The sequence below is a fragment of the Nocardiopsis sp. KDC1DS13DA1 genome (genome assembly GCF_055632325.1).
In genome coordinates, this window is sequence record NZ_JBVMUY010000010.1 from 1 (window position 1) to 113,910 (window position 113,910).

Here is a 113,910-nt window from a genome sequence, read left to right on the forward strand (position 1 = left end):
CGAGGCGGACGCCTCAGCGACGGAGTGAGCCCCCGCAGACGCGGGGATGGACCGGGCGAACGGGACGCGCCCCCCTCCCCGGAGGTGTGAGCCCCGCAGACGCGGGGATGGGCCGGGGGGCGGGGCCACGAGGCGAACGAGGCGAGGGTGAGCCCCGCAGACGCGGGGATGGACCGTCGCCGAGGTCGGTGACCTGCGGGGTTTCGTAGTGAGCCCCGCAGACGCGGGGATGGACCAGCATGGTGCCACGGGGTAATCAGGCCGGGGATGTGAGCCCCGCAGACGCGGGGATGTGCCTCGGTAGGGGTATTTGTCTTCCCTGGCCTGGGCGTGACTCCTGCGCAGACGCGGGGGCGGACCGGTGTACATGCCTGTTCCGCGCGTGGGGGAGAAGGTGTTCGGGCGCGACGACTCAGCGCCTCCGGAGTGGTTGGCCTACTTCGACGGTGCGTACCTCACGGCGAAGGTCGCGTACTGCTTCCTCGCCGACGGATGTGCGGACGGCCCGGTACGCGGAGCGATCGTTGGAGATGAACGAGGGGTATGTGTGCGGGCGGGTGTTCAACCTGCTCATGCTGGCGACGGCGCACGCTCCTTCGGAACCCGAAGAAGCGGTGCGCGTCGGCGATGTCGCTGTGGAGCTCGTGGAGGGGCTTCAGTCGCGGCAGGCGCTGTCCTACCTGCGTCGCCTCCAGTGTCGGCTCCGGCCCCACGATGAGTGTCCCGAGGTGGCCGAGTTCAACGCTCGGGCGCACGCGATCACAGCAGGCTGAGGGTCCTGTACACGGCGACGACGGTGGAGGCGCCGACGATCTGGCTGCGGTTGATCATGGCGACGGCTTCGTCGATGGGCCACCAGGCGATTTCCTGGGCTTCGTTGATGTCGGGGGCCGTGTCGGTCAGGTCTGCACCCCGAGTGGGGTCGCATCAATCGGAAGCCCTTGCTCCTATACCAAGCCGGTGCCCTGAGCGCTACCTTCCTGCCGCATGTGGCCACGGAAAGCCGTTCTTTCGGCGTGTCATCGTCAGAGCTTGCTAACGTCGCCTCAAACATCCTCAGACGTACCCCTTCTGCCCGTATGACTCGCCGGTGGCCCGGATCAGTGAGGAGAATGCGTGCCCACCAGGTGGTTTCTCTCGCTGGAGCCGTCACCCGGCACAGTCGACGCCGCGCATCTGCACGGGCTGGCTTGCGCGTTGCTGGAGGAGCCCGGAGACGACCACACCGCCCGGTACAAGCCCTTCGCCGCGGCGCTCCCTCCGAGCGGCCTCCTCAGCCTGACCTGGCTGGACGAGCCCACCGAACCGGACATCCGGGACCTCACCAGTGAGCCGCTGCGCCTGGGTGGACGCCTCCACCGCGTGGCCGGGGTGGAAAGGCACAACGTCTCCTACACCCGGTTGGCGTCTGCGCCACCGGCCAACAGAGTGCGGGTCGAGTTCGCCACCCCCACCTACGTCAACCGTGCGGACCGCCAGATTCCCCTGCCCGAACCGGAACTCCTCCTGGCCGGTCTGGCCCGCCGCTGGGACGCCTTCAGCCCATGCCCCCTGCGTTCCGCCGCAGTCACGGAGGCGGTCGGACGTGTCCACCTGTCCCGCCACCGTGTCCGCAGCCTTCCCATCCGAGCCGGACGGGGACAGCGCGTGGGGTTCGTCGGCGACGCCGTCTTCGGGATGCCCGCCGACGCGGACCACGAGGCCGTCCGCGCCTTCACCACCCTGTGGCTGTTCGCCGAGTTCTCCGGGGCCGGCGCGCAGACCACCCACGGGCTGGGCCATGTCCGGGTCCATCGAGCGGAGCGGACCCGTGGGCCGTCCGAGAAAAGACCGGGACGGCCCACAGACGCCCTCCCAGCCACAGCACTCACCCCCTGACACCGATAGCGAGGACCGATGGCCGAACCGGACCTGGTCATCATCACCCTGGCGGGTGTGCAGCGCTTCATCAACGAGTCGCGCACGACCGCCGACCTGCGTGCTGCCAGCCAGATCATCGCTCATCTGGCAGCCGAGGCCGTCGAACACCTCATCCGGACTCCCGGTACCGAGATCGTCTTCCCCGCCCCCGGGGACGACCGGTCCTCCGCAGTCCAGCCCTCTGACGGAGCCCCCAACCGGGTCGTCGTCCTCGTGCCTGCGGGTACCGGCCCCCAAGTGGCCAGGAAGGTGAGGGGCGAACTGGTTCAGGTGTGGGAAGGGTGGGTCAAGGAGGTCTTCGGCCGCGACGAAACCCCCTCACCCGGTTGGCCGGTCGTGCAGTGGGTCAGCGTTCCCGCGAGTGAAGGCGGTTACGCCACCCAGTGGGAACAGGCGGTGCGCCTGTTGGCCGAACGCAAGAACACTCGGAACTTCGAACAACCCGGCGACGCCCCCGGCGAGTTGTGCATGCTCTCTCCGCGCTGGAGGGCGGTGGAGCGAGACGACCTGCCGCCCAAGACGCCGGGGCACCTCAGGCGCGAACGCCTGGCCGTCACCAACTGGGTCAAACGCCTATGGCACCACACCCGCGTCGGCAACCGTGAGAGCTTTCCCTCCACGAACGCCATCGCCTCCATCCCCTACCGGCGCGCCGTCTTGGAACTCTGGCGGGAAGTATCCGACATCAGCGCCCTGGTCGGTGATCTCCGAAGGGCAGCCGAGACGCTGGGCATCGACCCGATTACCGAAACCCCCACACCCGGCCTGCCCCAAGAACCGAAGGTGGCCGATGCCGATTGGCTGCGTGGACGCGGCAGCCGCTGGGTGTTCACGGAGTCCTGGCACGTCGACGCCTTGGCCCGCGAGTTCACCGACACCCCCGCGCAGGCCGAGGAGAAACGGCTCGACCCAGGCTTTGTCTCCGCCGTCCGAGCCGGTTGGAAGGCTGCCGACGCACTGGAGCGGGCCATGGACGATCACGGTGTGCCCGCTCCCTCACCTCACCTGGCCGTGCTGGTCCAGGACCTGGACTTCATGGGTCGTTACCTGTCCGGGAAGACTTCTGGATGGGACAGTCCCCGCCTGGACCTGTCCCAGGGCCATACCGTCCACACCGACGTCTCGGCCAGACTCGTCGGCACCGCAGGCGACCAGCGCGCAGCAGTGGGACGGGCGGGTGGGGTCGTGGTCTACGCGGGCGGTGATGACCTGCTCGCCCTCGTTCCGGCCGTTTCCGCGCTGGAGACTGCCCGTGCCTGTCGGGCGGCCATCGCCCCGGGCCTGCCGCACGCCAGCAGTGGTGTGCTGTTCTTCCACCATGGCTCCTCGCTCCGCCAGGCCCTGGTGCGTGCCCAGGAACTGCTGGAGGAGGCCAAAGCCCTCAAAGGCAAGAACGGCCTGGGCATCGGGTTCATCCGCGGCAGTGGATCCCACGCGGAGTGCGTCCTTCCCTGGCGCGGAGAGCATGAGGACGGTCGGCTCGGAGGCTCACCGGTCGACGCCCTGGACCTGTTCCTCTCCCGCGACAGCCACCCTCGGGCCCGGCTGTCACCGCGCCTTCTGCCCGACTTGCTCGCGGAAGTGGTGTACCTCGACGGCGGGGGTGAGCGGGCCCCGGGCGGCTACGAACCACTGCCCTACCAGGTCGCCCGGGCCGAGATGCGCCGTCTGGTGCACCGCCACACGTCCCTGGTACCTGCGTCCCTCGGGGGAAGAAGGGGAGACGACACCACACCGGAGAAGAGGGACAGAGACGAACGCACGTCCTTCGCCGCCGAGGCGACACGGGCCCTGGAACTCATGGCCCCCAGACGGCGTCTGGTGGACGAAGGAGCCGTGCGCGTCGCTCTCTTCCTGCGTCAGGAGGCCCAGTGAGCACCTCACACGTACCCGAACCCATCACCCAGGACGCCTCCGCCACCGGAGTCGAGGACCGAGGAGAGCAGTGGGTCCTACTGCGCCCGCACGACACGGTACAGGTCCGCGACGGGCGTGCCTTTGACGCCGGAACCGGTGGCAGCGCCCAGACCGTACGTCCCTGGCCCTCCACCGTCGCCGGGGCCCTGGCAGCCAAAGATGGCGGTCTGGGGGGTGAGCCCGAGAGCGTACGCGGTCCCGTCCTCGCCCGCCGGAGAGGGATGTCAGGCCAGACCTGGGAACCCTACTTCCCCATCCCCGCCGACCTGGTCGAACCCCGCGGCCATGGTGACGTGTGGCGTATGTTCGTCCCCGAGCGGCCCGGTGCCGGAGCCACGAGTGACCTGGACGAGGAAGCCGCCTGCTTCGGCGCCACGCGCCTGCGCACCTTCACCGTTCCCGATGGCGTCGACGACCCCGAGACCCTGACCGGCTGGATGTCGGGCCGGGCCCTCCAGGACTACCTGCACGGTGGACTGGTCTCCCCCGGATCCAGGGTGCCCGCCGACCGGCTCAGGCTCGCCCCCGAAGAGCCCTTCGAACCTGAGACACGGGTCGGGCTGGCCGTGGACCACACCACCCGCACCGCCCGCCACGGACTGCTCTACCGGGCCACCCACCTGCGTCTGAGGGAGAGATGGGCCTTTGCCGCCCACGTCACCCCCCACCCCGCACCGGGCAGGCACCGCCCTCTGGACGAGGTCAGGGGACCGGTCCGCTTCGGCGGGATGGCCCGCTTGGCCGATATCGAACCCGCTCCCGGCATGGACTGGCCCGATCGGCCGCCCGCCTTCCCCGACGGCAGACTCCTGGTCTACGTGGCCACCCCCGCCGTCTGGCCCGGCGGATGGTTTCCCCCGATCCGTGACTCGGGTGCTGACCTGGTCGCCGCCCGTGTCGAGGACCCGATGGCCGTGGCCACCGCTTCACCGGCGCGGGACTGGGCCGCCTTCAAGAATTCCCGCTCCCTCTACTACGCCGTCCCGCCCGGGGCGGTCTACCTCCTGAAGTTCCCCAACGACGATGACGCCTACCGCTGGGCCCTCCGGTACCACGCGCGGGCCCTGCCCCTTCAGGAACGGGTCCGCCGCACCCGGGAGATCAGCCTGGCCACTGCCGGGTTCGGCGTCATCCTGACCGGAGTGTGGTCGTGACCAGCTATCTGCTTTACCTGTACACCGAGTCACCCTTGCACGCCGGGGGCGCCGACGCTGAGGGCTCCCTCAACCTGCCCATCCAAAGGGAGGCGACCACCGGCTACCCGGTCGTGTGGGGCCAGAGCCTCAAGGGCGCCCTGCGTGCGGCGGGGCACGACGCCGGATGGGGTGAGGACGACCTGGACCGTGTGTTCGGCAAGGCGGTCCAGCGCGACGGTGAACCGGGTGTCAACCCCACGGCGGGGCTGCTCGCTGTCGGGGATGCTCAACTCGTCGCCCTTCCCGTGCCCACCCTGCGCCGCACCTTCGCCTGGGCCACCTCGCCGCTGGCGCTGTCGAGGCTGGCGCGCAAGTACACCCACGCCCGCTTGACCAGGGAACTGCCAGCCGTCCCCGACGTCGCCCACGACCGAGGAGTGGCCACCGACACGGAGTGGACGGTGGCGGACCAAGTTGTGGGTCCGTGCCTGGTGTCGGTGTCCCAGCCCAACACCGCCGGGTCGCTGACCGGCTGGGCCGACCGCATCGCCACCGACGGCATCGGGGAGGGCTCACACCTGTCGTACTTCGCGAACAAGTTCCGCTCCGACCTGCTCCTGGTCGGCACCTCGGTCATGGACCAACTGCTGCGTGAATGCACCGAACACTCGGTGCGCGTCCAGCTCAACCCCAAGACCAAGACCGTCGAGCACGGCCCGTTCACCAGTGAGTACCTACCGACCGAGACCCTGCTGGCCGCTGTACTCACCCTGCGCACGCCGCAGGGTGGGGAGGCCAAGCGGAACACCGAACACCATGCCGACCACCGGCAGCTGCTCGGCAGGCTTCTCGACGGGACCGTACTCCAGCTCGGCGGGGACGAGACCCTCGGTAAGGGACTGGTGTGGCCAAGGCTGATCACGGAGGCCGCCGGTGAGTGAGACCACCAGGAGCGCCAGGCGGGTCGACCAAGCGGCGGCTGGCATCGCCTACCGGGTCCTCGGCGACGAGGTCTCACCCGAACTGCGCACCCGCATGCGGCAGTTGCCCATGCAACTGCGCGGCAGCGGGTTGGCCGCCACCTACGCCTTCGTGCTCTCCAAAGCTGACGCGCACGGTGGAAGGTTGGAGAAGGCCTACCACCGCTTGGCCGAACGCATCGCCGCACATATCGCCGAGAGGGCACTCATCACCGGGACCGGACGGCGGATGGACCCCCACCAGTTCCTCAAGGCGCTGTCCGAAGCTGACGTCCACGACTATGCGCGGGTCTCCGCCGAGGTGGAGACCCTGTCGGTCTGGCTCAGCAGACTCGCCGAAGCCCTGTGCGCCGAATCCGAGGACGGCGGTTCTGCGGAAAAGGGTGATGGCGATGGACAGGCCTAACCCCATGACCGCCTTCGGAAGCAAGGGCCCCCGCGGTCCGCGGCCCGCCTTTCCCCCGGGGCGGGGAGCCGGTGGCGCCGGTCGGGGCGGAGCTCGTGGCGGCGGGGGTGGACCCCACGGTGCAGACACCTCCGGAGGCGGTGCCCGAGGCACCCTGTACCCGGCCAACGGCCCCCTCGGGGCATTGCTCAAGGTAGAGCACCGCGTCCCCAGGAACGGCGACCCCACCACCGTGCTCAGGGAGATGGGAGGCCACGGTGGGAACCCGGTCGGCGCGCAGGCCAATGCGCTCGTCATTTTGCGCCGCCTGTCCTTCGAACCCGTCGACGGCGGCACCAACCCCTGGAAGAACCACGTCCCCCTGTACGGCTGGGCCGCCGAGCACCGACTCGGTCAGGGCGGCTCCGATCTCCAGGAGGCGGTCCTCCAACGTCGGCGCCACTTCCTGCGGCAGTGGGTCGCCTTCGACCCCGACCACCGCCACGTGCGCAGGTTGCGCCTGACCATCGAGTGGCGAATGGCCTCCGGACTCGGCCTCCAGTTCGGGGTGCTCGACAACGGTCTGGCCCTGCACGGCACCTACGGCTGGCCCGGTCTGCCGGCCTCCACCCTCAAGGGCTTGGCCGCGGCCGGGGCACGCAGCGCCGGGGCTGACACGCAGAGGGTGGTCCAGGCACTGGGAGGGCCCAGACCGCGTGGCAAGGAGGACCCGCGGCCGACACGTGAGGAGCACACTCAGGGCACGGTCCGTTTCCTCGACGCCCTGCCCGGAGCCGACACCGTCGAGGTCCACAGCGACGTCATCACCCCGCACCAGCAGCCCTACTACACCGGCACCGACCCGAAAGCCCACAAGGACTCGCAGGCCACGCAGAACCCCCGTCCCCCGGCCGAGCACCACAACCCGGTCCCGGTGCCGTTCCTGGCCATCAGCGGTGAGATGCACGTAGACCTGATCGGCGGCGACAGCGGTGATCTGGACGCGGTGTCCGACTGGCTGGCCGAAGCCGGTGAGGAGCTGGGTGGCGGCGGCCGTACCACCGCCGGATACGGCTATTTCGACTGCGTCCCCGTAGACGAGGAGGAGACGTGACCGACCGTCCCATCACCGTGCATGTGGCCACCGTGGGACTGAGCCTGTTCGACCGGATCCTCGCGAAGAGCCAGACCCTGGTCGAGGAGGCTGTCGGCAACCGCGAGCTGGCGGAGTCGATCTTCGATGTTCGCGATCGGATCCACGACTACGAGAGTGAGCTGTCCGACCCCCGGGACGAGGCCGAACGGGTCTCCGAGCGCTTGGTCAAGGAGACCTCCTCCGACTCGGGAGAGGCACGTGAGGAACTGGATCTCCTGCTCCGGTCCATATGCCCCGAACAGTGGCCCCGGACCATCAGCGCCGAACTCACCTCCCTGGCCGCCGACTCCGCCAGAGCGGGAGACCATCAGGCCCACGAGGATGAGATCGTCTTTCTCATCGCCAGCGACACCGGGCGGGGCCTGCGTGCCGCCCTGTTCAACGCGCTGGCGATGACGGAAGGGGACGTGGACCGGGTGGACTACCTCCCCGACCCCGACAGCCGAGTCCAGACCGGCCCCGGCCGGGTCGCCGTCATCCGCCTGCCCGGTCTCGATGCCCAGAACGACGAGGAGTTCCTGAGCGCGATGCGCCGACTCGGCGCGTTCGGGAACCGGATCAAGGACCTGATGAGGAACCCGGAGTCCACCTGTCGTTTCCACCTCACCGGCGGCTTTCGCGTCGCCATGCCCTTCCTCATGGGCTTCGCCCAGGCACTTCGGAGCCTGTACATCGACCGGGTCAGTGCCCACGGCCAGTACGAGTTCTCCGAGAGTCTCCGGTCGATCGAACTCCCCTTGAGCTCACCACCCCCCGACGACCTGGAAGGCAAACTCGTCGGGGCCGACGAGGAGGGGTTCTTTCAGGGCAGGCCACCCCAGGACGCGGTCTGGGCAGGCTTCGCCTACGAGTGGCTCAAGGAGCAGCGGCGGTGGCGACTCACCCCCTTCGGGATGGCCCTGCGTGAACTCGTCCCCGCGACCAGGCAGGAACCGTGAGCCGGAGTCCTGCCCAAACCGGGGACACGGGCCTTCGCCCCGTCGACCTGGGTTTTCCGCACGGGGCCCTTGCTGTACGGCTGGGTTCGGGGATCGGCTCCGTTGCGGACGCGGACCGTGACGCCTATGCGGCTGACAACGATGCTCATGCCTGGAAGAAGAACACGGGGCTGCGTCAGGTGCTGCGGGACTTGGCCGAGGCTCAGGAGGTTCACGCGGTTGGGATTCTCGCCGCTCGGCGGGCCCTGTCCGGGCTGCTCGCCGATCCGGAGTCCGAGTACCTCGTGCGTGCCATACTCCACCGCCCCGACCACCTGCTCGACCGGGTGCTGCCTGACGTGCTTGCCCCGGAGGGCACCGGACCGGAGGCCGTGGATCCGTTCACGGCATGGTCGGTGTTCACGGTGTGTGTCGAGGCCTTGTGGGACCACATGACGGGTACGGGTGCCCCCGCCCACCGGCACCTGGAGCCCCTGGCCGCCCGTACCCGCTTCCTCGCCCTGTCCGAACCCTTCCGCCACCGTGACAGCGAGGACTGGTCATCGTGGTGGGCAGGGAAGAGGATACGGAGCTTCTTCGGTGAGGGCGACGGCCGGGTGCACCTGGTCCGGAAGGCACGAGAGGCACGGGACCTGTGGCGTGCCCACCTGGATCGGCACCAGTCCCTGCCGCTGTTCGACCACGCTTCACCTTCCGCGGTGGAGTGGGAGGTGCGGACACTCGCCTTCCAGGAGCCTGTGTCCAAGCGCCGTCACTTCTCCGGTGGGCCGCTCACCCTGTCCGCGCCGGCGGAACAGAAGGGGGACGGGAAAACCTCCAAGCTGAGCCGTCCTGAGCCCACCGCCGCCGACCGAGCCGTCCTTGGCGAGGCAGTGGAACAGCACCTCCTGCCACGCTTCGCCGTGATGGCGTCCTGGTCGGCTGTGTGGGGCCTGTACCGGCACACCCGGAACCGGTGGGCGCTGCTCATGTACGGCCTGCTCGGGGTGATGGTGGTGATCGCGATGGCGGCCGTGGTCCTAGCCCTGTCCACGGAATGGGTGACGTTCACCCACACTCTGTACGCCATCAGCTTCGTCTACGCACTCATCGGCGTGAGCACACTCATCATGGGCCGAGTGTGGGCGCTGCCGTTGATGCTGCGCCTGCCCGCCGCCGGGGCGGTCGGACTCATCGTTCTGGTGGCGTTCCACCCCACCTGGTGGGAGAAGGTCGCCCTGGGGTGGTGGCTGCCGATCGTGCTGGGGGGAGGCTCCTTCGGTTACCTCCTGTTGGAGGTCCGTAACCACAACACCGGGATCGTCAACGGGGATGAGGGTGTGCTCACCTCCCTGTCCTTGGCCCTGCGGGCTCTGGCCGTGACCGCGACCGGGCTGGTGCACGCCCTGTTCGCGGCGGTGGTCGGCATGGTTGTGGTCACCACCGTCTTCGGAGAGAACGGAGACGGGCTCCGCCAGGTGTGGGAGGGGACCTCCAACGAGGGGAACCCGGTGGCGATCCTGGTCGCCGCCACCTTCTGGTGCCTGGCCGCGGGCGTCTTCTCTCAGATCCTGTGGGACGACCAGCCCATCACCGCCCCTCTGTCCCATCGACGTTGGCGTGACGAAAGGTAGAAACCGATGCCCTGGACCACACTGCGCCTGCGGGTGGAGACCCCCCTCTTCTGCGGGGACGGGGATGTGACGTCGGCACAGGTGCGTGTGTCCTCGATCCGCGGCGGGATGCACTTCTGGCTGCGTGCCATGGCCGGTGTCCTTGCGGGGAAGGACCTGAACGCGTTGCGGCGCATGGAGAACCGCGTTCTTGGCTCCACTGAGGCAGCATCGCCGATCAGACTGCGTATCCCCGGCCAGCCCGCCTGCTCCGCTGATCCGCTTCCCTCCTTCATGGGTCCGGGCACTCCGAGTAACAAGTGGATCGGCTACCTCCTCGGACTCGGTCTGACGGCTTTGGAATCCAAGGACGAGGTCAGGGGGCGGAAAAGGGCGTCCAAACTCACCCGCGCGTTCATTCCGCCCGGCGAGGAGTTCGATCTACGGATCAAACTCGTCGGTGAGGACCGCGACGCCCACGCGGTCGCTCTGGGAGCCCTGTGGATGAGCCTGGTCTTCGGCGGTGTCGGCGCGCGGACCCGGCGCGGGTTCGGCGGGGTGCGGATCACCAGGGTGGAGGGTGAGTCCCTGCTCGACTGGCCCGAGGACACCCTTCTCTCACCTGGTCTGGGCTTTTACGAGAACACGAGGTCGTTGTGGCCGTCGGGCGCGGCGGCCAAGGCGATGCCCGCGCTCATGGCCATCGCGGAACAGGAGCGCTGTTCGAGGCAGGCATACCAGTGGTCGGAGCCGCCCACCTATCCCGTGCTGTCCAAGATCCACACCATCGCAGGGGTCAGTGGCGGCGTGGCCTTCTCCGACTGGGAGAACGTACTGATCCATGCGGGAGAGGAGCTGCGCCACTTCCGGGCTCCCGAGCCCACCCCTGGAGTGCGGTACGAACCCCAGATCAAAACCCGCGAGTGGCTGAAGGTCGTCCACGACAAGAAGCGGGACGACTTCGCGCTCGGCGGTCTGGGGCTGCCCATCATCTTCAAGCAGGAGACCGAAGTGCACGCCGATAGCGGAGAGGGCAAGGACGCCGAGAAGCTGCGTAGGGCCTCGCCGCTGTGGCTCCGTGCGGTGGGAGAGGGCGACCGGTGGCGGTTGTTCTCCTTCGCCTTCCTCACCGAGTTTCTCCCCGAAAAGGACGTGGGTGTCCACCTGTGGAGCGGGAAGGGTGGTGCGAAGCAGCAGGACCGTGAGCTCACGGTCACCATGGAAGACAGCCACAGGCTGGTGCGCCGATGGATCGAGGGCGTGGCTGATGCGGAGGACACTGCGTTCGCTCCCCGAAACGGATGAAGCCGTGTCTTGGCGCGGGGGAGGCGGATGCGTATCCGGTGCGGTAAGAGTGAGGAACCCGTCGCCGGCCGGCAGGTCGGTGGGGCGTGTACGACGAATCCGGTTCTGGTGCGAGAACCCTGGTTTGCGTGCAGGGAGTTTTCCCAGGTAGTGGGCTTGAAATCGTGATTTGTTGCCTGAGTCACATGGGTTGTGATGTGCTGGAGGGCGATTGTGTGCGAAGTGGGTGCATCGTCGCAGGTGGGATCCCGTGGAAATGGGGAAGAGTTCCGCAGGATGTCTAAGCCCGAAGGGCATAAAATGGGATCCTTTCGTGTGGCATCGCCCAGTCGCCTTGGCCCTCACCCCCGTTTGGGCGGAACTCGCTGAGAGAAGCTCATCGAGTGGTTACGCTTGACCGGTCCTCATCACGCCCCCAGGTGACGACGGGAGAGTTCGATGCTGTGAAGGAACTGCGGCCGTCCTCGCGGCGATCGTCTCCCTGGACGACCAGGTGGGAGGCGGAGACCTGTACCCACCCCTCGACCGGTACCTCTCGCAGTTGTCCGCTGCGGTGGATCACGACGGCAGCGGCATGGACACGCTCGGCCCGCTCAGCCAGATGGTCGGGTGGATCGCGATGGACGCCGGAAACCACGGAGCCGCCCGTAGGCACCTGACCACGGCGATCCACGCCGGACACGAAACCGGCGACACCGATCTCGCGCGGCCAGCGCACTGTCCTGCCGGAGCTTGCAGGACACTTACCTGAACCGCCCCCCGGCAGGCTCTGGCTCTGGCGCGAACCGCCGTGGAGATCGGCGCGGCGGCCTCCCCGCTGGTCACCTCGACGCTGCACGCGCGACTGGCACGCGCTCACGCCAAGCTGGGCAACCTCAGCGACGCCCGATCCAGCATCGAACGGATGCACACCGCCTTTGACCAGGCCCGTCGTGCCGGGGAGTTCCCCGTGTGGGTGTCTGATGCGGACGAGGTGGAGGTGGCCGCCCAGGCCGGAGCCACCTACCTCGAGCTGGGTCTCTTCGATGAAGCCATCACCGAACTCAACTCCGCTCTCACCTTGCTCAAGGAGAGAGCTCCACACCGGTTCCGGGATCAGTCCCACTATCTGGTCCGTGTGGCGCGAGCACATCTGGCCTTGGGCGACGTCGAGACCGCGTGTGCCGTCGCGACGAAGGCTGTGGAGTTGGCGGAGACGATCCGTTCCCCGCGCGTCAACGATCGCATCGGCGAGTCCCGATCCGAAGTCCTCGCGTGGAAGGTGGCCGAGCCCGCACAGCGGTTCCTGTTCCGCTCCCGAGGCCTGACCACACCTCAGTCTTCAGCGGGGGAACCGGTGAGCTGAGCGATCACCTGGAGCAGGTGCCTGGTGTCGCGCAGGTCCTCGAAGGCGGCGTCCGCCCCGGCGTCGAGTAGTTCCGCGCGGCTGCTGTGTCCCGTCGCGACCGCGACCACATGCGCCCCGGCTGTGTGGGCTCCGTGCACGTCGTTGGGGGTGTCGCCGATGACGACGGTGGCGGAGGGGGTGAAGGTCGTGCCGATGGCGGCGCTGGTCTGGGCGATCGCGCACTCGACCAGCCGCGCCCGGTCGCTGCTGTGGTCGCCGTAGCCGCCGGTGTCGAGTTCCAGCCCTTCCTCCAGCCCGAACGCCTGGAGCTTGGCCAGAGCGATCGAGCGGATATTGCCGGTGACCATGCTCTGCGTGCCTTCGGCTTCCCCGATCGCCTTGATCGCCTCCCGTCCTCCGGGCAGGGCATGGCCCTGGGAGAGCATGCGGTCCGTCAACCTCAGGGTGGCTTGGCCCAGGGCGTCATAGAAGGAGTCCACGAGGTCGTCGTTGGGCTCGTGGCCGTTCAGCGTCAGGGTGTCGCGGATGATGGCGTGCTCGGTGCGTCCGGCCATGTCGGCCATGGCGGTCTGGCGTGAGCCGGTGACAGTTTCGAAGGCCACGGCGTAGATCTCTCGGCTGACCGGACCGATGGAGAGGAGGGTGTGGTCGATATCCCACAGGATGAGGCGGTTCGTCAGAGAAGGCGTCACGATCGCATCGTCGCACACCTCGATTCGAACTCAACACTCTCGAGCGAAGAAGACAGGTTCCCGAACTGGATCCCCAGGCTCGTTCATTTCAGTTCTCTCAGTTCAAGATATAAGAATCGAACGCCGCGCATAATTCGAAGGTGGAGATTATGCGTGCGCGCATAGGTCCTTGCCCCCTCAGGTGGAAGACTGCTGTCGCCGAGGAACCGACGAGGGAGGATCCGGGTGACGACAGGCGCGGTGGACGGAACCACCAGGTCAGCGGAGGACTTGCGCAACGCGATGGTGGAGAGCCTCAAGGAGCCCGATGCTTTGGGAGGACTCCTGCTCTCCCCACGCATCGAATAGGCGTTGCGCACGGTTCCCCGACACCGGTTCGTACCTGAGGCGACACTGGAGGAGGCCTACGAACCCTTCACCGCCGTGGTCACCAGACGGGACGAACACGGAATCTCCCTGAGCTTGGTGCCCGCGCCACAGGTCCAGGCGATGATGCTGGAACAGGCCCGGATCGAGCCCGGCATGAAGGTGCTCGAAGTAGGCTCCGGCGGCTACAACGCCGTCGTCATCGCCGAGATGGTGGGCGATTCCGGCGACGTCGTCACGATCGGCATCGACCCGGACGTGACGTCCCGAGCACAGTGACTGCTGGCGGAGACCGGCTACGAACGGGTCCACGTCCTGCACACCGAAGCCGAGGAGGGTGTCCCCGAGAACGCGCCCTGGGACAGGATCCTCGTCACCGCCGGCGCTTGGGACATTCCCTCGGTGTGGGGATCTCCCAGCTCGCGGAGTACGGGCGGCTCGTGGCGTTCCTGCGGACACGCAGCCTGACCCGCTCGATCGGGTTCGCTCGCCACGATGACCACCTGGTGAGCGATTCGGCCCTGGTCTGCGGCTTCGTTCCCATGCAGGGCAGGGGCCCACGACGAGCAGTTGCTCCTGGCGCGGGGCAGCGGGGAGAGCGGGCTGCGGTTCGACGACGGACTTCCCGCCAACCCGCACCTGTTGGACAACGCGGTCCGCACACCCCGAGTGGAGACCTGGACGAGGGTGAAGGCCGAGCCTCGGGAGCCGATCGGGACGTTGCAGCTCTACCTGGAGACGATGCTGCCGGGCTTCTGCGTCACGGCCGTCGACACGGACCTGGACACCGGACTGGTGGAGCCGAACCACCCTACCGACCCCTTGGCGCTACACCCTGTCGCGCCCGCCCTTCCAGCATTGGGAGCAGGAGAAGGGGGCGCCAGTCGAGGACCACGTCCCCGGACACAACGAGAACGGGCTCCCGAAGGAGCCCGTTTCGAGGGTGATGCTGGTGGGCGATACAGGATTCGAACCTGTGACCTCTACCGTGTCAAGGTAGCGCTCTAACCAACTGAGCTAACCGCCCGTGTGAAGCATGGGAGGTGGAGACGGGATTTGAACCCGTGTAGACGGCTTTGCAGGCCGCTGCCTCGCCTCTCGGCCACTCCACCGAGACACGCGGAGCCGTGGCCCCGCGTCTCCTCCGAGCGGACGACGGGATTCGAACCCGCGACCCTCACCTTGGCAAGGTGATGCTCTACCAGCTGAGCCACGTCCGCTTGCCGCTCGGCCCGGGCCCCGTTTCCGCGATCCCCGCCGTGCTGCTGGTAAGAACTCTAGCGGAAAGTCGGCAGACGGCAAATCGGCCCAGCGCGTGGCCGGTACGCGCCCTCCGCGTCCGGGCCCGCGCCGCGGCGTGAGCGGCGGTTAACGTCCGCGTCATACCGAGGGGTGAACAATGGGGAGCACCTGCGCGAACGACGGGGGAGGCGGCATGGACGGGACCGGGGGCGTTCCCACGGGCGCGGATCCGGGACACGGCGCACAGCGGTCGTGGCGGGAGGCGCGGGACGCGGCGCGCCGCATGGGCCTCGACCTCGCCCTTCCCCCGCGCGAGGTCCCACTGGAGGAGGCCCTGGGCGCCGTCCTCGGCGACGACGTGCGCGCCCTGGTCGGACTGCCCGCCTACGACGCCTCGGCGATGGACGGCTACGCGGTGGCGGGGGAGGGGCCGTGGCGGCTGGTCGGCACCCGTCTGGCCGGAGCGCCCGCGCCGCGCGACGGGCTGCGCCCCGGTGAGGCCGTCGAGATCGCCACCGGCGCCCACGTGCCCAAGGGCACCGAGGCGGTCCTGCCCTACGAGCGGGCGACGGTCGCGCAGGGTCGGGTCGGGGGCGACGCCGTGCCGGGGCGGCACGTGCGCTGGTCGGGTGAGGAGACCGCGCCGGGCGAGACCGTTCTCACACGGGGGAGCGTGGTCGGCCCGGCCGCGCTCGGCCTGGCCGCCAGCCTGGGCCACGAGACCCTGCCCGTGCGCCGGCCCCGGGTGGGAGTGATCGTCACCGGCGACGAGGTCGCCGACTCCGGGCTGCCGGGTGAGGGCACCGTCCGCGACGCCATCGGGCCGGTCCTTCCGGGAATCGCGCGGTGGTCGGGGGCGCGGGTCACGCGGGTGCTCCGCCTGGGGGACGACCGGCGGGCCCTGCGGGAGGCCGTCACGGGGGAGGACGCCGACGTGGTCGCCGTGTGCGGTTCGTCGTCCAGGGGGCCCGCGGACCACGTCCGCGCGGTCCTGGCCGACCTCGGCGCCGCGGTCGCGGTGGACGGCGTCTCCTGCCGGCCGGGCCACCCCCAGACGCTCGCGCGCGTCGGCGACACCGCCTTCGTGGGCCTGCCGGGCAACCCCGGCGCCGCCCTCGTCGCGGCGCTCACCCTCCTGGTGCCCCTGGTCAGTGCCATGGCCGGTCGTCCCGATCCGAGTCGGGACACCGCCCGGGTGCCTCTGGGCGGCGGAGTGCGCCCGCACCCCCACGACACCCGTCTCGTCCCCGTGCGGGTGTCCGGCGGGTGCGCCCGCCCGGTGGGCCACGACCGCCCGGGCAGCCTGCGCGGAGCCGCGATCGCCGACGCCTACGCCGTGGTGCCGCCCGGCTGGGACGGCTCCGACGTGGAACTCGTCCGCCTGCCCTGACCGCTCACGGGGCGCCGCCGGCCCCGGACGCGCGTCGGCCCCGGGGAGGGCTCCCCGGGGCCGACGGTCCTTTCCGGCTATCCGCGTGACCGCTCCCGCTCGCCCGGTTCGGCGGCCGGGGTGTCGGTCAGGTCCCGCTGGCTCTCCGCGGCCGGGGCGGTCTCCCCGCGCAGGAGCACCCACGCCTGGACGGCGGCGGCCAGCACGATCAGCGCGGCGATGACGCTCGTCACGTGCATCCCGCCGGTGAACGCGGTCCGCGCCGCGTCCATGAGGTCGGCACCGGCCGTTCCGCCCAGGTCGGCCGCGGCGTTGGCCGCCCCGCCCAGGGTCTCCCGAGCCCGCTCCATGGCGGGCGCGGGAACGCCCTCGACCCCGGCCAGCCCGGACTGGTAGAACCCGGTCAGTACGCTGCCCAGCACGGCGACGCCCAGCGCGCCGCCCAGCTCGTAGGCGGTCTCGGAGATCGCCGAGGCCGCACCGGCGCGCCGCGGCGGGGCGGCCGACATGATCGCCCCGTTGGTCAGGGTCTCGGCGAAACCGGCGCCGGTGGCGATCAGTCCGAAGCCCACGGCCACGACCGCCACACCGGTGGCGGTGTCGTCCGCGGAGGCGAGCACGAGCACCGCGAACCCGGCCGCGGTGACCACGAGGGCCGAACCGATCACCGTCGCCAGGCTGAGCCGGCGGGCGGCCCGGACGGCGACGAAGCTCGCCAGCACGGACAGCACCAGACCGGGCAGCAGTACGTACCCCGCGCGCATCGGTGAGACCCCCAGCACCAACTGGAGGTACTGCGTGAGGAAGAACAACGACGCGACCAGCGAGAACACGATCATCAGGTTCGTGACGACCGCCACGCCGAACACCCGCGACCGGAACAGGTCCACGTCGATGAGCGGGTCCTTCAGGACCAGCTGCCGTCGGACGAACACGGCGCCGAGGGCCAGGCCGGCCACCAGGGACACGGCGGGGACCACCGCGAGCCCCTCGGTGGCGAGCTTCTTGATCCCGTACACGGCGGGCAGCATCGTCGCCATCGACAGCACCACGCTGGGCAGGTCCATCCGACCCGGCCTCGGGTCGCGCGACTCGCGGACCAGGAGCGGGACGAGCACCAGGATCAGCGCCATCACCGGCAGGTTGATCAGGAAGACCGAGCCCCAGGAGAAGTGCTCCAGCAGCCATCCGCCCAGGATCGGGCCGAGTGCCGCCCCGGCGGAGAACCCCGACGCCCAGATGGCGATGGCCAGCAGCCTCTGGCGGGCGTCGAGGAAGGTGTTGCGCAGCAGGGACAGGGTTGAGGGCATCAGCGACGCGCCGGCCACGCCCAGCAGGGCGCGGGCCGCGACGAGCACCTCGGGGGTGGGCGCGAACGCGGCCAGCAGGGACGCGCCGCCGAAGGCCGCGGAGCCGACCAGCAGGAGCCGGCGGCGGCCGACGCGGTCGCCCAGGGACCCCATGGTGATCAGCAGCCCGGCCAGGATGAAGCCGTAGATGTCGATGATCCACAGCAGTTGGCCCGCGCTGGGTCGCAGCTCCTCGCTCAGCTGGGGAACCGCGAAGCCGAGCACGGTCATGTCGACGGAGATCAGGACGACGGGCAGGACCAGAACAGCGAGCGCGGCCCACTCACGCGGACCCGCCGTCGCGGGTGCGGCCCCCCGGGGGCCGAGCGCGGGGATCAGGCCGCGGCGGGCCTTGCCGAAACTCATCTTTCCTCGTTACGTCTCGATGGTGGCGCGCCGCACGGATCGGGGGCGCGGTGCCGCCTGGCGGGAACGGGGGTTCCGGGCAGGCGGGGGAGGGTGATCGACCGGAGGCACACTCCGGGATTTTTGAACCGTCCAGACGGTACAGTACCGTCCGGCCGGTACAGTGTCAATCGTGAACGCATCGAACACCCGTGACCGCATCCTCGACGCCCTCCAGGACATCCTCATCAACGAGGGCTACACCGCCGTGACCCTGGAAGCGGTCGCGCGTGCGGCCTCCGTTTCCAAGGGTGGCCTGCTGTACCACTTCCCCTCCAAGTCCGCCCTGCTCACGGGGTTGATCGACCGCCTGAGCGCGCTCGCCGAGGAGGAGTTCCGCGAGGCCCGGGAGGGCGGGGAGGGCGTAGTCCGCGTGTTCCTGCGCACCTCGCTCCCGCAGAGTCCCGAGGAGCGCGAGCTCTACTGGGCCGTCATCGCCGCGCTGCGCGGCCAGGAGGACCTGTCCGAGGACGCCGTCCGCCTGGTCCAGAACCTCTTCACGCGGTGGGGCGAACTCCTGCACGAGGAACTCACCGACCCGGTGCTGGCCGAGATCATCCTGCGTGCGGGCGACGGCCTGTACATGGCCGCGATCGCCGGACTGCCCCAGCCCGACCCGGAGCTGCGCCAGCAGATGTTCGACCGCCTGGTCGAGGCCTCCGACAGGGTGCGCCGTCCCCGCTGAGCCGGTGCGCGGCGGCGTGTCCGGGGCCTCGGGCCGGGAAGGAACACCGACACGGATCCGTGTCTTCGGACCGCGTCGGGCGGGTGGCGCGGGCGTGCCGGGAGTGTGTGGGGCAGATGACCGTGTGGTGCTGTTCACACGACCCCGATCGTGGTTTACTTGCCAGTAACTTCGTAGCCGCAACCGGGCCCCGCGGTCGTCGGGTGCCCGCCCACCTGGCGAGGTGAAGTGTGCACTACCTCAGTGAGTGGGGTGCGCCAGGTCGACCCGGGCGCCGTGCTTCGCGAGACTGGTCCCACCTCGCCGGAGCGTCCACGGGGTGAGAACACGCAGACGGGAAGGCGGGGAGCCGATGCACAGGCTCACCAACCAGGTACGGCCGTACGCCTGGGGTGCGCGAACCGCGATTCCGCGGCTCCTGGGCACCCAGCCCGACGGCACGCCCCAGGCCGAGCTGTGGTTGGGCGCCCACCACGGCGCACCCAGTACCGCGCACTGTGACGAAGGCCCCAGACCCCTTCCCCGCCTCATCGCCGACGACCCCCACCGTGTGCTCGGACACCGCACCACCGAACGCTTCGGCGCCCGCCTGCCCTTCCTCCTGAAGTTCCTGGCCGCCGAGGCGCCCCTGTCCCTCCAGGTGCACCCGGACGCCGAGCGCGCGCGGTCCGGCTTCGACGCCGAGGAGCGCGCGGGCATCCCCGTCGACGCGCCGCACCGCAACTACCGCGACCCCCACCACAAACCCGAGCTCCTCCTGGCCCTGGAGCCCTTCGAGGCACTGTGCGGCTTCCGCGAACCCGCCGCCGCCCGTGCCGACCTGGAGGGGATGGGCTGCGCCCTGGCCCGTCTCCTGCGCGACGACCTCGCCGCACCCGACACCCACGACGCCCTGCGCTCCGCCCTCACCCGCCTGCTCACCCTGCCCGCCGCGGACCGGGAGCGGCTGATCGGCGAGTTCGTCGCCGAGTGGTCGGGCTCCGGGGGGAGCGGCGCGCACGCGGGGATCCTCACCGACCTGGCGGACCGCTACCCGGGCGACCCCGGGGCGGTGGCCGCCCTGTTGCTCAACCACGTCACCCTCTGGCCCGGACAGGCGCTCTTCCTGCCCGCCGGGAACATGCACGCCTACCTGCGGGGCACGGCCGTCGAGGTGATGGCCAGCTCCGACAACGTGCTGCGGGCCGGGCTGACGTGCAAGCACGTCGACGCCCCCGAACTCCTGGACGTGGTGGACTTCTCGGTCCTCCCGATCCCCTACGCCAGCCCTGGCCTCACGGACGGCCGCCGCGAGTTCCGCCCCGCCGCACCCGAGTTCGCCCTCCACGAGATCGGCCCCGGGCGGGTGGCCGCCCATCTGCCCGGCGAGGGGCCGACCGTGGTCCTGGCGCTCCGGGGCGAGGTGGAACTGGTCGCCGAGGTCGGTCGCGGGATCACCCTGCAGCGCGGCGAGTCGGTGTTCGTGCGGGCCGACAACGGGCCGATCAAGGTGGAGGGGCACGGCCACGTCGTCGCGGCCACCGTGGGTGACCAGGGGCGCTGACGCCCCCACCGGGCCGACCGCCGCGGAAGCACCCGCGCGCGCCGATACCCTGGGCCCCTACGTTCACTCTGACTATCGCGAGGGGTACCACCATGGCGCTTGAGCGTCCGGAGATCGACATGCCCGACGGCCCGCCGCCCGCGGACCTGGAGATCACCGACATCACGGTCGGTGAGGGAGAGCAGGCCGGCCACGGCAGCAACGTCGACGTCCACTACGTCGGTGTCGCCCACTCCACGGGCGAGGAGTTCGACGCCAGCTGGAACCGCGGCCAGACGCTGGGCTTCAAGCTCGGCGCCGGCCGGGTCATCCCCGGCTGGGAGCAGGGCGTGCTGGGCATGCGCGTGGGCGGCCGCCGCCAGCTGGTCATCCCGCCGCACCTGGCCTACGGCTCCAGCGGCGTGGGCCCGATCAAGCCGAACGAGACGCTGATCTTCGTCGTCGACCTGGTCGGCGTCAGGTAGCACGTCGGGCTCCGGTGCCGCACGGTGCCGGACACACAGGCGGGGCCCGGACCGCGCGTCCTCCGCGCGGGCCGGGCCCCGCCCCCGTTCCCGCTCCTACCCCAGGGTCGCGCCCACCTTTACGTGGCCCTTGAGCAGGTCGCGGGCGATGGTGCGGCGCTGGATCTCGTCGGTGCCCTCGAAGATGCGCAGCAGCCGCAGGTCCCGGTACCAGCGTTCGATCGGCAGTTCGCGGGTGTAGCCCATGCCCCCGTGGATCTGCATGACGCGGTCGACGATCTCGTTGGCCTTGACCCCGCCGAAGAGCTTGGCGACGGACTGGGCGTGTCGGGAGTCGCGTCCCACCGAGACCTGCCACGCGGCGTGCAGGACCAGCAGGCGCAGCGCCTCGATCTCCGTCTGGGAGTCGGCGATCATCCACTGGATCGCCTGTCTGTCGGCGATCGGCGCGCCGAACGTCTCCCGGGTCTTGGCGTACTCGATCGCCATGCCGAGTAGCCGTTCGCAGCCGCCCAGCGCGCGGGCGGGCAGCAGGTAGCGTCCCTTGCCGATCCACTGCATGGCCAGCGCGAAGCCGTGGCCCTCCTCCCCGAGGATGTTCTCGTGCGGCACACGCACGTCCTGCAGGACCAGGGCGGCGGGGCGGCGCTCGCCCATGGTGTCGATGGGCTCGGAGGTCCACCCCATGTCGCGGTCGACGAGGAAGCAGGTCACGCCGCCGTTGGCGCCCTTGTCGGGGTCGGTGACGGCGAAGACCATCGCGAAGTCGGCCTCGTTGCCGCCGGTGATGAAGGTCTTCTCGCCGTTGATCACCCACGTGTCGCCCTCGCGCACGGCCCGGGTGCGGATCGCCTTGGCGTCCGAACCGGCGCCGGGTTCGGTGATGGCGAAGCAGGATTTGCGCTCACCCTCGATGGTGGGCCGCAGGTAGCGCTCCTTCTGCTCCTCGTTGGCGTGGTAGAGGATGTTGTCGGCCTCGCCGCCGAACCGGAACGAGACGAAGGACCGGCCCAGTTCGATCTCGATGATCGCGGCCGTGATGGGGTCGAGGCCCATCCCGCCGTACTCGACCGGCGTCTCCACACCCCAGAAGTCGGACTTGCGGGCGAGGGCGCGCAGTCCGTCGCGCTCCTCGGCGGTGAGCCCCGGGGTGTGGCCCGCGCGTTCGCGCCGCAGCACCTCGTTCTCCAGCGGGATGAGTTCGCGCTCCACGAAGGTCCGCACCCAGTCGCGGACGGCGCGCTGTTCTTCACTCAACGAGAAGTCGATCACGGCCTGCTCCCAATAACCTAACGGCGTTCGGTTATGTGAGCGTACGGCCTTCCCCGCCCGGTGTGCAAGGGGTGGGCGGTCATGGGTGCCGCCCGGACGTGCGATGATCGGGCCGAGGTGGCCGGACCGTCCGCCGCGAGAACCGAGAAGGGGAGCCGTCCGTGGCCCGACCCAAGACGCCGATCCTGAGCAGGCGGGCCATCCGCACGGCCGCCCTGGAGCTGATCGACCGGGAGGGGCTGGACGGTCTGTCCATGCGCAAGCTCGCCCAGGAGCTCGACGTGCAGGCGGCGTCCCTGTACAGCCACTACCGCACGAAGGAGGAGCTGCTCGGCGAGGTGGCCGACGAGGTGACCTCCCTGGTCGACGTCTCCGGTTTCGAGGAGGAGGACTGGCGCGCGGCCGTCGCCGCCTGGGCCCGCTCCTACCGGGCCGCGCTGGCCGCCCACCCCAACCTGGTGCCGGTGATCGCCGCCGGACCCGGGCGCCGGGAGGACGCGCTGAGCAGGGCGGACGCGGTCCACGGCGGGCTCGTGCGCGCGGGCTGGCCGCCGCGGTACGCGACGATGATCGGCGCCTCGACCAAGTACCTCGTGGTGGGCGCGGCCACGCAGTCCTTCGCCCGCGGATTCGACGACGACGTGCGCGTCTACCGCGACCGCTACCCCAACCTGTCGCAGGCGCACCGGCTGCCGGACCACGCGGCCGAGATCGACGAGGCGAGCTTCGAGCTGGCGCTGTCGGCCTTCCTCGACGGCCTCACCCCCCTCTACGAGCGCGTGCGGGCGGCGTCCTGACCTGGGCTTTCCGGTCCCGGCTGCGCTGCGGGCCGTGTTCGGGCGCCCGGACGGCAGCCCCCTGTGGTGACCGCTCCGGGGGCGGGTCCTAGCCCCGGGCGGCCGCCGCCATGGCGCGGCCGATCCGCTCGGCCTCCTCACCCGAGGGCAGGGGGGCCCCGGAGGCGAGCCGGGCCATGATCACCCCGGTCATCAGGTCGGCGACCACCAGCGCGTTCCTCGTGTCGGGCAGTTCGCCGCGCGCCGCGGCGCGCTCCAGCACCTCGGTCACCAGTTCCAGGCGCCGGCCGAGGGTCGTGCGCAGGACCACCCCGCCCTCCCGGCTCTGGAACGCCTCGGCGAGGGCGTGCCGGGCCAGGGCCTCGGTCCTGGGCCTGGAGAACACTCCGAACACCGTCGTCGCGGCCGCGACCAGATCGGTGTCCAGCGAACCCGTGTCGGGAACCTCGATGCGGTCGATCGTGACGCTCTCCGCCACGGCGACCAGGAGGTCCCGCTTGGTGGCGTAGCGGCGGAAGACGCTCGTGCGGCCGACTCCGGCGCGCGCGGCCACCTCGTCGAAGGTCAGGTCGAATCCTCGCTCGACCAGCAGTTCCGCCGCGGCCTCGAGGATCGCCGCGTCCTTGGCCGGGTCGGGGCGGCGGCCTCCGCGACCTCCACTCATGATTCCCACCTTCCGGGGGTTGACTTTGATTCCGGTACTCTTAGTATCGGTACTAAAGGTACCGGAACCTAGAGTACCGGATATGGCTCGAACGGCACCACACCCCCCGAAGGAGCACGTCATGAGCGTCATCGTCGTCGGATCCGGCCCCACCGGACTCATGCTCGCCGGAGACCTGGCCGAGGCCGGGGTGGACGTCAGGATCCTGGAGCGCCGGGCCGAGGAGTCCAACCTGACCCGGGCCTTCGCCGTCCACGCCCGCTCCCTGGAGGTGCTGGACGTGCGCGGTGTCGCCGACGAACTCGTGGAGCAGGGCTTCACCGTTCCCGAACTGCGGGCGAGTTTCGGCACGCGCGGCTTCTCCGTCGACCTCGGCCGCCTCGAGAGCCGCCACCCCTACGTCCTCATGGTGCAGCAGGCCCGGACGGAGACCCTGCTGCGGCGCAGGGCCGAGCGGCTGGGCGTCCCCATCGTCCGGGGCGCCGAGGTCACCGGCCTCACCCAGGACGCGGACGGCGTCACCCTCACCGTCCGCACCGCCGAGGGCGAGCACACCGAGCGCGCCGACCACGTCGTGGGCACCGACGGCGCCCACAGCGCGGTCCGCGGACTCCTCGGCGTCCCCTTCGTCGGCCGCAGCTACCAGACGCACATCATGATCGCCGACGTCCGTCTGGACAACGACCTCCCCAACGCGATCAACCCGTTCATCGCCGCCGACGGCTTCGCGCTCCTGCCCCCCTTCGGCGACGGCTGGTTCCGCGCCGTGGTGTGGGACCGGACCCGTGAGGAGGTGCCCCTCGCCGAGCCCGTGACCCAGGAGGAGCTGAACGCCTCCCTCGACCGCCTCACCCGGGGCCGGGTCCGGGCCGCCGAGGTGCGCTGGTCCACCCGCTTCCTCAGCGAGCGCCGCCAGGCCGAGCACTACCGGGTCGGCCGCGTCCTGCTCGCGGGGGACGCCGCGCACGTCCACTCCCCGATCGGCGGCATGGGGATGAACACCGGACTCCAGGACGCCGTCAACCTGGCCTGGAAGCTGGCGGCGGTCGAGCGGGGCTGGGCGCCCTCCTGGCTCCTGGACTCCTACGAGGCCGAACGCCACCCGGTCGGCCGCGCGACCCTGCGCCTGACCGACACGGTCACCCGCATGGTCGTCGCCTCCGGCCCCGTCCGCGCCCTGCGCCCCTACGTGGTGCCCCGGCTGGTCGCCAACGAGCGGGTGTCCCGCGCCGTGCTGGGCATGATGTCCGGGATCGGGTTCTCCTACGACCTGCCCGACTCCCTGGTCGGCTCACCGGGGGCGGGGGAGCGGGTGCCCGACCTGGACCTGCGGGTCGACGGAGCGCCCACCAGGCTGTTCGCGCTGATGGACGCGGTGCGCTTCACCCTGGTCGACACCTCGGCCAACGGTGTCGCCGCCACCGCCGCGAAGCCCTGGGGCGAGCGGGTCCGTGCCGTGCGCGCGCAGGGAACGCTCCCGCACGGCGCCGAGGTCCTGCTGGTCCGCCCCGACGGTTACACCGCCTGGAGCGGTCCGGCCGCCGACGCGGACGGCCTCGTCCGGGCGCTCACCGAGTGGGCCGGGGCGGCGCCCGCGATCCGCTGAGGGCGGTGCCCGTGACCGTCCGACCAGCCGCCCGCGGCCCGGCCGCCGGAGCCGGGCCGCGCTCACACGCGCGCCGACAGCCGCCAGAACGCCAGCCCCTGGCCCGCCACGAGGCCCAGCGTCGCCACGGCGTACCCGGTCCAGAGCAGGGCGAGTCCGCCCAGTTCGGCGAGCGGGACCGCGACCAGGGACAGCAGCCCGTAGCAGAGGGCGAACGAGTACAGGGACGGCAGTGTGTTCCTGATCCCCATCAGCCCCATACCGGGCTGCGACTGCGCGGCGTCGCACACCGCCACGACGAACAGCAGCGGCAGCAGGGCGACCACCCCGGTCCGCACCTGCGGGTCGGCGGTGAACAGCCCCACCACCGGACCCGCCGCGATCCAGACCGCCGCGGTGCCCGACGCGACGACCGGCAGCGACACCAGGTATCCCGCCGCCACCGTGCGCCGCACCCCGGTACGGTCGCCCCGGCCCGCGGCCCTGGCCGTGAAGGGGATCGAGGCCTGGCCGACGGCCACCGCGGGCAGGAAGGCGAACGAGGCGATGACGACCAGCAGCTGGTGGGCGGCCGCGTCCGCGGCGGTGGTCCGGGCCACGGCCATCGCCAGCACGCTCATCGTCCCGAACTTGACCAGCAGGGTCGACCCCGTGGGCAGACCCACCCGCGCGATCGCCCAGACCCCGGACCACCGCGGCGCGCCGCGCCACACCCGGGTCCCGCGCAGGACGGTGCGCCGACGGACGACGTACACCGACAGCGGCGCCGTGAGGCAGCCGTCCACGAGCAGCGCCACCCCCGCCCCGGCCAGCCCCAGCTCCGGCACGGGTCCGACACCGAGGATCAGGGCCGGGGTCAGCACCACCGCCAGCCCCGTGCTCAGCAGGCTCAGGGCCAGGACGCTCCGGCCGCGCCCCAGCCCGATGAGCAGTACGGTCATCGACGACTTCACCGCCGCCAGGACCACCCACGCGCCGATGAGCGGGGGGTAGGCCCCCAGCGCCGCCACGGTGGGGTCGGCGACCCCCAGCGGTCCGGCCCACAGCGGCACCGACGCCACCAGCGCACCGCTGGGGAACCCCATGAGCAGGCCCAGCAGGGCGCTGTGCCGCACGATCGGGGCGAGCGCGTCGGGATCGTCCTCGTGCTCGGCGACGAAGGGCGTCGACCCGCGCAGGGCACCCTGGACGACCCCCAGCACGGGGGCCAGGACGGCGGTCACCAGCGCGTGCGCCGCCAGGTCGGCGGTGCCGACGTTGCCGAGGACCCCGGCCGTGACCATGCCTCCGGCCATCGTGGCCAGCATCGACAGGTACAGCGGTACGGCCTTGCCCGCGACGGCGCGTGCCAGGCGGCCCACGGGTTCGGGGGGTGTCCGTCCGGGAGGGACGCCTCCGGCAGGTGCGCCCGGTCCGGCGGCCCGGTCGCCGGGGCCGGTGGCGGGGAGGGGGAGGTCGGACGGTCGCCCGGACATGCGTTCCCTTCGACGGCGGACGGTGCTCCGCGGCGGGGTCGGGACAGACCGTAGCACCCGGCCCGGGACACGCGACGGCCGCGGGCGACGGGGATCCGCGCCCGGTCGGTTGGTAGCGTGAGCGCCGACACGTCCCACGCGTTCGCGCGGGGCACCGCGGTCGTCACTGGAGGGCACCATGGCCGAGAAGCGTGTGATCTGGTCCAAGAAGCTTCCCGAGGTGTACGGCAAGCTCGACGAGGTCGACAAGGTCGTCGGTGAGCACCTCGACACCACCCTCCTGGAGCTGCTCAAACTGCGCTCCTCGATGCTCAACGGCTGCGGGTTCTGCGTCGACCTGCACACCCGGCGGGCACTGGACGCGGGCGAGACCCAGCAGCGCCTCTTCCAGGTGTCCACCTGGCACGAGGCGGGCGATCTGTTCACCGACGCCGAGCGCGCGGTGCTGGCGTTCACCGACGAGATGACCCGCATGGGCGAGGGCGGGGTGTCCGACGCGACCTACGCCGCCGTGGCCGGGCACTTCTCCGACGAGCAGGTGGCCGCGCTGATGACGGCCATCGCGATGATCAACCTCTACAACCGGCTCGCGGTCACCAGCGGTCTGCACCCCCGCAGGCACTGAGCCGCCGTCGCGGATCCGGTCACCCGCCCCGTGACCGGATCCGGCCGCCCGTGTGCGGCCCCCTCCCCGGAGCACCCGTGTCCGTGTGACAGTGGGACCGACGCAGTCGGTTCTCCTCCTGGCCTCCCGTCAGGACGAACTCCGGGAGTTCGGCATGACCTCCGATGTCCCCGTCGACCGTGACACCACCGACGACACGATCTGCTCCCTCCTGCGGCGCAACGCCGCCGACCATCCCGACCTGCCCGCCCTGTCCTGGCGGGACCCCGACACCTCCGCGTGGTCCACGCTCACCTGGTCCGGTGTCCGCCGCCGGGTGACCGACCTCGCCGGACGCCTCGCGGCCCTCGGCGTCGAACCCGGTGACCACGCCCTGCTCATGATGGGCAACCGCCCCGAGCACTGGCTCTGCGACCTGGCCCTGGTCCACCTCGGAGCCGTCACCACGACCGTCTACGGCACCTCCGCCCCCGCCCAGGTCGCCCACATCGCACGGCACAGCCGGGCCCGCCTCGCCGTGGTCGGCGACGCCGCCACCGCCGAGCTCTGGGAGGACCTGCTCCGAGCGGACGACGTCCCGCTCCGACGGCTCGTCGTCGTGGACGGCGCCGAGCCCGAACGGGGCCACACCAGGCTGGCGGACGCGGCCGCCGAGCCGGGGGAGGAGGCCGTCGAACGCTGGCGCGACCTGACCCCCGACCACCTCCTGACCGTCATGTACACCTCCGGGACCACCGGCGACCCCAAGGGCGTCGCCGTGACCCACCGCGGCGTCCTGAGCAACGCCGCGGCGCTGGACGCGGTCGCCGAGGTGCCCGCGCACGCCGCGCACATCTGCTACCTGCCGCTCGCCCACATCGCCGAGCGCATGCTCGGCCTGTACCTTCCGCTGCTGCGCGCGTCGCACGTGTGGATGTGCGAGGACCCGGCCGACCTCCCCGACGTCCTCAGACACGTGCGGCCACCGCAGTTCTTCGGGGTCCCGCGCGTGTGGGAGAAGCTGGCCTCCGCGGTCCGGGCGGGTCTGGCCCGGCTGCCGCAGGAGCGGCGCGCGGACGTGGACCGGGCACGGGCCGTGGCCGCGGAGTACGCCGACCACCGCGAACGCGGCGGAGGGATCCCCGAGGAGCTGGGCGAGCGCTTCGAACGGGAGCGCGCCCGGGTCCTGGCGCCGATCCTGGCCGGGGTGGGCCTGGACCGCGTCACGTGGGCCTCCTGCGCCTCCGCGCCGATGCCCGTCGAGGTCCTCCGGTTCTGGGCCGGGCTCGGGGTGTGCGTCATGGACGCGTGGGGACTGACCGAGACCTCCGGGGTGGCCACCGCGAACAGTCCGCGCACCGGTTTCCGGACGGGCTCGGTCGGCCGCCCGATCCCCGGGACACGGGTCCGGCTCGGCGCCGACGGGGAGGTGTCCGTCCGGGGGCCCTCCCTCTTCCGGGGCTACCTGGGCGCGGACGGCTCGGTGGTGCCGGCCACGGACCCGCAGGGGTGGTTCGCCACCGGTGATGTCGGACGCCTCGACGAGGAGGGCTTCCTGTGGATCACCGACCGCAAGAAGGAGCTGATCGTCACCTCCGGCGGCAAGAACGTGTCACCCGCGCTGGTGGAGGGGGCGCTCAAGGAGCATCCGCTGGTCGGGCAGGCCCTCGCCCACGGTGACCGCCGCCCCTACCTGGTCGCCCTCCTGGTCCTGGACCCGGAGACCGCGCCGGTGTGGGCCCAGGCGCACGGGATCGACGCCCGCGGCGACGTGCGCGCCCTGGCCGGGCACCCGGCCGTGCTCGCGGAGGTGGAGCGCGCGGTCGAGTCCGCCAACGCCCGGCTCAGCCGCCCCGAACGGGTCCGGCGCCACGTACTGCTGGCGGAGGAGTGGGCGCCCGAGAGCGGGGAGCTGACGCCGACGCTCAAGCTCCGCCGCGGGGTGGTGGTCGAGCGCCACCGCGAGGCGCTGGACCGCCTCTACGGGGGCTGAGGGGCCGGTGCGGCCGGTCCGGCCCGTCCGGGGCGCACACGCAGACGTCCCCGCCCGGGGATGGTCCGGGCGGGGACGGGGCTCCTGCGCAACGGCGCCGGCTACCGGTGTCCGCGGTCAGCCGGTCGTCTGCTCGCGTCCGCTGGACCGCTCGGTCGGCTCCTGCGCCCTCCGCGCGCCGCGCGGCGCCTCGTGGGCCGCCTGGTAGCCGCTGCGGTAGGCGGCCTCCTGGCGCTCGTGCTCCATCTTCTCCGCCGAGGGCCATCCGGCGGTCATGCCGTAGATCACCAGGACGTTGACGGCGATCGCGACGACCGACCACATCGGCATGGCCACCAGGAAGGCCAGCTGCGCGATGATGTTGATCGAGGCGAGCACGACGCCGAACACACGGGCCCAGGTGCTGCCCGACAGCACGGCCAGACCCGCGATGACCAGGACGGCGCCCCACAGGCCGAGGAGCGCTCCCCAGGCCCCGTACTCCCACACGAGCATGCCGGTCTCCGTCACCGCGTAGAAACCGGGGGTCACGAGCGCGACCACGCCCTGCACGATGTTGATCGCACCGATGACGATCATGAGTGTCGCGACGAAGAACTGCCAGCCGTTGGCGGATGTTGTCCGCATGGCGTGCTCCTAACCGGCCGTCCGGGCGGACCGAGGTCGGACTCCGTACGGCACCACAGGTGTTACGGACGAGTGCGTCTGGTACGCATACCGCCCGTTCATCATCGGACAGGGTCGGTCACCGGGAGCCCAGCCCCCGTTTCGGATCGGGCAAAGTTCGTCGGCCGGGGACGGGCGTTCGCGCGGGGGCGGGCGGCTCAGGCGAAGGCGTCCACCCCCGTGAGCTCGGCGGAGAACGCCCACAGCCGCTCGGCCTGTCCGGGGTCGACGGCGTAGGAGCGTACCCCGGGGCGGGCGTCGTCGGTTCCCGCGGGCACGGCGATGTCGCAGTCCTCGCAGTACACCCCGCCCATCCCCGCCAACCGGGGCGACGTGGCGGCCCAGACCTGTGTGGACGCGCCCTGCTCCGGGGTCTTGAACGACGGGTTGGCCAGGTTGCCGTCCTCGTCGATCCACCCGTTGGCGACCATCTCCTCCGTGGCCATGTGCCGCTGCAGCGGGGTGAGGATCGCTCCCGGGTGCAGGGAGAACGCCCGTACCCCGGACGCCTCGCCCAGCCGGTCGAGGTGGACGGCGAAGAGCACGTTGGCCGTCTTGGCCTGGCCGTAGGCCACCCAGCGGTCGTAGCCGCCCTCGAACCACGGGTCGTCCCAGCGGATCGGCGAGTTGTGGTGTCCGACCGAGGAGACCGACACGACCCGGGCTCCCCCGTCGGCGAGGGCGGGCCACAGCCGGTTGGCGAGGGCGAAGTGCCCCAGGTGGTTGGTGGCGAACTGGTACTCCCAGCCGGGGCCCGCCGTCCACTGGGGGCAGGCCATGACCCCGGCGTTGTTGACGAGAACGTCGATCGGGCGGCCCGTGGCCAGGAACCGGTCGGCGAAGGCGCGCACGCTGTCCAGGTCGGCCAGGTCCAGGGTGTCGACCTCGACGCCCCCGATCCCCGCCAGCTCGCGCTCGGCGGTCTCCCGGCGCCGTGCCGGGACCACCACCCGGGCGCCCGCGGCGGCCAGGGCCCGGGTCGTCTCCAGGCCGATCCCCGAGTACCCGCCGGTCACCACCGCCGTCCGCCCGGTGAGGTCGATCCCCTCCAGGACATCCCTGGCGGTGCTGCGCGCACCGAACCCGGATCCGATGAGTTTGTGCGGTGTCGTCATGTCCGGAACCCTAGGACCTGGAGCGCGCTCCAGGTCAACATCCGCCGCCCGCGCGGAGGGGGACCCGAGCGACGTGTCGCTCACCCGCGGGGGAGGTTTTTCTTGACTGATCGTTCCGGAAAGGTCTAGGGTCACAGGCATGGCAAGGGTCAAGGAGTTCGATCCGGACGTCGTCCTGCGCAAGGCCGTGGAACTGTTCCGGTGCAAGGGGTACGAGGCGACCTCGATGGCCGACCTCGTCGAGCACCTGGGCATCAGCAGGGCCAGTCTGTACTCGACCTTCGGCGGCAAGCGCGAGCTGTACGTGCGCGCCCACGACCGGTACGTGGAGGAGGGGGTCGACTTCGTCGGCCTGCTCTCCCAGCCCGGGCCGGTCCTCCCGGCCGTCCGCTCGCTCGTGGAGAGGTACGCCGAGGATTCCGTCGCCGACCGCCACGGCTGTCTCGTGACCAACTCCGCGGTGGAGATGGCGTTGTGCGACCCGGCGGTCGGACGCCGGGTCGAGGCCAACTGGAACCTCGCCGAGACCGCGCTGGCCTCGGCCCTCACCCGGGCGCGCGCCCAGGGGGAGCTGGCCCAGGACCGGGACCCCCGGGCGCTGGCGCGGCTCCTGCTGGTCCTGCTCCAGGGGATGCGCGTGGTCAGCCGGGGTGCCGACGACCCCGCCAGGCTCCGCGACGCGGCCCGGGAGGCGTTGACCCTGCTGGACTGACCCCCGCGTCGGTCATGGGCATTCGCATGCCCAAATTCCAGAATGATCGTTCTTGAAAACATCGAGTTCCGGACGCGTGGTACACGCGTGCCGGGCGACCCCGAGGAGATCACCGTGACCGCACGATTCACCGACCGCACCGTCCTCGTCGTGGGCGGAGGTTCCGGTATCGGCCGCGCCACCGCCCGCGACTTCGCCCGGGAGGGTGCCACCGTCGTGGTCGCCGGCAGGACCGAGGCCGCCCTGGCCGAGACCGTCGAGCTGATCGCCAAGGACGGCGGCCGGGCCGACCACGTCCTGGCCGACGTCACCGTCCAGGAGGACGTCGAGCGCCTGGTCGCCACCGTCGTGGAGCGCCACGGCGGGCTGCACGTCGCGCACAACAACGCGGGCGTCCTCGGCGACGCCGCTCCGGTCGCCGACCTCGACCCCGACGCGTGGCGCCGGGTCCTGGACGTCAACGTCACCGGGGTGTTCCTGGCGATGCGGGCCGAGATCGCGCACATGCGCGCCCACGGCGGGGGCGCGATCGTCAACACCTCCTCGATCTTCGGCGCCCACACCCGGATGAGCGGGCTGGCCGCCTACGGGGTGTCCAAGGCCGCCCTGAGCCATCTGACCCGTGTCGCGGCGCTCGACCACGTCGGTGACGGTGTCCGGATCAACGCGGTCAGCCCCGGAGCCGTGGACGCCCCGATGTCGCTGCTCCCGGAGGAGACCGTCGAGCAGCGGGCCGCCCGGATCGGGCCGTCGATCCCGCTCGGCCGGATCGGTGCGCTCGACGAGATCAGCTCCGCGGTGCTGTGGCTGGCCTCGGACGAGGCGGGCTTCGCGGTCGGCCACGACCTGGTGGTGGACGGCGGCGTCACCGCCTGAGCCTCCGGGCGCACCGTGGGCCCGCCGGTCCCGGGAGCCTTCGCGCGGCGGGCCGCAGCACCGACGTCCACCGTCGGGAGGCGGCCCGCCGTTGCACCGTGCGCGTCCGCACGCACGGTCCGCACGGCGGGGTCCTACCTCCCGTCGGCCGCCAGCGGGAGGGTGATGCGCATGGTCAGGCCGCCGCCCGGGGTGGTCGTCGGCTCCAGCGCACCGCCCATGGCCTCGACCAGTCCGCGCGAGAGGGCCAGCCCCAGGCCGAGTCCGGCGTCGTGCCCGCTGTCCCCCAGCCGCTGGAACGGGACGAACATGCGCTCCTTCTCCTGTTCCGGGACACCGGGTCCGTGGTCGACGATCCGCACCCGCACCTCGGTCCCGGCGTCGGCGGCCGTGACCGTGGGCGGGGCGCCGGGCGGGCTGAACCGCAGCGCGTTGCCGACCACGTTGACCAGGACCCGTTCGAGCAGCCCGGGGTCGGCCTCGACCAGGGGCAGACCCTCCGGGACGTCGACCCGGACGGCCCGGCCCCCGTCCCCCAGTTCGTCCAGCGCACGGAACACGCTCTCCCCCAGGGGCAGTGCGGTGGCGGTCACGCCCATCACCCCGGCCTGGAGACGGCTCATGTCGAGCAGGTCGGCGACCAGGGCGGTCAGCCGGTCCAGGGACTCGTCGGCCGTGGCCAGGAGTTCGGCCCGGTCCTGCGGGCCGAAGCTGACCTCCGTGCTGCGCAGGCTGGTGACCGAGGCCTTCGCGGAGGCCAGGGGTGCGCGCAGGTCGTGGCTGACCGCGGCCAGTAGGGCGGTGCGCATGCGGTCGGCCTCGGCCAGGGGCCTGGCCGCCGCGGCCTCGTCGGCCAGACGGACCTGACGCAGCGCGAGTGCGGCCTGGGCGGCGAACGCCCCGATGACGCGCTGGTCGCCCGCGTCGGGGCGGCGCCCCTGGAGGACCAGGGCGAGGGAGTCGTCGATGGGCACGTCCACGTCCCAGTTGCCGGGCGCGCGGCAGGGCGGTTCGCCCACCGACGCCGCCACGGTCCACGCGTCCCGGTCGGCGCGGTGGTCCGGGCCGGTCGACGAACCCGGTACCCGTTCGACGAGCGCGACCGAGGTGAGGGAGAAGCCCTCCCTCAGCCGTTCGAGCAGCGCCTCCAGGGGACGCGAGCCCCGAAGGACGCCGCCCGCCACGGTGGCCAGGGCCTGGGCCTCGGCGCCGGCCTGGGCGGCCTGCCGGGTACGGCGGGCCGACCGGTCCACCACGACGCTGACCGACACGGCCACCACCAGGAACACGACCAGGGCGAGCATGTGCTGCGGGGAGTCGATGGCGAAGGTGCGGTACGGCGCGGTGTAGAGGAAGTTGAGCAGCAGGAACCCGCCCAGGGCGGCCGCCACGGCGGGCCACATGCCGCCGACCAGCGACGTGGTCGTCACCGTCGCGAGCACCAGCAGGACGCCGCTGGTGAACGAGTCCTCGTTGCGGGGCAGACCGACCCCGAACACCGCCAGGGGCAGCACGGTCAGGGCGAGCGCGAAGCCCGTGAGCCTGCGGCGGCGGGAGAGCGCTCCCGCGGCACCGTTCGGCCGTGGCCTGGCGCCCGCCTCCTCGTGGGTGACCAGGTGGACGTCGATCGACCCGGACCGCGCGGCCGTGGTGATGCCGACCCCGGGCGAGACCATGTGGGCCAGCCTGCCGCGCCGGCTGACGCCGAGGACCAGTTGCGTGGCGTTGACCGCGCGGGCGAACTCGATCAGCGCCGTCGGCACGTCCCCGCCCAGCACCTCGTGGTAGGTGCCGCCCAGATCCTCGACGAGCACGCGCTGCCGGGCGAGCTCGGCAGGGTCGGCGCCGACCAGGCCTCCGCTGCGGGCCACGTGCACGGCCATGAAATCGGCGCCCCTGCCCCGGGCGGCGATCCGGGCGGCCCGGCGGACGAGGGCCGCCCCCTCGGAGCCGCCGGTGAGGGCGACCACGACCCGCTCGCGCGCCTCCCAGGTGGCGGCGACGCCGTGCTCGTCCCGGTACCGGCCGAGTTCGGCGTCGACCCGGTCGGCGAGCCACAACAGCGCCAGTTCGCGCAGGGCCGTGAGGTCGCCGATCCGGAAGCGGCCGTCCGGTGCCGCGTCGCTCCTCCCGGGACCGGGGATGTTCTCGTGCAGCATCCTCCGGCGCAGCGCCTCGGGGGCCATGTCGACCAGTTCGATCTGCCCGGCCTGACGGACCCACGCGTCCGGGACGGTCTCGTGCTGGGTGACGCCCGTGATCCGGGCGACGACGTCGTTGAGCGACTCCAGGTGCTGGATGTTCACCGTGGACAGCACCGTGATCCCCGCGTCGAGCAGGGTCCGGACGTCCTGCCAGCGCCTGGTGTGCCGACCGCCGGGGGCGTTGGTGTGCGCGAGTTCGTCGACCAGGACGACCTGCGGCGCGCGTTCCAGGACGGCGTCCAGGTCCATCTCCCCGCACCCGCCGTCCCGGTGGACGACCGTCCGGCGGGGCACGACCTCCAGGCCCCCGACCATCGCCGCGGTCCCGGTCCGGCCGTGCGTCTGGACGAACCCGACGACGACGTCGGTCCCGCGTCCGAGGCGCCGGTGCGCCTCCTCCAGCATCCGGTAGGTCTTGCCCACGCCGGGCGCGGCCCCCAGATAGATGCGCAGCTGACCACGTGCCATTGGTGCGGTCCCCCTCTCCGGACACCCATTCTTGTGCTGCGGAACGGGCATTCCTGACGATTCGCCGCTAACGAACCGCTAATTTCCCGCCCTCCGGCGCTAAGGGAGCGTTGTCGCACGCGGTGGCCCCGGCAGGGGTCCCCCAGAGTCGACCTGGTGCCGCCCGGTGTCGTCGCCCGCGCCCGGGGGTACCACGGCATACCATCGTCTCCGCGCGAGTACCCGAAACGGACACCAGGGCGGTGATCCGGCACGGGTGGAGGACTGAACACCCCATGGACACGGCACCACGGATCCTGGTCGTCGACGACGACCCGCGGATCCGCAAGACGCTCGAGGTGAACCTTCGGGCCCGCGGCTACACCTCGGACCTGGCGGCGACCGGTGAGGCCGCGCTGCGCCTCGCGGCCCGCCACCGCCCGGACCTGGTCCTGCTCGACCTGGGTCTGCCCGGCATGGACGGGTTGGACGTCGTCCACGGCCTGCGGGGGTGGACCGGTGTGCCGATCGTCGTGCTGTCGGGGCGCGACACCGAGAGGGTGAAGGTCCGGGCCCTGGACCTGGGCGCCGACGACTACGTCATCAAGCCGTTCGGCATGGACGAGCTGTTCGCGCGGGTCAGGGCGGCCATGCGGCGGTCCGCGGCGCCGGAGGAGCCGGTGGTGGTCCGGACCGACGACTTCACGGTCGACCTCGCGGTCAAACAGGTCCTGAGGGACGGCGAGCCGGTGCGGCTGACCCCGCGCCAGTGGCAGATCGTGGAGGTCCTCGTGCGCGAGGCCGAGCGCCTGGTCACCCACGAGCAGCTGTTGCGCGAGGTGTGGGGCCCGTCCTACGGGACCGAGACCCACTACCTGCGCGTGTTCATGACCCGGATCCGGCAGCGGCTGGAGCCCGATCCCCCGCGCCCGCGCTACTTCATCACCGAGCCCGGGCTGGGATACCGCTTCCGCCCGGATGCTCCCACCGGGAAGCCGGGAGAACGGGGACACGGAGGCCGGGAGTGATCACGCGGGACCGGGGAGGAGCGGGGTCGCGCCTGGCCCGGCTGCGGCTGAGGGCGCGCAGACGGGCCGACCGCGCCCTCCGGGGGCTGTCCGGGTGGGCGAAGCCGCCCCAGTTGACGGCCGGGGCGTTCGCCTCGGCGATCCTGGTCGGAACGCTGCTGCTGATGCTGCCCGTCGCCACGGAGACGGGGGAGTCCGCCCCGTTGGTCAGGGCGCTGTTCACCGCGACCTCCGCGGTGTGCGTGACCGGCCTGATCGTCGTGGACACCCCCGTGTACTGGTCCACGTTCGGCGAGGTGGTGATCCTGGCACTGATCCAGGTCGGCGGCTTCGGCATCATGACCCTGGCCACAGTGCTCACCCTGGTGGTCGGCCGCAAACTCGGGCTGCGGATGGCCGTGCGCGCCAGGTCGGAGGCCAAGGCACTGACCCTGGGGGACGTGCGCCAACTGGTGACCGGCGTCCTCCTGGTGACGGTCGTGGCCGAGTCGGTCCTGGCGGTGGCCCTCTGGCTGCGCTGGTGGCTCGCCTACGGGGAGCCCGTGGGCCACGCCCTCTACCTCGGGGTGTTCCACGCGGTCTCGGCCTTCAACAACGCCGGGTTCGCCCTGTTCTCCGACAGCCTCGAGGGCTACGTGGCCGACCCGTGGATCAGCGTTCCCGTGGCGCTGGCGGTCATCGCGGGCGGACTGGGCTTTCCCGTGTGGGTGGAGTTGTGGTGGTTCACGAGGAGGAGGCGCGAGTCGTACCGGTGGTCCCTGCACGCCAGGATCACCCTGACCACCACGGCCGTGCTGCTGGTGGCCGGCTTCGTCGCCTTCCTCGTCCTGGAGTGGGACAACCCCGCCACCATGGGCGGGCTCGACCTGCGGGGCAGGATCCTCGCGGCGTTCTTCCAGGCGGTCATGCCGCGCACGGCCGGGTTCAACAGCCTCCCCTTCGGTGAGATGAACACCTCGACCCTGCTCGTCACCGACATCCTGATGTTCGTCGGCGGAGGCAGCGCCGGGACCGCCGGAGGGATCAAGGTCACCACCTTCGCCCTCCTGGCCTTCGTGGTCTACGCCAACGTGCGCGGCGAGCCGAGCGTCCACGTGGCCGACCGCCGCCTCGCCTCGGGGGTCGCCTCACAGGCCACCACCGTGGTCCTGCTCGCCATCGGCCTGGTCATCGCATCGACGCTGGCGCTGATGATCATGACCCCGTTCACCCTCGACCAGATCCTGTTCGAGGTGACCTCGGCCTTCGGCACGGTCGGCCTGTCGACCGGCATCACGGGACAGCTGACGGCGCCCGGGGAGCTGCTCATCGTCTTCCTGATGTTCGTGGGCAGGATCGGACCGATCACCCTGGCGTCGGCACTCGCGCTGCGTCGGCGGGCACGCCGCTACGAACTCCCCGAGGAGCGCCCGATCGTCGGTTAGGGAGGCGCCGCCGCGGGATGTCCACAGGCACCGGTCGTCGGGTCCGTTGACCCCCTACCTCCCGGTCGGTATTTTGCGTTCCGGTGCGGCCCCAGCCCGCACCGAGAGGAGACGCGCCTTCCATGAGCGACCACCACCCCGGGGACACGGTGAGCACGGGTGACGCCCGCCGCGCCTGGCAGTCCCTGGAGCCCTACCACTCCATGATCTACTTCTCGCCGGAGGCCAACGCGGCCTACGAGGAACTGGGCCTGAATGCCTGGGCGGCCTACTTCGGCCCGCGCGCCGCCGCCATGGGCCAGGTGTCGGCCGAGGTCGTGGCCGCCACCTTCTACAACTTCAACCCCGAGGTCGTCCGCTCGACCGTTCCCCAGGTGTGGGAGCTCGCCGAGCCCGAACGGATCCTCGCCGCGCGCCACGCCGCCGCGGACGCCACCCTGCGCCGCGTCCTGGGCGACACCGTCGACTCGCCGGAACTCGCCCGCGCGGCCGAACTCGCCCGCCGCGCGGCCGAGGCGGTGGCCGACGACACCGCCGGCCGTCCGCTCTACGCCGCCCACGCCGCCCTGCCCTGGCCGGAGGAACCGCACATGGTCCTGTGGCACGCGCAGACCCGGCTGCGCGAGTACCGGGGCGACGGCCACGTCGCCGCCCTGGTCCTGGCGGGCCTGAGCGGGTTGGAGGCCCTGGTCACGCACACGGCGGCCGGGAACGCCCTGCCCGTGAAGCTGCTGAAGGCCACCAGGGCGTGGTCGGACGAGGAGTGGGATGCGGCCACCGACCGGCTGCGCGGGCGGGACTGGATCACCGACGAGGCCGACCCCGCGCTGACCCCCGAGGGCCGTCGGCGCAGGGACGGGATCGAGGAGGCCACGGACCGGTCGGCCCTGGCGCCCTACGCGGTCCTGGGCACGGACGGCTGCGCGGAGCTGGCCGAACTCGGCGCGCCGCTGTCGCGGTCGCTCTCCGAGGAGCTCATGCCCTGGAGGTCGGCCAAGGGGGCCTGAGCGTGCGGGACCGGCCGGTCGGCGCCGCGCGCCGACCGGCCGGGCGTCACTGTTCGAGGTCCGTCTTCCTCTGGAAGTACTCCTCGCGGGAGATCTCGCCGGTGGCGTAGCGCCTGCGGAGTTCGGCCAGCGCGGGGTCCGACGGCAACGGGCCCGGCGTGCCCGCGCTCCGGGAGCCGCCCGACCGGCCCAGCCAGGCCACGAGCGCCACCACGAGGGCGATGACGACCAGGGCGCTGAGCACCCATGCCCCCATCACCCAGCCCCCCGTCGGGCCCATCATTCCCGGGCCCATCGGCCACCAGTGATGGCCCCAGCCGTCCCCGTGCGCCGGGACGGACATCAAGATCTGCCACATGACCGCTCCTCACCCCGTCCGGGTGCGCGACCGGTGCGGTGACTCCCGCACCCGCCACCCGGGCGCGTCCACCGAGAGGGACCGTTCCTCCCTCCACGCTACTCTTCGGGCCGGGTCCCTCCCGGTCCGGGAACGGCGGAGGGCACGCCCCGGAGCGATCCGGAACGCGCCCTCACCGGCGGGTCGTCGCCTGGGCGCCGACTACACGCCCTGGCCGCCGAGGACGGGGTAGTGGTCGGAGTAGTCCTCGTAGGTGTAGGACCGGCCCCACGACCAGACCGTCCACGGTTCGCTGTGCACGTCGCGCGTCTCGTTGACGTAGGACGCGGGCGCGGCGGAGTTGCGGATCGGCAGGACGTGGTCGAGGTGCTCCGACGGCCAGTCCGGGTAGTTGTAGTGGGCGATGGAGTTGGTCCCGGTGTCCCAGGAGTGGGGGGCGCCCGCGTGGGTCGGCTCGACGGCGTCGAGCTGCTTGAGGGCCTGGTCCCACTCCTGGCCGCCGCCGACGATGTTCAGGTCGCCGGCGACGTAGACGGGCTCGTCGTCGGGGACGGTGGCGTCGATGAAGCCGCGGATCTGTCCCAGCTGGCGGGTGCGGATCTCCTCGTCCTCACCGTCGGAGCAGGCGCTGTCCTCGGACTGCATGTGGGTGCCCACGACGTGCAGGGGGCCGTCGGGTGTGTCGAGTTCCACGTAGGCGAAGCCCTTGTTGGCGAACCAGTCGGCCCCGCAGGCGCGGGTGAAGATGTGCTGTTCCTGCCGGGTGATCGGCCACGTGCTGTGGACGCTCACCCCGCCGTTGGTCGTCGTGTGGGAGCGGTATCCGGAGGTCTCGTCCCAGCCGTCGCGCGAGCGGCCGACCACGGGGGTGCCGTGCGGGTACTCCTGGGAGATCCCCTCGCGCAGGACGTCGGCCGAGGAGTTGTCGAACAGCTCCTGGAGCACCACGACGTCCTGGCCGGAGACGACGCCGTCCCGGACGATCAGGTCGGCGCGGATCGACTGGCCCCAGTTCGGGTAGAGCGCGGTCGGCAGCAGGTAGGCGTTGTAGGTGGTGATGCGGGGTGTCGGTCCGTCGTCGGCCGAAGCGGGGACGGCCGTGACGAGGAGGGGTATGAGTGCGGCGAGAATCATGGGGGCAATTCGTCTGTACACGAGGGCACAGCCTGACCATCCCAGGACGCTAACCGGGCACCAGCGGGTTACTTGTCGGTAGCGAAAGCGTGGACGTTGCGGGCGGCCGACCGCGCCCCGGCGGCCTCCCGGCCGTTCCGGGGGCGGTCGGCCGGGTGCCCCGCCCCGCGCCCCCGCGGTGAGTGTTCAGGTAAAAACCATGCCTGAACTGGACAAACAGTGCGGTTGAGAATGCTCGGCCGACCGTGGGTGGGCGACCTTCGTCTGAGGAGTTCCCGAGGACGTGAAGGAACGGCCATGACGCGGATCAGACCGACCACGCAGGACGGCCGGGCCCGGGGAGCCGGCGGGGCGCGTACCGGGCGGTGGCGGAGCAGTGTCGGCGCGCTGCTGCTCGCCGTCGTCGCGGTGGTCGCCCTGGGCGCCTTCGCCTCGGGGGTGGGGGCCGTGCCCGTACCGGCCGACCCCGCCCAGGAGGCGGACGCAGCGGCGACGGGGCGCTGGTGGTCGATCCTGCCGCCCGTGCTGGCGATCGGTCTCGCGCTCGCGACCCGGCAGATCCTGCCCGCCCTGTTCGCGGGTATCTGGCTGGGGGCGTGGTTCCTGGAGGGGCTGTCCCCGCTCGGTCTGCTGACCTCGCTGCTCGACTCGGCCGGCGTGTACACCGTCGAGGCGCTCGCCGACCCCGACCACGTGATGATCGTGGTGTTCACACTGATGATCGGCGGTCTTGTGGGGGTGATCCGCAAGAACGGCGGCACCGACGGGATCGTGCGCGTGGTGACCCGCTGGGCCGGTACCCCGCGCGGGGGCCAGACCGTCACCGCCGGCCTGGGCGTGGCCGTCTTCTTCGACGACTACGCCAACACGCTGGTGGTCGGCAACACGATGCGCCCGATCCTGGACCGGCTGAACGTGTCCCGGGAGAAACTCGCCTACATCGTCGACTCCACGGCGGCGCCGGTGGCGACACTGGCGCTCCTGTCGACCTGGATCGGCTTCCAGGTGGTGCTGATCGACGACGCCGTCGCCGGGACCGGACTGGCCATGAACGGCTTCGCGGTCTTCGTCGAGTCGCTGCGGTACGCGCTGTACCCGGTCCTGGCGATCGTGTTCGTCTTCACGGTCGCGCTGACGGGGCGCGACTTCGGTCCGATGCTGGCCGCCGAGCGCCGGGCCCGCTCCACGGGGGAGGTCCTGCGCGAGGGTTCCCACCTGGGTGCCGGGGGTGAGGCGGACGAACTGGCCCCGGCCCAGGAGACGCCGCGCAGGCTGCTCAACGCCCTCGTCCCCATCCTGGTCCTGGTCGCCACCACGGTGGTCGGACTGCTCGCCACGGGGGAGGGCGACACCGTCATCGAGATCGTGGGGGACGGGGACCCGTTCTCGTCGCTGCTGTGGGGATCGCTCCTGGCTCTGGTCGTGGCGGCCGCGATGAGTATGGGCCAGCGGATCCTGACCATGGGACAGATCGTCGACGCGTGGTTCGCGGGCCTCAAGTGCGTGCTGTACGTGGTCATCATCCTGACCCTGGCCTGGGCGCTGTCCGACCTCACCTCCCGGCTGGGCACCGCGGAGTTCATCGCGGGCACGCTCGGCGAGGCGATCCCGCTGTTCCTCCTCCCGGCCCTGCTGTTCGTGATCGCCGCGGCGGTGGCCTTCGCCACCGGGACGAGCTGGGGGACGATGGGCATCCTGACCCCGCTCGCGGTCCCGCTGGCCTGGGCCGCCCTGGAGGCGCAGGGACTGGACTCGCCCGACGGCCATCCCCTCCTGTTCGCCTCCGTCTCGACCATCCTCGCCGGGTCGGTGTGGGGCGACCACTGCTCGCCGATCTCCGACACCACGGTCATCTCCGCCCTGGCGTCCCAGTGCGACGTCATCGACCACGTGCGCACACAGCTGCCGTACGCGCTGTTCGTGGCCGGGGTGGTGCTCGTGCTGGGTCTGGTCCCGGTCGGGCTCGGCCTGCCCTGGTGGGCGGCGCTGGCCCTGTGCGCGGTGGCCCTCGTGGTCGGGCTGAGGTTCCTGGGCCGGAAGGTGGAGTGACACGGGCCGTGTGTCTATCTAATGGTTAAAAAGCTATTGACGCATTAGTTGATGGTCCACTAGAACAGACGCACGCCTACAGGGAGGACCCCCCATGCCCGCGAGCACCGCCGCCACAGCCCGCACCGCCCACCGCTTCGTCGATGTCCGGGGGGCGCGGGTGTTCTACCGGGAGTCGGTGCCCGAACGTCCGGACGCCCCCGTCCTGCTGCTGCTGCACGGCTTCCCGTCCGCCTCCCACCAGTACCGGCGCCTGATCGACGCCCTGGGAACCCGCTACCGGATGATCGCCCCGGACTACCCGGGTTTCGGCCACACCGAGGTTCCGGCCGAGGGGTTCACCCCCGGCTTCGACGCCCTCGCCGACACCGTCGAGGGTTTCGTCGACCGCCTCGGGCTGACCCGGTTCACGATGTACGTGTTCGACTTCGGCGCGCCCGTGGGCTTCCGCCTCGCCCTGCGGCGGCCGGAACTGGTCGCCGGGCTCATCGTGCAGAACGGCAACGCCTACGCCGAGGGGCTCTCCGAGGCGGCCCGCGAGTTCACCGCCCTGACCCCGGACACCCCGGGCGCGGAGCGGACCATCCGCGACCTGTTCACCCTGGCGGCGACCCGGGCCCAGTACGAGGGCGGCACCGCCGATCCGGAACTGGTCGCCCCGGAGGGCTGGCTGCTCGACCAGTACTTCCTGGACCTGCCCGGACGCAAGGAGGTACAGCTCGCACTGGCCTACGACTACAAGACCAACATCGCGGCCTACCCCCGGTGGCAGGCCTGGCTGCGCGAACACACCCCGCCCACGCTCGTCGTCTGGGGCGCCGACGACCCCTTCTTCCCCGCGCCCGGCGCCCGCGCCTACCTGCGGGACGTGCCCGACGCCGAACTGCACCTGTTCGACACCGGGCACTTCGCGCTGGAGGAGAAGCTCCCCGAGATCGCGCCCCTGGTCGCCGACTTCCTCGACCGCGCGGTGTGACGTGTGGGGGTCGCGGCCGGGGGTGGTGCTCCCGGCCGTGCACCGGCCGGACACAACGAGAACGGGCTCCCGTGGGAGCCCGTTTCGAGGGTGATGCTGGTGGGCGATACAGGATTCGAACCTGTGACCTCTACCGTGTCAAGGTAGCGCTCTAACCAACTGAGCTAACCGCCCTCATCTGGGGGATGAGGACCCACAGTGGAGCCGGAGACGGGAATCGAACCCGTGTGCAGGGATTTGCAGTCCCTTACCTAAGCCACTCGGACACTCCGGCGAGGAAGGGCACGAGGGCCTGCTCCGACCCGTGCGGGCCTCTTCGAGCGGACGACGGGATTCGAACCCGCGACCCTCACCTTGGCAAGGTGATGCTCTACCAGCTGAGCCACGTCCGCGTGTGTTCCGGGCCGAACCCGGACCGGTGGGGCTCACCCGGAGGCGAACCACACCCTGCTCCGAGCGGACGACGGGATTCGAACCCGCGACCCTCACCTTGGCAAGGTGATGCTCTACCAGCTGAGCCACGTCCGCGCGGCGAGCCTCTTCGGTCCGGCCGATCCTGCCGACCGCCCCGCTCGCTGCGTTAAGAACTGTAGCGGATTCCTGGCCAAGCGCGAAATCGGCTTTCTCCGGGCGTGCTTCCGCTCCCCCCGCGGCAGGCCCCGCGCCCGTGGCCCGCCCCGGTCCGCCCGCCCGGATGGCGCTCCCTACTTCTCCACGTGCGCGGGGGTCGACGGCATGTCCGGGCGCGGCGGCGCCGAGAGGTACTGGCCGACCCTCTCGATCACCTTGTTCATCTCGTAGGCGATGAGGCCGACGTCGCTGTCGGCGTCCGACATCAGCGCCATGCAGGCACCCTCGCCCGCGGCTGCCACGAACAGGAAGGCGCGGTCCATCTCGATGATGCTCTGGCGGATGCCGCCCGCGGAGAACTGCTTGCTCGCTCCGCCCGCGAGGCTGTGCAGCCCCGAGGCGATCGCGGACAGGTGTTCCGCGGCCGGGCGTTCCAGCCCGCTGGAGGTGGCCATGAGGAGTCCGTCGGTGGACAGGACGATGGCGTGCTGCGTACCGGAGGCGCGGGTGAGGAGGTCATCCAGCAGCCAGCTGAGTTCTCCACGTGCAGTGCTCGGTGGGGTCATGGCTCTCTTTTGCTCTGTCAGTCGGTCGGGCGTCGTGGGGACTCGCGCCGGAGCACGGCTGACCTGCCCTGTGGGGGTGGCGGTCGACGGCGTGCACCGGTCCCGCATAAGCGTTGCCCAGATGATAGTCATTCGTAACTTATCTGTCTGGCCCGTCGACCGTGCCGAGGGTGGGCCGGAGCCGGGATTCGGTCCCGTGACCAGTTGCGATGCCCCGTGGACGACGAATCGGAAAGTAGACCGGCGGCCGGTGCCGGACACGGGGCTTGCCAAGCCGCCACCATCGCGGGTACGGGGGCGCGACCTCGGCCGGGGCGGTCGCAGCGCAGGTCGGGCCGGGGTGGCAGGATCGACGGTGTGTCATCGCCCGAGGGGCGCGAGAGGACTTGGGGGTCGGGATGAAGGTGTGGATCGCCGGGGCCGGGTTCGGCCGAGGCGCGGTCGTGGACGAGGGTGAGGCGCTCATCCCCGTGTTCGACCACGGCATCACGGTCGGCGACGGTGTCTTCGAGACCGTGCGAGCCAGGGAGGGGCGTCCGTTCGCGCTCACGCGGCACCTGCGCAGGCTCGCCCGGTCCGCGGAGGGTCTCGGTCTGGCCGAACCCGACCTGGACCTGATCGCCGACGGGGTGGCCCGGGTACTGGCGGCCAACCCCGGGGTCACCGACGCGCGCGTGCGGATCACCGTCACCGACGGAACCGGACCTTTGGGTTCGGACCGCTGGTCGGGTGAGCAGACGGCGATCGTGGCCGTCAGCCCCTTCCCGGCGATCGCCTCCGCGGCCGAGGTCGCCCTGTCTCCCTGGCCGCGCAACGAGTTCGGCGCGCTGGCGGGCCTGAAGACCACCTCCTACGCCGACAACGCGCGTGCGCTCGCGTACGCGCGGAGCAGGGGCGCCTCCGAGGCGGTCTTCGCCAACGTGAGCGGCAACCTCTGCGAGGGCACCGGCAGCAACGTCTTCGTGGTGCTGGACGGCCGGCTGGTCACGCCTCCGCTGTCGGCCGGACCGCTGGCGGGCATCACCCGGGGACTCGTCCTGGAGTGGTTCGGCGGTGAGGAGGAGGACGTGCCCATGGAGCGCCTCCCCGAGATCTCCGAGGCCTTCCTGACGTCCACCGGGCGCGACGTCCAGCCGATCCTGCGCATCGACGGGCGGGAGGTCTCCGAGGGGGCGGGACCGGTCACCGTGAAGGCGGCCGCCGCGTTCGCCGAGCGCGCCGCCACCCTGATCGATCCCTGACCGGGCCCGGGCGGAGGTTCCGGGCACGGACACGACTGGGGGACGGCGCCCGACGGCGCCGTCCCCCAGTCGTGTCCGGTGTGGGTGGAGTCAGGGGTTCAGGTGCTGCTGGATCTCCTCGTCCAGGTCCACGAACGTGGGTTCCTGGCCCGCGGGCACGATCTCGTAGGTGCGGTGGAGGAACTCGGCCAGCGGCGAGACCTGCGTGTCGAACTCGGCCTGGCCGAAGGGGGAGGAGAGCGAGATGCTCACGGTCCGGTCCCCGCTGTCGTCCTTGGAGGGCCACACGCGGACGTCGCCCTCGCCCACCGGGCGCACGATGCCGACGGTGAGGAGTTCGCGGGCGAAGATCCACTCCACGGGGTCGTCCTCGCCGGTGTGGAAGGCGACCCGGATCGCGTACGGGTCGTCCGCGCTGTAGTCGAGTCGCGCGACCAGGGGCACCGAGGTGCGCTCGGGGACCACGAGCCGCAGGCCCAGCTCGGCGGTGGCAGTGGTGTCGCTACTGTTCATGTTCGCCAAACCTTTTCTCGTCCGGCCCTGCTGTTGCGGCGCGGGTCGGTTGCCGTCTCACTCGCTCCAACGCGGCCGTCCGCGGACTATGACGTGAGTACGGAGACTTTCTTGGTCGGGGGACCGGAGGCCGCGCTGTCCGCTCCTCGGGGCCAGCGTGCCGCATGGCGGCTGCCCGATCCTTCGTCACTGTAATGACCAGGGGAAACCAAAGATTTCCCAATGTCGGGTGGCCCACGTCACGTCAGGGTAATGAGGTGGGGGTCCCGGCGGGTCCCGCGGGGTCGGGATCCGCGTCCCACGCCGGGGATCCGGCCCGCGTCGTGGCAGCATCGGGTGGGTGTCGAAGTCAAAATGTGGCCTCCGTCACATACCCCGGATCCCTGCCGGTGGGAAGGTGCGTCGAGTACCCCCGAACATGCGCTAGAGTCTTTGTTGTCCGGCCGCGAGGTCGGGCGGGGCAGCAGCCCGGGGGCGATTAGCTCAGTTGGCTAGAGCGCGTCGTTCACACCGACGAGGTCACTGGTTCGAGTCCAGTATCGCCCACAGGAAGAAGGGGCCGACTCCGTGCAGACGGGGTCGGCCCCTTCGTCGTTCTCCGCGATCCGTGCGTTCCGTCCCCCCGGAGGCCGGGCGTCCCGGCTGCGGGGCGCACGTCCGCGGAACGCGCCCTAGCTTGTTGTTTAACGTCGGCCCGTGGCCCGAACACCGTTCCGGCCACGGGTTTCGTCGTTCCCCACACACCAGGACGGCCTTGGAACGATCATGTGCGCTGTCGAGACGCTGATGATCAATCCCAAGGCCGTGTAGGTGAGTGTGCTGTACAACCACGCCCCTGTCGAGTCACTGCCGGAGTTGTCCCGGTTCCGCACCGAGTTCCACGCCAGCCTCACCCATCGCCGTGACGCCCTGTTCGATGTGTGCGACGCCCTGACCAGCTCCCTCGATCCGGTGCACCACCTGGCCCAACTCTCCCTGGAGCCCGAACACCGCCGCGGCCACGGGTCGGCCTACGCCGCCCTCAACCAGGGCCGTATCGACACCGCCCACCTGCGCCAGAGCCTGGCCGCACTACCCCTGCCCCGCTTCCACCACCGCCTGGTACTGGCCGCCGACGTCTCCCCCTGGCTGCGACCGGACGCCTGGACCAGCCCCGAACGGTCCTGGTGCCACACCTACGGACGCGGCACCGGCCAGGCCGAGATGGTCCCGGGCTGGCCCTACTCGGTCATCGTCGCTCTGGAAGAGGGCTCCACCTCCTGGTGCGCGCCGCTGGACGCGGTGCGCCTGCCACCGGGAGCGGACGCGACCGAGGTCTGCGCCGCCCAACTGCGCGCCCTGACGGAGCGGCTTCGCGATGCGGGCCAGCTCCACGACGACGACCCCGAGGTGCTGGTGGTGGTCGACGTCGGCTACGACAGCCCCCGTCTGGCCTTCCTCCTGGCCGACCTGCCGATGCGGGTGCTGGGACGGTTGCGCTCAGACCGAGTGCTCTACGGGCCCGCCGAGCACCTGCCGCCCAACGCCACGGGGCGCCCGGCCAAGCACGGCGTCCCTCTGCGCATGGGAGCCCCCGACACCTGGCCCGTACCGCACACGGTGACCACCACGCCCACCCGCCGCTACGGAGAGGCCACCGCCCGCTCCTGGGACCGGATGCACCCCCGTCTGACGCACCGGTCGGCGTGGGCCGACCATCCCGGGCAGTTGCCGGTGATCGAGGGCACCCTGGTGCTGTTGGAGGTTCAGGCGCTGCCCAGCCGCCGGTCCCCCAAGCCGTTGTGGCTGTGGTCCTCAGCTGTGGGGTTGGGGGCAGGGGAGGTGGATGAGCTGTGGTGGGCTTACCTGCGCCGGTTCGATATCGAGCACACCTTCCGGTTCTGCAAGCAGCAGTTGGGGTGGGACGCGCCCCGGTTGCGCGATCCCGAGGCGGCGGACCGGTGGACCTGGGTCGTCCTGGCGGCCTACACCCAGCTACGGCTGGCGCGGGGAGCGGTTCGTGATGTGCGTTTGCCGTGGCAGCGTCCGGTCGAGCCGCACCGGATGAGTCCGGGCAGGGTGCGGCGCGGGTTTCGGTACCTGCACGCGCGTCTGCCCAGACTCGTGGGTGTTCCGCGGATCTCGCGGCCGGGGCCGGGACGCCCGCAGGGGAGCCCGAACAGGCGCTCCGCTGCCCGTTACAAGGTTCCGAAGAAGAACAGAACGGGCGCTACGGGCCGTCCCGGGGATAAGCAAGCAGGTTAAACAACAAGCTAGTCGGGGTCGGGGGCGGCGAGGCCCCTCCTGGCCGCCCTCCGGGCGCGGAGGCGGCGTAGGAGATCGTCCTTGAGCCGGTTCCCCAAGCGCTCGGCCCGGCGGAACCACGTGCGCGCGGGGCGCAGGAGCCGGTGCGCCCAGTGGAACTCCGAGCTCAGGATGAACAGGCCCAGGATGACCGAGGCGGCTCCGGGGCCGGGGAACACCATCATGACGAGGCCGGCCACGATGACGAGGACCGCCACCGTGGTGACCACCACGCGCCAGGTGAGGTGGAGCGCGGGATGCGCGTGCATGTGTCGCCGAAAGAGTCGGAACCGCGCCCGCAGCCGCCGCCATCGGCGAACGCGAGCAGGGGTGGGGGATGTCTCCGGGGCCGGCGGACCATGGGAAGGGCTCGGTGACATGCGCTCACAGTATTCGGTCGAAGCAAGTGGGCGGATTCGGGTCGGATACGGAGGCGATCGGATGTCAGCTGATTCTCACCGATCTTCGGGGGTTGATCAATGCTCCACGGTGGGAGCGTCACCGATCCCGGGAATATCGTGACGATCCATGACAGATTAGGTATGGATCGGCGCCGCGGCTTCTTCCTCCTTCTTCGTGGGGGTGTGTCCTGAGACCGTCTCTCACATCCGAAATCATCCGACCGAATCGAGCGCCGAGACCCGTGGTGCGGGCCCCCGTCGGCCTGTGGACAACGCGAAGCGTCGCGTACGCGGAGCCGATACCATCGGACGCGAAACGCCTGGCCGCCCGCACGCGGCGGTCCCGGCGCCGACCACCAACCACGCATCCCTAGGAGTCACCGTGTCCGCCGCGCCTGAGCTGCACATCACCCTCGCCGGAACCCCGCGTGCGGTGGCGGCCACGACCACGGCGGGGCAGGCCCTGGAGGCCGACGGCAGGACCGTGATCGCGGCGATGGTCAACGGCGAGCCGCGCGACCTCAGCCGCGAACTGGCCGACGGCGACGTGGTCGAGCCGATCGCCGTCGACTCCGAGGAAGGGCGGGCGATCCTGCGCCATTCCACCGCCCACGTCCTCGCCCAGGCCGTCCAGGAACTCTTCCCCGAGGCCAAACTGGGCATCGGCCCGCCCGTGGAGAACGGTTTCTACTACGACTTCGATGTCGCCGAGCCGTTCACCCCCGCCGATCTGAAGAGCATCGAGAAGAAGATGCAGCAGATCATCAAGCAGGGGCAGCGTTTCGACCGCAGGGTCGTCTCCGACGAGGAGGCCCGCGCCGAACTGGCCACCGAGCCGTACAAGCTCGAACTGATCGGTATCAAGGGCAGTGACGCGGCCGAGGCCGCCGAGGGCGCCGGCGTCGAGGTCGGCGCGGGTGAGCTGACCGTCTACGACAACATCCACCCGCGCACCGGCGAGCAGTGCTGGAAGGACCTGTGCCGGGGTCCGCACCTGCCCACCACCAAGGTCATCCCGGCCTTCAAGCTCATGCGCACCGCCGCCGCCTACTGGCGGGGCAAGGAGACCAACCCCCAGCTCCAGCGGGTCTACGGCACCGCCTGGGAGAACAAGGACGCGCTCAAGGCCTACCTGACCTTCCTGGAGGAGGCGGAGAAGCGCGACCACCGCAAGCTCGGCTCCGAACTGGACCTGTTCTCCATCCCGGACGAGATCGGTTCGGGGCTGGCGGTCTTCCACCCCAAGGGCGGTGTCATCCGCCGGGTGATGGAGGACTACTCGCGCCAGCGGCACGAGCAGGGCGGCTACGAGTTCGTCTACTCCCCGCACGCCACCAAGAGCGCCCTGTTCGAGAAGTCGGGCCACCTGGACTGGTACGCGGACGGCATGTACCCCCCCATGCAGCTCGACGGTGGTCAGGACTACTACCTGAAGCCGATGAACTGCCCGATGCACAACCTGATCTTCGACGCGCGCGGGCGCTCCTACCGAGAACTGCCGCTGCGCCTGTTCGAGTTCGGCACCGTGTACCGGTACGAGAAGTCGGGTGTGGTGCACGGCCTCACCCGGGCCCGCGGCTTCACCCAGGACGACGCGCACATCTACTGCACCAGGGAGCAGATGGCGGACGAGCTCGACTCGCTGCTGACCTTCGTGCTGGACCTGCTGCGCGACTACGGCCTGGACGACTTCTACCTGGAGCTGTCCACCAAGGACCCGGAGAAGTACATCGGCGACGACCACGTCTGGGCGGAGGCCACCGAGACCCTGCGCCAGGCGGCGGAGAAGCAGGGCCTGGAACTGGTCATGGACCCGGGCGGTGCCGCGTTCTACGGCCCGAAGATCTCCGTGCAGGCCAAGGACGCCATCGGTCGGACCTGGCAGATGTCCACCATCCAGCTGGACTTCAACCTGCCCGAGCGCTTCGATCTGGAGTACACCGCGGCGGACGGCTCCCGTCAGCGCCCGGTGATGATCCACCGCGCCCTGTTCGGCTCCATCGAGCGGTTCTTCGCCGTGCTGCTGGAGCACTACGCGGGCGCCTTCCCGGCCTGGCTGGCCCCGGTCCAGGTGGTCGGTATCCCGATCGCCGACGAGCACGTGCCCTACCTGCACGAGGTCCGGGCCAAGCTGCGGGCCGAGGGCATCCGGGTCGAGGTGGACGCCAGCGACGACCGGATGCAGAAGAAGATCCGCAACGCCCAGAAGCAGAAGGTTCCCTTCATGCTGCTGGCTGGTGACGAGGACATCAGCAAGAACGCGGTGTCCTTCCGCTACCGCGACGGATCGCAGAACAACGGAGTGCCGGTCGACGAGGCGGTGGCCGAGATCGTGGCCGCCGTACGCGAACGACGCTGACCCGGGCACGCGAGCGCCCACCCGGACGGTTCCGGGTGGGCGCTCGCCCTGTGTGCGGGGCCACTCGGGGCCCGTGCCGTGTCCGGGCCGCCATCCGGCGATTGCCGGAGGAAATCGTGCCCGAGGTTTCGGGGCCGGTTCGGCCGCCTCACACGGCGGGAACGGTGGGTCAGCGCTCGGTCCGGGGCGTCGGCGGCTCGTCGTCCCTGAAGAGTTCCGCACGGGAGATCTGGGCCGTGGCGTTGGGGTCCGGCGCGGTCTGCTCCTCGTCGTCGTCCTTGAAGAGCTCCGCCCGGGAAATGCGGTGCGTGGCGTTGGGGTCGCTCATGGGGATGGTACTCCTTGTGCTTTGGGGCAAGCCGGATTTTATCCGTCCTTCACACCTGGCACAGCATGTTCCGCCCCACGTACACGCTGTTGTGACGTGGGCGACCGGTGCTCAACGGCCGGTCGGGCGTTCCTGCCAGGCCGCCGTCGGAACCCGGCCCACGAGGTCGATCAGGTAGTCGGCGGCGGTGAGCGCCCGGTCGGGATCCAGTCGCATGGGCGCCCAGGTCAGGATGTGGTCACCGGAGAACCGCACGGGAAGGGACCGGGAACGGGCGTCGGCCAGCAGCCAGGCCCTGGTCGCCCGGTCCAGGACCGCGCGGGTGAACGCGGCGTCGCTGCCCGAGGCGTGGAAGGTCAGATCGAACGCGGCGTCGATCGGCTCGGCGCCGTCGGAGGCGGAACGGGGCACCACACGTCGGCGGATCTCCAGCTCCGCGTTGGGACCCGGTGTGCGCACGGCCACGATCCGGTACGTGTGCCGTGAGCGGCCGGTGCCCCTCCGGTCGGCCGCCGACGCCGAGTGCGTGTACTCGAACGCGGTCACCAGATGGGTTCCGCGTCTGCCGGTCAGTACGTGCTGGGAGCGCGCGTGCTGGCCGTGGACGGCACGGGGGAGCACCGTGTCCTCCAGGGGGTGCGGATGGTGGTCGGTGTAGTGCCATCCGTGCTCACGGGCCCAGGAGCGGAGCTCGGCCGCGCGGTCCTTGCGGAAATGCGCGGCGACCGTGATCACGGCCGCCGACACCACGACGGCCACCAGCGCGATCACCGACAGAGCGCCTTCCATCCGGTGTCTCCTCCGGCCGGGGAACGTGGAACGGCCGCACACCCGTGGCGGGGGCCGCCGCGCGCGGTCCGGGTGTGGGCCCGGTATCAGGGGGCCCGGCCGTGGGAGTCCATTCTGTGCTGATCGTGGGTGCTTGTCACCCCTTCCGGTGGTGCCCCCTCCGCTCCCGGGGCTCACCCACGTCCCGGGCGGTTCCCGGTCCCGCGCGGACACCGCTGGGCATCGGCGCCACAAGGGGCCCGTGCCCCGCTGCCGTTCGCGTGACCACCGCCATGACCAGCGCGTTCGCGTCCCCGTTCGACGGGCGCCCCATGCTGCGTTCGTGCTGCGTGCACTGTGTGTTCACCCGGCGGGTACGGAGGGTTCGGGTTGTCCGGAACCGGCCACGGACGATGGCCGGACGCCCGGGGCCCGCACGGCACGCCGGCGCGGGCCGCCGGGGAACTGGTCGAGGGGTGGCCGGCTTCGCACCCCCGTGGGCCCGGCCCGACCCCTTCCAGGCCGAAGGGACCATCCCCCCGCCCGGGTGAACACCGTGCGGCCCTCCGCTACCCGATGGCCTCACTCCCGCGCGGCGGCGCCGGGATCAGCCGCGGCAGCGACCGGCCCGTGAGCGCCGAACACGGTACCTGGCCCGCCGGACATCGTGTGTTCTGCGCCCGGGCGGCACGCTCGCGCTCCCCGGGCCGGTCCGGGGAGCGCGAGCGGAACCGGCCCCCGGATCAGCCGAACGGAACATAGACGGAACAGACCCCCGGAACCGGCGGTTCCGGGGGTCTGTCCTCGCCCTCGATCAGGCCGGAAGGCCCAGCTCACGGGCGATGAGCATCTTCTGCACCTCGCTGGTGCCCTCGCCGATCTCCAGGATCTTGGCGTCCCGGTAGAAGCGGCCCACCGGGTACTCGTTCATGAACCCGTATCCGCCGAACACCTGCGTGGCGTCGCGCGCGTTGTCCATCGCCGCGTTGGAGGCCACCAGCTTGGCGATCGCCGCCTCCTTCTTGAACGGCTCGCCCGCCAGCATCCGGGACGCGGCGTCGTAGTAGGCCAGCCGCGCGGTGTGCGCCCGCGCCTCCATCTCGGCGATCTTGAACTGGATCGCCTGGTAGTGCCCGATGTGGTGGCCGAACGCGCTCCGCTCGTGGGCGTAGCGCACGCTCTCGTCCACGCAGCCCTGGGCGAGCCCCACCGACAGCGCCGCGATCGCGATGCGCCCCTCGTCGAGGATCCGCAGGAACTGCGCGTACCCCCGGCCGCGCTCACCCACCAGGTTGGCCTCCGGCACACGGCAGTCCTCGAACACCAGTTCGTTGGTGTCGGAGGCGTTCCACCCCACCTTCGAGTACTTCTGGCCCACCGCGAACCCCGGCGTCCCCCTGGGCACCAGGATCGACGAGATCTCCGGCCGACCGTCCTCGCGCCGACCCGTCACCGCCGTCACCGTCACCAGCGCCGTGATGTCGGTCCCCGAGTTGGTGATGAACGACTTGGTCCCGTTGATCACCCACTCGCCGTCCTCCAACCGCGCCGTGGTCTTGGTCGCGCCCGCGTCCGAACCGCCGTCCGGCTCGGTCAGTCCGAACGCCCCGAGCGCCTCACCCGAGCACAGCCTGGGCAGGTAGGTCTTGCGCTGCTCCTCACTGCCGAACCGGAAGATCGGCATCGCGCCCAGCGACACGCCGGCCTCCAGCGTGATCGCCACCGACGAGTCGACCCGGGCCAGCTCCTCCAGGGCCAGGCACAGGGCGAAGTAGTCCCCGCCCATACCCCCGTACTCCTCAGGGAACGGCAGCCCGAACAGCCCCATCCGCCCCATCCTGGCGACGACCTCGTAGGGGAAGGCGTCCCTCTCGTAGTAGTCGCCGATCACGGGCGCGACCTCGGAGCGGGCGAACTCCTCCACCGCGGACCGGAGGTCCTCGTGCTCGGTCGACAGCTCATGGCGGTTCATCGTGTGTTCTCCTCGCTGGTGGCGGGGGCGGGATCGGACGGGTCGGCGGCGGTGGCCTCCGTCCCGTCGGGTGTGACGGTCACCAGGACGGCGTCCATCGGTACGGACGCGCCCGGCCGGACCGCCACCTCGGTGACGGTCCCGTCGATCGGGGAGGGCACGGAGTGCTCCATCTTCATGGCCTCGACGACGGCCAGCGCCGTGCCCGCCGTGACGCGTCGGCCCACCTCGACCGGGACGGCGAGCACCGTGCCCGGCATGGGGCTGCGCACGGTGCCGTCGGCGGCGGCCTCGTCGTCGCGCAGGGCGGCGGCCACGGGTTCCTCGTGCAGGGTCCACGCCACGCCGTCGGCGCCCAGCCAGCGGTGGGCGGTGGCCTCGTCGTGGGCGCGGATGTAGGAGCGCGTACGCCCCGCGTGGGTGACGGTCAGCCGTCCGCCGTCGGGGGAGCGGCGGGCGCGGGCCGCGACGGGCGCGGCCTCCTCCCCGTCCACCCGCACCTGGTACGACCCGCCCGCCACCCGGCGCACGTACACGACCGCGGAGTCGTGCCGGGGCGCGCGCAGCCGCCACCGCGTCCACGCCGGGCCGCCCATCCGCCACCCGTCGGGGACGGCGAACCGGTCGGCCGTGGCGGCGGGCTCCAGGTCGAGCTGGTGGTCCAGGGCGGCGGCCACGTAGACCTCCTCCGGGACGCGGTCCGGAGCGGCTTCGGGGGGATCGGTCGCGATGAGGTCGGTGCTCAGGTCCCCGGCCACGACACGCGGGTGGCGGAGCAGGCGCCGCAGGTAGGCGGTGTTGGTGACACAGCCCAGCAGCAGGTACCCGGCCAGGGCCGCGTCCATCCGGCGCAGCGCCTCGGCGCGGTCGGGGCCCCACGTGACCACCTTGGCGAGCATGGGGTCGAAGGCGGAGGTCACCTCGCCGCCCTCGGCGATCCCCGAGTCCACCCGAACCCCGTGGCCGGAAGGCTCGGACAGGGCCAGGATCGGTCCACCGCTCGGCAGGAAGCCCCGGTCGGCGTCCTCGGCGTAGATCCGCGACTCCACCGCGTGCCCCTCGAAGCCCACGTCGTCCTGGCCGAACGACAGGGGGTCTCCCAGTGCCACGCGCACCTGGAGTTGGACGAGGTCGACGCCGCGGACACCGCCGATCGTCACGACCTCCTCGGTGACCGGGTGCTCGACCTGGAGGCGGGTGTTCATCTCCAGGAACGAGAAGGACAGTTCCCCGTCGTCCCCGGACTCGGCGATGAACTCGACCGTGCCCGCTCCCCGGTACCCGCACGCCCGGGCGGCGGCGACCGCGGCCCGGCCCATCCGCTCCCGCTGGGCTTGGGTGAGCAGCGGCGAGGGCGCCTCCTCGACCACCTTCTGGTGGCGGCGTTGCAGACTGCACTCGCGCTCGCCCAGGTGCACGACGTTGCCGTGGCCGTCGGCCAGCACCTGGACCTCGATGTGGCGGGGACGCTGGACCAGGCGTTCCACGAGCAGCGTGGCGTCCCCGAACGAGGCCAGTGCCTCCCGGCGCGCCGCCGCCGCGTCGGCCAGCAGCGTGTCGGGGGAGTGGACGGCACGCATCCCCTTGCCGCCCCCGCCCGCGGAGGGCTTGATGAGCAGCGGGTAGCCCGTGGTCTCGGCCGCCACCACCAGCTCCTCGTCCGACAGCGGCCGTCCGGGCTTCTCGGTGAACCCGCCCAAGACGGGCACCCCGGCGGCGGCGACGGTGTCCTTGGCGCGGATCTTGTCGCCCATCGCCTCGATCGCCGAGGCGGGCGGGCCGACGAACACCAGGCCCGCGTCCGCGCAGGCCCGGGCGAAGTCGGCGTTCTCGGACAGGAACCCGTAGCCGGGGTGGACCATCGTCGCCCCGGCCTCCAGGGCGGCGGCGACGATCGCCGGGGCGTCCAGGTAGCCCTCGACCCGGAGGGCCTGGTCGGCGGCCAGGGTGTGCGGCGCGTCGGCGTCGGCGTCGGTGTACACCGCCACCGATCCGATCCCCATCCGCCGCAGCGTGCGCAGGATTCTCAGGGCGATCTCGCCCCGGTTGGCGACGAGTACCGTCGCCGTGGGTACGGAGGTCGTGGTCACGGGTTCCTCACATCCGGAAGACGCCGTAGCCCACCGGCTCCAGCGGCGCGTGGCGGGCGGCGGACAGGGCCATGGCGAGCACCTCGCGGGTGTCGACGGGGTCGATGACGCCGTCGTCCCACAGGCGGGCGGTGGAGTAGTAGGGACTGCCCTGCTCCTCGTACTGGTCGCGGATGGGCGCCTTGAACGCCTCCTCGTCCTGGTCCGACCACTCCTCGCCCCGGGCGGACAGCTGGTCGCGGCGGACGGTGGAGAGCACGGACGCGGCCTGCTCGCCGCCCATCACCGAGATCCGGGCGTTGGGCCACATCCACAGGAACCGGGGGGAGTAGGCGCGGCCGCACATGCTGTAGTTGCCCGCTCCGAAGGACCCGCCGACGACCACGGTGAACTTGGGGACGCGGGCGCAGGCCACGGCGGTGACCATCTTCGCGCCGTGCTTGGCGATCCCGCCCGCCTCGTAGTCGCGGCCGACCATGAAGCCGGAGATGTTCTGGAGGAAGACCAGGGGGATGCCGCGGCGGTCGCACAGCTCGATGAAGTGGGCGCCCTTGAGCGCCGACTCGGCGAACAGGATGCCGTTGTTGGCGATGATCCCGACCGGGTGGCCGTGCAGGTGTGCGAACCCGGTGACCAGGGTCGTGCCGTACTCGGCCTTGAACTCGGTGAACTCGCTGCCGTCGACGATCCGGCCGATGACCTCGCGCACGTCGTAGGGGGTGCGGGTGTCGGAGGGGACCACCCCGTACAGCTCCTCGGGGTCCAGCGCGGGCGGGCGCGGCTCGCGCGTCTCCCAGGCCGGGGGACCGGGCGGCCCCAGGGTGTCGGCGATGCGCCGCACGAGGGTGAGGGCGTGGGCGTCGTCGTCGGCCAGGTGGTCGGTGACGCCGGAGACGCGTGAGTGCAGGTCGCCGCCGCCCAGTTCCTCGGCCGTGACGACCTCTCCCGTGGCGGCCTTCACCAGCGGGGGCCCGCCCAGGAAGATCGTGCCCTGCTCGCGGACGATGACCGCCTCGTCGCTCATCGCCGGAACGTAGGCGCCCCCGGCCGTGCACGAACCCAGCACGGCCGCGATCTGCGGGATGCCGAGCCGGGACATGGTGGCCTGGTTGTAGAAGATCCGCCCGAAGTGCTCGCGGTCGGGGAACACGTCGTCCTGCATCGGCAGGAAGGCGCCCCCGGAGTCGGCGAGGTAGACGCACGGCAGGCGGTTGTGCAGAGCCACCTCCTGCGCACGCAGGTGCTTCTTGACCGTCATCGGGTAGTAACTGCCGCCCTTGACCGTGGCGTCGTTGGCGACCACGACCACGGGACGGCCGGCCACCCGGCCGACGCCCGCGATCATTCCCGCCCCGGGCGCGTCCTGTCCGTCCCTCCCGTACAGGCCGTGGGCGGCCAGCGGGGAGATCTCCAGGAACGGGGAGCCCGGGTCGAGGAGGAGGTCGACCCGGTCGCGCGGCAGGAGCTTGCCGCGTTCGACGTGGCGTGCCCGGGTCTTCTCGGGGCCGCCCAGAGCCGCGGTGGCGATCCGCTCGCGCAGCTCCAGGGCGAGGGCGCGGTTCGCCGCGTCGTTGGCGGCGAACCCGGGTCCGGCGGTGTCGACCGCCGAACCGAGCACGGATGCCCTGCTCATGGTGTCCTCTCGTGGAGGGATGTTAATGCTCACTAACTCTTGTGATGTTAATAACTACTAACATAGGTGTCCAGAGGCGGGGGCGGCGCGCCTCCGCGGAATCGACGGGAGGCGGGACGGATGGGGCCGAGACCGACGGTCGAACGCCGGACGGCGATCCTGGGCGCGGCGGCCGAGCTCTTCGCCGAACGCGGGTACCGGGGCGTGACCATCGACGAACTCGGCCGGGCCGTGGGCACCACGGGACCGGCGCTGTACCGGCACTTCCCGGGAAAGGAGGCCCTGCTCGGCGAGGTCCTCGTCGACATCAGCGAACGTCTCGCCCAGCGCGGTACGGAGCTCGTGTCGCGCGCCTCGACCCCGGAGGAGGCCCTGGAGCTGCTCCTGCGCGGCCACATCGCCTTCGCCCTGGACGAACCCGCGCTGATCACCGTCCACGACCGGGAACTGGGCAACCTCACGGAGGCGGACCGCCGCCGGGTCCGCCGACTGCAACGCGGCTACGTGGAGGAGTGGGTGGGCGTACTGGCCGCGCTGCGTCCGGAGGCCTCGCGCGTCACGCTGCGCGCCGCCGTCCACGCCACCTTCGGACTGCTCAACTCCACCCCGCACAGCCTGGGTGAACTGCCGCGCGACCGGATGGCCGGACTCCTGCTGGCCATGGGCACCGCCGCGCTCACCGTGCCCGAACAGCCGCCCCCCGCCGGGGCTTTGGGCCCCGCGCCCGCGCGTTGAACCTACCTTGACCGGCCTCCGGGTAGGGCACGCCCTGGAGGCGCCCCGGGGACCCCGAACCCCGGGTGCGCGAGAGCGTGAACGAGGGGGGAGTTCCATGGTCGAGGGACCTGGACGAAGCGGCGCACCGATCACCACCACCAACGCGGGTACGCCCGTGGCCAGCGACGAGCACTCGCTGAGCGTGGGCCGGGACGGGCCGCTGGTCCTGCACGACGCCTACCTGATCGAGAAGATGGCGCACTTCAACCGGGAACGCGTCCCGGAACGGGTGGTGCACGCCAAGGGCAGCGGCGCCTACGGGACCTTCCGGGTGACCAACGACGTCAGCGAGTTCACGCGGGCGGACGTGTTCCAACCGGGCCGGCAGACCCCGATGCTCGCGCGCTTCTCCAGTGTCGCGGGCGAGCTCGGCAGCCCGGACACCTGGCGGGACCCGCGCGGATTCGCGCTGAAGTTCTACACCCGCGAGGGCAACTACGACATGGTCGGCAACAACACCCCGGTGTTCTTCATGCGCGACCCGCAGAAGTTCCAGGACTTCATCCGCTCCCAGAAGCGCGACCCGCGCACCGGCCTGCGCGACAACACGATGCAGTGGGACTACTGGTCGCTGTCCCCGGAGTCGGCGCACCAGGTCACCTGGCTCATGGGTGACCGGGGCATCCCGAAGAACTTCCGCCACATGAACGGCTACAGCTCGCACACCTACATGTGGGTCAACGCCGAGGGCAGGCGGGCGTGGGTCAAGTACCACTTCGTCACCGACCAGGGCGCCGACTTCCTCACCCAGGCCGACGCCGACCGGCTCGCCGGGACCGACGCCGACCACTACCGGCGCGACCTGTACATGGCGATCGAGCGGGGCGACCACCCGTCGTGGACGCTGAAGGTGCAGATCATGCCGCTGGAGGACGCGGCGGACTACCGGTTCAACCCCTTCGACCTGACCAAGGTGTGGCCGCACGGCGACTACCCGCTGATCGAGGTCGGGCGGATGACGCTGGAGGAGAACCCGGAGAACCACTTCATCCACGTCGAGCAGGCGGCCTTCGAGCCGTCGAACCTGGTGCCGGGCGTCGGTCCGTCCCCGGACAAGATGCTGCTCGCCCGCCTGTTCTCCTACCCCGACACGCACCGGTACCGGATCGGCGTCAACTACGACGAACTCCCGCCCAACCGGCCGCGGGTGCCGGTGCGCTCCTACGCCAAGGACGGGCGGATGCGCTCCTACCCGCCGGGGACCGGCCAGGTGTACCACCCGAACTCCTTCGGGGGCCCCGACGCCGGGGACCAGACGGGGGTGGACCCGACGGGCTGGCAGGTCGAGGCCGGCGAGCTGGTCCGCGAGGCCTACAGCCAGCACCGGGACGACGACGACTTCGTCCAGCCCCGGGCGCTCATCAACGACGTGATGGACGACGCGGCCAGGGCGCGCCTGGTGTCCAACATCGCCGGACACATGTCCACGGTCACCGACCAGGGAGTGCTCTCCCGCGCGCTGAAGTACTGGCGTGACATCGACTCCGACGTCGGCGAGCGCGTGGCCACCGAGCTCAACGGCGGCTGAGCGGGAACACCGCAGCGGGGCCGCGGGTTCTCCCGCGGCCCCGCCGTGTACCTCCCGTCACGACCCCTGTGGCCGCCCCGCCCCGGCGGAGGGCGCCGACCGGCGGTCCTCCGCGCGCTGGCGCGGTACGGCGGCCGTGGTCTCCAAGGCCTCACCGAGGAAGTCCGCCGCGAGCACGAGCGCGGCCCGGTTGGCGTGGGTCTCGCGCAGGGCGTCCAGCATCATGAAGTCGTGGATCATGCCCTGGAAGCGCACCGCCGTCACCGGGACCCCGGCCTCGCGCAGCCTGTTGGCGTAGGCCTCTCCCTCGTCGCGGAGCACGTCGGCCTCCCCGTTGAGTACCAGGGCGGGCGGCAGGTCGCGCAGCTGGTCGATCGAGGCGCGCAGGGGTGAGGCGGTGATCTCGGCGCGCTGGTCCGGATCCTGGGTGTACTGGTCCCAGAACCAGATCATCCCGTCCCGGTTGAGGAAGTAGCCGGTGGCGAACTCCCGGTAGGACCCGGTGTCGAAGTTCGCGTCGGTGACGGGGTAGAACAGGGCCTGCCCCCGTAGGTGCACGTCACCGCGCTCCTTGGCCATCAGGGTCATCGCGATCGCCATGTTGCCGCCCACGGAGTCCCCGCACACCGCCATGCGCTGGGCGTCCAGGCCCCTGTCGGCGCCGTGGCGCGTCACCCACCGCGCGACGGTGTAGTTCTGCTCGATCGCGGTCGGGTACCTGGCCTCGGGTGAGCGGTCGTAGTCGGGGAAGACCACCGCGGCCCCGGTGCGGACGGCCAGTTCCCGCACGAGACGGTCGTGGGTGCGCGAACTGCCGAAGACCCACCCGGCCCCGTGGATGTAGAGGATCGCCGGAAGCACCCCGGTGGCGCCGGACGGCCGGACGATGCGCACCGGAACCTGCCCCGTCGGTCCTCCCGAGATCGTGGTCCACTCGGAGTCGACGTCGGGTTTCATCACTCCGTAGCCGCTCTGGACGTTCTCCAGGACCTCGCGGCCCTCATGGGGCGGCAGCTGGTAGATGAACGGTTCCGTGGAGTTGGCGTCGGCGAACGCGCGTGCCGCGTCCTCCAGCACGATCTTGCTTTCGGTCATCGCTGTGTCTCCCGTGGGATGGGAATCGGTGTCGGATCGGTGCGGCGCGACCGCGCCGCGGTCACACGTGCGGTGTGCGGTGCGAGGTGTCCCGGCGCGCGGCACCCCCCGGGGCGTCCGCCTCGGGGGGTGCCGCGGGACCCGCGGCTCAGACCAGGCCGCCGACGGGGTCGGTCGCCTCAAGGGTGCCGAGCGGATCGTCCGTCGCGAGCAGCTGCCCGATCACCGCCAGCGCGTCGGGGTCGCCGAGGAGCTCGACCGCCTCCGGGTCGCCGAGGAGCTCGACCACCGCCGGGTCCTCCAGCAGGGCCGCCGCCTCCGGGGACAGCTCGGGGACGTCCCCGGTCGCTCCCTCGGCGGTCTCGGTGACCCCCTCGGTGGTCTCCTCCACCGTCTCCACCGGGTCGTCGTCCGTTGGCTGCGCGAGGGCGCTTCCGAGCCCGGCGACGGACAGCCCCCCGGCCAGTGCCGAGGCGACGGCGATCTTGGTGAACGCACGCATACGCGTTCCCTGCTCCCTTCGGTCTCACGTGATTGCGCATTCTGTGATCGCACAACCACACATAGTTAACAAGTGTCCGTCTTGTTGGGTCATGTGTGGGGCAGGAGATTCTGAAGCACCCGTATGGCTTTCCAGGCCACGGACAACGGTCGACCAAGGCGCGCAAACCTCTCGTGCGGGTCGTCGCCGCGGAGCCGTACGGACACCCGCTGACGGGTACGCCCGCGTTCGGTGGTGACCAGACGCGCAGAAGGAACGGTGAACTGATGTCTCGGCCTCGGATCGTGGTGGTCGGAGCGGGTTTCGGCGGGCTCCACACCCTGCGTCACCTCGAACGCCGGATCCCGAGGGGGATGGCCGACCTCGCCCTCGTCGCTCCGCACGACTACATGCTCTACAGCCCGTTGCTGCCCCAGGTCGCGTCCGGGCTGCTCACGCCCCAGTCCGTGGCGATGTCCGTGCACCGGCTCACCCGCGACACCAGGCTCATCCCCGGACACGCGGTGGGGGTCGACACCGAGGACCGGATGGTCGTCGTCCGGCGCTCGACCGGCGAACTCACACCGTGCCCCTACGACCGCCTGGTCCTCGCGCCCGGCGGGCTCACCCGCTCCTTCGACATCCCCGGCCTGACCGAGCACGCCTACGGGGCCAAGACCCTCGCCGAGGCCGTGCTCCTGCGCGACCACGTACTCGCCCAGCTGGAGTTGGCCAACGACAGCCGCGACCCGATCGAGCGTGAGGAGCGCTGCCGGTTCATCGTGGTCGGGGGCGGCTACACCGGAGTGGAGACCGCGGCCTCGCTGATGCGGCTCACCGAGGAGGCCGCGCGCCGGTACCCGGAGCTGCGGTCGGCGATCAGCTGGCACCTGGTCGACATCGCACCCAAGGTCCTGCCCGAACTCGGCGACCGGCTCGGCCGCAAGGCGCTCGACATGCTGCGCGGTATGGGAATCGAGGTCAGACTCAAGGTCACCGTCCGCGAGGTCACCGCCGACAAGGTCGTCCTGACCGACGGTCGGGCCCTGCCCTGCCGCACCCTCATCTGGACGGCCGGAGTCGCGCCGAGTCCGCTCATGGAGACCCTGGACAGGCCCACGGAGCGCGGGCGGCTGGAGGTCGGCACCGACCTGAGGGTCCCCGGCCTCGATGACGTGTTCGCGCTCGGCGACGCGGCCGCGGTCCCCAACCTCGCCCACACGGAGCACGCCTACTGCCCGCCGACCGCGCAGTACGCCAGCCGGCAGGCCGCCACCGTCGCGGCGAACGTGGTCTCCTCCGTCCTGGGGCGCCCGCTCCAGGAGTTCCGGCACCGCGACATGGGGCTGGTCGTGGACCTCAGCGGCAGGGAAGCGCTGGCCCGCGTACTCAAGTTCGACCTGAGCGGTCCGCCCGCGCTCGCGGCCACGCGCGGCTACCACCTGGCGTCCGTGCCCTCCACGCCCGCCCGGGCCCGGATCCTGGCCAACTGGGCGATCCGCGCCTTCACGGGGGGCGAGGTGTCCCGGCTGGGGTTCGCGGACGACGGCAGGCCGTCCTCGTTCGTGGACAAGGAGGCCGTGGACTACCTGGACGTGGACGCCTCGCGACGGGAGGGCGCCCGCCTGACGGAGAACCTGCGCGCCCGTTACGGCGAGGACTGAGGGCACGGGCCTGGGGGTTGCCCGTCACCGGAAGTGGCCGTCGACCGCGGGCGCCCGCACGGCCACGCGCGCCCGTTCCCGGTCAGCGCGAGGAGCACGCCCCCCGATCCGGAGCGGAATTCCCGCGGGAGCGGCTGTTCTTCCGGGGAGCTGAGGGGGACGGGGCGGCGGGGGACATGCCGCCCGCTCGGCTCACCGCACGAGCCCCGGCGGAGTCCGCGGGCGCCGCAGGTCAGGAACGGACCAGCCGGGCGATCGCGTCGGAGGCCTCACGGACCTTCTCGTCGGCCTCCTCGCCGCCACTGGCGACGGCGTGCGCGACACAGTGCTTGAGGTGCTCGTCGAGCATGGACAGCGCGAAGGAGCGCAGTGCCTTGTTCACCGCCGAGGTCTGGGTGAGGATGTCGATGCAGTACTGGTCGTCCTCGACCATGCGCTGGAGGCCGCGGATCTGGCCCTCGATACGGCGCAGTCGGTTGATGTGACTCTGCTTGTCGTTGCTGTAGCCGTGCGTTGCCGCCATGTCGCCGTTTCCCTGTCGTCCCTGTTCAGATGCGATGAGTATACCCCTACACGGTATTCAACGACGGAGGGTTCGGATGCGTTCCTCCGGTGCGGGTGGTCGGGGTGCGTGTGCGCCGGTTCTCGGGTCCGGCTCTTGAAGTTTGCCCGAACTTGACGCGTGTCGTCGTTCGGCCCCTCGGGCCCGCTCGTGTCGGCTGGCTACCGTTGGACGGTCTGGCCAGCCGTAACTACATAGGGTGATTCTTTGAATACTCTTCGTGAATCCGTGGTGAGAAGGGCCCGGACAGGCGCCGTCGCGTCGGTCTCGGCGCTGACGGCGTCCGGGTTGATCGTCGTCGGCGCCGCCCTCGGTATGCCCGGGGCCGAGGCCCAGCCCGCGACGCCCTACGCGACGAGCACGTGGGCCCAGCTCACGCTGGGCCCGGACGTCTACGGTTCCGGCGCCGTGACGGGCAGCCGGGGTGTGGTCGAGGTCGGAGGCACCGACGCGACGGAGGAGTGGGTCATCGGCTCCCCGCCGGCGTCGGTGATCGACGACAACGTGCCCTCCGCGACGGGGACCGCCGTCGTCGAGACCACGCTCAACCCGTCGAGCGCGCGGGCCAGGGCGGACGGGGCGTTCACCCAGCTGCTGGTGCCGCAGCCCGAGGGTACGGGCGGGCCCGCCCAGGTGGTCGTGAACGAGGGGACCCCGGCCGCGGGCGGACTCACCCAGATCCTGGACGTCGCCACCTGGCAGAACAGCGTCAACTGCACCTACCCGTTCGACCCCATCTTCCTCACGGCCGCGGTGTCCGTGTCGGTCTTCGGGCAGTCGGTTCCGGTCTCCCAGCAGCTCCAGACGACCACCCTCGACTTCACGGGTGACTACGGTCCGGGGACGTCCGGTGTCCGGGTCCTCGTGACCAGCCAGCAGGTCCAGGAGGTCCAGGGCAGCCGGGGTCACGCCGAACTCGCCCTGTCGGCCACGGCCCGGGTCCTCGACGAGAGCGGACAGCCCACCGGGGAGGAGGTCGCACTCTTCGACCTGATCCTGGGCGACGTCACGATGGACTGTGCTCCGCTGGACCCGTCCCCGAGTCCGGAGCCCTCGCCGTCTCCGAGTCCTTCCCCGAGTCCCAGTCCTGAGCCGAGTCCGGAGCCGTCTCCGGAGCCCTCGCCGTCTCCGGAGCCGAGTCCTTCCCCGAGTCCCAGCCCTGAGCCCAGCCCGGAGCCGTCTCCTGAGCCGAGTCCTGAGCCGAGTCCTGAGCCGAGTCCGGAACCGTCGCCGTCTCCGGAGCCCTCACCGGAGCCGAGTCCGGAACCGAGCCCTGAGCCCAGTCCGGAGCCGTCGCCGTCTCCGGAGCCCTCACCGTCTCCCGAGCCGCGTCCGACGCCGTCGCCGACGGATGATCCGTACTACCCGTACGACTCCCACCGGCTCTCCTACGAGGACGACCGGCCGGTGACCGACGCCGGATCCCGTGCGGGTGCCGAGTCCGACTGGGGCATCGGGTCCGACGGCGAGACCGAGTTCGGCCAGCCCGAGTTCGGCGAGGACGGCGCCGAGAAGCGCGTCGTGGGCCACTCCGAGGGTGACTTCGGTGACCGGCTCGCACTGACCGGGACCGGGATCGCCGCCATGGTGGTCGCCGGACTCGTGGTCGCCTCCGCAGGTGTCACCGCGCTGGTCGCGGCCCGGAGGCGCCGGGGCTGATCCGGCCGGATCCGGGGTGCGGACCGCCGGTCCGCACCCCGGATCGAAACCACGGGCGGCGCGTGTGCGTCAACACGTGTACACCGGCGTAGGGAGGGGGCGTACCGCGGGTGCGCCCCCTCCGCCACGGAGACACGAAGGAAGCGCATGATCGCCACCCTCACCGGCCTGGGGCTGTCCTCGGCGTCGGGACTGAACGCCTACATCCCCCTCCTCCTGGTCGGCCTGCTGGCCCGCTTCACCGATCTCGTCCCCCTCGGTTCCACCTGGTCGTGGCTGGAGCATCCCGTCACCCTCGTGAGTCTCACCGTCCTGCTGGTGGTCGAGTTCACCGCCGACAAGGTTCCCGCCCTGGACAGCCTCAACGACGTGGTCCAGACCGTGGTCCGCCCCTCCGCCGGAGGCGTCACGTTCGGTGCGGGCGTCGCCTCCGTCGAGCTGTCCGACCTGGGCGCCACCGCCGCCGGTGACGGTGTGGACTGGAGCGCGGTCCTGGCGGGTGTCGTCGTCGCGCTCGTCTTCCACGTCCTCAAGGCCGTGTCCCGGCCGGTGGTCAACACCCTGACCGCCGGAGTGGGCGGCCCGGTCGTCTCCGTGGTCGAGGACGTCGTCAGCGCTGTCACGGCGGTCCTGGCGCTTCTGCTGCCGATCCTGATCCTCGTCGTGTTCCCCGGGATGGTCCTGACCGGTGTCTGGGCCGTGCGGCGCAGGCGTCGGCTGAGGGCGCGGCGGCGGGAGGAGCGCGCCGCGGAACCGGACGTGACCTGAGACGGTCGGAAGGGGGCGTTCGGGCACCCGAGCGGGCGGCGGGGTGGCCAACGACGCATTCCGGTGCGGTCGCACTGCCCATACAGTGCTCACAATGGCTGAGACGACTTTTGACCGACGCGACATCACCCACATCGTCTGGGACTGGAACGGCACCCTCCTGGACGACAACCACGCCAACCTCGCCGCGGTGAACGCCGTGTGCGCCAGGTTCGGCCGCGCCCCGGTGGAGATGGAGTACTGGCGCTCCGTGTTCCGGCGCCCCCTCGTCCCCTGCTACGAGGACCTGCTGGGCCGCGCCTTCGAGGACGGGGAGTGGGAGGCGGCCGAGGAGCTCTACGACCGCAGCTACCTCGAACACCTGCCCGGCTGCACGCTGGCCGACGGTGTGCCGGACGTCCTGCACGACTGGTCCGGTGGCGGGGGCACGCAGTCGCTGCTGTCCATGGCCTCCCACGGGCACCTGGTCCCGCTGGTCGCCGAACGGGGGCTCGACGCGCACTTCACCCGCGTGGACGGCCGCCGGTTCGCGACCGTGAAGGACTCCAAGGCCGAGCACCTGGTGCACCACCTCGACCAGCAGGGGATCGACCCCGCCAAGGTCGTGCTGGTCGGGGACATCGACGACGACGCGCGCGCCGCGCACGAGGCCGGGGCGAACGCGCTCCTGGTCGCCAGCGGGCTCATGGCCCGGGAGCGGTTGGAGGCCACGGGGGCTCCCGTCGTCGACTCGCCGGTCGACGCCGTCGCGGCCCTGCGCGGCGCCTGACCCCGGGTCACTCCATGTGACGTCCGGTCATCCCATCAAACGGCCCTCCCGTGGTCGTCAAGGTAGCTGTCCCACTCCCTCGCTCCGGTCTGTGGGTGGACCCTCCACACCTTCCACACACCCGTGGTGACCTGCGATCCCGTCGATGGATCCGCCTCCCGCCCCGCCCTCCGTAACGCCGAGGGCGGGTCGGGAGCCCGACCACACGGTGGTGTTATATGGGTCTCACATCCACACACAGCCATGCGACTGGGAGGCTGGCCAATGACGGAGAGCAGTGGGCCCCGTGTGCTCTGGGAGCCGGACGAGGCCACGGCCGACTCCTCGAACATCGTGGCGTTCGCCCGCTGGGCGGCGGAACACAAGGGGGTCCGCGCCTTCGGTGAGGGCGTGACCACTCTGGAGACGTTCGACTACGACGCCCTGTGGCGGTGGTCGGTCACCGACGTCGAGGGGTTCTGGCAGGCCATCTGGGAGTACTACGGCGTCTGGTCGCAGACCCCGTACGAGAGCGTCCTCGCCGAGCGGGTCATGCCGGGTGCGCGCTGGTTCTCCGGCGCCACCCTCAACTACGCCCGGCACATCTTCGACGGCCGCGACGACGACGCGGTCGCCATCCGCCACGCGACCGAGCTGCGCCCGCTCGGCGAGTGGACCTGGGGCGAACTGCGCCGCCGCACCGCCGCGATCGCCGCCGGTCTGCGGGAGCGCGGTGTGGGCCCCGGCGACCGGGTGGTCGCCTACCTGCCCAACCTGCCCGAGACCGTGGCCGCGTTCTACGCGGTCGCCTCCCTCGGCGCGGTGTGGTCCTCCTGCTCGCCGGACTTCGGCGTGCGCAGCGTCATCGACCGGTTCGCGCAGATCGAACCGAAGGTGCTCCTGGCCGTGGACGGGTACCGCTACGGGGGCAGGGACTTCGACCGCCGCCCGGTCGTGGCGGAGCTGCGCGAGGCCCTGCCCACCGTCGAGCACACCGTGCTGCTGGACTACCTCGCCCCCGGCGCCGGGCTGGAGGGCACCGAGTCCTGGGCCGCGCTGGAGGGCTCCGCGTCCGCCGACGGCGTCGAGCCCGAACTGGAGTTCACCCCCGTCCCCTTCGACCACCCCCTCTGGGTGCTCTACTCCTCCGGGACCACAGGACTGCCCAAGGCCATCGTGCACGGCCACGGCGGAATCCTCCTCGAACAGCTCAAGAACCTCCACCTCCACCTGGACGCTCGTGAGGACGACCGGGTCTTCTGGTTCACCACCACGGGCTGGATGATGTGGAACTTCCTGGCCAGCGTGTTGCTGACCAGGGCGTCCATCGTCCTGTACGACGGCAGTCCCGCGGCTCCGGACCTCGGTGCGCTGTGGGACCTCGCCGAGCGGGCGGGGATCACGGTCTTCGGCACCAGCGCGGGGTTCCTGTCGTCCTGCATGAAGGAGGGCGTGCGTCCGCGCCAGGGGCGTGACCTGTCCTCGCTCCGCGCGATCGGCTCCACCGGCTCCCCGCTCAGCCCGGAGGCGTTCGCCTGGGTGTACGAGGAGTTCGGCGACGACCTGTGGCTGTTCTCCACGAGCGGCGGTACGGACGTGTGCAGCTGCCTGGTCGGCGGCACCCCCACGCTTCCGGTGTACGAGGGCGAGATCCAGTCCCGGGCACTCGGCTTCGCCGTGGCCTCCTGGGACCCGGACGGCAAGGAGCTCGTCGGCGAGGTCGGCGAGCTGGTGGTCACCGAACCGGCCCCGTCCATGCCCGTCCGCTTCTGGGGTGACCCGGACGGCGAGCGGCTGCGCGACAGCTACTTCTCCGTCTACCCGGGAATCTGGCGGCACGGGGACTGGATCGAGATCACCGACCGGGGAACCGCGATCATCTACGGCCGCTCGGACTCGACCATCAACCGCGGCGGCGTGCGGATGGGCACCAGCGAGATCTACCGCGCCGTCCTGGCCCTGGACGAGGTCGTCGACGCGCTCGTCGTGGACGTCCCCCAGGGCGACGGGTCCTCGAAGATCGAACTGTTCACCGTCCTGCGCCCCGGCGCCGACCTGGAGGGCGACCTGCCCAAGGAGATCGCCCGCCGGGTGCGCACCGACTGCTCGCCCCGGCACGTGCCCGACCGCGTCCGTGTGATCAGCGCCGTTCCCCGCACCCTGTCGGGCAAGGTCCTGGAGGTCCCGGTCAAGCGGATCCTCATGGGGGAGAGCCCCGACAAGGTGGTCAGCCGCGACTCGCTGGCCAACCCGGAGGCGCTCGACTACTTCACCCGGCTCACCAACCGTCCGTCCGACCAGGACTGACGTGTCGGCCTCCCCCGCGGGTGCGGCAGGCCACGCGCCCGCGGGGTTGGGCCGGGGGAAAGTATGGGCATAGCCTGACGAACGTGGCCCAGAACCGATCTGACGACAGCCCCAGAGCCGCCACCGGCTCCACGGTCCCCCGCCCCCGGATCGACGGTATCGACGCCGCCCGAGCCCTCGCCGTGTTCGGGATGTTCACCGTGCACCTGGGAGTGGCCTCGGTCGGGCTGCTGCCCGAGGACGGCGCCACCGGCCTGCACATGCTCGTGCGCGGCAACTCCTCCGCGCTCTTCGCCCTCCTCGCCGGACTGTCCCTGGCGTTCATGACCGGCCGCACCACGCCCGCGGACGGTGACGCGCTGCGCGGCGCGACCGTGCGCATCGTGACCCGCGCGGTGGTCATCGGGCTGCTGGGCGTCCTCCTCGACCTGATGGGCGTGCCCGTCGCGATCATCCTCACCTACTACGCGGGCTACTTCCTGCTGGCGCTGCCGCTGGCCCGACTCCGCGCCGGGGCGCTGTGGGCGGTCGCCGGTGCGCTCGCGGTCCTCGGCCCCCCGGTGTCCTTCGCGCTGCGCTCGGCCATGGGTGTCCCCGAACCCCGGCTCTCCTCGCTCGGTTCGGTCACCGAGTTCCTCCTGACCGGCTACTACCCGGCGATCACCTTCATGGCCTTCGTGTACGCGGGTATGGCGCTGGGCCGCACGGACCTGACGGCCGCGGTGGTGCGCTGGCGCCTGCTCGCGGCGGGCGCGGGGTTGAGCGTGTTCGCCTACGGGGGGTCGTGGCTCCTGCTGTACCCGCTGGGCGGGCTGGACCGTCTGGCGTTGGCGGGCGGTTGGGCGACGGTGGGCCGTCCCTCGGACACGGTCACCGACGCGGTGCTGCTGGAGTCGCTGCGCGCCCGGGCGGAGGAGGAGATGTACTCCGTCTCCGGCCAGGTGCCGACGGACAGTTGGTGGTGGCTGGCGGTGGGCACACCGCACACCGGCACCACGTTCGAGATCGCCCAGGCGGTGGGGCAGGCGCTCATCGTCATCGTGGTGTGCGTGTGGCTGGCCGAGCGCGCGCGCTGGCTCATGTACCCGTTGTCGTCGGTCGGGCGGATGCCGCTGACCGTCTACACCGGCCACCTGTTCGCGATCGCCGTCGTCATCAGCCTGTCGAGCGGGGAGTGGCGTACCCCCTGGCTGCTGGAGGGGTTCGTCCTGGGGGCGGTCGTGTTCGCGGTCCTGTGGCGGATCGCCGTGGGACGGGGGCCGTTGGAGTCCCTCCTGGGCACGATCGCCGACGGCGTGGACGTGAGTGTGGCGGAGGCCCGGCGGGCGAGGAGCGGCTGAGGCCCGCCCCCGTTCCCGGAACGGTCACCCCGGGGTCTGGCCCGGGTGCCGACGGGGTTCGTGTGGACGCGGCTGCGCCGGAGGTGCCCGCCCCACCGCGCAGCGGCTCCCCGGCGGCGGGCGACCGTCGGGTTCCAACGAAGCGGAGACCCGGGGAGTACACCGCCTACGCCCGGTCGGGGCGGGTGATGTGGTCGGCGGTCCGGTCCCGGTGGGCCAGGGAGTCGGTCGTGGTCCGGGTGTTCTGCCGGATCAGCCGTCGCGCGTCGTCGGCGGCCGACCGCGCCACCTCCGGGCGCGCCACCGGACGGTGGGCGACCTCGGCGTCCTCGGGCAGGCCGAGGTCCACGGGCAGTCCCGCGCGGCTGATCACCCGCAGCTGCGCCGCCTCCTGGGACTTCGAGGGGCGGATGTCCCCGTCCGGGGTGCGCCAGGCGCTCAGCCGGGTGCGCAACCAGTCCGTTCCCTCCGCGCCCTGTTCCCACGGTGTCTGGTCGGGACGGTGGGCCAGCGCGTGCCGCACGTCGGCCAGGGTCCACCCGGCGGAGAAGAACCGCCCCGTCTCCTGACGCAGGGACGGGAAGTCGACGCGACGCAGGGACGGGTCCTCGCGTCGCAGCCACTCGCAGGCGGCGTGGACGTCGTGCGGTGTGTGCCGGGGCCGGTTGAGCGGATCGGCCTGGGGCCCGCGCAGCAGCGCGTCGTCCACGGTCACGATCACCTCGCCGCGGCGGGTGTCCCAGATGCTGACCTCCTCGCGCGCCCAGCCCTGGGAATCCACGAGCGCCGTGGCCATCCTGCGCAGGTCGATCTGGTCGTCGCTGCTGATCCGGAACTCCGCCATGCCCACAGGCTACTGGCGCCCGTGCGTGTGATGCAGATCACCTGATGCCGCTTCGGGGTCGTGGGCGGCATGTCTTGTGTTTATTCCTTGGAAACAAGGTTTCAGGGAAGTGCCTGACTTGTGCCCTGGGTCACTGATTTGTTTACACTTCTTGAAGTTGTGAACGTCGTTGATCGGCGTTTGCCTCAAGTTGACGATGGCAAGGAGATCACGTGAGTACCACGTCACCGGCGAAACCGAGGATGTCGGCCGGTCCACACCTGCGTTACGTCGTCTTCATCGCCGCGGCGGCGGCGATGGGCGGCTTCCTCTTCGGCTACGACAGCGCCGTGATCAACGGGGCGGTCGAGGGGATCCGGGGCAGGTTCGGTGTCGGGTCGGGTCTGCTCGGCGTGGTCATCGCCATCCCCCTGCTCGGTGCGGCGGCGGGTGCCGTGGTCGCGGGCCGCCTGGCCGACCGCGTCGGCCGGCCCAGGGTCATGCAGATCGCCGCGGTGCTGTTCACGGTCAGCGCGTTGGGCTCCATGCTGCCCGTCGCGGTGTGGGACCTGGCGTTCTGGCGGGCGCTGGGCGGTGTGGCCATCGGTATGGCCTCGGTCATCGCTCCGGCCTACATCGCCGAGGTGGCCCCGGCCGCCTACCGGGGGCGGCTCGCCTCGTTCCAGCAGGCCGCGATCGTCCTGGGCATCGCCGTCTCCCAGCTGGTCAACTGGGCGCTGCTCGGCCTCGCCGGGGGTGAGCAGCGCGGCACGCTGATGGGTTTGGAGACCTGGCAGGTCATGCTGGGCGTCGAGGTGCTCCCGGCCGCCGTCTACGGACTGCTGGCGCTGCGCATCCCCGAGTCGCCGCGCTATCTGGTCGCCCGGGGGCGCGGGGACGAGGCCAAGCGGGTGCTCGCGACGATCGAGCCCGCCGGGGTCGACCTGGACGCCGAGGTCGACCGGATCGGCGAGCGGATGCGCAGTGAGCACAGGTCCACGCTCCGCGACCTGCTGGGCGGCCGCGCCGGTCTGCTGCCCATCGTGTGGGTCGGTATCGGCCTGTCGGTCTTCCAGCAGCTGGTCGGTATCAACGTGATCTTCTACTACAGCTCCTCGCTGTGGCAGTCGGTCGGGATCGATCCGAGCGGCTCGTTCCTCTACTCGTTCACCACGTCGATCATCAACATCGTCGGCACCGTGATCGCGATGCTGCTCGTCGACCGGGTCGGCCGCAAGCCGCTGGCCGTCGTGGGTTCCGCCGGTATGGCCGTCTCGCTCGGCCTGGCGGCCTGGGCGTTCTCCTTCATGACCGAGGTCGACGGCGCCATCGCCCTGCCCGACCTCCAGGGTGCCGTCGCCCTGGTCGCGGCGCACGCCTTCGTGCTCTTCTTCGCCCTGTCCTGGGGCGTGGTCGTGTGGGTGATGCTCGGCGAGATGTTCCCCAACCGCATCCGGGCCGCCGCCCTCGGCGTCGCCGCGTCCGCGCAGTGGATCGCCAACTGGCTGATCACCGTCAGCTTCCCCTCGCTGTCGGACTGGAACCTGTCGGGTTCCTACGTTCTGTACGCGCTGTTCGCCCTGCTCTCGATCCCGTTCGTCCTGCGGTGGGTGCCCGAGACCAAGGGCCGCTCGCTGGAGGAGATGGGATGAGTCCGGTCTAGACCGCACCCCTCGCCTCGCTGGGTGGCCTCCGAGCGCGAGGGGCGATTTATCGGGGTTTTCGCGGTCAAGTTAGAGGATCATCCTAATGATCCATCTCTGTTGGATTGGATGCTCCTCCAACCTTGGCGGGCGCGGTCCGTGCGGGTACTGACGCCCGCGCGGACCGGGGTTATGGTGACTGCCTGACGGCTCGGACGGCATGCCCGTACCGCGCCGGAGAGCCCGTTTCCGCTGGCCACAGCGGAGCACACCGTTCCATCGAGCTGTAGGTGCCCGTGCCCCACACCGCATTCGAGGCCACGACCAACCGCGCGCTCCGGGTCTTCCTCCACGGACTCCCGGGCGTGGACGAGGTCGGAGCGCGGACCCGTGCCCAGGATCTGGCCACACGGTCCATCAAGACCACCGCCAAACGGGAGGCCATCGACCTGGCCATCCGGATGGTGGACCTGACCACCCTGGAGGGCGCCGACACGCCCGGCAAGGTCCGCGCCCTGTGCGCCAAGGCCGCCCTCCCCGACCCGGCGGACCGGACCGCGCCGACGGTGGGCGCCGTGTGCGTCTACCCCGACCGGGTCGCCACCGCCGTCGAGGCCCTGCGGGGCACCGGCATCGGCGTCGCGTCGGTCGCCACGGCCTTCCCCGCCGGGCGCGCGCCCCTGGAGGTCAAACTCGCCGACACCCGCTGCGCGGTGGCCGACGGCGCGAGCGAGATCGACATGGTCATCGACCGGGGCGCCTTCCTGTCCGGCGACTACAAGAAGGTGTACGACGAGATCGTCGCGGTCAAGGAGGCCTGTGGAACCGCGCACCTGAAGGTCATCCTGGAGACCGGCGAACTGGTCACGTACGACAACGTCCGCCGCGCCTCCCACCTGGCCATCCACGCCGGCGCCGACTTCATCAAGACGTCGACGGGCAAGGTGTCCCCGGCGGCCACCCCGCCCGTCGTCCTGGTCATGCTGGAGGCCGTGCGCGACCACCACGCCGCCACCGGCAGGCACGTGGGCGTCAAACCCGCGGGCGGCATCCGCACCTCCAAGGACGCCATCCGCCAACTGGTGATGGTCAACGAGGTGGCCGGCCCCGACTGGCTGTCCCCCGACCTGTTCCGCATCGGTGCCTCCAGCCTGCTCAACGACCTGCTCATGCAGCGCACCAGGCTCAGCACCGGCACCTACCCGGGCCCCGACTACTACACGCTGGACTAGAGCCGTGATCTTCGACTACGCGCCCGCGCCGGAGTCCCGCTCCGTCGTCCGCCTGCGCGACACCTACGACCTGTTCATCGACGGTGAGTTCACCCCCGCCGAGGGCGGTGGGTCCATGGCGACGGTCAACCCCGCCGACGAGACCGAGCTCGCCCGCTTCGCGGTCGCCGGGGAGGCCGACGTCGACCGGGCGGTGGCCGCCGCCCGCCGCGCGTACGACACCGTGTGGAGCCGGATGTCCGGCGCCGAGCGCGGCAAGTACCTCTTCCGTATCGCCCGGATCGTCCAGGAGCGCGCCCGCGAGCTCGCCGTCCTGGAGTCCCTGGACAACGGCAAGCCCATCAAGGAGACCCGCGACGTCGACGTCCCCCTGGTCGCCGCGCACTTCTTCTACCACGCGGGCTGGGCCGACAAGCTCGCCCACGCGGGGCTGGGCCGCGACCCGCGCCCCCTCGGCGTGGCCGCCCAGGTCATCCCGTGGAACTTCCCGCTGCTCATGCTCGCGTGGAAGGTCGCCCCGGCCCTGGCCACCGGCAACACGGTGGTGCTCAAGCCCGCCGAGACCACGCCGCTGAGCGCGCTGGCCTTCGCCGAGATCTGCCAGGAGGCCGACCTGCCCCCGGGCGTGGTCAACATCGTCACCGGCGCGGGCGGGACCGGGCGGACCCTCGTGGAGCACCCGGGCACCGACAAGGTCGCCTTCACCGGCTCCACCGAGGTCGGTCGCCAGATCGCCCGCTCGGTCGCGGGCACCGGCAAGCGCGTCACCCTGGAACTGGGCGGCAAGGGCGCCAACATCGTCTACGACGACGCCGCCGTCGACCAGGCGGTCGAGGGGATCGTCTCCGGCATCTTCTTCAACCAGGGCCACGTGTGCTGCGCGGGATCGCGCCTGCTGGTCCAGGAGTCGATCGCCGACGAGCTGCTGCCCAGACTCAAGGAGCGGATCGCCAAGCTCCGGTTGGGCGACCCGCTGGACAAGAACACCGACATCGGCGCGATCAACTCCGCCGCCCAGCTGGCGCGGATCCGGGAGCTGACCGACGCGGGCGAGCAGGAGGGCGTGCAGCGCTGGTCGCCGCCCTGCGAGCTGCCCTCGGCCGGGTACTGGTTCGCCCCCACGGTCCTCACCGGCGTCAGCCAGGCCCACAGCGTCGCCCGCGAGGAGATCTTCGGCCCCGTGCTGTCGGTGCTCACCTTCCGCACCCCGGAGGAGGCGGTGGCCAAGGCCAACAACTCCCCCTACGGGCTGTCGGCGGGCGTGTGGACCGAGAAGGGGTCGCGCATGCTGTGGACGGCCGAGCGCCTGCGCGCGGGCGTCATCTGGTCCAACACGTTCAACAAGTTCGACCCGACCAGTCCCTTCGGCGGCTACAAGGAGTCGGGATACGGCCGCGAGGGCGGACGGCACGGTTTGGAGGCCTACCTTGGCTAAGCAGCGCAGGACGGCTGAGACACCGCGGCCCCCGCGCCTGGCGGTCCGCAAGACGTACAAGCTCTACCTGGGCGGGGCGTTCCCGCGTTCGGAATCGGGCAGGTGCTACCCCGTGACCTCCGCCGACGGCGACCACCTGGCCAACGCCGCGCTGGCCTCCCGCAAGGACGCCCGCGACGCGGTGTCCGCCGCCCGCAAGGCCTTCGGCGGATGGTCGGCGCGCACCGCCTACAACCGCGGGCAGATCCTGTACCGGGTCGCCGAGGTCCTGGAGGGGCGCCGCGACCAGTTCGCCGCCGGGGCCGAGCGGGCCCGGGGGCTCTCGCGCGCCGCCGCGGAGGAGGCCGTCTCCGCCGCGATCGACCGCTGGGTCTACTACGCGGGCTGGACGGACAAGGTCGCCCAGGTGCTGGGCGGCGCCAACCCCGTCTCCGGCCCCTACTACAACCACTCCGCCCCCGAGCCGACGGGCGTCGTGGCCGTGTTCGCCCCGCAGGGCGCTCCGCTGCTCGGGCTGACCTCCGTGCTGGCGCCGGTCATCGCCACCGGCAACACCGCCGTCGTGGTCGCCTCCGAGAGCGCGCCCCTGGCCGCGGTCGACCTGGCCGAGGTGCTGGCCACCTCGGACGTGCCGGGCGGCGTGGTCAACCTGCTCACCGGGCGGGTGCCGGAGATCGGCCCGCACCTGGCCTCGCACGCCGACGTCAACGCCCTGGACCTGACCGGTGCCGGGGACCTGGCGGTCGAGTTCGAGGAGGCCGCGGCCGCCACCCTGACCCGGGTCCTGCGCCCCGGGCCGGGCGCCGACGGGGGAGAGGACGCCTGGCTCGACCCCGACCCGGGCACCGCCCGCATGACGCCGTTCCTGGAGACCAAGACGGTCTGGCACCCGATCGGGGTGTAACACTGGCGGACCGGGGCCCGTCCGGGTCCCGGTCCGACGCGGCGAACGAGGAGCGATCGTGGCGACCCACTCACCGACCGAACATCCGGACCCGGGACCCGCGCGCGGGCTGCGCCTGGTCCGGCTCGACCGGACCACGCCAGAGGTCGCCGTGCTGCGCGAGACGGTGCTCCGCCACCGCCTGGCGCCGGGCCAGTCCCGGTTCACCAATCTGCCGGTGGATTCCCTGCCGCGCGCCGACGCCGACCCCGCGCGCGTCCCGTTCGCCGTCGTGAGCACCGGAGCCGACGCCACCGACCCCGGGTCGGCCCGCGAGGCCTGCGCCGGTTTCGGGATCGTCGACCGGGTCGGCCACCTGCGCGACCTGGTCGACACGCCGGAGCGCGCGGTGCTCCTGCGCGCCTTCTACGTGGTCCCCGCGTGGCAGGGTCTGGGTGTGGGAAGGACGGTCTGCTCCGCGCCGCTGCTCGACCTGCTCGTGGCCGGGGCCGCCCCCCGCGCCACGGAGATCGTGCTGTGCGTCAGCGAGGGCAACGAGGTCGGCCTGCGCACCTACCGGTCGGCCGGGTTCGCCCCCACGGGGCGCACCTATCCGGACGGTTCCTACGGACCGCAGCTCGTCCTGTCCCGGCCGGTCCGCACGGGGGTGCACCTCCCGCCGCGCACCGCAGCGCACGTCCTGCCGCGTCCGCGGCCCGAACGAACGGAGAACCAGCAGTGACCCGCACACCCCAGGCCATCGCCGAGGAAGCCGCGACCGAACTGCGGTCGCGCACCGGAGTGGACAGCTACGACGTCGCCCTGGTCATGGGGTCGGGCTGGGCGCCCGCCGCCGACCTGCTCGGCGAGTCCACCCACGAGGTGGCCACGGCCGAACTGCCGGGCTTCCTGCCGCCCGCCGTCGACGGCCACAGCGGCACGCTCCGCAGCGTCCGCGACGGGCAGCGGAACCTGCTCGCCTTCCTGGGCCGCACCCACCTGTACGAGGGGCACGGCACCGACGCCGTCGTGCACAACGTGCGCACCGCCGTCGCCGCCGGAGCCAGGACGATCGTGCTCACCAACGCCGCGGGCGGCATCAACCCCGACTACTCCGTCGGCTCGCCCGTGCTCATCGCCGACCACCTGAACATGACGGCGCGCTCGCCGCTGACCGGTGCCGACTTCGTCGACCTCAGCGAGACCTACAGCCCCAAGCTGCGCGGCCTCGCCCGCGAGGTCGCCCCCGACCTGCCCGAGGGCGTCTACGCGGCGATGCCCGGCCCGCACTTCGAGACGCCCGCCGAGATCCGCATGCTGCGCGCCATGGGCGCCGACCTCGTCGGTATGTCCACCGTGCTGGAGGCCATCGCCGCCCGTGCGGCCGGGGCCCAGGTCCTGGGGCTGTCCCTGGTCACCAACGTGGCCGCCGGACTGGAGGGCGCCAACCTGGACCACGAGGACGTGCTGGCCACCGGGCGCGACGCCGCCGGGACGGTCGGCCGCCTGCTCGCCGACATCGTGGCCCGGCTCTAGGCGGTGGTCGTCCGGGGCCCTCGCTGCGGCCCGCATGCGGCCGGCCACCGACCGCGGCCCGCTCCGCGGCGGAGCCCGGACCGTGCCTGTGCGGGGCCTCCGCTTCGCCCTGACCCGTGTTCGGGTGCCCCGCGGCCGGGGATCGCGCATCCTCGGCCGCGCCCGAATGGTGTTTGTTCGGGGCCTCCGCTTCGCTTCGGCCCGTGTTCGGGCGCTCCGAGGGCCAGGGATTCTTCGTCCTCGGCTACGCCTGTCGCTCGTTCCTCGCTCGCGGCTCGCCTCGCCCTGCACAACCCTGGCGGCGCCCGAATGGTGTTTGTTTGGGGCCTCCGCTTCGCTTCGGCCCGTGTTCGGGCGCTCCGAGGGCCAGGGATTCTTCGTCCTCGGCTACGCCTGTCGCTCGTTCCTCGCTCGCGGCTCGCCTCGCCCTGCACAACCCTGGCGGCGCCCGAACAACATCCCCTACGGTGACCGCTCCAAGAACACGACCCAGAACGAAGGACTCCGATGACCGCCGACACCGTCGCCCGTGCCCGACAGTGGCTCGCCGAGGACCCCGACCCCGTCACCCGCGAGGAGCTGGCCGTCCTGCTGGAGCGGGCTGAGTCCGGCGACGCCGCCGCCCGGGCCGACCTCGACGACCGCTTCGCCGCCCGCCTGGAGTTCGGCACCGCCGGGCTGCGGGGCGAGCTGGGCGCGGGGCCGGGCCGGATGAACCGGGCCGTGGTCATGCGCGCGGCCGCCGGGATCGGCGCCTGGCTGGACGACGGGAGCCACGTGGTCGTCGGGTACGACGCCCGCCACGGGTCGGCGGACTTCGCCGAGGCGAGCGCGGCGGTGCTCACCGGGGCCGGGCACCGGGTCTCCCTGCTGCCGAGGCCCCTGCCCACCCCGGTCCTGGCGTTCACCGTGCGCGACCTGGGAGCGGACGCCGGGATCATGGTCACCGCCAGCCACAACCCGCCGCGGGACAACGGGTACAAGGTCTACGTCGGCGGGACCGGTGCGAACGCGGGCGCCCAGATCGTCGCCCCGGTCGACGCCGAGATCTCCGCGGCCATCGACGCCGTCGGACCGCTCGGCGACCTTCCGCTGGGGCGGGACTGGGCGGTTCTGGGCGAGGAGGCGGTCGACCGGTACCTGGCGGCGGTCACCGCCCTGCCGATGGGCGGGGAGCGCGACCTGTCCGTCGCCTACACGCCGCTGCACGGGGTGGGCGGCGAGGTGCTGCTGGCGGCCATGGAGCGTGCGGGGTTCGCCCGCCCGTCCGTGGTCGGGGCCCAGTTCGCCCCCGACCCCGACTTCCCGACGGTGGAGTTCCCCAACCCCGAGGAGCCCGGGGCCATGGACCTGGCGGTCGCGGCGGGCCGGGAGACGGGAGCCGACCTGGTCCTGGCCAACGACCCCGACGCCGACCGGCTCGCCGTCGCCGTCCCCGGCCACGGGCTGCTCACGGGCAACGAGGTCGGCGGTCTGCTGGCCGAGTACGTGCTCGACCACACCTTCGGGGACGACCGCGTGGTGGCGACCTCGATCGTCTCCTCCAGTCTGCTGGGCAAGATCGCCCGGGACCGGGGGGTGCACTACGAGGAGACCCTCACCGGGTTCAAGTGGCTGGCCCGGGCCGGCGGGCCGGGCCGACGTCCGGTCTTCGCCTACGAGGAGGCGCTGGGGTACTGCGTCGGAGGTGACGGGGGCCGTCCCGTGGCCGACAAGGACGGTATCGGCGCGGCGCTGGTGATGGCGGCGCTCGCGGCCGAGGCCGGGCGCGAGGGGCGCACGCTGGTGGATCTGTTGGACGACCAGGCGCGCCGGTACGGCCTGCACCTGAGCGACCAGCTCTCGGTGCGGGTGGACGACCTGTCGGTCATCTCGGCGGCGATGCGGCGGTTGCGCGCCCAGCCGCCCACGGGGTTCGGTCCCTTCACGGTCGCCGGGGTCGACGACTTCTCCGCGGGCCACGAGGGGCTTCCTCCGACCGACGCCCTGCGCTTCCGTCTGGAGGGTGCCGTCCGGGGCCGGGTGACGCTGCGTCCCTCGGGCACCGAGCCCAAGCTCAAGGCCTACGTCGAGGTGGTCCTGGACGCGGACGCGGACGTGGCGGCCGCCCGCGCGCGGGGTACCGCGCTGCTCGCCGGCCTGGTGTCCTCGGTCGCCGGGGTGGTCGGGGCCTGAGCGCGCCCGCGGCTCACTCGAACTCGGGGGGTTCCACGACGGGGCGGTGGACGACCTCGTCGATCACGGTGAGCGTCTGGGTGGCGGTCACCCCGGGCAGGGACTGCAGACGGGTGAGGATCAGGTCGCGCAGCTGGTTGGTGTTGGAGACGCGGACGAGGAGGACGATGTCCGCCGAACCCACCACGTACCAGCAGTACTCGATCTCGGGGTAGGAGGACAGGATCTCGCGGTTGGCGCGCCAGTCCGGCTGGCTTCCGGAGATGAGGACGAGCGCGGTGACGCCGAGCCCCATCTTGGCGTGGTCGGTCACCACGGAGTAGCCGCGGATGACACCCTCGTCGGTGAGCCGCTTGATCCGGTTGTAGGCCGTGGCCCTGGAGACGTTGGCCAGTGCGGCGATCTCCGTGATCCCGGTCCGCGCGTCCTTGGCGAGGGCGCTCAGGATGGTCTGGTCGGTGGAGTCCGGCCGTCGGCCGCTCCTGCGCTGGTCGCCCATGGCCATGTGCGTGCTCCTCATGTGCTCTTGTGTCAGTGTCCGCCCCTTCCGTCGTCGTTGACCGGGGCTAACGAACTACCAGGTAAACGTTGTTCTCGTCCATTGGGATCTCAGTCCGCGAGATTGGGCGGCGGTGGGTGGTCGCCGCCCGTCCCGGGAGGGCGATAACCGCGCAGGAACGTTGCGGGGGCCTCGCGCGGGCCCGACGGGAGTGGTGTCGGGTCGGGGGGAGTCCGACTGTACTCAAGGTGGATGACATCGCTGGGGCGGGGGTTTCCCTGACTCGGGAGTAACTACACCGCGTTCCGGCAAACGTGACAGAACTTCTCCTTTGGGGGTCCTTTCTGTTGCTGTTTGTCATCTTGTTTCCGTGATGTATCGACACGTTGTCCACATCTGGCCAGGCGCCGGGGCGGCGGCCGTTCGGTCACCCCGAGTGATGTCCCCCTTGCTTCGGGTGCTTCCGGGGCAGGGGGGCGTCGGGGGTGCGCACGCGTCGGGGATGGCTCGGGGTGAGGTCCGATTCGCGGTGTATCGCACGGTGTGCCGTTTTCTGCCGAGACTGCGTGTCCAGGTGAGACGTATAAGGACGTTTGCTCGTCTTTCGTCCTCATTTGTATCAACTACGGGCGCGTATCTAGCGATTCTGTCGAGATGTCCGGAGAATCACACGTAGGACCGTGACCACCCGAGCCCCGGCCGCGTCACCACGCGCGGGGCCACGTTGGGAGCCGCTCAGCATGACCACCCACGAGCCGGAGGGCCGGGGATCCATCACCGTGGACCACCTGCCGCCCGACCTGACCCTCGCGCTCTACCGCCACATGCGGACCGCGCGCGACCTGGACGCCGAGGCCATCGCCCTCCAGCGCCAGGGCGTCTTCCCCGCCTACGTCTCCGTGCGCGGGCAGGAGGCCGCCCAGGTCGCCAGCGCCGCCGCCATGGACGCGGAGCGGGACTTCGTCTTCCCCACCTACCGCGAGATGGCCTCCGCCCTGGCCTACGGGGTGGAGATGGTCGGCTACATGGCCACCCACCGCGCCCTGTGGCACGGCGGCCTGTACGACGTCATGGCCTCCCGGTTCGGCGCGATCAACGCCGTGGTCGGCGGGCCCGTACCGCACGCGGTCGGCTGGGCCGTCGGTGAACGGCTGCGCGGCGACGACGGCGTCGCCCTGGCCTACTTCGGAGACGGGGCCAGCTCGGAGGGCGACGTCCACGAGGCGATGAACTTCGCCGGGGTCATGGGCGCCCCCGTCGTCTTCTTCTGTCAGAACAACCAGTGGGCGCTGTCGGTCCCCAACCACCGCCAGGTCGCCGGCGGCTCGGTCTCCGCGCGGGCCGAGGGTTACGGGATGCCCGGTGTCCTGGTCGACGGCAACGACGCCGGAGCCGTGTACCGGGCCACCGCCGACGCCGTCGCCCGGGCCCGGCGCGGCGGGGGCCCCACCCTCATCGAGGCGCTGACCTACCGCGTCGAGCCGCACTCCACCTCCGACGACCCCACCCGCTACCGGGACGGGGCCGACACCGAGCGCTGGCTCCGCCGCGACCCCCTCGACCTGCTGCGCGCGGCCCTGGTCGAGGCCGGGCACGCCGACGAGGAGGCCCTCGCCGAGGTGGACGCCGCCGCCCGTGCCCGAGCCGAGGAGATCCGCGACGGTGTGGCCGCCGAGCCCGAACCGGACGGTTCCGAACTGTTCACGCACGTCTTCCGGGAGACCACCGACGAGCTGACCCGGCAGCGCCGTGTCTGGCAGGAAGAGGTCGAACTGTGACCGAGCTGATCGAACGGACCGAGGTCCCCGCGGAATCCGCGCCCGTCGAACTGTCCATGCAGCAGGCGATCAACCGCGCCCTGCGGGTCCTGCTCGCCGAGGACCCCGACACCCTCGTCTTCGGTGAGGACGTCGGCGCCCTGGGCGGCGTCTTCCGCGTCACCGACGGCCTCCAGAAGGAGTTCGGCGACCAGCGTGTCTTCGACACGCCCCTGGCCGAGTCCGCGATCATGGGCATGGCGGTCGGACTGGCCATGAACGGTTGGCGCCCGGTGCCCGAGCTCCAGTTCGACGGCTTCGCGTATCCGGCCATCGACCAGATCGTCAACCAGGTCGCCCGGATGAACTACCGGACCCGGGGGGCCGCGCCGATGCCGATCACCCTGCGCCTGCCCTCCTTCGGCGGCATCCAGGCGCCCGAACACCACGGTGAGAGCCTGGAGGCGCTCTTCGCGCACACGCCGGGCCTCAAGGTCGCCGCCCCCTCCGACGCCGGCGACGCCTACACGCTGCTGCTCCAGTCGGTCCGCTCCGACGACCCGGTCGTGTTCATGGAGCCCAAGGCCCGCTACTGGGACCGCAAGCCCGTCCGGCTCCTGGAGCCCACCGCACCCATCGGTGCCAGCCGCGTCGTCCGCCCGGGCCGTCACGCGACCCTCATCGCCTGGGGCGCCATGGTGCACCGCTGCCTCCAGGTCGCCGAGCTCGCGGCCGAGGACGGCGTGGACCTGGAGGTGCTGGACCTGCGCTGGCTCAAGCCGATCGACGCCGCCGGGCTGGCCGCCTCGGTCGCGCGTACCAGGCGCGCCGTCGTGGTCCACGAGGCGCCGCTCACCGCCGGACTGGGGGCGGAGGTGGCCACCCTGGTCACGGAGAACTGCTTCCGGGACCTGGCCGCCCCCGTCCAGCGCGTCACCGGATTCGACGTCCCCTACCCCGCGGGTCCCCTGGAGCCGCAGTACCTGCCGACCATCGACCGCGTCCTGCTCGCGGTGCAACGGACTCTGGAGTACTAGACGACCATGGCTGAGGACAACACCACCTTCACCCTTCCCGACCTCGGCGAGGGCCTGGTCGAGGCGACCGTCCTGGAGTGGCAGGTCGCCGTCGGCGACCACGTCGAGCGCAACGCCCCGCTGGTGGAGGTGGAGACCACCAAGTCGGCCGTGGTCATCCCCTCGCCGACCGCGGGCCGGGTGGTCACCCTGCACGCGCAGGAGAACGAGGTCGTCCCCGTGGGCGCGCCCCTGGTCACCTTCGCGGTCACGGTGAGTGACGAAGCCCCCCAGGCGGGCATCGTCGGCAGGGTTCCCGCGGAGGAGGCCAGGCCCGCGCGCCGCGTGCGGTTGAAGCCGCCGACGGACTGAGGATCGCCACGTCAGAGGGCCCGTTCGGATGGATCCACAAACACGCGTCGGTCACCCGCGCGAGTGTTTATAGGAACATCTGATTGGGCCTTCGTTTTTTCCTGGGTGAAACGCCAAGTCCACAATCGACTGAGGAATCATGACTGCGAATCTTGTTGGCGACGTGACAATGCGCTATGTCGATTTGCCGCCGGCGGAACCGGTGGACGCCGTACCGGTCCTACTTCTGCACGGATTCGGTACGAACTTCAGCATGAATTGGTCCGCCGCGGGGTGGCCGCAGGCGCTCGGCGGCGCCGGACTGCGCGTCCTGGGGCCGGACCTGCGCGGCCACGGCGGCAGTGACAAGCCGCTCGACGAGGGCGCCTACCTGCCCGAACGCTTCACCGCCGACCTGGTGCGCCTGCTCGACGAGCTCGCGGTGGACCGGGTCGACCTGGTCGGTTACTCCATGGGCTCCCGCCTGGCCTGGGACCTGGCCCTGACCGCCCCCGGCCGGGTCCGGCGCGCCGTCCTGGGCGGTTTCGGTCCGGTCAACGCCTTCGCCGACGCCGACCTGTCCGCCCCCGGCTCCGGTGAGACCCCCTTCGACCAGGTCTTCCGGACGGTGTCCGGACTCCCGGGCAACGACGCCGACGCCCTGGCCGCCTGCGCGCGGGGCCAGGCCGCCCGGCCGTTCACCGAGGACCCCGTGCCCGTCGGCGTGCCCCTCCTGCTGGTCTCCGGCGCCCGGGATACGCTCGCGGCGGGAGCCGGGGCCCTCGCGGTTCGCTGCGGTGGGACACACGTCGAGATCCCCGGGCGGGACCACGCCAACGCGGTGTCCGCACGCGTCTTCAAGCAGGCCGTGGTGGACTTCCTGGTTGGATAGTCCGGTCTAGACCGGATGGCCCCGCCGGTGCCGTGTCACGGCGCCGACGGGGCGTGGTGACGTCCGGTGTCCTGCCGGAAGCGGAGTGTGAAAAGCCCTCTGTGGGCCGGAGAACCTCAGGTCGGATAAGGAGGAACGGGAATCTGGCCGCCGCTGCGCGGCGCGCACCCGGCGGGGTTCGGGTGGGGCGCCGTGTCTCTCAGCTCTCGCCTTCATAACAACTCAGTCTGTCCGTCACGTGTACTTTCCACCAGCGGATATTGTCCGGCAACAGAACTCAGGTCGGATCCGTGCGAATGCGGGCCGCTGAGAGGGCGAAGGGGAGAGTTACCGAAGTGAAGCGCAGCAACGCGGCCAAGTTCGCCGCCGCCGCGGCGGCGGGTGTGCTGGCCCTCACCGCGTGTGACAACGCGACCGAGAACGCCGACGACAGCGGCACCAACGGCGGCGAGGAAGCAAGCTCCGACGTCCGCGTCGGCCTGGCCTACGACGTCGGCGGCCGTGGCGACCGCTCGTTCAACGACTCGGCCTACCGCGGTCTGACCCAGGCCGCCGAGGAGCTGGGCGTGGAGACCCGCGACTTCGAGCCCGCCGACGGCGAGCCCGAGTCCGCGAAGGAGGAGCGTCTGGCCACGATGGCCAACGAGGGCTTCGACGTCGTCATCGCCGTCGGGTTCGCCTACGCGGAGGCCGTCGAGGCGGTCGCCCAGGAGTACGAGGACGTCCACTTCGCGATCGTGGACTCCGAGATCGAGGGCGTCGACAACGTCACCAGCCTGGTCTTCGCCGAGGAGCAGGCCTCCTTCCTGGCCGGTGCCGCCGCGGCGCTGTCCACGGAGGAGGACCACGTCGGCTTCATCGGCGGTGTCGAGACCCCGCTGATCCAGAAGTTCGAGGCCGGTTTCGTCGCGGGCGCCGAGCACGTCAACGACGACGTCGAGATCGAGATCGACTACATCAGCCAGCCGCCGGACTTCAGCGGCTTCAGCGACCCCGCCGCGGGCCGCGAGACCGCCCAGGCCCAGTACGACCGCGGCGCGGACGTCATCTACCACGCCGCCGGCGCCTCCGGCAACGGTGTGCTCCAGGCCGCCGTGGAGAACGACTTCCTGTTCATCGGCGTGGACAGCGACCAGTACGAGAACGCCGAGGACGACCAGAAGCCGTACGTGCTCACCTCCGCCATCAAGCAGGTGGACGTGGCTGTGTTCGAGCTGATCCAGGACGCCGTCGAGGGTGACGTCGAGGGCGGCATCCAGCGCTTCGACCTGGCCTCGGGCGGCGTGGACTACACGCAGTCCAACGAGGAGCTCATCACGCCCCTGGTCGAGGAGCTCGACGGGTACAAGCAGCAGATCATCGACGGCGAGATCGAGGTCCCGACCGCCCCGTAGCACGCCGAGCCACGGGCCAGGTCCCGTGGCACAGCACCGGAGGCGGCACCGGAGTGCGCAGGACGCGCCCGGTGCCGCTGCCGGTTGCCGCTTCGCGACGACGGCGTCCGGAGGCTGACACGCGGCCCGGCGCCCCGCCGCCAGTTCCATGAGGAGACAGATGAGCAGCACGTCATCGGGCGGCGGGTCGAGTCAAACCCCCGCCGTCGAGCTGCACGGGATCACCAAGCGTTTTCCCGGAGTCGTGGCCAACCACGACATCGACATCACCGTGGCTCCCGGTACCGTGCACGCCATCGTCGGCGAGAACGGTGCGGGCAAGTCCACACTGATGAAGACCCTGTACGGGATGCACCGGCCCGACGAGGGCACCATCCGGGTCAAGGGTCAGGAGGTGCGCTTCCACTCGCCCTCCGACGCCATCCGCCACGGCATCGGCATGGTGCACCAGCACTTCATGCTCGCCGACAACCTCACCGTTCTGGAGAACGTGGTCCTGGGCGCCGAGCGCCGCCACGGCATCGGCAGGCGCGCCCGCGCCGAGATCCAGCGGCTGTCCGCCCAGTACGGCCTCGGGGTCGAGCCCGACCGCCTGATGGAGGACCTGGGCGTGGGCGACCGCCAGCGCGTGGAGATCCTCAAGGTCCTCTACCGGGGCGCCGAGACGATCATCCTCGACGAGCCCACGGCGGTCCTGGTCCCGCAGGAGGTCGACGAGCTCTTCGACAACCTGCGCGAACTCAAGCGCGAGGGCCTGACCGTCATTTTTATCTCGCACAAGCTCGACGAGGTGCTGTCCGTCGCCGACGACATCACCGTCATCCGCCGCGGGACCACGGTGGCCACCGCCGACCCGAGCACCACCACCGCCCGGGAACTGGCCACCCTCATGGTCGGCGGCGACCTGCCCGTGCCCGAGCTGCGCGAGTCCACCGTGACCGACCACGTCGTGCTCTCGCTCGACGGGGTCACCGTCCGCTCCGCGGAGGGGCGCCCGGTCGTGGACGAGGTCAGCGTCGACATCCACCGGGGCGAGATCGTCGGTGTCGCCGGTGTCGAGGGCAACGGCCAGTCCGAGCTGATCGAGGCGATCATGGGCATGCGCCACCTCGCCTCGGGCCGCATCCGCCTGGAGGAGCAGGACATCACCGGCTGGTCCACGCTGCGCATCCGCGAGGCGGGGGTCGGCTACATCCCCGAGGACCGCCACCGGCACGGCGTGCTGCTGGAGTCCCCGCTGTGGGAGAACCGCATCCTGGGCCACCAGACCAAGGCGCCCAGCGTGCGCGGCCCCTGGATCAACCGGGTGGGGGCGCGCGCCGACTCCGAGCGCATCGTCGCCGAGTACGACGTGCGCACGCCGGGCATCGACGTCATCGCCGACGCCCTGTCCGGCGGTAACCAGCAGAAGTTCATCATCGGCCGGGAGATGAGCGGTAACCCGCGCTTCCTGGTCGCCGCGCACCCCACGCGCGGTGTGGACGTGGGTGCCCAGTCGGCCATCTGGGAGCAGCTGCGCGAGGCCCGCGCCGCCGGTCTGGCGGTGCTGCTGATCTCCGCCGACCTGGACGAGCTGATCGGCATGTCCGACACGATCCACGTGATCCTCCGCGGCCGCCTGGTCGCGGAGGCCGACCCGACCACCGTCACCCCCGAACAGCTGGGCTCGGCCATGACCGGCGCCGGACTGCGCGCGGGCGGCGGTTCCACGGAGAGTGACAGCGGTGCTGAGGGTACTGACCGTGCCGACGAGGACGGGGGCGAGTCGTGAAGACCTCTGACAACCCGCGCCAGCTCTCCGGCCCCCTGGCCTTCGTCGTCGCGGTGCTCCTGGGCACGGGGGTCACGTTCGCCCTCGACATGGCGCTGCTGTGGTGGGCGGCGCTGATCATCGGCGTCACCGCGGCCTTCGCCTTCGTGGCCGTGACCCACAGCATGGTGCCGCCCGAGCGCCGCGTCGCGGCCGCCGGGACGGAGGAGAAGGGCACCGCGCTGCACAACACCCTCGTGGTGCCGACGGCCCTGGTGCTGGCGGTGGTCGGCGGACTGCTGACGGCGTGGCTGCTGGACCTGAGCCTGATCGAGCCGGCCTCCGCCGCCGTCGGCGCCGTCGTCGGCTCCGCCCTGGCCTTCCTGCTCTTCCACCGCCTGTCGGCACTGCTGGCGCTGTCCTTCGCCGCGGTCTTCGCGGCCGGGCTGATCGCGATCGCGGTGACCGCGCTCGTGCTGCTGTTCAGCGGCATCGACCCCATGTCGACGTTCGGCCGGATGCTGGAGTACGGCACCCGCCCGGACAGCATGGTGCAGATCATCAACGACAGCACCACCTACTACCTGGCCGCCGTGGCCGTGGCGATCGGCTTCAAGATGAAGCTGTTCAACATCGGCGTCGACGGCCAGTACCGGCTGGCGGCCCTGCTCTCGGCCGCCGTGGGCGGCTACCTCATCCTGCCGCCGCCGTTCAGCCAGTTGCTCATGATCGTCGTGGCCGTGGCGGTGGGCGGAGCCTGGGCCGGTATCGCCGGGTACCTCAAGGTCGCCCGGGGCGTGTCCGAGGTGATCTCCACGATCATGCTTAACGCGATCGCCACCGGTATCACCGCCTACCTGCTGAGCACCGACCGCCTCGCGGTCCAGATCAGTACCAACAACATCGGCACCCCGCCGCTGCCCGAGTCGTCCTGGGTGCCCGGGATCCCCGCGGTCTTCCTCGGCTCGGACCGGGAGATCTTCGGCCTGGTGTTCCTGGCCGTCGCGGTCGGCATCGGCTACTCCGTGATGCTCAACCGCACCCGCTTCGGCTTCGAGCTGCGCTCCACGGGCCAGTCGCAGTCGGCGGCCGAGGCCAGCGGTATCAACGTCAAGAAGATGGTGTTCCTGTCCATGCTCTTCTCGGGCATGGTCGCCGGGCTGGTGGGCCTGCCCCAGCTGCTGGGGAGCGCGCACTACTACGCGCTGGACTTCCCCACCGGCATCGGGTTCATCGGTATCGCCATCGCCCTGCTGGGCCGCAACCACCCGGTGGGCATCGTCTTCGCCTCCCTGTTCTGGTCGTTCCTGACCCAGGCGGCGAACATCCTGCCCTTCGACGACATCCCGCAGGAGATCGCGGTCATCGCGCAGGCCACCATCGTCCTCACGGTGGTCGTGGTCTACGAGGTCGTGCACCGTTGGGGCCGCCGTTACCAGCAACAGCAGATCGGCAAGCAGCTCGGCGCCACGACCGTGGCGGCCGAACCGGTGGGTGCCGCACCCGCGTCCGGTGACGAGGGCGAGACCGGCCCGAAGACCGACGGCGAACGCGGCGGGGAGGCACAGTGAGCCAGGAACTCAACGTCACGGCGGCGGTGCACGAGTCGCCGTACCGCCCTCGGGGATGGGCCAGGTGGCGCTTCCTCACCCTGACCTGCGCGGTGTTCGTGGCCCTGTCGGGGCTGCGGGTCATCACCGGCCAGGACATGCTCACCGACGCGGGCACCATCAACACCACGCTCGCCTTCGCGGTGCCCATCGGCCTGGCCGGTCTGGGCGGTCTGTGGGCGGAGCGCTCCGGCATCATCAACATCGGCCTCGAGGGCATGATGATCCTGGGGACCTGGTTCGGGGCCTACTTCGCGTGGTCCTTCGACAACCCCTGGATCGGCCTGATGGCGGGTGTGCTCGGCGGCATGCTGGGCGGTCTGCTGCACGCGGTGGCCACGGTGACCTTCGCGGTCGACCACATCGTCTCCGGTGTGGCGATCAACATCCTCGCGCTCGGCGCGATGCGGTACATGTCGATCCTGCTCTACTCGGACGTGCCCGGTGCGGGCGCGGCCCAGTCGCCGACGACGCCGTCCTTCCCGACGCTGAACCTGCCGTGGCTGCCGGGGGTGCTCGAACCCGTCGCCGACAGCGGGATCTTCCTGGTCGGGGACCTGGCGTCGCTGGTGGTCGGACTGACCACGCGGATGTCGGCGCTGACCCTCATCGCGCTGCTGATGATCCCGGTGACCTACCTGGTGCTGTGGAAGACCACGTTCGGGCTGCGGCTGCGGTCGGTCGGTGAGAACCCCGACGCCGCCGAGTCCCTGGGCGTGCCCGTGTACAGCTTCAAGTACATCGCCGTGGTCATCTCCGGCGGCCTGGCGGGCATGGGCGGCGTGTTCCTCGCGATCGTCGCGTCCAACATCTACCAGGAGGGGCAGACCGGCGGCCGCGGGTACATCGGCCTGGCCGCGATGATCTTCGGCAACTGGCGCCCCGGCGGCCTGGCCATGGGCGCCGGGCTGTTCGGCTACACCGACGCCCTCCAGGTGCGCGGCGGCGGCGAGGCGATCCACGCCCTGCTGCTGCTCCTGGCCGTGGCGCTGCTGGCGGTCGCGCTCTGGCAGGTCCGCTCCGACCGCAAGGGGCTGGCCATCGCCGGAGCGGTGGCCGGTGTGCTGCTGCTCGTGTGGTACTTCACCACCGACTCGCTGCCCCGGGAGCTGGCCACCTACAGCCCGCACATCGCGACCCTGCTGGTCCTGTCGCTGGCCTCGCAGAGCCTGCGGCCGCCCGCGGGCATCGGCAAGCAGTGGAGGGCGAGCCGGTCATGACGGACGCACCCCTGAACCCCGAGGCCGTGGACTGGGCCGCGCTGCGCGCGGTCGCCCGGCAGGCCATGGGGAACGCCTACGCGCCCTACTCGCGCTACCCGGTGGGCGCGGCGGCCCTGGTCGACGACGGCCGGATCGTCAGCGGCTGCAACGTGGAGAACGCCTCCTACGGGATCGGCCTGTGCGCCGAGTGCGGTCTGGTCAGCGCCCTGCACGCCTCCGGCGGCGGACGGCTGACCGCGTTCAGCTGCGTGGACGGCAGGGGCGCGATCCTCATGCCGTGCGGGCGCTGCCGCCAGCTCCTGTACGAGCACGGCGGACCGCACCTGCTGGTCGACACCCCCGAGGGGGTCCTGACCATGGACCAGGTGCTGCCGCAGGCCTTCGGGCCGCACAACCTCACGCAGTGACCGGGACGTCTCCCCGGCGCCGGGCCTTCCGGTGCCGGGGAGACGTCTTTTCACCCGCGGTTCCGCGAAGAAGGGGAACGGACATGGACGTCATCGAGATCATCAGGGCCAAGCGCGACGGCGCGGAGCTCGCACCCGAGCAGATCGACTGGGTGATCGACGCCTACACCAGGGGCGAGGTCGCCGAGGAGCAGATGTCCGCGCTGGTCATGGCGGTCTTCCTGCGCGGGATGAACCGGGGCGAGGTGAGCCGGTGGACCGAGGCGATGCTCGCCTCCGGTGACCGGCTGGACTTTACCGACCTGGAGCGTCCCACCACGGACAAGCACTCGACCGGCGGCGTGGGCGACAAGATCACCCTGCCGCTGACGCCGACCGTGGCGGCCTGCGGCGCGGCCGTGCCGCAGCTGTCCGGCCGGGGACTCGGGCACACCGGCGGCACCCTGGACAAGCTGGAGTCGATCCCCGGGTGGCGGGCCTCGCTCGGCACCGACGAGATGCGCTCGGTGCTCTCCGGCACCGGCGGAGTCATCTGCGCGGCCGGTGCCGGGCTCGCCCCGGCCGACCGCAAGCTCTACGCGCTGCGCGACGTGACCGGGACGGTCGAGTCGATCCCGATGATCTCCGCCTCCATCATGAGCAAGAAGCTCGCCGAGGGCACGGGTTCGCTCGTCCTGGACGTCAAGGTGGGTTCCGGCGCGTTCATGAAGGACGTCGACTCGGCCCGCGAGCTGGCGCGCACGATGGTGGACATCGGCAACGACCACGGGGTGCGCACGGTCGCCCTGCTCACCGACATGGCCACGCCGCTCGGACGTCAGGTGGGCAACGCGCTGGAGGTCGCCGAGGCGGTCGAGGTGCTCTCCGGCGGCGGTCCCGCCGACGTGGTGGAGCTGACCGTGGCCCTGGCCCGGGAGATGCTGGCCGCCGCCGGGCTCACGCCCGGGGAGAACGGGGTCAAGGACCCGGCCGAGGCGCTCAGGGACGGCAGTGCGCTCGCGTCGTGGAAGGAGATCATCCGGGCGCAGGGCGGTGATCCGGACGCACCGCTGCCGCGGGCCGCCGAGACCCGTGTGGTGCTCGCGCCCGCGTCGGGGACCCTCACCCGCCTGGACGCCTACCAGGTGGGCCTGGCCGCGTGGCGGCTCGGCGCCGGGCGGGCGCGCAAGGAGGACGCGGTGTCCTTCGGTGCGGGGGTGACGCTGCACGCCAAGCCGGGGGAGAAGGTCTGCGCGGGCGAGCCGCTGTTCACCCTGCACGCGGACGAGCCCGAGCGGTTCGACCGGGCGGCCGAGGCGCTGGAGGGGGCGTTCGACATCGAGGCGGACGCCGAGTACGAGGCGCGGCCGCTGGTCATCGACCGCGTGGCCTGACCGCCCGCCGACCCGAGGAGGGCCGCACCGGACGCGTTCCGGTGCGGCCCTTCGTGTGTGCGGGGTCGGCGGCTCCCGGGGCCGGAGTGTCCCCGCGGGCCGGGCTCTTGCCATTGCTGACGGCATGCTTTACTTTCATGTGTAAGAGAAAGTTTTCAGGTGAAGGAGTCTGATGACAGCACCACCGCCCACCGGTGACGAACTGGTCGACATGCTGGCGGCGCTGTCCAACCCGCTGCGACTGCGCATCATCGCCGCACTGGCCGCCCGCCGGAACTACGTGAGCGGCCTCGCCCGCGAGATCGGGATCAGCCGCCCCCTCCTTCACATGCATCTGCAACGCCTGGAGGCAGCGGGGCTGATCGTCGGGGCCCTGGAGCTCTCCGACGACGGAAAGGCCATGAAGTACTACGACGTCACCGACTTCGACGTCCGTCTGTCGCCGTCATCCCTCGCGGAGGCGGCCACCACCCTCACCCCACCGGACCCCGGTAAGGGTCCCCACACGAAGGAGAAGTCCTGATGGACATCACGACCTGGCCGGGCGCCATCTTCGGGCTCGGCGTGCTGATCATGGTGACGATCCTGGCCGGCGGAGCGCTGGCCGCCTTCCTCGACATCCGCAAGACCAAGCTCGAAGCCGCGCAGCGTGACGACCTCAGCCAACTCGTGAGCCGGTACGAACAACTGGCCGAGAACACCCTCGACGCCCAGCGGCGCACCGCCACCGACGTCGCCGAACTGCGTTCGCGCGCCACCTCCATCGAGCAGATCCTGCGGACGGTGGAGTAGCGCATGAGAGCGGTCGTCCACCGTGCCTTCGGCTCTCCCGACGTGCTGGGCGTGGAAGAGGTCCCCACGCCCACACCCAGGGCCGACGATCTGCTCATCCGGGTCCACGCCGCGACGGTCACCGCCGTGGACTCGGCCGCCCGCCGGGGCGAACCCCTGCCCGCCAGGCTGACCTTCGGCCCGATCCGACCGAGGTATCCCACGCTCGGCGCGGACTGCGCGGGGCGGGTCGAGGCCGTCGGCGAGAACGTGCGCGACCTCGCACCGGGCGACGAGGTCCTCGCGCTCAGCGGAAGCTTCGGCACGCACGCCGAGTACGTCCGTGTTCCCCGGGACTCGCCCGTGGTGGCCAAGTCTCCCGCCCTGACGTTCGCCGAGACGGTCGCCGTGTCCGAGGGGGCGCTGACCGCGCTGCCCTTCCTCCGCGACGCGGCCCGGCTCAGGGCCGGTCAGTCGATCCTCGTCAACGGCGCCTCGGGCAGCGTCGGCAGCGCGGCGGTCCAGTTGGCGGTGCACATGGGGGCCGAGGTCACCGCGGTGTGCAGCGGCGCCAACGCCGACCTGGTCCGCTCGCTGGGGGCCAGCCGGGTGGTCGACCGCACCGCCGAGGACTTCACCCGGGCCCGGGAGGCCTACGACGTCGTCTTCGACGCGGTCGGCGCGAGCTCGTTCGGGCGCTGCCGCCGCGCGCTCGGGGCGGGCGGCCACTACCTCACGACCGTCTCCAGCATGGCGGTCATGGGCCAGACGGTCTGGACGAGGTTCGGGCGCGGGCGGAAGAGAGCCAGCATCGCGCTCACGGGGCTCAGGCCGGCGCGCGACAAGGCCAGGGACCTCGTGCTGATCAGGGAGCTCGCCGAGGCCGGGACGCTTCGGCCGGTCATCGACCGGAGCTGTCCGCTCGACCGGGTGGTGGAGGCGCACCGGCGCGTCGACTCCGGGCACAAGAGGGGAGCGGTCGTCCTGCGGATGTCCGAGGAGGACTGACCGCCGTAGGGGCCGCACCGGACGGGTTCCGGTGCGGCCCTCCGTGCGTGCCGGACGGTCCGGGCCGGGTCACGCCCGGCTGACGGGCGTCCACGGAACGGTCGGCTGGAGCACGGCCTCGCTCAGCGCGCGGGTGCGCAGGTGGGTGATCTCCCGGTACCCGGGGTCGGCGACCATGCGGGCGAACGCCTCGCGGCTGGGGTAGCGCACGAGCAGCACCGCGTCCCAGTCCTGGCCGTCCTCGGCGATCAGCGGCGTGGTGCCGTCGCCCGCGTAGAGCAGTTCGGCTCCGTACTTCGTCAGGAAGCGGCCCGCACGGCGCGAGTACTCCTCGTAGGAGGCGCGGCCCTCCGGGGCGAAGCGCAGCAGGTTGAGCATGACGACGGGGCCGTCCGGGGCCTCGGACAGTGCCGCGGCCAGGGTGCTTTCCGAGGGGTCGACTGCCATCGGTGACTCCTTGTCGTGACCGGCCGCCTCGGGTGACGGAGGCCGGATTCCGGGGTGCCAGCACCCTAGGCGAAGCGCACCCCCGGATCAAACCGTCCGGTCGGTACGTCATCGGTCGGGTGTTCCTCCGGCCACCTGCCGAGGACCTCCGACCCGTCCCGGTCCCGGGGCCGCGCCGGACGTGGTGCCCGGCGCGGCCCCTCGCGCCGTCGGGTCTCAGGGCGGGCCCGCGACGAGGTGGTACGCGGCCGCCCCGACCAGGGTTCCGGCCGTCGCCGTGAGGACATGGGCCACCAGGAGCGGAAGGTGGCGTCTGGGGGGTTTGCGGTGGCGGCTGCGGCGGGGGAGGGGCGGACGCCTGGGGTTCCCGGGGCGGGGGTCGTTGTCGGGTGCCGTGCGCGGGCGGGGGACCGGCAGCGGTGCGGAGGGTTTCGGCCGGTGTCGGCGCGGCTCGTCCATCCAGGCGGGCAGGACGCCGTGGCGTTCCCGGTAGGCGACCCGGGGGTTGCCGCGCATCTCCTCCAGGAGGCGCTGGCGCCGGTCGGGTCCAATGATCGCGGGCCGCGCGAACCGACTGCCGCGTGGGGTGCGTAGGACCGCCCGTACCCGGTCGGTGCCGGTCATCGGTCCGCTCCGGCGCTCGGGTAGGCGAACTCGGCCCAGAGGGCGGTGGACAGCGGGGAACCGCCGGGGGTGTCCACGGTAAGGGAGGTGCCCCACTCGGTGGCCAGCCGGTGGATGAGGAGGAGGCCCCGGCCGCGCTCGGCGGGCGGGCGGCCCTGCGGGCCGCGCGGGGCGGGCACGAGCGGGCTTCGGCGCGCGGGACCGTCGTCGACGACCGACAGGCGCAGGGTGGCCTCGTGCCCGGTCACCACGGGTGTGGACAGGAAGCGCATCACCCGTCCGCCCGGGTGGCCGGAGCGCGAGTGGTCGACGGCGTTGGCGAAGGCCTCGCTCGCGCAGAGGACGACGTCGTCGGCCAGGCCGGGCGTGATTCCCGTGAGGGTGGCCAGGTCGTCCCGGAGGTCGGCGCGCATCCGGGGGTTCATGGACGGCAGGCCCGGATAGGTGCGGGCCGCCCAGCGCCGCCCCGGGTAGGCGGGGGTGGGTGTCTGCGGTACAACGGACATGTCGGCGTCTCCCTGGTTGTGGGTGTGGACTGCTGGCCGCGCTCCGGCGGTGTTAAGAACACCGGCCGGGGCTTTTTTGGCGGCCCGGACACGTGGCACGACGTGTTCCATGCCTCAGTAAACTCTTCGCTACAAGCATTTGCAAGTAGCTTTTGAAAGTAGCGAATTTTGTCCCGATTGTGTGGAAGGGCATTATCAAGGCATGGCTGACAACCCGACACTGGCCCAGTGGCAGCTAGCACAGGAACTGCGCAGACTGCGTGGAGAGCGCAGATTCGGGGACGTTGTGAAGGCCATGCGCACTGCTGCCAGCAGCCTTGCGCGCTGGGAGACGCCAGGAGACGGCGGAGCGGTTCCCGGGGCGGCGTCCATCGAGCGCCTACTCACGCTCTACGAGGCGCCCGAGGAGTTCGACCGGTTGCTGGCGCTGCGTAAGCAGGCCCGTGAACCGGACCGATGGCAGCCCTACGACCTGGAGCGCAGCTATCGTTCCTACGCCAACATCGAGGCACAGGCGACCTCGATCGAGATGTACCAGTCCCAGCTCATCCCGGGACTGGCCCAGACCGAGGATTACGCCCGGGCCGTCATCGAGGCGACCATGCGTCCTGACAGTGACCTTGACCGGGAAATCCAGGTTCGTCTCACACGTCAGGAGGTACTCAACCGACGCTCGCCGCCCGACGTGTGGATGATCGTCGCCGAGGCCGCGTTGCGGCAGCGGATCGGAAGCAGGGGTCTCATGGCCGCGCAGATAGAGCACCTCATCGAACTCGCCCACCGGCCGACCGTGACCCTCCAGGCCCTACCCTTCAGCGCTGGTGCGCACGCCGCGCTGACATTGGCCTCGTTCTCCGTCCTTCGCGTCGAACACCACGGGCTGCTGACCGTCTATCTGCAAGGACCGTCGTCCCACATGTTCATGTCCAGCACGGAGAACGTCGAGCACTACACGGACGTCTTCAACAGGCTTCGTGCGGCGGCGCTCGACGACGGCAAACCGACCCTGGCGTTGTTGGAGCGTATCGCCCGGGACCACACCCGAGACAAGGACTGACACTGTGAACTCACACCCCCTTCCGCCCAACACGCACTTCCGCAAGTCCAGCTACTCCCAGAGCGAGGCCGCCTGTGTGGAGGTCGCCGACTGGCCGGGCGGGTCAGCCGTGCGGGACACGCGGCACCGTGATCTCGGTGCGCTGTCCTTCGGTTCCGTTGAGTGGCGTGCCTTCCTCGACGCGGCGCGCGGTCCGGTGGACTGACCCGCCCCTACGGTTCGTCCCGCCCGCGCCTCGTCCCTGCCGCGCCCGGGCCGGGCACTGATCGGTATGCGTGGCGGCAAATCATGTTCACGGGGCATGGCGAAACCCGCCGGAGACGATGCCCCCGTGCCTACCGTGGCCGGGCGGTGGACGTTCGAAGGCGCCCGTCCCTCCCGGGCGGGCGCCCACCGCTGGAACGGTCGAGGCGGAGAGGCGGCGTCATGCGGGGTGCGGTGCTACACGGGCCGGGGGACGTGCGTGTCGAGGACCGGGAGGACCCGAGGATCCTCCACCCCACGGACGCGGTCATCCGGGTCACCGCGAGCTGCGTCTGCGGGTCGGACCTGTGGCCCTGGCGCGGTCTGGACCCGGTCCGCGGGCCCGCACCGATGGGGCACGAGTACGTCGGCGTCGTGGAGGAGGTCGGTGACCAGGTCATGACCCTGGCACCCGGCCAGTTCGTGGTCGGCTCCTTCTTCGCCTCCGACAACACCTGCGAGATCTGCCAGGCCGGTTACCAGAGCCGTTGCGTGAACGCGGTGCCCATGGGCATGATCGGCACCCAGGCCGAACGGGCCCGGATCCCCCTCGCCGACGGAACCCTGGTCGCCACCCCCGGACCGCCCCCCGAGGAGCTGGTCCCGAGCCTGTTGGCCGCCTCCGACGTCCTGGGCACCGGATGGTTCGCCGCGGTGGCCGCCCAGGCCGGACCCGGCAGGACCGTCGCGGTCGTCGGCGACGGCGCGGTCGGCCTGCTCGGCGTGCTGGCCGCCAGGCACCTGGGGGCCGAACGGATCATCGCGATGAGCCGCCACGCGGACCGCCAGGCCCTCGCCCGGGAGTACGGCGCGACCGACGTCGTCGAGGAGCGCGGCCGGGAGGGCGTCGCCCGGGTCAAGGAGCTGACCGGGGGGCTGGGCGCGCACAGCGTGATCGAGGCCGTGGGCACCCAGGAGTCGATGATGCAGGCCATCCGCTCGACCCGGCCCGGCGGACACGTCGGCTACGTGGGTGTCTCGCACGGTGTGGAACTGCCCGGCCAGGAACTCTTCTTCTCCGCGCTGCACCTGCACGGCGGGCCCGCCCCGGTACGGCGCTTCCTGCCCGAGCTGATCGACCTGATCTGGCGGCGGCGGATCGACCCGGGACGCGTCTTCGACCTCACCCTGCCGTTGGAGGCCGCTGTGGAGGGGTACCGGGCCATGGACGAGCGCCGGGCCACCAAGGTGCTGCTGGCCCCCTGAGGGCGCGCGTCGGTCCGTCGGCGTTCGGAACCGGGCGGGACACCGTCACCGCCCGCCGCGGACGGCGCGGACGGCGTCGACCGCCGTGGCCAGCGCCTGCCCGAACCGGTGGGCGCGGGGGGCTCCGTAACCGACGACCACGCACGGGCGCCGCGCTCCCGCGTCAGTCGGGTCGTCGGCGAACCGTCCCAGCCCCTCCAGGGCCAGCCCGCGCCGGGCGGCCTCGGCCTCCACGTCCTCCTCCCGCACACCGTCCGCGAGTTCGACCAGGCAGTGCAGCCCCGCGCGCAGGCCGGTGACCCGGCAGTCCGGAAGGCGGTCGGCGACGGCGGCCTCCACGGCCTCCCTGCGCGACCGGTACAGGTGGCGCAGGCGCCGCACATGGCGGTCGTAGTCGTGGCCGCCGACGAACTCCGCGAGCGTGAGCTGGTTGACCGCGTCCTGACCGCCGCCCGTCGTCTCGCGGATCTCCGTCAGCGCGGGCACCAGCGACGGCGGCGCCACCGCCCAGGCCAGCCCTACGGCGGGCGCGAGCGCCTTGCTGGCGGTGCCCGCGTAGAGCACGTGGTCCGGAGCCAGGGCCTGGAGGGCCCCGACCGCCCGGCGGTCGAACCGGAACTCGCCGTCGTAGTCGTCCTCGATGATCGGCGCCCCCGTGCGCCGGGCCCACCGCACCAGCCGCCCCCGGCGCTCGGCGGACAGGGGGACCCCCGTGGGGAACTGGTGGGCCGGGGTGATCAGGACCGCGTCGGCGCCGCACCCCTCCAACCGGCGGACGTCGGCGCCGTCCCCGTCCACCGGCAGCGGGACCGTGCGCAGCCCGTGGGCGCGGATGATCCGCCGATGCCGCCCGTGCCCGTACTCCTCCACGGCGACCGCCCGGGCGCCCCGTTCCCTGAGCGCCCGGCACGTCAGGGCGAGCAGGTCGCCGAACCCGTGCCCCACGAACACCTCCGCGTCCGAGGCGCGCACGCCCCGGGCCCGGGCCAGGTAGGCGGCCAGCCGCTCGCGCAGGACCGGGACACCGCGCGGGTCGGTGTAGCCGAAGGCCTCGGCCGGTGCGTGCGCGAGCACCCGCCGCACCGCCGCCGACCACGCCTGACGGGGGAAGTCCGAGGCGTCGGGGACCCCCGCGCGCAGGTCCAGATCCGGACGGTCCGCCCCCGCCACCCGTACGCGTCCGGCCGGACGCGCCGCGTGCTCCCCCACCCAGGTCCCCGCGCCGACCCGGGCCTCCAGCCACCCCTCGGCGGTCAGCTGCTCGTAGACCCGGGCCACGGTGTTGCGCGCGATCCCGAGGTCGGCCGCGAGCGTCCGTGAGGAGGGCAGACGCGTGCCGCCCGCCAGTCCGCCGTCGGCCACGGCGGCGCGCAGCGCCTCCTCCAGGGAGCGCGCCGTCCGCGTCCCACCGATCTCCACGTGCAGGTCGATCCCCGCAATGGCCCATGTTTGCTCCACGAGAGTGGACTGTAGACCAGGGCCGCTTGTTCCCTAGCGTCGACGCATGGCCGTTTCGACCCGAGCCGACGCCTCAGAGGCGCGTCGGCCGACCACCGAACCGCTCCCGCCGCAGGTACGGCGCGTGTACGCGGTCCAACTGACCAGCGCCGTCACCGACGGGGCGGTCCTGGCCACGGTGGTGCTGTACTTCAGCACCCGGGTGGGGCTGCCCGCCGCGTCGATCGGCCTGGTCCTGGCCCTGGCGGCGGGGTGCGCGCTGGTGTCGGCCCCGATCCTGGGAGCGCTGGCCGACACCGTCGGCCGCCGCCGGGCGGCCGTCGCCCACAGCCTCCTCATCGGGGCGGCGCTCACCCTGTACCTGGTCGCCGACGGCCTGTGGACCTACGCCGTCGGCGCGGTCGTGTTCGTGGTGGCCCAGGCCGGTGCGGGTGCGGTACGGCACGCGCTGGTGGCCTCCTGCGTGGGGCCGGAGCGGCGGGTGCGGGTACGCGCCCACATGCACTCGCTGCTCAACGCCGGTCTGGGCGCGGGCACCGTGGTCGGGGCCGTGGTGCTGGCGGTCGGCCACCGGTACGCGTTCCTCGCCGTCTACGCGTGCGGCGCGGCCGTGGCGCTGGTCTGCGCGCTGCTGCTGTACGGCCTGCCGCCGGAGGCGGACCGGATCGCCACCCGGCCGGGTGACCGCCCGCGCGGCACGCGCCTGAGCGCGCTGCGCGACCTCCGGCTGGTCACGGTCACCGGCGCCTCGGCGCTGCTCCAGCTGTTCATGCCGGTGCTGTCGGTGATCCTGCCGCTGTGGCTGAGTACGCGTACGGAGGCGCCCGCGTGGGTGGCGGCGGTCGCCCTGGGGCTCAACACGGTCCTGGTACTGGTGTCGCAGACCCCCTGGGCCGCGCGGGTGCGCACCGACGCGGGTGCCGCCGCCTCCGCCCTGGCCGCGGGTGCCGCCCTGTTCCTCGCGTGCGCGCTGTTCGGGGCGGCACCGCTGGGCGGGCCGGTCACGGCGGCGGCCCTGGTCCTGGCCGGTATCGTCCTGCTCACCGCGGGAGAGGTGGCGGCGGGGCCGTCGGCCTGGCACCTGGCCCTGCGCCGGGCCCCGGCCGACCTCCAGGCCCAGTACCAGGCGGTGTTCGGTATGGCCGGGTCCGTCGCCCGCATCCTGGGGTCGGCGCTGGCCCTGCCGCTGGTGCTCGCCGCGGGGGCGCCGGGGTGGTGGGTGCTGGGCGCGGTCATGGCCTCCGCCGCCGGTGTCCTGTCCCTGGTCGCGCTGCGCGGTGGCGGCCGTAGGGCACGCTGACCACCGGCCGGGCACCTTTGCCGTGTCCTCCCCGGCGACGCGGCGTCGACCGGGGAGGACGGCCGTCAGTTCCCCTGCGGGGTGATGTTGACGTTGCCGCCCGCCGGGACCGGGAACAGGTCGATGTCGCCGTTCTTCATCGCCTGGTAGAGGATGTAGCCCTCCGGGCCGAGCACGTCCACGAGTGCCTCGATCGCCTCCAGTTCGGTCTCGATGCGCTCGTTCTCCGACTCCTGGGCGCGGGTCTGCTCGACCGCCTCCTGGGCGGCGGTGAGCGCGTCGCGCACCTCCTGGGGCGGGGTCGGCTGCTGGAGGGTCAGCTGCGGGGCACCCGGCTCCTCCTCCTCACCGAGGACGAACGTCGGCGAGATGAAGAACGCGCCGCCGCCCTGCTCGGCGATGTACTCCGCGGTCCGCTCGCCCACCAGCCGCTCCCACTCGGACTTGGCGTCCGGGTCGGTGTAGAGCTCGCGCCAGTCGTACTCCTTGGTGGCGTCGTCGATCGCCCGGTTGAGCGGCTGCCCGATGTAGTCGCGCAGCATCTCGTCCCAGCCCGCGTCCCCGTACGCCTCGTACTTGAGGCCGATCTGCTCGTGGAACAGCCGCAGCGTCTCGCAGTCCGGGTTGAGGGCGAAGGTCACCAGCCCGGTGACCTGGAGTTCCAGGTCGTCGGAGGAGACGGCCGTGGACGTGGCCATCTCGGCGTCCTCGGAACCGGAGAAGGTGAAGGTCCGCTGCCCGCCGGGGTAGACGAACATCCGGTCGCCGGGGCCGTGGTACTCGCGGTTGCCGGGCTCCACGCACTGGTCGAACTCGGTGGAGGAGAAGGCTCCGGCGTTGTACTCCAGGGCCACCTCGTCGGGGTTCACCGAGGTCGAACAGGAGGTCAGGCCGAGGGCGGCCACGACGATCGCGGCGAGCGCCGAGGCGGTGACCGCGGTGGCACGGGGGTGGGGGACTCTCACAGGTCGTTCTCCTCTTACGGGGGCGGTGGTCCTCACCGGGGGTGAGGAACGGGGGTGACCACGATGACCGCATGGGTCGTGGTGAGAACTAAGAGGGTGCGGAGCCGTCCGGGGTTCCCTCCCGCGCCGCACCGTCCCTCACCGGCGGCCGCACCCGGCCCCGCCGCACCCGCTGACCGCCGGGGACCGGAGCCGAGGGGCCCGGCACCGCGCGGTACGCGCGGCCCGGGACGGGGGCCGGGGCCCCCGTCCCGGCTCATCCCAGATCGGCGAGCTTGCCCTCCAGAACGCCCCGCTCCTGCTCGTTGCCGCACAGCCGCACCGCGCGCTCCAGCTCCGCGCGGGCCTCCTCGGTCCGCCCCATCCGGGTGAGCAACTCCCCGCGCACGGTCGGCAGCAGGTGGGTCTTGGCCAGCGTCCCGGCCTCCGCCAGCCCGTCCACGATCGGGAGCGCCGCGGCCGGGCCCCGGGCCATGGACACCGCCACCGCCCGGTTGAGGTCGACCACCGGGGACGGGGAGAGCCGCCCCAGCGCCTCGTAGACGAGGACGATCCGCTCCCAGTCCGTCTCCCCGACCGAGGCGGCGACCGCGTGGCACTCCGCGATCGCCGCCTGCAACCCGTACGCGCCCAGGCCCCGGCCGCACCGTTCCGCGTGGGCCAGGGCGGCACGGCCCCGGCCGATCGCGGCCCGGTCCCACCGGCGCCGGTCCTGGTCCTCCAGCAGCACCGGCCGCCCGCCCGCGTCCGTGCGGGCGGCGAAGCGCGCCGCGGTCAGCTCCAACAGCGCCAGCAGACCGTGCGCCTCCGGTTCGTCCGGGACCAGTCGGGACAGCACCCTGGCCAGCCGCAGCGCCTCGGACGCGAGGTCGAACCGGATCAGCTCGTCGCCGGAGCTCGCCGAGGAGCCCTCGGTGAAGATCACGTAGACCACGTTGAGCACCGAGCCCAGCCGCGCGGCGCGCTCCTTCGCCGACGGCAGGCCGAACGGCACCCGCGCCGCCCCGAGGGTCTTCTTCGCCCGGGTGATCCGGGCCTGCACGGTGGCGGTCGGGATGAGGAACGCCCGGGCGATCTCGTCACTGGTCAGACCACCGACCACCCGCAGTGTGAGCGCCACGCGCGCCTCCCGCGACAGCACCGGGTGGCAGGCGATGAACATCAGCGAGAGCACGTCGTCGTCGATCCGGTCCGGGTCCCACAGCACGTCCCGGTCCTCCCCGTCGGCGGGCGCCGTGCCCGAGGACATGCCGCCGTCGTCCAGGTCCCGGGCGAGGGCGGCGTACCTTTCGTCCCGGGCGGCGCGCCGACGGAACGCGTCGATCGCGCGCCGCCTCCCGACGGTCAGCAACCACCCCGCGGGGTTGCGGGGCACCCCCTCGCGCGGCCAGGTCACCAGCGCCTCGGCCAGGGCCTCCTGGGCCAAGTCCTCGGCCATGGCGAAGTCCCGGGTGTAGCGCGCGAGGGCGCCGACGATGTGGGCGGACTCGATCCGCCAGACGGCGGCGACGGCCTCGCGGCCCGTGGGTTCGGTCATGTCCGGTCCCGTCCGCTCAGAGCTGGCCGGTGGCCTCGCGCCACGCCCGCTCCTTCTTGATCCACTCGTTGTCCTGCGGGAACTCGTCGATCGTGGTGACCCGCCGGATCTCGGACTTGAACCCGGGACCGGCGATCGGGATCCGCTTGGCCCACTCGACGGCCTCCTCCTTGGAGGTCACGTTGAGGAGGTAGAACCCGCCGAACAGCTCCTTGGTCTCACCGTAGGGTCCGTCGGTGACCACCGGGGGCTCCGAGGAGGTGTCGACCACCACGCTCTCGGCGGGGTCGGCCAGGCCCTCCGCGGCGAGCAGGACCCCGGCGCGGATCAGCTCGTCGTTGAACCTGCCGACCTTCTCCAACATCTCGTCGAAGTCGACGTCCCCCATCTTCTCCATGGCCTCGTCCGTCGCGCGCATGATCAGCATGTACTTCATGGCTCTGTACTCCCTGGGATGTCCGGGCTCCCCGGTGGAACCCTCTCATCCGTAGGTCGAACGGTATCGGGGGGGATCGACACGGCCGTCGAACTTTTTTCGGGCGCACCCGCGCCGACCGCGGCCGGAGGCCCGGCGTCCCCGCGCCGACCTGCGCGTACGCGTCCCGGGCCGTCCGTACCTCAGCCGTCCGACCGGGCCGGTGCCTGCGGCCCCTCCCGGTCCGGTTCCCCCTCGGCGGAGTCCTTGGCGCGGACGGTCACGAAGGCCACGGCGCACAGGATGATGACGATCGCCGCCCCCTGGCTCCAGGCCAACCGCTCGTCGGCCAGCCACCAGCCCGCCGCGACCGCGATCACCGGGGTCGCGAAGGCGTAGGCCGACGTGCGCGAGGCCCCCCAGACCCCCAGCAGGTACGTGTAGGCGGTGAACCCCACCACCGAACCGACGAACACCAGGTACAGCCAGCTACCCAGGGCCGCGCCCGACAGGGCCCAGGCCCCGGCGCGCAGCTCACCGAACTCCAGGAGCAGCGACACCGGCAGCAGGAGCGCGCCGCCGATGAGGTTCTCCATGCCCGACACGAACGCCGCCGGGTACTTCTGGAAGATCGGTGTGCCGTAGACCGCCGCCCAGTCGTAGACCAGCGTTCCGACGATGATCATCACCATGCCGAGCAGACCGCGCGGTTCCGTGCTCACCGTCACCTGGGAGACCAGCAGCAGGCACACCCCCAGCAGCCCCAGACCGAGTCCGACGTACTGCCGGCCCAGGACCTTCTCCCGCGCGAGCACGACGCCGAAGAAGAACAGCCCGATCGGCACGAACCCCTGCACGATGATGGCGGTCAGGGCCGAGTTGACGTACTGCTCGCCCCAGAAGATCAGCCCGAAGCACACGCTGATCGCGCCCAGCGCCATCAGGACGAGCCGCCCCCGGTCCTCGCGCTCCACGCGCCGCCACCCGCCCACGAAGCGGGCCAGGAGGAGGATGATGACCCCCGCGACGACGAACCTCGTGGAGGCCAGCCACAGCGGCGGCGCGTCCGTGACACCCAGCCGGATCGCCACCCAGGTCCCTCCCCAGGCGACGCACAGGGCGGCGAAGGCGAGAGCGGGCATCTACGCGTCTCCCCTCGCGGCGGGCGCGAACGCCAGCACCGAGGTGTTCCCGAACGCGTCCGTGCGCGCGCTCAGGTCCGCGACGAGCCGGAACCCGCAGGACTCGACCTCGTCCCGCAGCTCCCGGGTGGCCGACTCCTTGTAGGGAACCAGCGGCAGCGGGATCATCGCGGTGCCGCCGTCGCGCATCCGGACACGGCGCGGGATGACCCTGCCGGGGACCACCTCGCCCACGGACGCGTAGTCGGGGACCGAGTAGAACCCGTCCAGCCACTTCTCCCGGCAGTGCGCCACGAGGAAGAGGCCGTCCGGGGGCAGCAGTTCGCGGACCCGGTCCAGGTGGGCGCGGCGCAGGCTAGGGTCGGGCATCATGTGCAGGCAGCCCATGTTGATCGCCACGTCGTAGCGCTCGGCGGGCAGGTGCGCCAGCGTGGTGACGTCCCGTTCCAGGAACGTGACGTCGACCCCGGCCTCCGCCGCCCGGGCGCGGCCCAGGCTCAGGGCCGCGGCGGACACGTCGACCGCGACGACGTCGAACCCCCGGGTCGCCAGGTACACGGAGTCGCGCCCCTCGCCGCACCCGAGGTCGATGATCCGCCCCGGCGCGACCCCGAGCTTGTCCAGCGCGTGCACCAGGGCCTCGTTGGGTTCCGGGGTCTCCCAGGTCGCCCCGCCCGCCTCGTAGACGGCGGCGTACCGCTCGTCGTAGCCGTAGTAGTAGTCGGGCAGGTGGGGCGGGTCGTCCGGGGCCCCGGACGAGGGGGCCAGGTCGGCGTCGGCGGCCTCTCCCAGCCAGACCACGCACACACGCGCGGAGGCGCAGGTCCGCGTGCGGCGCAGCACGACGTCGGCCCCCTCGGCGACGAGGCGGCACTGGCCGCGCCCGAGCACCTCGTGGCCGACCCCGCCCCGCCCCACGGGAACGGTCTCCACCCGTCCGTCGAGCACCACGACCAGCAGCGGAGCGCCGGACGGTGTGGGCCGGAGCCGGTCCGCCGTGTCGGAGAGCTCGCGGACGGCCAGGGTCCGCACGGACGCGGGCGCCCCGGTGACCGACTCCCGCTCCGCGGCCGGGGGAGTCGGGAACGAGTCGGCGTCGACCGGTGCCGACAGCAGCGAGAGGACGGCGTCGTTGGTGGTGTCCGGGTCGGTCAGCACCGCGTGGGAGAGGCGTGCGTCAGCCATGGGGCCCTTCGTTCGGAGTGGAGGTGGCGGACCAGGCGGTCACGGTCGGGCGGGTTCGTGGTTCCGGTACCGGATCTCACGCAGAATCTGGCGCTGGTCCTCGGGCCACCAGGCTCCGCAGTCGTCACTGACGACACACGCCGCACACTTTTCCAGGTCGTATACCCTCATTCCGTGGATGGGCGGCGCGTAGACGTGGACGGTCAATGTCAGTTCGTCACTGGGATTTCCCATGCTGTGCACCATTCCGCGGGCCGCGAAATACCGGCTCCCCTCCTTCTCCGTCCGGTTCAGGTAGGGAGTGGGGAAATCCTGCTGGTCCAACGTGTAGAGCGTGTGCTCGACGTCTCCGGCGAGGATGTTCACCCACCCGAACGAGGCGCCGTGGTCGTGGGGCGCGCAGGTGCGGCGCGCGGCCCAGTTCATCACGATGATCTCGACGTCGTCGCTGGTGAAGATCACCTTGCGGCCGTAGGGGTACAGGCCGGGCGGGCCGGCCAGGGGGAGGACCTCCGCCACCGTGGGGGCGACCGCCCCCCAGGCGGAGGCGAGGGCGTCGGGTCCGGGTCTGGTCAGGGGGTCGAAGTGCGTGGAGAAACGGTCCAGAACGTCCATGAATGCTCCCTGTCGGGGGTGCGCGGAGTCGTGTCCGCGCGCGTGTGCGAGAGGCAGGAATGCTGGTGTTCTCCTGCCCTTGTGGAGCGGGTGCGAAAAAGATGGCTCCGCTGTGGCATTCGCATCGGCGCTGCCTTTTCTATGCCAGTGCTGAGGGGGTGTCAACGCCGAATCAAACGGCGGTGTCACTTTCGGTAACCAATATTTCTCAGGTCGGGATTGGCGGGAGGCGGCTGCCGGGAACGTCATCGCCGGGAAACAACGGGGTGCTGGCGCTGCGTGTACGCCGCGGCCCCGGTGTGGCCGGATCCGGCCACACCGGGGCCGCGGCGGGAGGGGCGGCCGAGGGCCGCGAAGGGCTGTCGCCGGTGTCCTCGGCGGTGTTAGTTTCGCGGCGGGGGTCCGCACGGGCACCCCCGTCACTGCCGGAACCGGAGCGGGGAAGTCGTGTCAGCACAAGCGGATGGTGTCGTCAGGGCCGCGGACGGGATCTACTTCGTCGGCGGCTCCCACGTCAACTGGGTGATCCTGGAGGAGGGCGACGACCTCACGCTCATCGACGCGGGGTATCCGGGTGACGCCGACGCCGTGGAGGGGTCGATCCGCCACATCGGCCACCGTCCCGAGGACGTGCGCGCCATCCTCGTCACCCACGCCCACGTCGACCACATCGGTTCCCTGCCCCGCTTCACCGCGCGCTACAACACCCCGGTGTACGCGGACGCCCGCGAGGTGCCGCACGCCGCCCGCGAGTACCTCGAACAGGTCGCCCCCGCCACGATCCTCTCCCACCTGTGGCGCCCCGGCGTGGCGCCGTGGAGCCTGTACGTCATGCGGTCGGGCGGCGCCAGCAGGGAGCCGGTGCGCGCCCTGCCCTTCCCGAACGAGGGGCCGCTGGACCTCCCGGGGCGCCCCGTCCCGGTGCCGACCCCCGGACACACCTCCGGGCACAGCTGCTACCACCTGCCGTCGGCGGGTGCCGTGGTCTCCGGGGACACCCTGTGCACCGGCCACGCGATCTCCCGTATCACCGGGCCCCAGCCGCTCCCGTCGCTCTTCCACCACGACCGCGACCAGATGATGGGCGCGCTCGACACGATCGCCGGCCTGGACGCCGACCTCCTGCTGCCCGGGCACGGGCCGCTGGCGCGCACACCCATGGCGGAGGCGGCCGCCGCCGCCCGGGCCAACGCCGCGCGGGTGTGGTGAGGGGTCGGATCCGCCAGCCGTCGGCGGTGCGGGTGACGGTGTCGACGCTCCCGTGCCCGTCGGCGGCGATCGGCTCGGCCCGCACCTCTCGGGCCATCAGGTCCCCGGGCACGGTCCGCAGGACGTGGCCTCCGTCGTCGATCCCGGTCCGCTCGGGGGAGGATCCGGTGGTGCCGGAGCACCGCACGGTCCCCGCGTCGGCGCCGCGCGTGCGCGGTGGCGGGCCGGGTCAGCCGTTGCCGCTGTACGGTCCGTAGTCGAACCATCCGAACGACTCGGACGGGGCGGGCATCGAGGCGTAGGTGGCGACCGCGATCAGCAGGAACAGCGCGCCGACGAGCACCGTCGCCGCCGACACCCAGCGCGCCGAGGCCCGCGTGTGGGCTCCGCTCCGGAACAGCGACACCGCCCCGGAGAGGACCGCCAGGGCGCTGAGCCCGCCCGCGACCATGACCCCGGAGCCGCTGACGCCGGGGTACCCGGCCGGAACCGCGCTCCCACCGTTGAGCACGAACCAGCCGAAGAACTCGAAGAGCCGTGAGTTGAGGATGACGGGGGCCAGCAGGAGCAGGCCGGCCACGGCGAACGTCTCCGCGGAGAAGACCCCGCCCAGCGTGGTGGCCGACGGCAGGGGCGTGCCCATGAGGAAGTCCTCGCTGGCGTCCTTGCCCGCGGTGCCGCTTCCGGGGCCCTCCGCCGCGGCCTGGGCGCCGCCACCGTTCCCGGGCCCGTCCCCGGTCGGTGCGTGGGCCGTCTCCGCGTCCGTCCCGGGGGCCCCGGCGGCCTCGGCGGGCGCGTTCCCGGCGGCGTCCGTGCCGGGCTTGTCGTCGTGGGAGGTACTCACCGGGACAAACTACCCCGCCTCCCCCCTTCGCGCGGACCCGCCAACCCACACTCCGTGGCCACTTCCGGCCATGTGGTGAGCACCGGGACGTTCCGGAGAAAAACAATCACACGTGCTTGTTTTTTTGTGTGTCCGGTGTCACTCTCGATCCATGACTGCGACACCAGCGCCCCCGCTGCGCGTCGGGAACGCCTCCGGTTTCTACGGCGACCGCTTCTCCGCGGTCCGTGACATGCTCACCGGCGGTCCCGTGGACGTCCTCACCGGGGACTACCTGGCCGAGCTGACCATGGCGATCCTGGGCCGCGACCAGCTCGCCGACCCGGGCCGCGGTTACGCCAGGACCTTCCTGAGCCAGATGCGCGAGTGCCTGTCCCTGGCGGTGGAGCGCCGGATCCGGGTGGTCACCAACGCGGGCGGCCTGAACCCGCACGGTCTCGCCGACCGGCTCACCGAACTCGCCGACCAGTTCGACCTGGACCCCCGCATCGCCGTCGTCACCGGCGACGACCTCCTCCACCGGGCGGAGGAGCTCAACCTCGGCACCCCCCTGACCGCCAACGCCTACCTGGGCGCCTTCGGTATCGCCGCCTGCCTGGACGCGGGCGCCGACATCGTGGTCACCGGCCGCGTCACCGACGCCTCCCTCACCGTGGGCCCCGCCATCTCCCACCACGGCTGGACCCGCGACGACCTGGACGCCCTGGCCGGGGCGACCGTGGCCGGTCACGTCATCGAGTGCGGCACCCAGGCCACCGGGGGCAACTACGCCTTCTCCGCCGACCTCGAACGCCAGGGCCGCGACCTCGACCACCCCGGCTTCCCCCTCGCCGAGATCCACGCCGACGGCAGCGCGGTCATCACCAAGCACACCGGTACCGGCGGCGCCGTCACCACCGGAACCGTCACCGCCCAACTCGTCTACGAGATCGCCGGACCCCGCTACGCCGGACCCGACGTCACCGCGCGGCTGGACACCGTCCGACTCGACCAGGAGGGCCCCGACCGCGTGCGCCTCAGCGGTGTGCGAGGGGAGGCGCCGCCCCCCGACCTCAAGGTGGGCCTGACCGGTCTCACCGGTTTCCGGGGCGAGGTCGAGTTCCTCGTCACCGGCCTGGAGGCCCAGGACAAGGCCCGCCACGCCGAACGCCAGATGCGCGCCGCCCTCGACGGACGCAGGCCCGGCGACCTGCACTTCGAGTTCACGCCCGCGCGCGACCCCCACGCCGCCGACCAGGACTCCGCCACCGCCCGCCTGCGCGTCGTGGCCCGCGACCACGACCCCGCCACGGTCGGCCGTTCCTTCGGCGCCACCGCCGTCGAACTGGCCCTGGCCAGCTATGCCGGGTTCCACCTGTCCGCACCGCCGCGCGACGCCCGACCCGACGGGGTCGCCATCACCCAGGCGCTGGTCCCCGCCGTCGAGGTGGAGCACACCGTCATCCTCCCCGACGGCGACAGCGTGCCGATCCCGCCGCCCGACCGCACCCGCGCGCTCCTGGACCTCCCCGACCCCCCGCTGCCCGAACCCCTGCCCCCGCACCCGGCCCGGTCCGCCCCGCTCGGCCTGGTCCTGGGCGCCCGCAGCGGGGACAAGGGCGCCGACGCCAACGTGGGCGTCTGGGCCCGCACCGACCTGGGGTGGCGGTGGCTCGCCCACGAACTCACCGCCGACCGCCTGCGGGAACTCCTCCCCGAGACCGCCGACCTCGACATCACCCGCCACGTGCTGCCCAACCTGCGCGCCGTGAACTTCTGGATCGAGGGCCTGCTCGCCCCCGGCACCCCCCGCCGTGAGGGCGCGGACCCGCAGGCCAAGGGGCTGGGGGAGTGGCTGCGCGCCCGACGGGCGCCGATCCCCCGACCACTCCTGGAGGAGGTGGACGCGTCGTGAGCGTCCCGCCCGCCCGACCGGCCGCGCCGCCCCCGGAGCACCCCTCCGGCGCGGTCCTGCCCACCCGCCTGGACACCGCCTCGCCCGCCTTCGCCGAGGCCCGCGAGGCCATGCTGGCCGCCCTCGCCGAGATCGACGCCGAACACGCCAAGGCCGTGGCGGGGGGAGGGGAACGCTACGTCCAGCGGCACCGGTCGCGGGGCGGCCTGCTCGTCCGCGAACGGATCGAACTCCTCCTGGACGAGGGCAGCCCCTTCCTCGAACTGTCCCCGCTGGCCGCGTGGGGCAGCGACTTCCAGGTCGGGGCCAGCGTCGTCACCGGTGTCGGCGTCGTCTCCGGCGCGGAGTGCGTCATCGTCGCCAACGACCCCACCGTCCGCGGCGGCTCCAGCAACCCGTGGACGCTGCGCAAGTCGGCCCGCGCCGCCGAGATCGCCGAACACAACCGCATGCCGCTGATCAACCTCGTGGAGTCCGGCGGCGCCGACCTGCCCACCCAGAAGGAGATCTTCGTCCCCGGCGGGCGCACCTTCCGCGACCTGACCCGACTGTCCGCCGCCGGGGTGCCCACGATCGCGCTCGTCTTCGGCAACTCCACCGCCGGGGGCGCCTACGTCCCGGGCATGTGCGACCACGTGGTCATGGTCCGTGACCGCTCGAAGGTCTTCCTCGGCGGCCCGCCCCTGGTCAAGGCGGCCACCGGGGAGGAGAGCGACGACGAGTCCCTGGGCGGCGCACGCATGCACGCCGAGGTCTCCGGGCTCGCCGACCACCTCGCCGAGGACGAGCGCGACGCCCTGCGCATCGGCCGCCGCGTCGTCGCCCGCCTCAACCGGACCAAGGCCGCCCCGCTCCCGCGCACTCCCGTCGCCGAACCCCTCCACCCGGCCGAGGAGCTGCTGGGCGTCATGCCGCCCGACCTCAAGGTCCCCGTCGACCCGCGCGAGGTCATCGCCCGGATCGTCGACGGTTCGGTGTTCGACGAGTTCAAGCCCGCCTACGGCTCCGGCCTGGTCACCGGGTGGGCCACCCTGCACGGCCACCCGGTGGGGATCCTGGCCAACGACAACGGCGTCCTGTTCAGCGCAGAGGCGCAGAAGGCGGCCCAGTTCATCCAGCTGGCCAACCGCGCCGACACGCCCCTGGTCTTCCTACACAACACCACCGGCTACATGGTCGGCCGCGAGTACGAGCAGGGCGGCATCATCAAGCACGGCTCGATGATGATCAACGCCGTCTCCAACAGCACCGTCCCCCACTTCTCCGTGCTCATCGGCGCCTCCTACGGCGCCGGGCACTACGGGATGTGCGGCCGCGCCTACGACCCCCGCTTCCTGTTCGCCTGGCCCAGCGCCCGGTCGGCCGTCATGGGCCCCCGCCAGCTCGCCGAGGTCCTGTCGATCGTCGCCCGCCAGTCCGCCGCCAGGAAGGGCCAGCCCTACGACGAGGACCAGGACGCCGCGATGCGCGAGCTGGTCGAGCGGCAGATCGAGGCCGAGTCACTGCCCCTGTTCCTGTCCGGCCGGGTCTACGACGACGGCGTCATCGACCCCCGCGACACCCGGACCGTCCTGGGCCTGTGCCTGTCCTTCGCGCACAACGCCCCCGTCCGCGGCACCGACCGCTTCGGCGTGTTCCGGATGTGACCCCGGACGAGGAGAGGAGACCCGACATGCACCGCCCCGACACGCCACCGGCCCCCGTCACGACCCTCCTGGTCGCCAACCGCGGCGAGATCGCCCGCCGCGTCCTGCGCACCTGCCGCACCCTGGGCATCGCCACCGTCGCCGTCCACGCCGACACCCCCGAGGAGGCCGCCGCCGCGCACGTGGCCGAGGCCGACACCGCCGTGCGCCTGCCCGTCCCCGACGGTGCCGGACCGGCCGCCGCCTACCTGGACCCCGGCGCGCTGGTGCACGCGGCACGGTGCGGCGGCGCCGACGCGGTCCACCCCGGCTACGGCTTCCTGTCCGAGAGCGCCGACCTCGCCCGCGCCGTCGTCGACGCCGGCCTGACCTGGATCGGCCCGCCGCCCGAGGCGATCGCCGCCATGGGCTCCAAGACCCGGGCCAAGGACATCGCACGGGAGGCCGGGGTGCCCGTCGCCACCGCCCTGGACCCCGACGACGTCACCGCCGACCGGCTGCCCGTCCTGGTCAAGGCCGCAGCCGGAGGCGGTGGCCGCGGCATGCGCGTCGTCCGCGACCTCGCCGAGCTGCCCGGCGCCGCCGACTCCGCCCGAGCGGAGGCCGCCGCCGCGTTCGGCGACCCGGCCGTCTTCTGCGAGCCCTACGTCGACCACGGCCGCCACGTCGAGGTGCAGATCCTCGCCGACACCCGCGGCACCGTGTGGGCCCTGGGCGAACGTGACTGCTCCGTCCAGCGCCGCCACCAGAAGGTGATCGAGGAGGCCCCCGCCCCCGGACTCCCCGACACCCTGCGCGTCCGCCTGCACGAGGCCGCCCGCGCCATGGCCCGCGCGATCGGCTACGTCGGCGCCGGGACCGCCGAGTTCCTCGTCCCCGTCCACGACGACGGCCCCGGCGACCCCGTCTTCCTGGAGATGAACACCCGGCTCCAGGTCGAGCACCCGGTCACCGAGTGCGTCACCG

Annotated in this window: 100 protein-coding genes, 8 tRNA genes and 1 pseudogene (1 of these 109 only partly in view); 68 read left to right on the forward strand and 41 right to left on the reverse strand. The window is 71.7% G+C overall.

All coding sequences use genetic code 11. From position 1 onward, the window contains the following. The first annotated feature begins 524 nt into the window (after positions 1-524). The 11 genes from ACTVAJ_RS07250 to ACTVAJ_RS07300 all read left to right on the forward strand — a co-directional run bounded on the left by ACTVAJ_RS07250 (position 525) and on the right by ACTVAJ_RS07300 (position 12,674). Entirely contained in the window at positions 525-773 is a 249-nt protein-coding gene (locus ACTVAJ_RS07250; protein WP_470387295.1) for a hypothetical protein, read from the forward strand. 343 nt (positions 774-1,116) lie between these two features. Then, positions 1,117-1,878 carry a CRISPR system precrRNA processing endoribonuclease RAMP protein Cas6 gene (gene cas6 / locus ACTVAJ_RS07255; protein WP_470387296.1) on the forward strand — a complete coding sequence of 254 codons (762 nt, stop codon included), beginning with the start codon at positions 1,117-1,119 and terminating at the stop codon, positions 1,876-1,878. An 18-nt stretch (positions 1,879-1,896) separates the two neighbouring features. Continuing rightward, the gene (locus ACTVAJ_RS07260; protein WP_470387297.1) at positions 1,897-3,795 is read left to right on the forward strand and encodes a Cas10/Cmr2 second palm domain-containing protein; all 1,899 of its coding nucleotides are present in this window, start codon (positions 1,897-1,899) and stop codon (positions 3,793-3,795) included. After that, positions 3,792-4,991 carry a type III-B CRISPR module-associated Cmr3 family protein gene (locus ACTVAJ_RS07265; RefSeq protein ID WP_470387298.1) on the forward strand — a complete coding sequence of 400 codons (1,200 nt, stop codon included), beginning with the start codon at positions 3,792-3,794 and terminating at the stop codon, positions 4,989-4,991. The genes ACTVAJ_RS07260 and ACTVAJ_RS07265 overlap by 4 nt, the downstream gene beginning before the upstream one ends. Beyond that, entirely contained in the window at positions 4,988-5,914 is a 927-nt protein-coding gene (cmr4, locus tag ACTVAJ_RS07270) for a type III-B CRISPR module RAMP protein Cmr4 (protein ID WP_470387299.1), read from the forward strand. The genes ACTVAJ_RS07265 and cmr4 overlap by 4 nt, the downstream gene beginning before the upstream one ends. After that, positions 5,907-6,359 (forward strand): type III-B CRISPR module-associated protein Cmr5, encoded by a 453-nt coding sequence (cmr5, locus tag ACTVAJ_RS07275; RefSeq protein WP_470387300.1) that lies wholly within the window; start codon positions 5,907-5,909, stop codon positions 6,357-6,359. Before cmr4 ends, cmr5 begins: the two co-directional genes overlap by 8 nt. A gap of 184 nt (positions 6,360-6,543) precedes the next feature. Continuing rightward, on the forward strand, positions 6,544-7,452 hold the full coding sequence (gene cmr6, locus ACTVAJ_RS07280; protein WP_470387301.1) for a type III-B CRISPR module RAMP protein Cmr6: 909 nt from the start codon (positions 6,544-6,546) through the stop codon (positions 7,450-7,452). Beyond that, on the forward strand, positions 7,449-8,432 hold the full coding sequence (locus ACTVAJ_RS07285) for a hypothetical protein (RefSeq protein WP_470387302.1): 984 nt from the start codon (positions 7,449-7,451) through the stop codon (positions 8,430-8,432). Before cmr6 ends, ACTVAJ_RS07285 begins: the two co-directional genes overlap by 4 nt. A 191-nt stretch (positions 8,433-8,623) precedes the next feature. After that, positions 8,624-10,045, forward strand: a complete 1,422-nt coding sequence (locus ACTVAJ_RS07290; RefSeq protein WP_470387303.1) for a hypothetical protein — start codon at positions 8,624-8,626, stop codon at positions 10,043-10,045. 6 nt (positions 10,046-10,051) lie between these two features. Then, positions 10,052-11,329 (forward strand): type III-B CRISPR module RAMP protein Cmr1, encoded by a 1,278-nt coding sequence (gene cmr1, locus ACTVAJ_RS07295; RefSeq protein WP_470387304.1) that lies wholly within the window; start codon positions 10,052-10,054, stop codon positions 11,327-11,329. Positions 11,330-12,119: 790 nt separating this feature from the next. Continuing rightward, the gene (locus ACTVAJ_RS07300; protein ID WP_470387305.1) at positions 12,120-12,674 is read left to right on the forward strand and encodes a hypothetical protein; all 555 of its coding nucleotides are present in this window, start codon (positions 12,120-12,122) and stop codon (positions 12,672-12,674) included. On the opposite strand, the gene ACTVAJ_RS07305 is transcribed toward ACTVAJ_RS07300, so the two are convergent. Continuing rightward, entirely contained in the window at positions 12,644-13,369 is a 726-nt protein-coding gene (locus ACTVAJ_RS07305; RefSeq protein WP_470387306.1) for an HAD family hydrolase, read from the reverse strand. The genes ACTVAJ_RS07300 and ACTVAJ_RS07305 overlap by 31 nt on opposite strands. A 225-nt stretch (positions 13,370-13,594) precedes the next feature. On the opposite strand from ACTVAJ_RS07305, the gene ACTVAJ_RS07310 reads away from it, so the two are divergent. Both ACTVAJ_RS07310 and ACTVAJ_RS07315 read left to right on the forward strand, forming a co-directional pair. After that, positions 13,595-13,717: a hypothetical protein gene (locus ACTVAJ_RS07310; RefSeq protein ID WP_470387307.1), complete on the forward strand. Its 123-nt coding sequence runs from the start codon at positions 13,595-13,597 to the stop codon at positions 13,715-13,717. A gap of 3 nt (positions 13,718-13,720) precedes the next feature. After that, positions 13,721-14,203: pseudogene (locus ACTVAJ_RS07315) on the forward strand (class I SAM-dependent methyltransferase). A 482-nt stretch (positions 14,204-14,685) separates the two neighbouring features. Here the strand turns inward: ACTVAJ_RS07315 and ACTVAJ_RS07320 are convergent. The 3 genes from ACTVAJ_RS07320 to ACTVAJ_RS07330 form a co-directional block, all read right to left on the reverse strand. After that, positions 14,686-14,762: transfer RNA gene (locus ACTVAJ_RS07320), tRNA-Val, on the reverse strand. Between the two features lie 14 nt (positions 14,763-14,776). Next, positions 14,777-14,847 (reverse strand) — tRNA-Cys (locus ACTVAJ_RS07325). Between the two features lie 35 nt (positions 14,848-14,882). Then, a tRNA-Gly gene (locus tag ACTVAJ_RS07330) sits at positions 14,883-14,955 on the reverse strand. Positions 14,956-15,170: 215 nt separating this feature from the next. On the opposite strand from ACTVAJ_RS07330, the gene ACTVAJ_RS07335 reads away from it, so the two are divergent. Beyond that, positions 15,171-16,367 (forward strand): molybdopterin molybdotransferase MoeA, encoded by a 1,197-nt coding sequence (locus ACTVAJ_RS07335; protein ID WP_470387308.1) that lies wholly within the window; start codon positions 15,171-15,173, stop codon positions 16,365-16,367. A 77-nt stretch (positions 16,368-16,444) separates the two neighbouring features. Here ACTVAJ_RS07335 and ACTVAJ_RS07340 read toward each other — a convergent pair whose 3' ends face one another. Continuing rightward, on the reverse strand, positions 16,445-18,082 hold the full coding sequence (locus ACTVAJ_RS07340) for an MFS transporter (protein ID WP_470387309.1): 1,638 nt from the start codon (positions 18,080-18,082) through the stop codon (positions 16,445-16,447). A gap of 172 nt (positions 18,083-18,254) precedes the next feature. Between ACTVAJ_RS07340 and ACTVAJ_RS07345 the strand changes: the two genes are divergently transcribed. The 3 genes from ACTVAJ_RS07345 to ACTVAJ_RS07355 all read left to right on the forward strand — a co-directional run bounded on the left by ACTVAJ_RS07345 (position 18,255) and on the right by ACTVAJ_RS07355 (position 20,813). Continuing rightward, positions 18,255-18,806 carry a TetR/AcrR family transcriptional regulator gene (locus tag ACTVAJ_RS07345; RefSeq protein ID WP_470387310.1) on the forward strand — a complete coding sequence of 184 codons (552 nt, stop codon included), beginning with the start codon at positions 18,255-18,257 and terminating at the stop codon, positions 18,804-18,806. A gap of 352 nt (positions 18,807-19,158) precedes the next feature. Then, positions 19,159-20,349 (forward strand): mannose-6-phosphate isomerase, class I, encoded by a 1,191-nt coding sequence (manA, locus tag ACTVAJ_RS07350; protein ID WP_470387311.1) that lies wholly within the window; start codon positions 19,159-19,161, stop codon positions 20,347-20,349. Between the two features lie 92 nt (positions 20,350-20,441). Beyond that, positions 20,442-20,813, forward strand: coding sequence for an FKBP-type peptidyl-prolyl cis-trans isomerase (locus ACTVAJ_RS07355; RefSeq protein ID WP_470387312.1), 372 nt, complete (start codon positions 20,442-20,444; stop codon positions 20,811-20,813). 96 nt (positions 20,814-20,909) lie between these two features. Here ACTVAJ_RS07355 and ACTVAJ_RS07360 read toward each other — a convergent pair whose 3' ends face one another. Continuing rightward, entirely contained in the window at positions 20,910-22,085 is a 1,176-nt protein-coding gene (locus ACTVAJ_RS07360; protein ID WP_470387313.1) for an acyl-CoA dehydrogenase family protein, read from the reverse strand. A gap of 161 nt (positions 22,086-22,246) precedes the next feature. Here ACTVAJ_RS07360 and ACTVAJ_RS07365 point away from each other — a divergent pair, with 161 nt between their 5' ends. After that, entirely contained in the window at positions 22,247-22,882 is a 636-nt protein-coding gene (locus ACTVAJ_RS07365; RefSeq protein ID WP_470387314.1) for a TetR/AcrR family transcriptional regulator, read from the forward strand. An 88-nt stretch (positions 22,883-22,970) separates the two neighbouring features. Here ACTVAJ_RS07365 and ACTVAJ_RS07370 read toward each other — a convergent pair whose 3' ends face one another. Next, positions 22,971-23,546 carry a TetR/AcrR family transcriptional regulator gene (locus ACTVAJ_RS07370; RefSeq protein WP_470387315.1) on the reverse strand — a complete coding sequence of 192 codons (576 nt, stop codon included), beginning with the start codon at positions 23,544-23,546 and terminating at the stop codon, positions 22,971-22,973. Positions 23,547-23,667: 121 nt separating this feature from the next. Here ACTVAJ_RS07370 and ACTVAJ_RS07375 point away from each other — a divergent pair, with 121 nt between their 5' ends. Beyond that, a complete protein-coding gene (locus ACTVAJ_RS07375; RefSeq protein WP_470387316.1) occupies positions 23,668-25,152 on the forward strand; it encodes an FAD-dependent monooxygenase in 1,485 nt (494 codons plus the stop codon). Between the two features lie 62 nt (positions 25,153-25,214). Here the strand turns inward: ACTVAJ_RS07375 and ACTVAJ_RS07380 are convergent, their stop codons facing one another. Beyond that, a complete protein-coding gene (locus ACTVAJ_RS07380) occupies positions 25,215-26,627 on the reverse strand; it encodes an MATE family efflux transporter (RefSeq protein WP_470387317.1) in 1,413 nt (470 codons plus the stop codon). A 178-nt stretch (positions 26,628-26,805) separates the two neighbouring features. Between ACTVAJ_RS07380 and ACTVAJ_RS07385 the strand changes: the two genes are divergently transcribed. Both ACTVAJ_RS07385 and ACTVAJ_RS07390 read left to right on the forward strand, forming a co-directional pair. Beyond that, positions 26,806-27,252, forward strand: a complete 447-nt coding sequence (locus tag ACTVAJ_RS07385) for a carboxymuconolactone decarboxylase family protein (RefSeq protein WP_470387318.1) — start codon at positions 26,806-26,808, stop codon at positions 27,250-27,252. A 154-nt stretch (positions 27,253-27,406) separates the two neighbouring features. Next, complete coding sequence (locus ACTVAJ_RS07390) at positions 27,407-29,224, forward strand: AMP-dependent synthetase/ligase (protein WP_470387319.1); 1,818 nt, start codon at positions 27,407-27,409, stop codon at positions 29,222-29,224. A 117-nt stretch (positions 29,225-29,341) separates the two neighbouring features. Here the strand turns inward: ACTVAJ_RS07390 and ACTVAJ_RS07395 are convergent, their stop codons facing one another. Both ACTVAJ_RS07395 and ACTVAJ_RS07400 read right to left on the reverse strand, forming a co-directional pair. Beyond that, positions 29,342-29,851, reverse strand: coding sequence for a DUF7144 family membrane protein (locus ACTVAJ_RS07395; protein WP_470387320.1), 510 nt, complete (start codon positions 29,849-29,851; stop codon positions 29,342-29,344). Positions 29,852-30,048: 197 nt separating this feature from the next. Beyond that, positions 30,049-31,005 carry an SDR family NAD(P)-dependent oxidoreductase gene (locus ACTVAJ_RS07400; RefSeq protein WP_470387321.1) on the reverse strand — a complete coding sequence of 319 codons (957 nt, stop codon included), beginning with the start codon at positions 31,003-31,005 and terminating at the stop codon, positions 30,049-30,051. 139 nt (positions 31,006-31,144) lie between these two features. On the opposite strand from ACTVAJ_RS07400, the gene ACTVAJ_RS07405 reads away from it, so the two are divergent. Both ACTVAJ_RS07405 and ACTVAJ_RS07410 read left to right on the forward strand, forming a co-directional pair. Continuing rightward, a complete protein-coding gene (locus ACTVAJ_RS07405; protein WP_470387322.1) occupies positions 31,145-31,717 on the forward strand; it encodes a TetR/AcrR family transcriptional regulator in 573 nt (190 codons plus the stop codon). A gap of 114 nt (positions 31,718-31,831) precedes the next feature. Continuing rightward, positions 31,832-32,593, forward strand: coding sequence for an SDR family NAD(P)-dependent oxidoreductase (locus ACTVAJ_RS07410; RefSeq protein WP_470387450.1), 762 nt, complete (start codon positions 31,832-31,834; stop codon positions 32,591-32,593). A gap of 134 nt (positions 32,594-32,727) precedes the next feature. On the opposite strand, the gene ACTVAJ_RS07415 is transcribed toward ACTVAJ_RS07410, so the two are convergent. Beyond that, positions 32,728-35,265 (reverse strand): sensor histidine kinase, encoded by a 2,538-nt coding sequence (locus ACTVAJ_RS07415; RefSeq protein ID WP_470387323.1) that lies wholly within the window; start codon positions 35,263-35,265, stop codon positions 32,728-32,730. Positions 35,266-35,540: 275 nt separating this feature from the next. Here ACTVAJ_RS07415 and ACTVAJ_RS07420 point away from each other — a divergent pair, with 275 nt between their 5' ends. The 3 genes from ACTVAJ_RS07420 (at position 35,541) to ACTVAJ_RS07430 (ending at position 38,703) form a co-directional block, all read left to right on the forward strand. Next, a complete protein-coding gene (locus ACTVAJ_RS07420) occupies positions 35,541-36,272 on the forward strand; it encodes a response regulator (protein ID WP_470387324.1) in 732 nt (243 codons plus the stop codon). Further along, positions 36,269-37,696 (forward strand): TrkH family potassium uptake protein, encoded by a 1,428-nt coding sequence (locus ACTVAJ_RS07425; RefSeq protein ID WP_470387325.1) that lies wholly within the window; start codon positions 36,269-36,271, stop codon positions 37,694-37,696. Before ACTVAJ_RS07420 ends, ACTVAJ_RS07425 begins: the two co-directional genes overlap by 4 nt. Positions 37,697-37,818: 122 nt before the next feature. Next, entirely contained in the window at positions 37,819-38,703 is an 885-nt protein-coding gene (locus ACTVAJ_RS07430) for an SCO6745 family protein (RefSeq protein ID WP_470387326.1), read from the forward strand. Between the two features lie 46 nt (positions 38,704-38,749). Here ACTVAJ_RS07430 and ACTVAJ_RS07435 read toward each other — a convergent pair whose 3' ends face one another. Beyond that, on the reverse strand, positions 38,750-39,061 hold the full coding sequence (locus ACTVAJ_RS07435; RefSeq protein WP_470387327.1) for an SHOCT domain-containing protein: 312 nt from the start codon (positions 39,059-39,061) through the stop codon (positions 38,750-38,752). Positions 39,062-39,262: 201 nt separating this feature from the next. After that, a complete protein-coding gene (gene sph / locus ACTVAJ_RS07440; protein WP_470387328.1) occupies positions 39,263-40,195 on the reverse strand; it encodes a sphingomyelin phosphodiesterase in 933 nt (310 codons plus the stop codon). Between the two features lie 297 nt (positions 40,196-40,492). Here sph and ACTVAJ_RS07445 point away from each other — a divergent pair, with 297 nt between their 5' ends. Both ACTVAJ_RS07445 and ACTVAJ_RS07450 read left to right on the forward strand, forming a co-directional pair. Beyond that, positions 40,493-42,244, forward strand: a complete 1,752-nt coding sequence (locus ACTVAJ_RS07445) for a Na+/H+ antiporter NhaC family protein (RefSeq protein ID WP_470387329.1) — start codon at positions 40,493-40,495, stop codon at positions 42,242-42,244. A 94-nt stretch (positions 42,245-42,338) separates the two neighbouring features. Continuing rightward, entirely contained in the window at positions 42,339-43,220 is an 882-nt protein-coding gene (locus tag ACTVAJ_RS07450) for an alpha/beta fold hydrolase (RefSeq protein ID WP_470387330.1), read from the forward strand. 97 nt (positions 43,221-43,317) lie between these two features. Here the strand turns inward: ACTVAJ_RS07450 and ACTVAJ_RS07455 are convergent. The 5 genes from ACTVAJ_RS07455 to ACTVAJ_RS07475 all read right to left on the reverse strand — a co-directional run bounded on the left by ACTVAJ_RS07455 (position 43,318) and on the right by ACTVAJ_RS07475 (position 44,356). Next, positions 43,318-43,394: transfer RNA gene (locus ACTVAJ_RS07455), tRNA-Val, on the reverse strand. A gap of 25 nt (positions 43,395-43,419) precedes the next feature. Beyond that, positions 43,420-43,494 (reverse strand) — tRNA-Cys (locus ACTVAJ_RS07460). Between the two features lie 45 nt (positions 43,495-43,539). Beyond that, positions 43,540-43,612: transfer RNA gene (locus tag ACTVAJ_RS07465), tRNA-Gly, on the reverse strand. 63 nt (positions 43,613-43,675) lie between these two features. Next, positions 43,676-43,748: transfer RNA gene (locus ACTVAJ_RS07470), tRNA-Gly, on the reverse strand. Between the two features lie 176 nt (positions 43,749-43,924). Continuing rightward, the gene (locus ACTVAJ_RS07475; protein WP_017597946.1) at positions 43,925-44,356 is read right to left on the reverse strand and encodes a roadblock/LC7 domain-containing protein; all 432 of its coding nucleotides are present in this window, start codon (positions 44,354-44,356) and stop codon (positions 43,925-43,927) included. A gap of 398 nt (positions 44,357-44,754) precedes the next feature. On the opposite strand from ACTVAJ_RS07475, the gene ACTVAJ_RS07480 reads away from it, so the two are divergent. After that, the gene (locus ACTVAJ_RS07480; RefSeq protein ID WP_470387331.1) at positions 44,755-45,597 is read left to right on the forward strand and encodes an aminotransferase class IV; all 843 of its coding nucleotides are present in this window, start codon (positions 44,755-44,757) and stop codon (positions 45,595-45,597) included. A 90-nt stretch (positions 45,598-45,687) separates the two neighbouring features. Here the strand turns inward: ACTVAJ_RS07480 and ACTVAJ_RS07485 are convergent, their stop codons facing one another. Then, positions 45,688-46,110: an SsgA family sporulation/cell division regulator gene (locus ACTVAJ_RS07485; protein ID WP_470387332.1), complete on the reverse strand. Its 423-nt coding sequence runs from the start codon at positions 46,108-46,110 to the stop codon at positions 45,688-45,690. Positions 46,111-46,582: 472 nt separating this feature from the next. On the opposite strand from ACTVAJ_RS07485, the gene ACTVAJ_RS07490 reads away from it, so the two are divergent. Together ACTVAJ_RS07490 and ACTVAJ_RS07495 are read left to right on the forward strand one after the other, a co-directional pair. Then, positions 46,583-46,656 (forward strand) — tRNA-Val (locus ACTVAJ_RS07490). Positions 46,657-46,920: 264 nt separating this feature from the next. Further along, entirely contained in the window at positions 46,921-48,354 is a 1,434-nt protein-coding gene (locus ACTVAJ_RS07495; RefSeq protein WP_470387333.1) for an NF041680 family putative transposase, read from the forward strand. A gap of 8 nt (positions 48,355-48,362) precedes the next feature. Here ACTVAJ_RS07495 and ACTVAJ_RS07500 read toward each other — a convergent pair whose 3' ends face one another. Further along, on the reverse strand, positions 48,363-48,662 hold the full coding sequence (locus tag ACTVAJ_RS07500; protein ID WP_470387334.1) for a PGPGW domain-containing protein: 300 nt from the start codon (positions 48,660-48,662) through the stop codon (positions 48,363-48,365). Between the two features lie 514 nt (positions 48,663-49,176). Between ACTVAJ_RS07500 and thrS the strand changes: the two genes are divergently transcribed. Next, positions 49,177-51,153: a threonine--tRNA ligase gene (gene thrS, locus ACTVAJ_RS07505; RefSeq protein ID WP_470387335.1), complete on the forward strand. Its 1,977-nt coding sequence runs from the start codon at positions 49,177-49,179 to the stop codon at positions 51,151-51,153. Between the two features lie 169 nt (positions 51,154-51,322). On the opposite strand, the gene ACTVAJ_RS07510 is transcribed toward thrS, so the two are convergent. The 5 genes from ACTVAJ_RS07510 to ACTVAJ_RS07530 form a co-directional block, all read right to left on the reverse strand. Then, positions 51,323-51,481, reverse strand: coding sequence for a hypothetical protein (locus ACTVAJ_RS07510; RefSeq protein ID WP_470387336.1), 159 nt, complete (start codon positions 51,479-51,481; stop codon positions 51,323-51,325). A 111-nt stretch (positions 51,482-51,592) separates the two neighbouring features. Next, positions 51,593-52,270, reverse strand: coding sequence for a hypothetical protein (locus tag ACTVAJ_RS07515; protein WP_470387337.1), 678 nt, complete (start codon positions 52,268-52,270; stop codon positions 51,593-51,595). A gap of 793 nt (positions 52,271-53,063) precedes the next feature. Continuing rightward, complete coding sequence (locus ACTVAJ_RS07520; protein WP_470387338.1) at positions 53,064-54,221, reverse strand: acyl-CoA dehydrogenase family protein; 1,158 nt, start codon at positions 54,219-54,221, stop codon at positions 53,064-53,066. Next, on the reverse strand, positions 54,218-56,311 hold the full coding sequence (locus ACTVAJ_RS07525) for an acetyl/propionyl/methylcrotonyl-CoA carboxylase subunit alpha (RefSeq protein WP_470387339.1): 2,094 nt from the start codon (positions 56,309-56,311) through the stop codon (positions 54,218-54,220). Before ACTVAJ_RS07525 ends, ACTVAJ_RS07520 begins: the two co-directional genes overlap by 4 nt. Positions 56,312-56,318: 7 nt before the next feature. After that, entirely contained in the window at positions 56,319-57,929 is a 1,611-nt protein-coding gene (locus ACTVAJ_RS07530; protein ID WP_470387451.1) for a carboxyl transferase domain-containing protein, read from the reverse strand. A 135-nt stretch (positions 57,930-58,064) separates the two neighbouring features. On the opposite strand from ACTVAJ_RS07530, the gene ACTVAJ_RS07535 reads away from it, so the two are divergent. Continuing rightward, positions 58,065-58,679 carry an SACE_7040 family transcriptional regulator gene (locus tag ACTVAJ_RS07535; protein ID WP_470387340.1) on the forward strand — a complete coding sequence of 205 codons (615 nt, stop codon included), beginning with the start codon at positions 58,065-58,067 and terminating at the stop codon, positions 58,677-58,679. 97 nt (positions 58,680-58,776) lie between these two features. Further along, positions 58,777-60,249 carry a catalase gene (locus ACTVAJ_RS07540; protein ID WP_470387341.1) on the forward strand — a complete coding sequence of 491 codons (1,473 nt, stop codon included), beginning with the start codon at positions 58,777-58,779 and terminating at the stop codon, positions 60,247-60,249. A 57-nt stretch (positions 60,250-60,306) separates the two neighbouring features. On the opposite strand, the gene ACTVAJ_RS07545 is transcribed toward ACTVAJ_RS07540, so the two are convergent. Both ACTVAJ_RS07545 and ACTVAJ_RS07550 read right to left on the reverse strand, forming a co-directional pair. Further along, the gene (locus tag ACTVAJ_RS07545) at positions 60,307-61,344 is read right to left on the reverse strand and encodes an alpha/beta hydrolase (protein WP_470387342.1); all 1,038 of its coding nucleotides are present in this window, start codon (positions 61,342-61,344) and stop codon (positions 60,307-60,309) included. A gap of 148 nt (positions 61,345-61,492) precedes the next feature. Continuing rightward, positions 61,493-61,846 carry a hypothetical protein gene (locus ACTVAJ_RS07550; RefSeq protein WP_470387343.1) on the reverse strand — a complete coding sequence of 118 codons (354 nt, stop codon included), beginning with the start codon at positions 61,844-61,846 and terminating at the stop codon, positions 61,493-61,495. A 266-nt stretch (positions 61,847-62,112) separates the two neighbouring features. Here ACTVAJ_RS07550 and ACTVAJ_RS07555 point away from each other — a divergent pair, with 266 nt between their 5' ends. Then, a complete protein-coding gene (locus tag ACTVAJ_RS07555; RefSeq protein ID WP_470387344.1) occupies positions 62,113-63,489 on the forward strand; it encodes an NAD(P)/FAD-dependent oxidoreductase in 1,377 nt (458 codons plus the stop codon). A 232-nt stretch (positions 63,490-63,721) separates the two neighbouring features. Here ACTVAJ_RS07555 and ACTVAJ_RS07560 read toward each other — a convergent pair whose 3' ends face one another. Further along, positions 63,722-64,012 carry a metal-sensitive transcriptional regulator gene (locus ACTVAJ_RS07560; RefSeq protein ID WP_470387345.1) on the reverse strand — a complete coding sequence of 97 codons (291 nt, stop codon included), beginning with the start codon at positions 64,010-64,012 and terminating at the stop codon, positions 63,722-63,724. Between the two features lie 267 nt (positions 64,013-64,279). Between ACTVAJ_RS07560 and ACTVAJ_RS07565 the strand changes: the two genes are divergently transcribed. The 5 genes from ACTVAJ_RS07565 (at position 64,280) to ACTVAJ_RS07585 (ending at position 70,873) form a co-directional block, all read left to right on the forward strand. Beyond that, the gene (locus ACTVAJ_RS07565) at positions 64,280-65,710 is read left to right on the forward strand and encodes a hypothetical protein (protein WP_470387346.1); all 1,431 of its coding nucleotides are present in this window, start codon (positions 64,280-64,282) and stop codon (positions 65,708-65,710) included. Between the two features lie 147 nt (positions 65,711-65,857). After that, on the forward strand, positions 65,858-66,478 hold the full coding sequence (locus ACTVAJ_RS07570) for a DUF4126 domain-containing protein (protein WP_470387347.1): 621 nt from the start codon (positions 65,858-65,860) through the stop codon (positions 66,476-66,478). Positions 66,479-66,572: 94 nt separating this feature from the next. Then, positions 66,573-67,247 (forward strand): HAD family hydrolase, encoded by a 675-nt coding sequence (locus ACTVAJ_RS07575; RefSeq protein WP_470387348.1) that lies wholly within the window; start codon positions 66,573-66,575, stop codon positions 67,245-67,247. A 264-nt stretch (positions 67,248-67,511) separates the two neighbouring features. After that, entirely contained in the window at positions 67,512-69,533 is a 2,022-nt protein-coding gene (locus ACTVAJ_RS07580; RefSeq protein WP_470387349.1) for an acetoacetate--CoA ligase, read from the forward strand. 83 nt (positions 69,534-69,616) lie between these two features. Further along, positions 69,617-70,873, forward strand: coding sequence for a heparan-alpha-glucosaminide N-acetyltransferase domain-containing protein (locus ACTVAJ_RS07585; protein WP_470387350.1), 1,257 nt, complete (start codon positions 69,617-69,619; stop codon positions 70,871-70,873). Positions 70,874-71,039: 166 nt separating this feature from the next. On the opposite strand, the gene ACTVAJ_RS07590 is transcribed toward ACTVAJ_RS07585, so the two are convergent. Beyond that, positions 71,040-71,717: a hypothetical protein gene (locus ACTVAJ_RS07590; RefSeq protein ID WP_470387351.1), complete on the reverse strand. Its 678-nt coding sequence runs from the start codon at positions 71,715-71,717 to the stop codon at positions 71,040-71,042. A 242-nt stretch (positions 71,718-71,959) separates the two neighbouring features. On the opposite strand from ACTVAJ_RS07590, the gene ACTVAJ_RS07595 reads away from it, so the two are divergent. From ACTVAJ_RS07595 to ACTVAJ_RS07625, 7 genes are all read left to right on the forward strand, one after another. Continuing rightward, positions 71,960-73,348 carry a sugar porter family MFS transporter gene (locus tag ACTVAJ_RS07595; RefSeq protein ID WP_470387452.1) on the forward strand — a complete coding sequence of 463 codons (1,389 nt, stop codon included), beginning with the start codon at positions 71,960-71,962 and terminating at the stop codon, positions 73,346-73,348. A gap of 281 nt (positions 73,349-73,629) precedes the next feature. Continuing rightward, the gene (gene deoC, locus ACTVAJ_RS07600; RefSeq protein WP_470387352.1) at positions 73,630-74,571 is read left to right on the forward strand and encodes a deoxyribose-phosphate aldolase; all 942 of its coding nucleotides are present in this window, start codon (positions 73,630-73,632) and stop codon (positions 74,569-74,571) included. Positions 74,572-74,575: 4 nt separating this feature from the next. Then, positions 74,576-76,006 (forward strand): aldehyde dehydrogenase family protein, encoded by a 1,431-nt coding sequence (locus ACTVAJ_RS07605; RefSeq protein ID WP_470387353.1) that lies wholly within the window; start codon positions 74,576-74,578, stop codon positions 76,004-76,006. Beyond that, entirely contained in the window at positions 75,999-76,910 is a 912-nt protein-coding gene (locus ACTVAJ_RS07610) for an aldehyde dehydrogenase family protein (RefSeq protein ID WP_470387354.1), read from the forward strand. Before ACTVAJ_RS07605 ends, ACTVAJ_RS07610 begins: the two co-directional genes overlap by 8 nt. Positions 76,911-76,968: 58 nt before the next feature. Further along, complete coding sequence (locus ACTVAJ_RS07615) at positions 76,969-77,631, forward strand: GNAT family N-acetyltransferase (RefSeq protein WP_470387355.1); 663 nt, start codon at positions 76,969-76,971, stop codon at positions 77,629-77,631. Then, a complete protein-coding gene (locus tag ACTVAJ_RS07620; protein WP_470387356.1) occupies positions 77,628-78,425 on the forward strand; it encodes a purine-nucleoside phosphorylase in 798 nt (265 codons plus the stop codon). The genes ACTVAJ_RS07615 and ACTVAJ_RS07620 overlap by 4 nt, the downstream gene beginning before the upstream one ends. Before the next feature lie 507 nt (positions 78,426-78,932). After that, positions 78,933-80,600 carry a phospho-sugar mutase gene (locus ACTVAJ_RS07625; RefSeq protein ID WP_470387357.1) on the forward strand — a complete coding sequence of 556 codons (1,668 nt, stop codon included), beginning with the start codon at positions 78,933-78,935 and terminating at the stop codon, positions 80,598-80,600. Between the two features lie 13 nt (positions 80,601-80,613). On the opposite strand, the gene ACTVAJ_RS07630 is transcribed toward ACTVAJ_RS07625, so the two are convergent. After that, positions 80,614-81,105: an Lrp/AsnC family transcriptional regulator gene (locus ACTVAJ_RS07630; protein ID WP_470387453.1), complete on the reverse strand. Its 492-nt coding sequence runs from the start codon at positions 81,103-81,105 to the stop codon at positions 80,614-80,616. Between the two features lie 734 nt (positions 81,106-81,839). Here ACTVAJ_RS07630 and ACTVAJ_RS07635 point away from each other — a divergent pair. The 13 genes from ACTVAJ_RS07635 to ACTVAJ_RS07695 all read left to right on the forward strand — a co-directional run bounded on the left by ACTVAJ_RS07635 (position 81,840) and on the right by ACTVAJ_RS07695 (position 94,651). After that, positions 81,840-82,877, forward strand: coding sequence for a thiamine pyrophosphate-dependent dehydrogenase E1 component subunit alpha (locus tag ACTVAJ_RS07635; RefSeq protein WP_470387358.1), 1,038 nt, complete (start codon positions 81,840-81,842; stop codon positions 82,875-82,877). After that, positions 82,874-83,893: an alpha-ketoacid dehydrogenase subunit beta gene (locus ACTVAJ_RS07640; RefSeq protein ID WP_470387359.1), complete on the forward strand. Its 1,020-nt coding sequence runs from the start codon at positions 82,874-82,876 to the stop codon at positions 83,891-83,893. Before ACTVAJ_RS07635 ends, ACTVAJ_RS07640 begins: the two co-directional genes overlap by 4 nt. A 6-nt stretch (positions 83,894-83,899) precedes the next feature. Next, positions 83,900-84,244 (forward strand): biotin/lipoyl-containing protein, encoded by a 345-nt coding sequence (locus ACTVAJ_RS07645; protein ID WP_470387360.1) that lies wholly within the window; start codon positions 83,900-83,902, stop codon positions 84,242-84,244. Between the two features lie 139 nt (positions 84,245-84,383). Next, on the forward strand, positions 84,384-85,115 hold the full coding sequence (locus ACTVAJ_RS07650; protein ID WP_470387361.1) for an alpha/beta fold hydrolase: 732 nt from the start codon (positions 84,384-84,386) through the stop codon (positions 85,113-85,115). A 335-nt stretch (positions 85,116-85,450) separates the two neighbouring features. After that, a complete protein-coding gene (locus tag ACTVAJ_RS07655) occupies positions 85,451-86,509 on the forward strand; it encodes a BMP family lipoprotein (RefSeq protein ID WP_470387362.1) in 1,059 nt (352 codons plus the stop codon). A 160-nt stretch (positions 86,510-86,669) separates the two neighbouring features. Then, positions 86,670-88,280, forward strand: coding sequence for an ABC transporter ATP-binding protein (locus tag ACTVAJ_RS07660; RefSeq protein ID WP_470387363.1), 1,611 nt, complete (start codon positions 86,670-86,672; stop codon positions 88,278-88,280). Further along, the gene (locus ACTVAJ_RS07665; RefSeq protein WP_470387364.1) at positions 88,277-89,830 is read left to right on the forward strand and encodes an ABC transporter permease; all 1,554 of its coding nucleotides are present in this window, start codon (positions 88,277-88,279) and stop codon (positions 89,828-89,830) included. The genes ACTVAJ_RS07660 and ACTVAJ_RS07665 overlap by 4 nt, the downstream gene beginning before the upstream one ends. Next, positions 89,827-91,089 carry an ABC transporter permease gene (locus ACTVAJ_RS07670; protein WP_470387365.1) on the forward strand — a complete coding sequence of 421 codons (1,263 nt, stop codon included), beginning with the start codon at positions 89,827-89,829 and terminating at the stop codon, positions 91,087-91,089. The genes ACTVAJ_RS07665 and ACTVAJ_RS07670 overlap by 4 nt, the downstream gene beginning before the upstream one ends. Then, a complete protein-coding gene (locus ACTVAJ_RS07675; protein ID WP_470387366.1) occupies positions 91,068-91,499 on the forward strand; it encodes a cytidine deaminase in 432 nt (143 codons plus the stop codon). The genes ACTVAJ_RS07670 and ACTVAJ_RS07675 overlap by 22 nt, the downstream gene beginning before the upstream one ends. Before the next feature lie 83 nt (positions 91,500-91,582). Further along, complete coding sequence (locus tag ACTVAJ_RS07680) at positions 91,583-92,872, forward strand: thymidine phosphorylase (RefSeq protein WP_470387367.1); 1,290 nt, start codon at positions 91,583-91,585, stop codon at positions 92,870-92,872. A 172-nt stretch (positions 92,873-93,044) separates the two neighbouring features. Beyond that, positions 93,045-93,395 (forward strand): ArsR/SmtB family transcription factor, encoded by a 351-nt coding sequence (locus ACTVAJ_RS07685; protein WP_470387368.1) that lies wholly within the window; start codon positions 93,045-93,047, stop codon positions 93,393-93,395. After that, complete coding sequence (locus tag ACTVAJ_RS07690) at positions 93,395-93,664, forward strand: hypothetical protein (protein ID WP_470387369.1); 270 nt, start codon at positions 93,395-93,397, stop codon at positions 93,662-93,664. Before ACTVAJ_RS07685 ends, ACTVAJ_RS07690 begins: the two co-directional genes overlap by 1 nt. A 3-nt stretch (positions 93,665-93,667) precedes the next feature. Next, on the forward strand, positions 93,668-94,651 hold the full coding sequence (locus ACTVAJ_RS07695; RefSeq protein WP_470387370.1) for an NAD(P)-dependent alcohol dehydrogenase: 984 nt from the start codon (positions 93,668-93,670) through the stop codon (positions 94,649-94,651). Between the two features lie 69 nt (positions 94,652-94,720). On the opposite strand, the gene ACTVAJ_RS07700 is transcribed toward ACTVAJ_RS07695, so the two are convergent. The 3 genes from ACTVAJ_RS07700 to ACTVAJ_RS07710 all read right to left on the reverse strand — a co-directional run bounded on the left by ACTVAJ_RS07700 (position 94,721) and on the right by ACTVAJ_RS07710 (position 96,228). After that, positions 94,721-95,098, reverse strand: a complete 378-nt coding sequence (locus ACTVAJ_RS07700; RefSeq protein WP_470387371.1) for a DUF1330 domain-containing protein — start codon at positions 95,096-95,098, stop codon at positions 94,721-94,723. Between the two features lie 216 nt (positions 95,099-95,314). After that, a complete protein-coding gene (locus ACTVAJ_RS07705; protein WP_470387372.1) occupies positions 95,315-95,722 on the reverse strand; it encodes a hypothetical protein in 408 nt (135 codons plus the stop codon). Continuing rightward, positions 95,719-96,228 (reverse strand): ATP-binding protein, encoded by a 510-nt coding sequence (locus tag ACTVAJ_RS07710; protein WP_470387373.1) that lies wholly within the window; start codon positions 96,226-96,228, stop codon positions 95,719-95,721. Before ACTVAJ_RS07710 ends, ACTVAJ_RS07705 begins: the two co-directional genes overlap by 4 nt. A 295-nt stretch (positions 96,229-96,523) precedes the next feature. Here ACTVAJ_RS07710 and ACTVAJ_RS07715 point away from each other — a divergent pair, with 295 nt between their 5' ends. From ACTVAJ_RS07715 to ACTVAJ_RS07725, 3 genes are all read left to right on the forward strand, one after another. Further along, on the forward strand, positions 96,524-97,285 hold the full coding sequence (locus ACTVAJ_RS07715) for a DUF5753 domain-containing protein (protein ID WP_470387374.1): 762 nt from the start codon (positions 96,524-96,526) through the stop codon (positions 97,283-97,285). Between the two features lie 4 nt (positions 97,286-97,289). Then, positions 97,290-97,490 carry a DUF397 domain-containing protein gene (locus ACTVAJ_RS07720; RefSeq protein ID WP_470387375.1) on the forward strand — a complete coding sequence of 67 codons (201 nt, stop codon included), beginning with the start codon at positions 97,290-97,292 and terminating at the stop codon, positions 97,488-97,490. A 221-nt stretch (positions 97,491-97,711) separates the two neighbouring features. Then, entirely contained in the window at positions 97,712-98,734 is a 1,023-nt protein-coding gene (locus ACTVAJ_RS07725) for a zinc-dependent alcohol dehydrogenase family protein (RefSeq protein WP_470387376.1), read from the forward strand. Positions 98,735-98,779: 45 nt separating this feature from the next. Here ACTVAJ_RS07725 and pdxR read toward each other — a convergent pair whose 3' ends face one another. Then, on the reverse strand, positions 98,780-100,192 hold the full coding sequence (gene pdxR / locus ACTVAJ_RS07730; RefSeq protein WP_470387377.1) for a MocR-like pyridoxine biosynthesis transcription factor PdxR: 1,413 nt from the start codon (positions 100,190-100,192) through the stop codon (positions 98,780-98,782). Between the two features lie 46 nt (positions 100,193-100,238). Here pdxR and ACTVAJ_RS07735 point away from each other — a divergent pair, with 46 nt between their 5' ends. Further along, complete coding sequence (locus tag ACTVAJ_RS07735) at positions 100,239-101,492, forward strand: MFS transporter (protein ID WP_470387378.1); 1,254 nt, start codon at positions 100,239-100,241, stop codon at positions 101,490-101,492. A 65-nt stretch (positions 101,493-101,557) separates the two neighbouring features. Here ACTVAJ_RS07735 and ACTVAJ_RS07740 read toward each other — a convergent pair whose 3' ends face one another. The 6 genes from ACTVAJ_RS07740 to ACTVAJ_RS07765 all read right to left on the reverse strand — a co-directional run bounded on the left by ACTVAJ_RS07740 (position 101,558) and on the right by ACTVAJ_RS07765 (position 107,351). After that, positions 101,558-102,457, reverse strand: a complete 900-nt coding sequence (locus ACTVAJ_RS07740; protein WP_470387379.1) for an SPFH domain-containing protein — start codon at positions 102,455-102,457, stop codon at positions 101,558-101,560. A 256-nt stretch (positions 102,458-102,713) separates the two neighbouring features. Then, complete coding sequence (locus ACTVAJ_RS07745; protein WP_470387380.1) at positions 102,714-103,994, reverse strand: RNA polymerase sigma factor; 1,281 nt, start codon at positions 103,992-103,994, stop codon at positions 102,714-102,716. Between the two features lie 16 nt (positions 103,995-104,010). After that, positions 104,011-104,430, reverse strand: coding sequence for a YciI family protein (locus ACTVAJ_RS07750; RefSeq protein ID WP_470387381.1), 420 nt, complete (start codon positions 104,428-104,430; stop codon positions 104,011-104,013). Between the two features lie 182 nt (positions 104,431-104,612). After that, a complete protein-coding gene (locus ACTVAJ_RS07755; RefSeq protein ID WP_470387382.1) occupies positions 104,613-105,551 on the reverse strand; it encodes a DMT family transporter in 939 nt (312 codons plus the stop codon). Then, positions 105,552-106,736, reverse strand: a complete 1,185-nt coding sequence (locus ACTVAJ_RS07760) for a class I SAM-dependent methyltransferase (RefSeq protein ID WP_470387383.1) — start codon at positions 106,734-106,736, stop codon at positions 105,552-105,554. It lies immediately after the preceding gene. 39 nt (positions 106,737-106,775) lie between these two features. Further along, positions 106,776-107,351 carry a cysteine dioxygenase gene (locus ACTVAJ_RS07765; RefSeq protein WP_470387384.1) on the reverse strand — a complete coding sequence of 192 codons (576 nt, stop codon included), beginning with the start codon at positions 107,349-107,351 and terminating at the stop codon, positions 106,776-106,778. Positions 107,352-107,798: 447 nt separating this feature from the next. On the opposite strand from ACTVAJ_RS07765, the gene ACTVAJ_RS07770 reads away from it, so the two are divergent. Then, positions 107,799-108,560: an MBL fold metallo-hydrolase gene (locus ACTVAJ_RS07770; protein WP_470387385.1), complete on the forward strand. Its 762-nt coding sequence runs from the start codon at positions 107,799-107,801 to the stop codon at positions 108,558-108,560. A 229-nt stretch (positions 108,561-108,789) separates the two neighbouring features. Here ACTVAJ_RS07770 and ACTVAJ_RS07775 read toward each other — a convergent pair whose 3' ends face one another. After that, positions 108,790-109,404: a hypothetical protein gene (locus tag ACTVAJ_RS07775; protein WP_470387386.1), complete on the reverse strand. Its 615-nt coding sequence runs from the start codon at positions 109,402-109,404 to the stop codon at positions 108,790-108,792. Positions 109,405-109,555: 151 nt separating this feature from the next. On the opposite strand from ACTVAJ_RS07775, the gene ACTVAJ_RS07780 reads away from it, so the two are divergent. The 3 genes from ACTVAJ_RS07780 to ACTVAJ_RS07790 form a co-directional block, all read left to right on the forward strand. Beyond that, positions 109,556-111,298 carry an acyclic terpene utilization AtuA family protein gene (locus tag ACTVAJ_RS07780; RefSeq protein ID WP_470387387.1) on the forward strand — a complete coding sequence of 581 codons (1,743 nt, stop codon included), beginning with the start codon at positions 109,556-109,558 and terminating at the stop codon, positions 111,296-111,298. Positions 111,299-111,408: 110 nt separating this feature from the next. Beyond that, positions 111,409-112,944, forward strand: a complete 1,536-nt coding sequence (locus ACTVAJ_RS07785; protein WP_470387454.1) for an acyl-CoA carboxylase subunit beta — start codon at positions 111,409-111,411, stop codon at positions 112,942-112,944. Between the two features lie 26 nt (positions 112,945-112,970). Next, positions 112,971-113,910 carry the start of an ATP-binding protein gene (locus ACTVAJ_RS07790; RefSeq protein ID WP_470387388.1) on the forward strand. 1,139 nt of this gene lie beyond the right edge of the window, so only the first 940 of its 2,079 coding nucleotides appear in the window; it begins with the start codon at positions 112,971-112,973; its stop codon lies beyond the right edge, outside the window.

Bases quoted from the DNA above. Each gene is read 5' to 3' on its own strand.
- ACTVAJ_RS07415 (WP_470387323.1), bottom strand. From the start codon at position 35,265: ATGGCACGTGGTCAGCTGCGCATCTATCTGGGGGCCGCGCCCGGCGTG.
- ACTVAJ_RS07260 (WP_470387297.1), top strand. From the start codon at position 1,897: ATGGCCGAACCGGACCTGGTCATCATCACCCTGGCGGGTGTGCAGCGC.
- ACTVAJ_RS07755 (WP_470387382.1), bottom strand. From the start codon at position 105,551: ATGCCCGCTCTCGCCTTCGCCGCCCTGTGCGTCGCCTGGGGAGGGACC.
- ACTVAJ_RS07520 (WP_470387338.1), bottom strand. From the start codon at position 54,221: ATGAACCGCCATGAGCTGTCGACCGAGCACGAGGACCTCCGGTCCGCG.
- ACTVAJ_RS07500 (WP_470387334.1), bottom strand. From the start codon at position 48,662: ATGCACGCGCATCCCGCGCTCCACCTCACCTGGCGCGTGGTGGTCACC.
- ACTVAJ_RS07385 (WP_470387318.1), top strand. From the start codon at position 26,806: ATGGCCGAGAAGCGTGTGATCTGGTCCAAGAAGCTTCCCGAGGTGTAC.
- ACTVAJ_RS07725 (WP_470387376.1), top strand. From the start codon at position 97,712: ATGCGGGGTGCGGTGCTACACGGGCCGGGGGACGTGCGTGTCGAGGAC.
- ACTVAJ_RS07705 (WP_470387372.1), bottom strand. From the start codon at position 95,722: ATGACCGGCACCGACCGGGTACGGGCGGTCCTACGCACCCCACGCGGC.
- ACTVAJ_RS07545 (WP_470387342.1), bottom strand. From the start codon at position 61,344: ATGACCGAAAGCAAGATCGTGCTGGAGGACGCGGCACGCGCGTTCGCC.
- ACTVAJ_RS07340 (WP_470387309.1), bottom strand. From the start codon at position 18,082: ATGAGTTTCGGCAAGGCCCGCCGCGGCCTGATCCCCGCGCTCGGCCCC.
- ACTVAJ_RS07445 (WP_470387329.1), top strand. From the start codon at position 40,493: ATGACGCGGATCAGACCGACCACGCAGGACGGCCGGGCCCGGGGAGCC.
- ACTVAJ_RS07380 (WP_470387317.1), bottom strand. From the start codon at position 26,627: ATGTCCGGGCGACCGTCCGACCTCCCCCTCCCCGCCACCGGCCCCGGC.
- ACTVAJ_RS07555 (WP_470387344.1), top strand. From the start codon at position 62,113: ATGTCTCGGCCTCGGATCGTGGTGGTCGGAGCGGGTTTCGGCGGGCTC.
- ACTVAJ_RS07685 (WP_470387368.1), top strand. From the start codon at position 93,045: ATGACAGCACCACCGCCCACCGGTGACGAACTGGTCGACATGCTGGCG.
- ACTVAJ_RS07390 (WP_470387319.1), top strand. From the start codon at position 27,407: ATGACCTCCGATGTCCCCGTCGACCGTGACACCACCGACGACACGATC.
- ACTVAJ_RS07450 (WP_470387330.1), top strand. From the start codon at position 42,339: ATGCCCGCGAGCACCGCCGCCACAGCCCGCACCGCCCACCGCTTCGTC.
- ACTVAJ_RS07735 (WP_470387378.1), top strand. From the start codon at position 100,239: ATGGCCGTTTCGACCCGAGCCGACGCCTCAGAGGCGCGTCGGCCGACC.
- ACTVAJ_RS07580 (WP_470387349.1), top strand. From the start codon at position 67,512: ATGACGGAGAGCAGTGGGCCCCGTGTGCTCTGGGAGCCGGACGAGGCC.
- ACTVAJ_RS07635 (WP_470387358.1), top strand. From the start codon at position 81,840: ATGACCACCCACGAGCCGGAGGGCCGGGGATCCATCACCGTGGACCAC.
- ACTVAJ_RS07355 (WP_470387312.1), top strand. From the start codon at position 20,442: ATGGCGCTTGAGCGTCCGGAGATCGACATGCCCGACGGCCCGCCGCCC.
- ACTVAJ_RS07485 (WP_470387332.1), bottom strand. From the start codon at position 46,110: ATGAACAGTAGCGACACCACTGCCACCGCCGAGCTGGGCCTGCGGCTC.
- ACTVAJ_RS07695 (WP_470387370.1), top strand. From the start codon at position 93,668: ATGAGAGCGGTCGTCCACCGTGCCTTCGGCTCTCCCGACGTGCTGGGC.
- ACTVAJ_RS07590 (WP_470387351.1), bottom strand. From the start codon at position 71,717: ATGGCGGAGTTCCGGATCAGCAGCGACGACCAGATCGACCTGCGCAGG.
- ACTVAJ_RS07420 (WP_470387324.1), top strand. From the start codon at position 35,541: ATGGACACGGCACCACGGATCCTGGTCGTCGACGACGACCCGCGGATC.
- ACTVAJ_RS07760 (WP_470387383.1), bottom strand. From the start codon at position 106,736: ATGGCTGACGCACGCCTCTCCCACGCGGTGCTGACCGACCCGGACACC.
- ACTVAJ_RS07550 (WP_470387343.1), bottom strand. From the start codon at position 61,846: ATGCGTGCGTTCACCAAGATCGCCGTCGCCTCGGCACTGGCCGGGGGG.
- ACTVAJ_RS07395 (WP_470387320.1), bottom strand. From the start codon at position 29,851: ATGCGGACAACATCCGCCAACGGCTGGCAGTTCTTCGTCGCGACACTC.
- ACTVAJ_RS07400 (WP_470387321.1), bottom strand. From the start codon at position 31,005: ATGACGACACCGCACAAACTCATCGGATCCGGGTTCGGTGCGCGCAGC.
- ACTVAJ_RS07700 (WP_470387371.1), bottom strand. From the start codon at position 95,098: ATGGCAGTCGACCCCTCGGAAAGCACCCTGGCCGCGGCACTGTCCGAG.
- ACTVAJ_RS07475 (WP_017597946.1), bottom strand. From the start codon at position 44,356: ATGACCCCACCGAGCACTGCACGTGGAGAACTCAGCTGGCTGCTGGAT.
- cmr1 (WP_470387304.1), top strand. From the start codon at position 10,052: ATGCCCTGGACCACACTGCGCCTGCGGGTGGAGACCCCCCTCTTCTGC.
- ACTVAJ_RS07660 (WP_470387363.1), top strand. From the start codon at position 86,670: ATGAGCAGCACGTCATCGGGCGGCGGGTCGAGTCAAACCCCCGCCGTC.
- ACTVAJ_RS07595 (WP_470387452.1), top strand. From the start codon at position 71,960: ATGTCGGCCGGTCCACACCTGCGTTACGTCGTCTTCATCGCCGCGGCG.
- ACTVAJ_RS07715 (WP_470387374.1), top strand. From the start codon at position 96,524: ATGCGCACTGCTGCCAGCAGCCTTGCGCGCTGGGAGACGCCAGGAGAC.
- ACTVAJ_RS07375 (WP_470387316.1), top strand. From the start codon at position 23,668: ATGAGCGTCATCGTCGTCGGATCCGGCCCCACCGGACTCATGCTCGCC.
- ACTVAJ_RS07750 (WP_470387381.1), bottom strand. From the start codon at position 104,430: ATGAAGTACATGCTGATCATGCGCGCGACGGACGAGGCCATGGAGAAG.
- ACTVAJ_RS07765 (WP_470387384.1), bottom strand. From the start codon at position 107,351: ATGGACGTTCTGGACCGTTTCTCCACGCACTTCGACCCCCTGACCAGA.
- ACTVAJ_RS07650 (WP_470387361.1), top strand. From the start codon at position 84,384: ATGACTGCGAATCTTGTTGGCGACGTGACAATGCGCTATGTCGATTTG.
- ACTVAJ_RS07570 (WP_470387347.1), top strand. From the start codon at position 65,858: ATGATCGCCACCCTCACCGGCCTGGGGCTGTCCTCGGCGTCGGGACTG.
- ACTVAJ_RS07710 (WP_470387373.1), bottom strand. From the start codon at position 96,228: ATGTCCGTTGTACCGCAGACACCCACCCCCGCCTACCCGGGGCGGCGC.
- ACTVAJ_RS07335 (WP_470387308.1), top strand. From the start codon at position 15,171: ATGGACGGGACCGGGGGCGTTCCCACGGGCGCGGATCCGGGACACGGC.
- ACTVAJ_RS07370 (WP_470387315.1), bottom strand. From the start codon at position 23,546: ATGAGTGGAGGTCGCGGAGGCCGCCGCCCCGACCCGGCCAAGGACGCG.
- ACTVAJ_RS07510 (WP_470387336.1), bottom strand. From the start codon at position 51,481: ATGAGCGACCCCAACGCCACGCACCGCATTTCCCGGGCGGAGCTCTTC.
- ACTVAJ_RS07785 (WP_470387454.1), top strand. From the start codon at position 111,409: ATGCTGGCCGCCCTCGCCGAGATCGACGCCGAACACGCCAAGGCCGTG.
- ACTVAJ_RS07540 (WP_470387341.1), top strand. From the start codon at position 58,777: ATGGTCGAGGGACCTGGACGAAGCGGCGCACCGATCACCACCACCAAC.
- ACTVAJ_RS07405 (WP_470387322.1), top strand. From the start codon at position 31,145: ATGGCAAGGGTCAAGGAGTTCGATCCGGACGTCGTCCTGCGCAAGGCC.
- ACTVAJ_RS07535 (WP_470387340.1), top strand. From the start codon at position 58,065: ATGGGGCCGAGACCGACGGTCGAACGCCGGACGGCGATCCTGGGCGCG.
- ACTVAJ_RS07430 (WP_470387326.1), top strand. From the start codon at position 37,819: ATGAGCGACCACCACCCCGGGGACACGGTGAGCACGGGTGACGCCCGC.
- ACTVAJ_RS07435 (WP_470387327.1), bottom strand. From the start codon at position 39,061: ATGTGGCAGATCTTGATGTCCGTCCCGGCGCACGGGGACGGCTGGGGC.
- ACTVAJ_RS07575 (WP_470387348.1), top strand. From the start codon at position 66,573: ATGGCTGAGACGACTTTTGACCGACGCGACATCACCCACATCGTCTGG.
- ACTVAJ_RS07690 (WP_470387369.1), top strand. From the start codon at position 93,395: ATGGACATCACGACCTGGCCGGGCGCCATCTTCGGGCTCGGCGTGCTG.
- ACTVAJ_RS07625 (WP_470387357.1), top strand. From the start codon at position 78,933: ATGACCGCCGACACCGTCGCCCGTGCCCGACAGTGGCTCGCCGAGGAC.
- ACTVAJ_RS07480 (WP_470387331.1), top strand. From the start codon at position 44,755: ATGAAGGTGTGGATCGCCGGGGCCGGGTTCGGCCGAGGCGCGGTCGTG.
- sph (WP_470387328.1), bottom strand. From the start codon at position 40,195: ATGATTCTCGCCGCACTCATACCCCTCCTCGTCACGGCCGTCCCCGCT.
- ACTVAJ_RS07680 (WP_470387367.1), top strand. From the start codon at position 91,583: ATGGACGTCATCGAGATCATCAGGGCCAAGCGCGACGGCGCGGAGCTC.
- ACTVAJ_RS07515 (WP_470387337.1), bottom strand. From the start codon at position 52,270: ATGGAAGGCGCTCTGTCGGTGATCGCGCTGGTGGCCGTCGTGGTGTCG.
- manA (WP_470387311.1), top strand. From the start codon at position 19,159: ATGCACAGGCTCACCAACCAGGTACGGCCGTACGCCTGGGGTGCGCGA.
- ACTVAJ_RS07560 (WP_470387345.1), bottom strand. From the start codon at position 64,012: ATGGCGGCAACGCACGGCTACAGCAACGACAAGCAGAGTCACATCAAC.
- ACTVAJ_RS07780 (WP_470387387.1), top strand. From the start codon at position 109,556: ATGACTGCGACACCAGCGCCCCCGCTGCGCGTCGGGAACGCCTCCGGT.
- ACTVAJ_RS07745 (WP_470387380.1), bottom strand. From the start codon at position 103,994: ATGACCGAACCCACGGGCCGCGAGGCCGTCGCCGCCGTCTGGCGGATC.
- ACTVAJ_RS07630 (WP_470387453.1), bottom strand. From the start codon at position 81,105: ATGGCCATGGGCGACCAGCGCAGGAGCGGCCGACGGCCGGACTCCACC.
- ACTVAJ_RS07645 (WP_470387360.1), top strand. From the start codon at position 83,900: ATGGCTGAGGACAACACCACCTTCACCCTTCCCGACCTCGGCGAGGGC.